The organism is Winogradskyella sp. SYSU M77433, from assembly GCF_029911945.1.
GTDB lineage: Bacteria > Bacteroidota > Bacteroidia > Flavobacteriales > Flavobacteriaceae > Winogradskyella.
The window spans coordinates 115,344-230,686 of record NZ_JARYTG010000003.1 but is presented as its reverse complement, the minus strand read 5'-3'; the positions used below and the strand labels follow the sequence as shown (position 1 = coordinate 230,686).

112 protein-coding genes and 1 other RNA gene (2 of these 113 cut by a window edge) are annotated in these 115,343 nt (G+C 33.1%); 68 read left to right on the top strand and 45 right to left on the bottom strand.

The genetic code is table 11. From position 1 onward, the window contains the following. Positions 1–556, bottom strand: the 5' portion of a protein-coding gene (locus QGM60_RS07095; RefSeq protein WP_281139546.1) for an MBL fold metallo-hydrolase. The gene continues 227 nt to the left of window position 1, outside the view; only the first 556 of its 783 coding nucleotides appear in the window; it begins with the start codon at positions 554–556; its stop codon lies off the left edge, out of view. A gap of 168 nt (positions 557–724) precedes the next feature. On the opposite strand from QGM60_RS07095, the gene QGM60_RS07090 reads away from it, so the two are divergent. From QGM60_RS07090 to QGM60_RS07050, 9 genes are all read left to right on the top strand, one after another. Then, positions 725–2,065 (top strand): microtubule-binding protein, encoded by a 1,341-nt coding sequence (locus QGM60_RS07090; RefSeq protein WP_281139853.1) that lies wholly within the window; start codon positions 725–727, stop codon positions 2,063–2,065. Positions 2,066–2,143: 78 nt separating this feature from the next. Next, positions 2,144–3,184, top strand: a complete 1,041-nt coding sequence (locus QGM60_RS07085) for a hypothetical protein (protein WP_281139545.1) — start codon at positions 2,144–2,146, stop codon at positions 3,182–3,184. A gap of 84 nt (positions 3,185–3,268) precedes the next feature. Then, positions 3,269–5,227 (top strand): AAA family ATPase, encoded by a 1,959-nt coding sequence (locus QGM60_RS07080; RefSeq protein ID WP_281139544.1) that lies wholly within the window; start codon positions 3,269–3,271, stop codon positions 5,225–5,227. 2 nt (positions 5,228–5,229) lie between these two features. Further along, the gene (locus QGM60_RS07075) at positions 5,230–5,808 is read left to right on the top strand and encodes an NUDIX domain-containing protein (RefSeq protein WP_281139543.1); all 579 of its coding nucleotides are present in this window, start codon (positions 5,230–5,232) and stop codon (positions 5,806–5,808) included. Between the two features lie 39 nt (positions 5,809–5,847). Beyond that, positions 5,848–7,083 (top strand): DUF6638 family protein, encoded by a 1,236-nt coding sequence (locus tag QGM60_RS07070; protein ID WP_281139542.1) that lies wholly within the window; start codon positions 5,848–5,850, stop codon positions 7,081–7,083. A gap of 93 nt (positions 7,084–7,176) precedes the next feature. Further along, the gene (locus QGM60_RS07065; RefSeq protein ID WP_281139541.1) at positions 7,177–7,719 is read left to right on the top strand and encodes a hypothetical protein; all 543 of its coding nucleotides are present in this window, start codon (positions 7,177–7,179) and stop codon (positions 7,717–7,719) included. Between the two features lie 136 nt (positions 7,720–7,855). After that, positions 7,856–9,553: a hypothetical protein gene (locus QGM60_RS07060; RefSeq protein WP_281139540.1), complete on the top strand. Its 1,698-nt coding sequence runs from the start codon at positions 7,856–7,858 to the stop codon at positions 9,551–9,553. 13 nt (positions 9,554–9,566) lie between these two features. Then, complete coding sequence (locus tag QGM60_RS07055) at positions 9,567–10,184, top strand: hypothetical protein (RefSeq protein ID WP_281139539.1); 618 nt, start codon at positions 9,567–9,569, stop codon at positions 10,182–10,184. Between the two features lie 177 nt (positions 10,185–10,361). Next, positions 10,362–12,035, top strand: a complete 1,674-nt coding sequence (locus QGM60_RS07050) for a SulP family inorganic anion transporter (protein ID WP_281139538.1) — start codon at positions 10,362–10,364, stop codon at positions 12,033–12,035. Here QGM60_RS07050 and QGM60_RS07045 read toward each other — a convergent pair. Then, positions 12,013–12,477: a GNAT family N-acetyltransferase gene (locus tag QGM60_RS07045; protein ID WP_281139537.1), complete on the bottom strand. Its 465-nt coding sequence runs from the start codon at positions 12,475–12,477 to the stop codon at positions 12,013–12,015. The genes QGM60_RS07050 and QGM60_RS07045 overlap by 23 nt on opposite strands. Beyond that, positions 12,467–13,486: a formimidoylglutamase gene (locus QGM60_RS07040; RefSeq protein WP_281139536.1), complete on the bottom strand. Its 1,020-nt coding sequence runs from the start codon at positions 13,484–13,486 to the stop codon at positions 12,467–12,469. The genes QGM60_RS07045 and QGM60_RS07040 overlap by 11 nt, the downstream gene beginning before the upstream one ends. A gap of 108 nt (positions 13,487–13,594) precedes the next feature. On the opposite strand from QGM60_RS07040, the gene QGM60_RS07035 reads away from it, so the two are divergent. Then, the gene (locus tag QGM60_RS07035) at positions 13,595–14,482 is read left to right on the top strand and encodes a chromosome partitioning protein ParA (protein WP_281139535.1); all 888 of its coding nucleotides are present in this window, start codon (positions 13,595–13,597) and stop codon (positions 14,480–14,482) included. 141 nt (positions 14,483–14,623) lie between these two features. Here QGM60_RS07035 and QGM60_RS07030 read toward each other — a convergent pair whose 3' ends face one another. The 3 genes from QGM60_RS07030 to fumC form a co-directional block, all read right to left on the bottom strand. Continuing rightward, a complete protein-coding gene (locus QGM60_RS07030) occupies positions 14,624–15,133 on the bottom strand; it encodes a hypothetical protein (protein ID WP_281139534.1) in 510 nt (169 codons plus the stop codon). Positions 15,134–15,198: 65 nt separating this feature from the next. Next, positions 15,199–16,437, bottom strand: coding sequence for an imidazolonepropionase (hutI, locus tag QGM60_RS07025; protein ID WP_281139533.1), 1,239 nt, complete (start codon positions 16,435–16,437; stop codon positions 15,199–15,201). 110 nt (positions 16,438–16,547) lie between these two features. Beyond that, positions 16,548–17,945, bottom strand: coding sequence for a class II fumarate hydratase (gene fumC / locus QGM60_RS07020; protein WP_281139532.1), 1,398 nt, complete (start codon positions 17,943–17,945; stop codon positions 16,548–16,550). Between the two features lie 262 nt (positions 17,946–18,207). Between fumC and QGM60_RS07015 the strand changes: the two genes are divergently transcribed. The 7 genes from QGM60_RS07015 (at position 18,208) to QGM60_RS06985 (ending at position 24,050) form a co-directional block, all read left to right on the top strand. Then, positions 18,208–18,597 carry a hypothetical protein gene (locus QGM60_RS07015; protein WP_281139531.1) on the top strand — a complete coding sequence of 130 codons (390 nt, stop codon included), beginning with the start codon at positions 18,208–18,210 and terminating at the stop codon, positions 18,595–18,597. A gap of 165 nt (positions 18,598–18,762) precedes the next feature. Then, a complete protein-coding gene (locus QGM60_RS07010) occupies positions 18,763–20,607 on the top strand; it encodes an ATP-binding protein (protein WP_281139530.1) in 1,845 nt (614 codons plus the stop codon). A gap of 263 nt (positions 20,608–20,870) precedes the next feature. Continuing rightward, a complete protein-coding gene (locus tag QGM60_RS07005; protein WP_281139529.1) occupies positions 20,871–21,329 on the top strand; it encodes a hypothetical protein in 459 nt (152 codons plus the stop codon). Positions 21,330–21,349: 20 nt separating this feature from the next. Further along, positions 21,350–22,009, top strand: coding sequence for a hypothetical protein (locus QGM60_RS07000; protein WP_281139528.1), 660 nt, complete (start codon positions 21,350–21,352; stop codon positions 22,007–22,009). Positions 22,010–22,038: 29 nt separating this feature from the next. Then, positions 22,039–22,620 carry a nuclear transport factor 2 family protein gene (locus QGM60_RS06995; RefSeq protein ID WP_281139527.1) on the top strand — a complete coding sequence of 194 codons (582 nt, stop codon included), beginning with the start codon at positions 22,039–22,041 and terminating at the stop codon, positions 22,618–22,620. 68 nt (positions 22,621–22,688) lie between these two features. Beyond that, complete coding sequence (locus QGM60_RS06990; RefSeq protein WP_281139526.1) at positions 22,689–23,180, top strand: SgcJ/EcaC family oxidoreductase; 492 nt, start codon at positions 22,689–22,691, stop codon at positions 23,178–23,180. 54 nt (positions 23,181–23,234) lie between these two features. After that, positions 23,235–24,050: an alpha/beta hydrolase-fold protein gene (locus QGM60_RS06985; protein ID WP_281139525.1), complete on the top strand. Its 816-nt coding sequence runs from the start codon at positions 23,235–23,237 to the stop codon at positions 24,048–24,050. A 5-nt stretch (positions 24,051–24,055) separates the two neighbouring features. Here QGM60_RS06985 and QGM60_RS06980 read toward each other — a convergent pair whose 3' ends face one another. Beyond that, positions 24,056–25,087: a hypothetical protein gene (locus QGM60_RS06980; RefSeq protein WP_281139524.1), complete on the bottom strand. Its 1,032-nt coding sequence runs from the start codon at positions 25,085–25,087 to the stop codon at positions 24,056–24,058. 255 nt (positions 25,088–25,342) lie between these two features. Here QGM60_RS06980 and QGM60_RS06975 point away from each other — a divergent pair, with 255 nt between their 5' ends. Next, positions 25,343–26,269, top strand: coding sequence for a mechanosensitive ion channel domain-containing protein (locus QGM60_RS06975; RefSeq protein WP_281139523.1), 927 nt, complete (start codon positions 25,343–25,345; stop codon positions 26,267–26,269). Between the two features lie 3 nt (positions 26,270–26,272). Here QGM60_RS06975 and QGM60_RS06970 read toward each other — a convergent pair whose 3' ends face one another. Beyond that, the gene (locus tag QGM60_RS06970; RefSeq protein WP_281139852.1) at positions 26,273–26,932 is read right to left on the bottom strand and encodes an ABC transporter ATP-binding protein; all 660 of its coding nucleotides are present in this window, start codon (positions 26,930–26,932) and stop codon (positions 26,273–26,275) included. Between the two features lie 51 nt (positions 26,933–26,983). Continuing rightward, complete coding sequence (locus QGM60_RS06965) at positions 26,984–29,428, bottom strand: DUF5916 domain-containing protein (protein ID WP_281139522.1); 2,445 nt, start codon at positions 29,426–29,428, stop codon at positions 26,984–26,986. A gap of 221 nt (positions 29,429–29,649) precedes the next feature. Here QGM60_RS06965 and QGM60_RS06960 point away from each other — a divergent pair, with 221 nt between their 5' ends. Continuing rightward, positions 29,650–29,916: a hypothetical protein gene (locus QGM60_RS06960; protein ID WP_281139521.1), complete on the top strand. Its 267-nt coding sequence runs from the start codon at positions 29,650–29,652 to the stop codon at positions 29,914–29,916. Positions 29,917–29,965: 49 nt separating this feature from the next. Here the strand turns inward: QGM60_RS06960 and QGM60_RS06955 are convergent, their stop codons facing one another. The 9 genes from QGM60_RS06955 to QGM60_RS06915 form a co-directional block, all read right to left on the bottom strand. Beyond that, positions 29,966–30,538 (bottom strand): type 1 periplasmic binding fold superfamily protein, encoded by a 573-nt coding sequence (locus QGM60_RS06955; RefSeq protein ID WP_281139520.1) that lies wholly within the window; start codon positions 30,536–30,538, stop codon positions 29,966–29,968. A 19-nt stretch (positions 30,539–30,557) separates the two neighbouring features. Continuing rightward, a complete protein-coding gene (locus QGM60_RS06950) occupies positions 30,558–32,954 on the bottom strand; it encodes a TonB-dependent receptor (RefSeq protein ID WP_281139519.1) in 2,397 nt (798 codons plus the stop codon). A 38-nt stretch (positions 32,955–32,992) separates the two neighbouring features. Beyond that, the gene (locus tag QGM60_RS06945) at positions 32,993–33,334 is read right to left on the bottom strand and encodes a hypothetical protein (protein WP_281139518.1); all 342 of its coding nucleotides are present in this window, start codon (positions 33,332–33,334) and stop codon (positions 32,993–32,995) included. After that, the gene (locus QGM60_RS06940; protein WP_281139517.1) at positions 33,331–33,825 is read right to left on the bottom strand and encodes a DUF6787 family protein; all 495 of its coding nucleotides are present in this window, start codon (positions 33,823–33,825) and stop codon (positions 33,331–33,333) included. The genes QGM60_RS06945 and QGM60_RS06940 overlap by 4 nt, the downstream gene beginning before the upstream one ends. Before the next feature lie 49 nt (positions 33,826–33,874). Continuing rightward, a complete protein-coding gene (locus tag QGM60_RS06935) occupies positions 33,875–34,312 on the bottom strand; it encodes a DUF6146 family protein (protein ID WP_281139516.1) in 438 nt (145 codons plus the stop codon). A 204-nt stretch (positions 34,313–34,516) separates the two neighbouring features. Continuing rightward, a complete protein-coding gene (locus QGM60_RS06930) occupies positions 34,517–35,152 on the bottom strand; it encodes a DUF937 domain-containing protein (protein ID WP_281139515.1) in 636 nt (211 codons plus the stop codon). Between the two features lie 97 nt (positions 35,153–35,249). Further along, on the bottom strand, positions 35,250–36,200 hold the full coding sequence (locus tag QGM60_RS06925; protein ID WP_281139514.1) for a D-2-hydroxyacid dehydrogenase: 951 nt from the start codon (positions 36,198–36,200) through the stop codon (positions 35,250–35,252). 43 nt (positions 36,201–36,243) lie between these two features. Continuing rightward, the gene (gene serC, locus QGM60_RS06920; RefSeq protein ID WP_281139513.1) at positions 36,244–37,305 is read right to left on the bottom strand and encodes a 3-phosphoserine/phosphohydroxythreonine transaminase; all 1,062 of its coding nucleotides are present in this window, start codon (positions 37,303–37,305) and stop codon (positions 36,244–36,246) included. Positions 37,306–37,435: 130 nt separating this feature from the next. Continuing rightward, a complete protein-coding gene (locus QGM60_RS06915) occupies positions 37,436–38,497 on the bottom strand; it encodes an acyl-CoA reductase (protein WP_281139512.1) in 1,062 nt (353 codons plus the stop codon). A 99-nt stretch (positions 38,498–38,596) separates the two neighbouring features. On the opposite strand from QGM60_RS06915, the gene QGM60_RS06910 reads away from it, so the two are divergent. From QGM60_RS06910 to QGM60_RS06900, 3 genes are all read left to right on the top strand, one after another. Beyond that, positions 38,597–38,950 carry a 4Fe-4S dicluster domain-containing protein gene (locus tag QGM60_RS06910; RefSeq protein ID WP_281139511.1) on the top strand — a complete coding sequence of 118 codons (354 nt, stop codon included), beginning with the start codon at positions 38,597–38,599 and terminating at the stop codon, positions 38,948–38,950. Positions 38,951–39,513: 563 nt separating this feature from the next. Further along, entirely contained in the window at positions 39,514–40,581 is a 1,068-nt protein-coding gene (gene rsgA, locus QGM60_RS06905; RefSeq protein WP_281139510.1) for a ribosome small subunit-dependent GTPase A, read from the top strand. Positions 40,582–40,793: 212 nt separating this feature from the next. Next, on the top strand, positions 40,794–41,819 hold the full coding sequence (locus QGM60_RS06900; protein ID WP_281139509.1) for a hypothetical protein: 1,026 nt from the start codon (positions 40,794–40,796) through the stop codon (positions 41,817–41,819). A 177-nt stretch (positions 41,820–41,996) separates the two neighbouring features. Here QGM60_RS06900 and QGM60_RS06895 read toward each other — a convergent pair whose 3' ends face one another. Next, entirely contained in the window at positions 41,997–43,181 is a 1,185-nt protein-coding gene (locus tag QGM60_RS06895; RefSeq protein WP_281139508.1) for a hypothetical protein, read from the bottom strand. A 230-nt stretch (positions 43,182–43,411) separates the two neighbouring features. Next, a complete protein-coding gene (locus QGM60_RS06890; protein ID WP_281139507.1) occupies positions 43,412–44,596 on the bottom strand; it encodes a hypothetical protein in 1,185 nt (394 codons plus the stop codon). Positions 44,597–44,759: 163 nt separating this feature from the next. On the opposite strand from QGM60_RS06890, the gene QGM60_RS06885 reads away from it, so the two are divergent. Further along, positions 44,760–46,442, top strand: a complete 1,683-nt coding sequence (locus QGM60_RS06885; RefSeq protein ID WP_281139506.1) for a pseudouridine synthase — start codon at positions 44,760–44,762, stop codon at positions 46,440–46,442. Between the two features lie 122 nt (positions 46,443–46,564). On the opposite strand, the gene fahA is transcribed toward QGM60_RS06885, so the two are convergent. Continuing rightward, positions 46,565–47,857: a fumarylacetoacetase gene (gene fahA / locus QGM60_RS06880; RefSeq protein ID WP_281139505.1), complete on the bottom strand. Its 1,293-nt coding sequence runs from the start codon at positions 47,855–47,857 to the stop codon at positions 46,565–46,567. A 110-nt stretch (positions 47,858–47,967) separates the two neighbouring features. On the opposite strand from fahA, the gene glyA reads away from it, so the two are divergent. Further along, positions 47,968–49,242, top strand: coding sequence for a serine hydroxymethyltransferase (glyA, locus tag QGM60_RS06875; RefSeq protein ID WP_281139504.1), 1,275 nt, complete (start codon positions 47,968–47,970; stop codon positions 49,240–49,242). Between the two features lie 119 nt (positions 49,243–49,361). Here the strand turns inward: glyA and QGM60_RS06870 are convergent, their stop codons facing one another. The 5 genes from QGM60_RS06870 to QGM60_RS06850 all read right to left on the bottom strand — a co-directional run bounded on the left by QGM60_RS06870 (position 49,362) and on the right by QGM60_RS06850 (position 53,879). Next, on the bottom strand, positions 49,362–49,928 hold the full coding sequence (locus QGM60_RS06870) for a hypothetical protein (protein ID WP_281139503.1): 567 nt from the start codon (positions 49,926–49,928) through the stop codon (positions 49,362–49,364). Positions 49,929–49,954: 26 nt separating this feature from the next. Further along, positions 49,955–51,520, bottom strand: coding sequence for a right-handed parallel beta-helix repeat-containing protein (locus QGM60_RS06865; protein WP_281139502.1), 1,566 nt, complete (start codon positions 51,518–51,520; stop codon positions 49,955–49,957). Positions 51,521–51,604: 84 nt separating this feature from the next. After that, positions 51,605–52,366: a hypothetical protein gene (locus tag QGM60_RS06860; protein WP_281139501.1), complete on the bottom strand. Its 762-nt coding sequence runs from the start codon at positions 52,364–52,366 to the stop codon at positions 51,605–51,607. A gap of 89 nt (positions 52,367–52,455) precedes the next feature. Next, on the bottom strand, positions 52,456–52,842 hold the full coding sequence (locus QGM60_RS06855) for a thioesterase family protein (protein WP_281139500.1): 387 nt from the start codon (positions 52,840–52,842) through the stop codon (positions 52,456–52,458). A gap of 8 nt (positions 52,843–52,850) precedes the next feature. Beyond that, on the bottom strand, positions 52,851–53,879 hold the full coding sequence (locus QGM60_RS06850; RefSeq protein WP_281139499.1) for a glutaminyl-peptide cyclotransferase: 1,029 nt from the start codon (positions 53,877–53,879) through the stop codon (positions 52,851–52,853). A gap of 88 nt (positions 53,880–53,967) precedes the next feature. On the opposite strand from QGM60_RS06850, the gene ffs reads away from it, so the two are divergent. From ffs to fsa, 5 genes are all read left to right on the top strand, one after another. Next, positions 53,968–54,066: signal recognition particle sRNA small type (gene ffs / locus QGM60_RS06845), an RNA gene on the top strand. A 90-nt stretch (positions 54,067–54,156) separates the two neighbouring features. Beyond that, complete coding sequence (locus tag QGM60_RS06840) at positions 54,157–54,960, top strand: SDR family oxidoreductase (protein WP_281139498.1); 804 nt, start codon at positions 54,157–54,159, stop codon at positions 54,958–54,960. Positions 54,961–55,007: 47 nt separating this feature from the next. Then, positions 55,008–55,403 carry a hypothetical protein gene (locus QGM60_RS06835; protein ID WP_281139497.1) on the top strand — a complete coding sequence of 132 codons (396 nt, stop codon included), beginning with the start codon at positions 55,008–55,010 and terminating at the stop codon, positions 55,401–55,403. A 125-nt stretch (positions 55,404–55,528) separates the two neighbouring features. After that, a complete protein-coding gene (locus QGM60_RS06830; protein WP_281139496.1) occupies positions 55,529–55,897 on the top strand; it encodes a hypothetical protein in 369 nt (122 codons plus the stop codon). A gap of 81 nt (positions 55,898–55,978) precedes the next feature. Continuing rightward, the gene (gene fsa, locus QGM60_RS06825; protein WP_281139495.1) at positions 55,979–56,632 is read left to right on the top strand and encodes a fructose-6-phosphate aldolase; all 654 of its coding nucleotides are present in this window, start codon (positions 55,979–55,981) and stop codon (positions 56,630–56,632) included. A gap of 34 nt (positions 56,633–56,666) precedes the next feature. Here the strand turns inward: fsa and QGM60_RS06820 are convergent, their stop codons facing one another. Further along, the gene (locus tag QGM60_RS06820; protein WP_281139494.1) at positions 56,667–58,127 is read right to left on the bottom strand and encodes a thioredoxin-like domain-containing protein; all 1,461 of its coding nucleotides are present in this window, start codon (positions 58,125–58,127) and stop codon (positions 56,667–56,669) included. 169 nt (positions 58,128–58,296) lie between these two features. On the opposite strand from QGM60_RS06820, the gene QGM60_RS06815 reads away from it, so the two are divergent. Further along, entirely contained in the window at positions 58,297–59,922 is a 1,626-nt protein-coding gene (locus QGM60_RS06815) for an ABC-F family ATP-binding cassette domain-containing protein (protein WP_281139493.1), read from the top strand. A gap of 84 nt (positions 59,923–60,006) precedes the next feature. Here QGM60_RS06815 and QGM60_RS06810 read toward each other — a convergent pair whose 3' ends face one another. Further along, positions 60,007–60,255, bottom strand: coding sequence for a DUF2007 domain-containing protein (locus tag QGM60_RS06810; protein WP_281139492.1), 249 nt, complete (start codon positions 60,253–60,255; stop codon positions 60,007–60,009). 209 nt (positions 60,256–60,464) lie between these two features. Here QGM60_RS06810 and katG point away from each other — a divergent pair, with 209 nt between their 5' ends. Beyond that, positions 60,465–62,696 carry a catalase/peroxidase HPI gene (katG, locus tag QGM60_RS06805; protein WP_281139491.1) on the top strand — a complete coding sequence of 744 codons (2,232 nt, stop codon included), beginning with the start codon at positions 60,465–60,467 and terminating at the stop codon, positions 62,694–62,696. A gap of 72 nt (positions 62,697–62,768) precedes the next feature. Continuing rightward, a complete protein-coding gene (locus tag QGM60_RS06800; RefSeq protein ID WP_281139490.1) occupies positions 62,769–63,236 on the top strand; it encodes an ankyrin repeat domain-containing protein in 468 nt (155 codons plus the stop codon). Between the two features lie 65 nt (positions 63,237–63,301). On the opposite strand, the gene QGM60_RS06795 is transcribed toward QGM60_RS06800, so the two are convergent. The 5 genes from QGM60_RS06795 to QGM60_RS06775 form a co-directional block, all read right to left on the bottom strand. Next, on the bottom strand, positions 63,302–63,559 hold the full coding sequence (locus QGM60_RS06795; protein ID WP_281139489.1) for a hypothetical protein: 258 nt from the start codon (positions 63,557–63,559) through the stop codon (positions 63,302–63,304). Positions 63,560–63,562: 3 nt separating this feature from the next. Next, a complete protein-coding gene (locus tag QGM60_RS06790; protein WP_281139488.1) occupies positions 63,563–63,871 on the bottom strand; it encodes a thioredoxin family protein in 309 nt (102 codons plus the stop codon). A 6-nt stretch (positions 63,872–63,877) separates the two neighbouring features. Continuing rightward, positions 63,878–64,522, bottom strand: coding sequence for a peroxiredoxin (locus tag QGM60_RS06785; protein WP_281139487.1), 645 nt, complete (start codon positions 64,520–64,522; stop codon positions 63,878–63,880). 210 nt (positions 64,523–64,732) lie between these two features. Next, entirely contained in the window at positions 64,733–66,196 is a 1,464-nt protein-coding gene (nhaC, locus tag QGM60_RS06780) for a Na+/H+ antiporter NhaC (protein WP_281139486.1), read from the bottom strand. Between the two features lie 76 nt (positions 66,197–66,272). Then, positions 66,273–67,472: an aminotransferase class I/II-fold pyridoxal phosphate-dependent enzyme gene (locus QGM60_RS06775; protein WP_281139485.1), complete on the bottom strand. Its 1,200-nt coding sequence runs from the start codon at positions 67,470–67,472 to the stop codon at positions 66,273–66,275. Between the two features lie 160 nt (positions 67,473–67,632). Between QGM60_RS06775 and QGM60_RS06770 the strand changes: the two genes are divergently transcribed. The 5 genes from QGM60_RS06770 to QGM60_RS06750 all read left to right on the top strand — a co-directional run bounded on the left by QGM60_RS06770 (position 67,633) and on the right by QGM60_RS06750 (position 72,356). Next, entirely contained in the window at positions 67,633–68,091 is a 459-nt protein-coding gene (locus tag QGM60_RS06770) for an Lrp/AsnC family transcriptional regulator (RefSeq protein WP_281139484.1), read from the top strand. A gap of 67 nt (positions 68,092–68,158) precedes the next feature. Beyond that, the gene (locus QGM60_RS06765; protein ID WP_281139483.1) at positions 68,159–68,929 is read left to right on the top strand and encodes a LuxR C-terminal-related transcriptional regulator; all 771 of its coding nucleotides are present in this window, start codon (positions 68,159–68,161) and stop codon (positions 68,927–68,929) included. Between the two features lie 226 nt (positions 68,930–69,155). After that, positions 69,156–70,556: a dihydrolipoyl dehydrogenase gene (lpdA, locus tag QGM60_RS06760; RefSeq protein WP_281139482.1), complete on the top strand. Its 1,401-nt coding sequence runs from the start codon at positions 69,156–69,158 to the stop codon at positions 70,554–70,556. A 167-nt stretch (positions 70,557–70,723) separates the two neighbouring features. After that, positions 70,724–71,722 (top strand): WG repeat-containing protein, encoded by a 999-nt coding sequence (locus tag QGM60_RS06755; protein ID WP_281139481.1) that lies wholly within the window; start codon positions 70,724–70,726, stop codon positions 71,720–71,722. A 28-nt stretch (positions 71,723–71,750) separates the two neighbouring features. Beyond that, on the top strand, positions 71,751–72,356 hold the full coding sequence (locus QGM60_RS06750) for a hypothetical protein (protein ID WP_281139480.1): 606 nt from the start codon (positions 71,751–71,753) through the stop codon (positions 72,354–72,356). 1 nt (position 72,357) lies between these two features. Here the strand turns inward: QGM60_RS06750 and QGM60_RS06745 are convergent, their stop codons facing one another. The 3 genes from QGM60_RS06745 to QGM60_RS06735 all read right to left on the bottom strand — a co-directional run bounded on the left by QGM60_RS06745 (position 72,358) and on the right by QGM60_RS06735 (position 74,793). After that, positions 72,358–72,948 carry a hypothetical protein gene (locus QGM60_RS06745; protein ID WP_281139479.1) on the bottom strand — a complete coding sequence of 197 codons (591 nt, stop codon included), beginning with the start codon at positions 72,946–72,948 and terminating at the stop codon, positions 72,358–72,360. Between the two features lie 68 nt (positions 72,949–73,016). Then, positions 73,017–73,730 carry a LytTR family DNA-binding domain-containing protein gene (locus QGM60_RS06740; protein WP_281139478.1) on the bottom strand — a complete coding sequence of 238 codons (714 nt, stop codon included), beginning with the start codon at positions 73,728–73,730 and terminating at the stop codon, positions 73,017–73,019. Beyond that, positions 73,723–74,793, bottom strand: a complete 1,071-nt coding sequence (locus QGM60_RS06735) for a histidine kinase (protein WP_281139477.1) — start codon at positions 74,791–74,793, stop codon at positions 73,723–73,725. Before QGM60_RS06735 ends, QGM60_RS06740 begins: the two co-directional genes overlap by 8 nt. A gap of 192 nt (positions 74,794–74,985) precedes the next feature. Here QGM60_RS06735 and QGM60_RS06730 point away from each other — a divergent pair, with 192 nt between their 5' ends. The 5 genes from QGM60_RS06730 (at position 74,986) to QGM60_RS06710 (ending at position 77,709) form a co-directional block, all read left to right on the top strand. Continuing rightward, positions 74,986–75,378, top strand: coding sequence for a MotA/TolQ/ExbB proton channel family protein (locus QGM60_RS06730; protein WP_281139476.1), 393 nt, complete (start codon positions 74,986–74,988; stop codon positions 75,376–75,378). Between the two features lie 95 nt (positions 75,379–75,473). Then, positions 75,474–75,875, top strand: a complete 402-nt coding sequence (locus tag QGM60_RS06725) for a DUF2721 domain-containing protein (RefSeq protein WP_281139475.1) — start codon at positions 75,474–75,476, stop codon at positions 75,873–75,875. Positions 75,876–76,094: 219 nt separating this feature from the next. Further along, a complete protein-coding gene (locus QGM60_RS06720) occupies positions 76,095–76,682 on the top strand; it encodes a sigma-70 family RNA polymerase sigma factor (RefSeq protein WP_281139474.1) in 588 nt (195 codons plus the stop codon). After that, positions 76,666–76,839 (top strand): hypothetical protein, encoded by a 174-nt coding sequence (locus QGM60_RS06715; protein WP_281139473.1) that lies wholly within the window; start codon positions 76,666–76,668, stop codon positions 76,837–76,839. Before QGM60_RS06720 ends, QGM60_RS06715 begins: the two co-directional genes overlap by 17 nt. A gap of 36 nt (positions 76,840–76,875) precedes the next feature. After that, complete coding sequence (locus QGM60_RS06710) at positions 76,876–77,709, top strand: hypothetical protein (protein ID WP_281139472.1); 834 nt, start codon at positions 76,876–76,878, stop codon at positions 77,707–77,709. Between the two features lie 106 nt (positions 77,710–77,815). On the opposite strand, the gene QGM60_RS06705 is transcribed toward QGM60_RS06710, so the two are convergent. Both QGM60_RS06705 and QGM60_RS06700 read right to left on the bottom strand, forming a co-directional pair. Further along, complete coding sequence (locus QGM60_RS06705; RefSeq protein ID WP_281139471.1) at positions 77,816–79,171, bottom strand: DEAD/DEAH box helicase; 1,356 nt, start codon at positions 79,169–79,171, stop codon at positions 77,816–77,818. 37 nt (positions 79,172–79,208) lie between these two features. Then, the gene (locus tag QGM60_RS06700) at positions 79,209–80,099 is read right to left on the bottom strand and encodes an aldose 1-epimerase family protein (RefSeq protein ID WP_281139470.1); all 891 of its coding nucleotides are present in this window, start codon (positions 80,097–80,099) and stop codon (positions 79,209–79,211) included. Positions 80,100–80,180: 81 nt separating this feature from the next. Between QGM60_RS06700 and QGM60_RS06695 the strand changes: the two genes are divergently transcribed. Both QGM60_RS06695 and QGM60_RS06690 read left to right on the top strand, forming a co-directional pair. After that, complete coding sequence (locus QGM60_RS06695) at positions 80,181–81,485, top strand: anthranilate synthase component I family protein (RefSeq protein WP_281139469.1); 1,305 nt, start codon at positions 80,181–80,183, stop codon at positions 81,483–81,485. 75 nt (positions 81,486–81,560) lie between these two features. Beyond that, positions 81,561–82,145 (top strand): hypothetical protein, encoded by a 585-nt coding sequence (locus QGM60_RS06690; RefSeq protein ID WP_281139468.1) that lies wholly within the window; start codon positions 81,561–81,563, stop codon positions 82,143–82,145. 7 nt (positions 82,146–82,152) lie between these two features. On the opposite strand, the gene QGM60_RS06685 is transcribed toward QGM60_RS06690, so the two are convergent. Further along, the gene (locus QGM60_RS06685; RefSeq protein WP_281139467.1) at positions 82,153–82,842 is read right to left on the bottom strand and encodes a hypothetical protein; all 690 of its coding nucleotides are present in this window, start codon (positions 82,840–82,842) and stop codon (positions 82,153–82,155) included. 113 nt (positions 82,843–82,955) lie between these two features. On the opposite strand from QGM60_RS06685, the gene tilS reads away from it, so the two are divergent. From tilS to QGM60_RS06605, 16 genes are all read left to right on the top strand, one after another. Continuing rightward, positions 82,956–84,290 carry a tRNA lysidine(34) synthetase TilS gene (gene tilS / locus QGM60_RS06680; RefSeq protein ID WP_281139466.1) on the top strand — a complete coding sequence of 445 codons (1,335 nt, stop codon included), beginning with the start codon at positions 82,956–82,958 and terminating at the stop codon, positions 84,288–84,290. Between the two features lie 49 nt (positions 84,291–84,339). Further along, positions 84,340–85,968 (top strand): adenine deaminase, encoded by a 1,629-nt coding sequence (gene ade, locus QGM60_RS06675; protein WP_281139465.1) that lies wholly within the window; start codon positions 84,340–84,342, stop codon positions 85,966–85,968. 88 nt (positions 85,969–86,056) lie between these two features. Beyond that, positions 86,057–87,940 (top strand): CocE/NonD family hydrolase, encoded by a 1,884-nt coding sequence (locus tag QGM60_RS06670; RefSeq protein ID WP_281139464.1) that lies wholly within the window; start codon positions 86,057–86,059, stop codon positions 87,938–87,940. A 47-nt stretch (positions 87,941–87,987) separates the two neighbouring features. Next, positions 87,988–88,944 (top strand): alpha/beta fold hydrolase, encoded by a 957-nt coding sequence (locus QGM60_RS06665; RefSeq protein ID WP_281139463.1) that lies wholly within the window; start codon positions 87,988–87,990, stop codon positions 88,942–88,944. 165 nt (positions 88,945–89,109) lie between these two features. Beyond that, on the top strand, positions 89,110–90,648 hold the full coding sequence (locus QGM60_RS06660) for a YifB family Mg chelatase-like AAA ATPase (protein WP_281139462.1): 1,539 nt from the start codon (positions 89,110–89,112) through the stop codon (positions 90,646–90,648). Positions 90,649–90,710: 62 nt separating this feature from the next. Continuing rightward, positions 90,711–91,982, top strand: coding sequence for a hypothetical protein (locus tag QGM60_RS06655; RefSeq protein WP_281139461.1), 1,272 nt, complete (start codon positions 90,711–90,713; stop codon positions 91,980–91,982). A gap of 118 nt (positions 91,983–92,100) precedes the next feature. Continuing rightward, positions 92,101–92,658 (top strand): sigma-70 family RNA polymerase sigma factor, encoded by a 558-nt coding sequence (locus tag QGM60_RS06650; protein WP_281139460.1) that lies wholly within the window; start codon positions 92,101–92,103, stop codon positions 92,656–92,658. Continuing rightward, complete coding sequence (locus tag QGM60_RS06645) at positions 92,655–94,070, top strand: hypothetical protein (RefSeq protein ID WP_281139459.1); 1,416 nt, start codon at positions 92,655–92,657, stop codon at positions 94,068–94,070. Before QGM60_RS06650 ends, QGM60_RS06645 begins: the two co-directional genes overlap by 4 nt. Before the next feature lie 83 nt (positions 94,071–94,153). Continuing rightward, on the top strand, positions 94,154–95,266 hold the full coding sequence (locus QGM60_RS06640; RefSeq protein ID WP_281139458.1) for a DUF2891 domain-containing protein: 1,113 nt from the start codon (positions 94,154–94,156) through the stop codon (positions 95,264–95,266). Continuing rightward, complete coding sequence (locus tag QGM60_RS06635) at positions 95,266–96,489, top strand: Nramp family divalent metal transporter (RefSeq protein ID WP_281139457.1); 1,224 nt, start codon at positions 95,266–95,268, stop codon at positions 96,487–96,489. Before QGM60_RS06640 ends, QGM60_RS06635 begins: the two co-directional genes overlap by 1 nt. Then, entirely contained in the window at positions 96,486–97,226 is a 741-nt protein-coding gene (pxpA, locus tag QGM60_RS06630; protein WP_281139456.1) for a 5-oxoprolinase subunit PxpA, read from the top strand. Before QGM60_RS06635 ends, pxpA begins: the two co-directional genes overlap by 4 nt. 6 nt (positions 97,227–97,232) lie before the next feature. Then, positions 97,233–97,952 carry a 5-oxoprolinase subunit PxpB gene (gene pxpB, locus QGM60_RS06625; protein WP_281139455.1) on the top strand — a complete coding sequence of 240 codons (720 nt, stop codon included), beginning with the start codon at positions 97,233–97,235 and terminating at the stop codon, positions 97,950–97,952. Between the two features lies 1 nt (position 97,953). After that, a complete protein-coding gene (locus tag QGM60_RS06620; protein WP_281139454.1) occupies positions 97,954–98,799 on the top strand; it encodes a biotin-dependent carboxyltransferase family protein in 846 nt (281 codons plus the stop codon). Positions 98,800–98,884: 85 nt separating this feature from the next. Beyond that, the gene (locus QGM60_RS06615; RefSeq protein ID WP_281139453.1) at positions 98,885–99,388 is read left to right on the top strand and encodes a hypothetical protein; all 504 of its coding nucleotides are present in this window, start codon (positions 98,885–98,887) and stop codon (positions 99,386–99,388) included. A 12-nt stretch (positions 99,389–99,400) separates the two neighbouring features. Then, entirely contained in the window at positions 99,401–100,096 is a 696-nt protein-coding gene (locus QGM60_RS06610; RefSeq protein WP_281139452.1) for a hypothetical protein, read from the top strand. After that, positions 100,048–100,866, top strand: a complete 819-nt coding sequence (locus tag QGM60_RS06605; protein WP_281139451.1) for a histidine kinase — start codon at positions 100,048–100,050, stop codon at positions 100,864–100,866. The genes QGM60_RS06610 and QGM60_RS06605 overlap by 49 nt, the downstream gene beginning before the upstream one ends. 2 nt (positions 100,867–100,868) lie before the next feature. Here the strand turns inward: QGM60_RS06605 and QGM60_RS06600 are convergent, their stop codons facing one another. The 3 genes from QGM60_RS06600 to panB form a co-directional block, all read right to left on the bottom strand. Further along, positions 100,869–101,573, bottom strand: a complete 705-nt coding sequence (locus QGM60_RS06600) for an RNA pseudouridine synthase (RefSeq protein ID WP_281139450.1) — start codon at positions 101,571–101,573, stop codon at positions 100,869–100,871. Between the two features lies 1 nt (position 101,574). After that, complete coding sequence (locus tag QGM60_RS06595; RefSeq protein ID WP_281139449.1) at positions 101,575–101,931, bottom strand: four helix bundle protein; 357 nt, start codon at positions 101,929–101,931, stop codon at positions 101,575–101,577. Between the two features lie 111 nt (positions 101,932–102,042). Beyond that, positions 102,043–102,861, bottom strand: coding sequence for a 3-methyl-2-oxobutanoate hydroxymethyltransferase (gene panB, locus QGM60_RS06590; RefSeq protein WP_281139448.1), 819 nt, complete (start codon positions 102,859–102,861; stop codon positions 102,043–102,045). Between the two features lie 108 nt (positions 102,862–102,969). Between panB and QGM60_RS06585 the strand changes: the two genes are divergently transcribed. Beyond that, on the top strand, positions 102,970–103,425 hold the full coding sequence (locus QGM60_RS06585; RefSeq protein WP_281139447.1) for a nuclear transport factor 2 family protein: 456 nt from the start codon (positions 102,970–102,972) through the stop codon (positions 103,423–103,425). Between the two features lie 77 nt (positions 103,426–103,502). On the opposite strand, the gene QGM60_RS06580 is transcribed toward QGM60_RS06585, so the two are convergent. Together QGM60_RS06580 and QGM60_RS06575 are read right to left on the bottom strand one after the other, a co-directional pair. After that, a complete protein-coding gene (locus QGM60_RS06580) occupies positions 103,503–104,927 on the bottom strand; it encodes an L-serine ammonia-lyase (RefSeq protein WP_281139446.1) in 1,425 nt (474 codons plus the stop codon). 118 nt (positions 104,928–105,045) lie between these two features. After that, positions 105,046–105,549: a dihydrolipoamide dehydrogenase gene (locus QGM60_RS06575; RefSeq protein WP_281139445.1), complete on the bottom strand. Its 504-nt coding sequence runs from the start codon at positions 105,547–105,549 to the stop codon at positions 105,046–105,048. 190 nt (positions 105,550–105,739) lie between these two features. On the opposite strand from QGM60_RS06575, the gene dnaK reads away from it, so the two are divergent. From dnaK to QGM60_RS06550, 5 genes are all read left to right on the top strand, one after another. Beyond that, positions 105,740–107,659, top strand: a complete 1,920-nt coding sequence (dnaK, locus tag QGM60_RS06570) for a molecular chaperone DnaK (RefSeq protein ID WP_281139444.1) — start codon at positions 105,740–105,742, stop codon at positions 107,657–107,659. A 229-nt stretch (positions 107,660–107,888) separates the two neighbouring features. Then, the gene (locus QGM60_RS06565; protein WP_281139443.1) at positions 107,889–108,410 is read left to right on the top strand and encodes a lipocalin family protein; all 522 of its coding nucleotides are present in this window, start codon (positions 107,889–107,891) and stop codon (positions 108,408–108,410) included. 96 nt (positions 108,411–108,506) lie between these two features. After that, on the top strand, positions 108,507–109,736 hold the full coding sequence (locus tag QGM60_RS06560) for a class I SAM-dependent rRNA methyltransferase (protein ID WP_281139442.1): 1,230 nt from the start codon (positions 108,507–108,509) through the stop codon (positions 109,734–109,736). Positions 109,737–109,892: 156 nt separating this feature from the next. Beyond that, the gene (locus tag QGM60_RS06555) at positions 109,893–110,678 is read left to right on the top strand and encodes a glucose 1-dehydrogenase (protein WP_281139441.1); all 786 of its coding nucleotides are present in this window, start codon (positions 109,893–109,895) and stop codon (positions 110,676–110,678) included. A gap of 138 nt (positions 110,679–110,816) precedes the next feature. After that, a complete protein-coding gene (locus QGM60_RS06550) occupies positions 110,817–111,764 on the top strand; it encodes a nitronate monooxygenase (RefSeq protein ID WP_281139440.1) in 948 nt (315 codons plus the stop codon). On the opposite strand, the gene QGM60_RS06545 is transcribed toward QGM60_RS06550, so the two are convergent. Beyond that, positions 111,753–112,127: a hypothetical protein gene (locus tag QGM60_RS06545; protein WP_281139439.1), complete on the bottom strand. Its 375-nt coding sequence runs from the start codon at positions 112,125–112,127 to the stop codon at positions 111,753–111,755. The genes QGM60_RS06550 and QGM60_RS06545 overlap by 12 nt on opposite strands. A gap of 188 nt (positions 112,128–112,315) precedes the next feature. Here QGM60_RS06545 and QGM60_RS06540 point away from each other — a divergent pair, with 188 nt between their 5' ends. Next, a complete protein-coding gene (locus QGM60_RS06540; RefSeq protein WP_281139438.1) occupies positions 112,316–113,593 on the top strand; it encodes a hypothetical protein in 1,278 nt (425 codons plus the stop codon). Between the two features lie 200 nt (positions 113,594–113,793). Continuing rightward, positions 113,794–115,343 carry the 5' portion of an AIPR family protein gene (locus QGM60_RS06535; protein ID WP_281139437.1) on the top strand. 184 nt of this gene lie beyond the right edge of the window, so only the first 1,550 of its 1,734 coding nucleotides appear in the window; the start codon lies at positions 113,794–113,796; its stop codon lies beyond the right edge, outside the window.

Below are 115,343 nucleotides of genomic sequence, written 5' to 3'. Positions count from 1 at the left end.
GAATATCCTCGGTATCACCAGAGATATAAATACGCTCATCATTAATAGTTAGTATATAACCATTTCCTCTTCCTTTTTCGTGAAACTTTAAAGCCTCTTCTCTTAAGTTATACATTGGTATAGCTTCAATATCTATTGAATTGATCTCTGTTGTTTCTCCATTATTTAGAACTTTTCGGTTGGTAACTGCAGTTGACGGAATTTTTTCAGAAACCGCTTCAGGAAGAACTACCGGAATATTTTCAAGTTTTAAACCTTCTAAAGTTTCAACGTTGAGATGATCTCCGTGAATATCTGTTATAAGAACCAATGTTGGTCGTTTTTGACCTTCAAAAGCTTTTGCTCCACCTACAGGATCTATATAGATAACATCATTCTCGGTTTCTAAAACAAAAGTAGCATGCTCTATGGGATGGATTTTTATGGTTTCTTCGGTTTTGGTTACCATTTGTGGTTCTGCTTCATTGGTTGCAACCTCAGTTTGTTTTTCTTGGTTTTTGCAGCTTGCACATATAATGATAAAGCATAAAACTAGACTGGATTTTAATAATTTCATATATGTTAGTGTTTCTTATAAAGGTATTGAACAATTTTTCCTTTTAAAAGACCTGTAACATTTTTATAACAATTACTACTCATAATTTACTAGGCAAAATTTTTGTACTCTTATAAAATTACCGAAATTGCTTATCCAATTATTGTTCAACTTAATAACACTACAAATATGTCTGACGATTTTGATTTATTAGAAACAAATTCTAACGAAAAAACTGCAAAAGTCGATGTTAACTGGGGAAAAGCCATCGACCAAATGAAATCTAAATTAGCTCAAGAAGATGATCCGGAAAGTCGTCAGAAAATCTTGAATGCTACATTAGACAATGTTGTAGATATGGCAGAGAAGGACAGAACTACACTTCTAGATGCCATTAAAGATCTTACAGATTACCAAGATGAAGTTGGTATTATGTTCGAAGGTTTCTCAGCACTAAATGCTTCAGAACAAAAAGTTATAGATGATGCCATAAAGCGTTTAGAGCGTGCTAAAGTTGAACTTGAAGATGCTGAAGCAAAACCAGATACTTGGTGGAATAATCTTTGGGGAAGAAAAAGTAAGATTAAAGATGCCGAGCAAGAATTACAGAGCGCGCAAAAGGAACGTGATGCAGCAGACAATAAGGCAAAAGCTATGTTTCAACAACGTATTGAAACTGCAGATGTTCAAACCTTATTAAATGAATTGTCATTTAAAAGTCAAGCTGCGATAAAACGTTTAAAAGATAGAGAACTTGAAATCAAAGAGGTTGAAGAAAGTTTAAAAACAGCTATTGTTGAGGCGAGTAACAACCATACAAAAGCACTTGAAAAGAAAAAGCAAGTAGAAGCTCAATTGGAAGAGCAATACGCACTTTTAAAACAAGCACGACAGGCTTTGGAGGAAGTGGCAGACAAACAATCTACTGAATACTCTGAGGCTTTAGAAAAAGTAACGCAGTTAGAGCAAAAAGTAGAAGAACTAGAAGGGCTTAAAAATGCCTATACAACATTAGCGGCTTCAAAAGACAGTTTTGTGCACAAGCATAACTTAACGATTAAAGTTTTAACTTCTTTACGTAGTAATTTACAAACACATCGTGCTAAATTAAAGTCGGACACTGATGAGCGTTTAAAGTATTATGATGGTTACGTTGTGGCTTTAAAAGCACGTACAGACCAAGAGTTTGCTGCTATTTTAGAACACTTAGGTGTTAAAACGGATGAGCATATAGGTGAAACTTTAGCAGCAATGCATACTGCAAGTGCTAGAGCGCGTCAAGAAATGATGGATAATATTCCTGTACACGAAAAAGTAATGCAAGGTGTTTATGGTAGCTATGCTGAGGCTTTAAAAGATATTAGAGCTAAGGATGAAGAAATTCAAAAGAACTTTGCAGATCGTTATGGTATTGATATGAAAGAAATCTTTGATGAATACTATAAAGCAGATCCCAATGCTCCAGCGGATGGTCGTGAGCCAACAGGCCAGCCAAAACCTGAAGCTAATAATGATGATTTACTATCCTAAATCAGTGTAAAGTAATTAGTGTTTAGTTTTTAGAGCCTCTATAAACTAAACACTAAACACTGATAACTACACACTAAAATGATTGTAACCCCTTTAGATTCAGCAATACTAGACTCCAAAGTACAGTATGTGTTCTATCACAAAATGATAGATTTCACGCTCAAAGAACTTATAGTTGCTGTTCAGGAAAAACAAATACTAAATCAACAGGAGCTATTGTTATTCAAACAATATTCTGATCTGCTCTTATATTCTATCGAAGCGATGCGTGTAAAATACATGTATGACGATGAGGAAAATATGAAAGTGGATTTAACGGATTCTGGTTTTCCAAATTATTTAGAATTCCGCTATTTGTTTAATGACTTAGAGTTGCGAGAAGAATTCCTCAATAAGTTGACCGATATTGAAGTGTTGAAAGATGAATTTCTAGATACTTTAATGCGAAAAAAAGAACCAATTTCTAAACGAAAGTTGTTTCAGGCAGCATCAATAGTATATTATTCATCAGCAAAGAAGGAATATATATTTAACCGTTTTGTACAGGGTAAAATAATCAAAGCTCCTGAAGGTTCGCCTGCAGAGTTTTTAGTGAGTTGGAGTTTTTATGATGTATCTCACAACAGACCATTTATTTGCTACATGTATTTTAATTATGATGGAAAGGATGTTGATGATTACAAATCTGAAATCTATAACGTTCTAAAAAATACATCAGATAGAGAAATGAATTTGGACACTATGGCATACGCTATAGACAAACGTCTGCCCAAACTACTACCAAAATTGATAAAACGTGTTGATTTGGGACCTATTCATAATGTGTTTGCAAAAGATGAAAACAAAGTGACACATGCTATTCTTCAAGGTATTTCTAATAAGGAAATCTCACTGGAATCCTTCGCAATATCATTTAAGATAGACGAATTAAAATCTGGTAGTGAATTCAAAGAAGGTAGCTTTTTTAGCAAACAAACCTTTCAAAAATGGGATGCTGTTTTTAGACAACGATATGTTTTTGCGCCACATAGAATTATACAATTACTATATAATAAAACACCAGAAATTATGAACAAGTTGGCGATTCCACCTATTCAGATTTCAGAATTTAAAAATTAAAAGGGGCCAGAAGTTTAAGGATGGAAGCTTGAAGATTCTGAGCCCAACTTAATACTTGTAACTTTTTACTTATTACTCAAGATAATGCAACACAACTCAACTTTTCCTATAAAACAAAGTGAACTCGATATGCTTCGTGATGAAGCAACATCTTATTTGAAATCCATTCAATGGGAGCAGAGTCAACGTGCCAAAAATAGAGATAATGACGGTAAAGATGAATCCATATTACTTTACCTTTCTAGGGCAAATAATGGTAGTAGTGTTACGATAACTTCAGTTTCTAAAACCATATTAGCACTAAAGAAAAGGCTCTTACCAGAATCTGTGGCTTTGCCTGTGTTTTTAAACCAGACTCTATTTGCAGTACAAGAAGCTTTAACACTTGGTGTTTGGATAAAGGACAGTTACTATGATGCATCTGGTTTATCAAGTTTAAGCGAAAATAAATCTGCTTTAGATAGCTCAGGGAAACGTGAATATGAGAGTAAAATGCTCACCGCAACGGCCTTCATGCTTTTTGCAACGGCTTATAAAGTATTACATGATTTAAAACCCTATGCTTCGGACGATTTATCTGTAATGAAGCAGAAGTTTGCAGGAATTCCTGAAGTGTCCTTTTTGTCACCTCTAAAAGGTATTTCATGTCAACTGTTTTATTACGATAAATATTTAGGTCATCCTGAAATCATAAAAACAGATAAGGATGTTATAGATTTTACAGTAGTTTATTTTGAAGCTTTAATCGCTGAAATTCAATTAAGAAAAAGCACTTTAGAATACACGGAAACTATAGTTGACCGAACCTATAAATTGGAAAACTCTGATTTCGCAGTATCGGGTTGGGAAAATGTATTTCAAGGTACTGCTAAGAGTGTCGAATTTAATAAAATTCAATTCGAGCAAATCGTCGGTAACCGAGATGCTAAGCACTTTGCACGTCGTTTAACGGAGCGTATGTTGAGTTATGATTTTGAGGCAAAGAAAAATCCGTTTCAAGAGCTTGGTGGTTTTATGCCTGTTTTTATGGGTTATGGTATTCCTGGTACAGGTAAAAGTATGCTCATTGCTGCTATTGCCACACGTTTAAAGGAACACTGTGATAACTTAGATATTCCGTTTTTGTTTCATCCAATGCCAGATACGTTGATTAGTACTTTTCAAGGTGGTTCGGCCGAGAAAATGGTAGAGTGGATGAAACCTTTACAAGATCCTTCTAAATTGATTTTCGCACCAATTGATGATGCTGAGAATAATCTTCAAGAGCGTACTGCCCAAGGGGTTTCTGCTGGTGTAAAAGAAGTTATAGGTGTGTTTTTAAGATATACAGAAGGTGCCTACGCTGTTAATTATGGTAATAGTTCAATAGGCTTATTTACCAATTTGCCTGAGATGTTAGATAAAGCGGTAATCTCTCGTGTACAAGGAAGGTTTAAAATTGATGGCGCAAGAACGGAGCATGATTTCTTAGATCAAGATTATATCTGGTGGAGAAAACTTCAAAGTACAATGCCAGATTTTATAAATATGGATGATCCTGAAGTATATCAATATTTGTCAGACCAAGGTTTGGCAAAAAGTATGGGAGACATTCTCAATGCTGTTGAAAATCCGACAGAAGAACGTGTTCATGAAACTTTTGATAAAATTGAAAAGCTACATGAGACTAATGATCATATGTTTTATGCTGCATTATACACTGAAATTCAGAAAATATTCCCGTTTTTCTCATCAAGAGATGTTAGAAACATTCAATCTGCAATATCGTTACGATTAACGGATTTTGATTTGGAAGACGATTGGTTTGATAATCCTGATAAGTATTTCAAAAAGGATTATGACACTAAATTCAATATGTTGCAAGAATTAATGAAGTCCAACATGAAAGGGCTCAACTTTTCAGATATTAGACGACAAGAGGTGATTCGCTACTTGGATAATGTTGCTACAATTGCAGATACAGATTTCAAACGAAAGGTAGACGCACGAGTTAATCAAATGAATATTGAAACTGAAGCGAGAGAACAGTTTTCTAAAAAATAAGGATGCAAAAGCTAAAAAACATAACAAGAACAACACTTTCTAACGATTGGGCAACACTTCATCGAATAGACTATGATTATCAGTTTGAAGATGGTGAGTGGAGGCGATTGTCTCGAGAAACGTATAACAGAGGTAATGGTTCAGGAATCTTGTTGTACAATACTAAAAAATCCACAGTGATTCTCACCAAACAATTCAGAATGCCTGTTTATGACGTTAATAAAAATGAAGGTATGTCAATCGAAGTTTGTGCAGGAGCTATAGATAATAACGATTCTCCAAAAGCGACCATAATAAGAGAGGTTGAAGAAGAAGTTGGATATAGAATTAGTGACGCGACACAAGTACTGTCGGCTTACACATCTCCTGGTGCTTTAACCGAAAAAATGTATCTCTTTATTGCAGAATATACTGATGACATGAAAGTGAATGAAGGTGGTGGATTAGAAATTGAAAACGAAGATATTGAAGTATTAGAATTACCATTCAGTAAAGCCATTGAAATGGTGAAAAATGAAGAAATTATAGATGCAAAAACCATTATGTTATTGCAGTATGCTCAGATAAATAAAATAGTATAGTTGTCATTTCTGGTAAAGCAGGAATCTCAATCATAAAATATGAACAAACTAAAACAAGCAAATTTATATAGAAGTGAACTCATCCCAGTAAGTGGGAAATTGGTAGAGCGCTATAATAAATGTCTTAAAACCTTAGGGTTTTCAGAAACCAATCTTAAGTCTTTCTCAATAGATGGCTTGGGTTGGAGTCCTGAAGTTGCTGAGGAAAAACAGAATACACAATACCTTAATCATGGAGAAGCTAATCCTCATGGTATTATCATTTCTCCATTACAAAAAGGAAAACCTGTGTATTTGCCTTTTCACTCGTTTGATAAGGATATGATGCAACATATCTTTAAAACCCATGGACAAAAAATTAATGATATCACTAGGGATTCGGCTATTTGTATCGATTTTGATCAAGATATAGACGTGTTTTATGAACCTTTGGATATTCTTAAATACGAAGATATTAGTATCTCATTTCGACTGATAGATAATTTAGAAGAAAAGCAAAAGGAACAACTACAACTGGTTGATAAATTCAGAACAGGAAATAATTTTATAGATGAAGATCTTCATCAGCAAATATTAGATTCTGCCCAAAACTATGGTGATTTACGACATAGAGATCTAAACTTACATCCACTACATTTTTCAACCAACTCATTTTATACTAGAGCCTTTAAAGGTGTGTATGTGCTTAGGGATTTTATTACACCTATTGTAGTTTTTGAAGATTTGGAAGTGTATAGGCAAGCCATAAAAGATACGATTCATGATGTATTGATTTACCACATATCTCAACCAGAATTGATAGAAAAACTGAAAGATCATATCATAATTGAGTGTGATTTAGAATACATGGTAACCACACCAAATTATGATCGTATCAAGAAATTTGAAATGTCTAGTTTTTTGAAGGATACAGAACATCCAATTAAAGATATTTTGGATAGTAAATCTTTATTCAAGAGTTATCTCAATAAAATAGATATTGAAGCGCGGAAAAAAGTAATGGGAGTGGAGTTGTATTTAGAAAAACTAGAACGCAGTAATACCTACAAAATAGAGGATATGGTAGAGCAGTCTATGTATTTTGCACTGCACCAACCGCATTCGTCGTTAACCGCAGAGCATCGTGATTTAATTCATAAGTTGCTCATTAATATTGCACCGAAAGATGTTCTCTTTTTATACTGGTATGATAAAGAGCAGTTTTACAAGAGTTACGAGACTTGGAACGATTCATTTAGAGATTGGGTAATTGCGATTATTCGTAACAATATTTAATAATTTTAGACTAATTTTATAGAGACTGTCATTCCTTACGCGTCATGGAATGTATAAAAGAGGAAATTATATAAAATAGAAAAACTTACCATTATGGGCATAGATTTAGTCGTTTTTATTGTAGCAATATTATTCGGGATTTTCTTGTATTGGCGAGAATCCAATGGCAATGGAGCATATCGTTTTTTGAATAAAATAATGAATAGCAAAGAACTACAGATGCGTGCAGACAATCCAAAAGGGTTTGTTTACAAGCAATCCTTTTTACCACGATTGATTTTTGTGGTGACTTTAGTGTTAATTGCAGCACTCATTGTAGAATTTTTAACGCCATTGGCTGTATTTTCAAGTTATAATGGTATTTCTGCATTTGCGTCATTCGCTGCTGGGACATTGATTGGAACTTACCTAGCTAGTTTCGTTATAAAATCTTCTGAAGTTATAGAAGAGCAGAGCGAATCTTTAGAGGATAAGTTTGATAATGTTGTAGAAAAAGGCAAAGATTTTTTCGAAGAGCTTAAGAATAAAGATAATAAAGCGGTTGAAGAAGCTAAGAAAGAAATAGAAAACGAACCGAAACTAAAAACAGAGGAAAAATCGGCAAGAGAACGATTGAAAGATAAGGGGTTGATGTAGTAAAGCCCATCCTAAACTTCCCAAAGGGAAGGAAATGAAGCGACAATAAATAAAGTGTCTTGGACTGAAGCCAAGTATACTGTTAACAAAATAAATACCCAGTTTTCCCCTCTGGGGAATTAAAGGGGCTGATATCATGATAAAAAACTACTGGAACAAAGGCGCAAAACAAAAACGAATTACAGTTTTTGTAGTGCTATTATTGCTCATTCTCTTGTTCTTTTTTAGGGACGACTATCAACCTGTATTGTTATTTTTTAGAAAATACATCTTCGTTATTCTCTTAAGTCTTTTGGTTCTGATTTTTGGTTTACGAAAGTTCAGGAAAACAGCCAGTACAGGATCAAGATTAGGTATTCTTGGATTGTTGATTGTATTTTTTGGGGTTTTGTATTTCTTTGGGTGGAATCAAGGTTTGTACGATTACATGAAAACTTACAATGTATTCAATAATCTCAATAAAGTTGAAATCGATGATCTTCCTTTAACTCAAAACGAGCGTATTCAACCCTTACGAAACATATTTTCTATGGCTAATGAAAGTGTCGGTGAAACCAAAGATGTGTCCTTACCGCATTTGGTAAGAATAGGTACAGAAAACAAATGGACTATGGCTATTCAACCAAGTGAAAAATACGTCATGCAGCGTATCAGCGATAATACTGAAGAAGTGTTTTCGGTTAGTAGTACAACACCATTTCCGAGATTTTCAAATGAAAACAGAATTGAAGTCACCTTTTCAATAGGTGAGTCTTTGAAATTTAGCCGTAACACCTACAATGCAGTCGTACAACGTTTTAATCCTTGGATGCTTTTCAATTATGAACCAAGCGACACCTTTTACATGAAAAATGATGAAGGTAATTGGGTAGAAGTGGTGAGTTTAATCAAATGGAAAGGTTTCTTCTTTCCGTATCCTACGTTTGGTGGAGTTATGATTATTGAGAGTGGAGAGCATGATTTTAATGACTACATAGAGCGCATCACCATCGGAAAAGGAACATTTGTGAGTCCAAAAGACATAAAGAATTACAAGTTTTTACAGAAACAAAATACACTAGCAGAAGAGGTGTCTCAACTTCAAGCGGAATCTTTAAAGTTTTTAGGAGGTTTTAGTGATCCTTTACCTTGGAATATGGAAACTGCAGTTAAAATTCCGTTGATGCCAAAAGACCAAAACCAACAACCTTACGTCACCGATTTTGATTTTGCTGGTAGCAACTCTGATGCCTACAGCGGCTTATACCATTGGTTTGGTTTAGAGCCAGTAGGAGACGAGCGCACAAGTTTAAGCTACAGTGTATTTATTCCTGCTGACGGTACGGATAAATTATATTATTACGATCATGCCTCAAAAAAACAAGGCTATGCAGGCGTATCAGCCATGCCTCTTAAAGTAAAAGAATCTCGTAAAGAATACGATTGGAAAGCGAGCACACCAGTAGAGTTTAGGCCTTATGTAAAAGAAATAGCAGGTAGAAAGCGTCTATTTTTCTTAGGAACAATTTCGTCTATAAGTGATACCAACGCACAACAGTTTGATGGTTCTGCAACACCAGATTTAGTTTTGATAGACAGTGAATATCGTGATGTGATTTGGGTAGATGTAAAACATCCTAGCGGTTGGGACGAAACGGTTTATAACCAATTAAATGAAGCCTGGAGAGCGAGTGAAGGTATTGGTTATTACTACAAAGAAGTACCAAAAGATGAAGATATTTTAGAACAACAAATGGATTCTATAATGAGTATTCCTAGAGTAGAAGATAATTCCGAAAAAATAGAAGCTTTACAGCGTCAGTTAGATTCTTTAAAGGCTTTAAGTAATAATTAATTAAAATAAAAAAATGAAGAATTTTACTTTAATAATAATCTGTTTTGCATTTACATTGATGAGTTTTGCTCAAGATGAAAATATTAAAAGTAAGTTTAGTTATGGTCTCAATTTAGCTGTTGGTGGTGCCACGCTAGAAAATAATAAAGTAGGGCTGTTAAATGGAAATGTTTTTGCAATTCGATTCAATGTCGATTATGATTTTTCAGACAATGAAAAAACCAAGCTGCTTTCTGGTGTTGAGATTGTAGAGTTTAATTCAAGCTTTTTTAATGGTACGGATCAAAGTCGTTTAAAAAATGAATATTTACAAATTCCATTACGTTTGGTTCAAAGAGTGTCATTAGATAATGAACAAAAATTTAATCTTGTTACAAGCATAAGTGCTTATGGTAATTTTCTTTTACGTTCAAAAATAAATGATTTATCTAATGAGGTTGACACAAAAAGTGGTGGCGTTAATTTTGGTGTAGGTATTTCGTTTGGTACAGATTATGAAATAACTTCTAATACTCGAGTAAATATCTTATTTGATATTATGAATGAAACTAGTAGTATATCAAAGAATGGTTTTAGGCAAAAGCAAAAAGATATTTACCTATTAGGTATAGGGTTTATGACACGATTTTAGTTGTCATTATAGTTACTGAGTAACTATTGAGTTAGATGAGTAGATTTTGGGAAAGTCTATTCACTTACTTGAAAATTAAACATATATTAGTATTCATAATACTAGTTGTAGTATTACTAACGGTGCCATTTAATGAATTTTTTAAATGGTTAGCAACCATATAAATGAATAAATTTTATGATGTCTAAATATTATAATTTAAAATATTTAAAAGGAGATTTAACAGGTGGCTTAGTCGCAGGCGTTGTAGCCTTGCCATTGGCTTTAGCATTCGGTGTACAATCTGGTTTAGGTGCAATTGCAGGACTTTATGGCGCAATAGCTGTTGGTATTTTTGCTGCTATTTTTGGTGGTACAAGGACACAGGCTAGTGGGCCAACAGGTCCTATGACTGTGGTTTCGGCTGCTTTGGTTGCAGCTTCCATAGAGCTTACTGGGAGTTTAGAATCGGCGATGCCAATTATTATCCTTACGTTTTTAGCTGGTGGAGTTTTTCAGATCATTTTTGGTCTTATAAATATAGCTGGTTATGTGAAGTATTTTCCTTATCCAGTAGTATCGGGATTTATGAGTGGTGTTGGTCTTATCATTATTATTTTGCAATTGTTTCCTTTTGCAGGCTTAGGGTCTGAAAAATCAACATGGTTGGTGATGCAGGATTTACCTAGGTTGTTTACAGATTTTAATTGGCAGGCATTAACGCTAGGCGTTTTTACAGTTCTTGTGTATGTAGTATTTCCTTATATAACTAAGGCTATTCCAAGTGCTTTGGTGGCTTTGGTTTTAGCGTCAGTAGCAAGTTACTTTCTACAATGGGATGTGCCTATTATTGGTGAAATACCTTCAGGTTTACCAAGTTTACAAGTTTCGGGATTGTTCTCGGTTGACGCGAGTGCTTACGCTATAATTCTAGAGTATGCTCTAGTTTTAGCGGTATTAGGTTCTATAGATTCTTTGTTAACTTCTGTAATTGCTGATAACATGACTAAGACAAAGCATAATAGTAATAGAGAATTAATTGGTCAAGGTATCGGAAATTCAATAGCTGCAATTTTTGGGGGAATTCCAGGTGCAGGAGCAACAAAAGGAACTGTAATTAATATTAATTCTGGTGGTCGTACAAGATTATCGGGTGCTGTTCATGGCCTGTTTTTACTGGCAGTACTATTAGGTTTAGGTAAATTGGCGGCTTATATTCCTTTGTCGGTTTTAGCAGGTCTATTAATTCCTATAGCATTAAAAATTATTGATGTTAAGGGATTAAAACACCTATTAGTAGTTCCAAGAGCAGATGCTGTTGTTTTAATTATTGTATTGTTGATTACTACTTTCGGTAGTTTAATCCAAGCTGTTGGTATTGGTTTATTACTAGCATCTTTATTGTTTATGAAACGCTCTAGTGATATTGGTGAAAAAGGCATGGAAGTAGGAACAATTGCTGGTTTTGATGGAGAAAAACCATGGCAAGATGAAATTGAATTCTATGAAGAGTATAAAGACAAAGTTTACATAAAACATCTTTATGGACCATTGTTTTTTGGATTTACTTCTCACTTTCAAGATGAAATAAAAAATATACCAGAGCAGATTCAGGCATTAATTATAAGAATGGATCGTGTACCTTATATAGATCAGTCTGGACTGTATGCTATAGAGAATGCTGTTTTAGATTTGGAAAAAAGAGGAGTTCAGGTATTATTAACAGCAGTACAAGAGCAACCAAAAGACAAATTAGTATCCATTGATATTGTACCAGATTTAATTTCTGAAGCACATATTTTTGAGGAAATTAATGGTGCTTTTACTTATCTTAAAAACAATTTGAAATCTAAAACTTCAAAAACATCTTAATATCAGCACGTTCATAGGGATTGTCTTTTTCAAGTTCTAATTCTTTAAAACCATATTTTCTATAAAGGTAGATGGCATTTTCTAATTTGGTGTTAGAATAGAGTAGAAGTCCTTTTAATTCTTTGGTTTTACTAAAATCGATGCTGTGCTGTAATAATTGCTGGCCTATTTTCTGTCCGCGCATTTCAGGTGAAACAGCCATTTTCGTTAATTCTAAAACACCAATTTCTTCAGTTGGCATTAAGGCTACGGTGCCAACTACAATGTCATTTTTCATAGCAAAAAAGATATAACCTCCTTTATCTATAATATATTTATTAGGATGACTTAAAACCTCTTCGTCGTAAGGTTCTACATAAAAAAAGGTTTCTAGCCATTCAATATTTAATTCATAGAAATGCTTGGCATACTTGCTTTTGTAATCTATAATCTTAATTGCCATGCGCTCTTATAAAGTCAGTAATTAAATAGGTAATAAGTTTGCCAACCTTGGTTTCTGTTTTGCTTGTTGGTGCGGCTTCACAGATATGAAGATACATAGCATTTTTATCCTTCCCTAAATAATGCACAAATTGTCTGGCTTGTTTTACGCTAAAACCAGAAGGAGTCATAGCACTGCTAGGTATATTCTCTATAGCATCGCAATCTATTTCAATCCCAAAACATTTTTCAGAAACATGGTCTAATGCTGTTTTTAATTCAGCTTTAAAATCAGTTTCATTTCGTATTTCCATGGCATCATACGTATTGTAGTTTAGATATTTTATCTTCTTTAGCCCTTTAAATATATTATCTGAAGTATAATTTTCGTGTAGACCAAAAATGAAATAATTTTTTAAAAAACCTTCAGCAAACGCATAGCTAAACCCATTACCACTGTGTCTGCCTTCTTCAGCTCTGAAATCGGAATGCGCATCAAAGTTCACCACATTTATCTTGGTATTGCACGCAAGTGCAGAACCTTTTATGTTACCGTAAGCATTATTATGTCCACCACCAATAATTATAGGAATTTTACCAGCTTTTACGATAGAAGACACCACATGCGTAACATCCTTATCAATAGTTTCTACAAACGTTCTGGCTTTATTGATGTTTTTCTTCTTTTCTGAATCTAAAGTTGTTAGCGCTTCGCAGGCTTTTGAATAGTCTAAATGACCTAAAATAAGAATGCGTTTAGCATTTGTAAAGCTATTATCCTGAATATTTAACAAAACTTTTAGAGTAGCCTCAAAAGCTTTGTGAGCTCCAGTATTTCCGTGGTTTGCGTAAACTCCAATATCTTCTTTAATCCCAAAAATCACATAGTCAACGTCTAAATTAACGATATCATCGTATATGTTAGTGAGGTTAGGTATTAACTGAACGAGTTCTCCAAATTTTGATTCTCCTTTACGTTTCTTTAAAAGATGTTGTATGTCTTTTTCTGTAAATAGAGTGAAGTGTTGCATTTGGACGAAAAATTAAATTAAAATTAAAAGTACAGTTTTATTTAATTATTTTAATCTCGAATTAGTTTTTAAAACAAGAATTAACAATAACTTTAAAAAACACAATTTATGGAAAGTTCACAAAAAACTAGTACAGGACTTAAAGTTGGATTAGGAATCCTTTTAGTTCTTTTCTTAGGTACAGCATTTTATACTTCTAAGCTTTACAATGATAAACAAGAAACTGAAAAAGTATTAGTAGGAGAGAAGAAACAAATACAGCATGAGTTAGACAATATGCTCGTTCAATATGATGAAGCTATTGCAGAAAGCAAAGTGAAAAACCAAGATCTTATTGCAGCAAGAGAACGTATTCAAGGTTTAATGGATTCGCTTAAAGTATCTCAAACTAGCGTTAATAGCTTATGGAGATATAAAAAGAAATTTTTAGCACTTCAAGAAGAAATGGATGTGTTAATGAAAGAAAATGATAGACTTAAAGGTGAAAATGAATATTTAGCGTCATCTTTAGACAGTACTCAAGTACAGTTAGCTGAACGTACCATGTTCACAGATTCATTATTAGTTCAAAATACAGAGTTAGCAACAGTTGTTAAAGATGCATCAGCATTACAAACCGTAGGTTTAATTGGTATGGGTGTGATTGAAAGAAGTAGTGGTAAGCAAATCCCAACAGAAAGAGCAAGACGTAGTGATAAAATTAAAATCTGTTTTACAGTAGCTAAAAACACTATTGCAGAATCTGGTGATAAAGAATTATATGTACAAGTAATTGATCCTAAGAATAATATTTTAGGTTCTAACGATCAGTTACAATTTGATGATCAAGTATTAAACTACAGTTTAATCAGTAGATTCAACTACGAAAACAGAAACCTAAACATTTGTGAGTATATCTCAGCTGCAGACGACCAAAAGTTTGAAGAAGGTAGATATAAGATCAATGTTTTTAACGATAAAGAATTGATTTCTACTTCTGAATTCACAATGAAGTAAGGATTGATTGTTTGATTGATTGATAGCTAAAAAATCCGGAAGTATATCTTCCGGATTTTTTTGTTTATGATAATATGAGATTCAAATAGTCGTGCGTTGATCTAGTTGTGTCTGTATAAGATTTTTGGAGTATGAACTTATTTATTCTTTTTTAAAGTATCCTTTTTTTCCAATTCCAATCGTCCAAAAGTATTTACCTTCATCTGATTCAGGTATTGGTTCAGATTGTTCGTCTAGGATTGGAACTACTTGTCTCCAAACGGCTAAGTCAATTGAAGGAAATACATAAGAATATGGTATTTCGTTTTCATCTTTATCGAATTCTGAATTTGTAGTAAAAGAAATTTTTTCGATTAATTGTGGCGCTGGTGTTTTAAAAATTTCAATGTCATTCAAGTAAACTTCAATATATTCAGAGTCTTTTCCTGAAAATTCAATAAAATCTGCTCTATCTTCATTATCGAAGGTAATTTGAAGTTCATTTTTGTAATAGCCTATCTTAGCTGGGACAGGCAATGAGAAATCTCCATAATTAAATATAGATTTCTTTGAAGAGTATTCAGGTTTACCTAAAGCTAGTTGAATTTCTTCTCTTGTCTGACCAAATTTTACAACTCCTACACCAATATGTGGTTTTAATTTAAATCTCATAAAATTAGGATTAATCAACTTAGTCTTCTACAAGCTCAGACTAACAAATTCAGACTTTTTTTTTTTTACTTCAATAACTGACCGTTGATGACAATTTGATCTACAGGACTGTGTCCAAACTCATAAGGAATCTCACTGTAATGATTCATAGGTTTTGTAATGATAACATTGGCCTTTTTTCCTCTGGTAATACTACCATACATATTACTGATTCCCATAGCATAAGCGCCATTTATTGTTGCAGCATTGATAGCTTCTTCAGGTGTTAGCTTCATTTTTACACAAGCTGAACCTACTACAAAATTCATATTACCACTAGGAGAGGAGCCAGGATTAAAATCTGTAGCAATCGCCAAAGGTAAACCTGCATCAATAATTTCTCTACCTTTAGTATAAGGAATACCTAGAAAGAACGAACAACCTGGAAGTCCCACAGGCATAGTGTCACTCTCTTTTAAAGCTTCAATATCGTTATCATCTAATTCTTCGAGATGATCTACAGAAAGGGCATTGTATTTTACACCTAAAGCAACACCACCAAGAATATTAAACTGATTAACGTGTAATTTTGGACGTAAACCATGGGTCTCAGCTGCTTTTAAAATGGCTTCGGTATCTTCAATATCAAAATAGCCTTCTTCACAGAAGACATCAATATAATGAGAGATGTTCAACTCTGAAGCTTGTGGAATAAGTTCTTCCGTAATCAATTTGATATAGGCTTTTTTATCTTTCTTGTATGCTTCTGGAATAGCATGAGCCGCTAATAAGGTTGGGATAATAACCGCTAAACTGTCTTGCTTGATACGCTTAATCACACGAAGCATTTTTAATTCCGCTTCAACAGATAAGCCATAACCAGTTTTGATTTCTATAGCACCTGTTCCCATTTTTATAAGCTCATCTACACGTTTTATGGATTGTTCGTATAAATCGTCTTCAGAAGTGTCTTCAAGAAGTTTAGCTGAATTCAAAATACCTCCACCTTTATTGGCAATATCTGCATAAGTCAAACCATTGATTCTATCTACAAATTCCGATGTTCGGTTACCAGCATAAACCGTGTGTGTATGCGAATCGCACCACGACGGTAACACTAATTTTCCGGTAGCATCAATAACCGTTTCGGCATCAAAACCTTCGCAATCGTCCATAGTGCCATATTCAATAATGGTATCGTGTTCTATATAGAGGTAAGCGTTTTCTAATACAGGAAGGTTTTTCATTTCCTTTCCTTTTACAATCGTGACGTTATGATCGTAAACTTGTACAAGTTGTTTTATGTTAGTTATTAGTATAGACATCTTAGTTGGTTTTATGTAAATATTGTCATTTTTTCGAACAAAAAAAAACGCTAGTTTAATTTTACTAGCGTTTTTAAATTATTTGTGTGGTAATGGTTTGAAAATGAAACTTATTTCAAACTTCCTACCATATCTTCTGGTTTTACCCATTCGTCATAATCTTCAGCAGAAACATAACCTAAGTTAATAGCCTCTTCACGAAGTGTAGTGCCATTTTTATGTGCTGTATTTGCAATTTCAGCAGCTTTGTAATAGCCTATTTTTGTGTTAAGTGCGGTAACTAACATCAATGAATTATTTAATAAAGTCTTAATAACATCATGGTTAGGTTCTATACCACTAGCACAGTTTTCATCAAAGCTAACACAAGCATCACCAATAAGCTGTGCGGATTGTAAAATGTTAGCAGCCATCATAGGTTTAAAAACATTAAGTTCGTAATGACCTTGTGTACCACCAACTGTTACGGCAACATCATTACCCATTACTTGAGCGCAAACCATAGTCATCGCTTCACACTGTGTAGGGTTTACTTTTCCTGGCATAATAGAACTTCCTGGTTCGTTAGCAGGAATAATAATTTCACCAATACCTGAACGCGGACCAGAAGCCATCATTCTAATATCGTTAGCAATTTTATTCAACGACACTGCTAATTGTTTTAAAGCACCATGTGTTTCTACAATAGCGTCGTGTGCTGCAAGAGCTTCAAATTTATTTTCTGCCGTTACAAATGGTAATTCTGTAAACTCAGCAATATATTTTGCGACCAAAACATCGTAACCTTCTGGTGTGTTAAGTCCTGTACCAACAGCAGTACCACCTAAAGCCAATTGACTTAAATGTGGTAAGCTATGTTCTAAAGCTTTAATACCATGATCTAGTTGAGCCACATAACCTGAAAATTCCTGACCCAAAGTTAGAGGTGTAGCATCCATAAGGTGTGTACGACCAATTTTCACCACATCTTTAAACTCTAAAGCTTTTTTGTGTAGTGTGTTGCGTAACTGAATAACACCAGGAATAGTTGTTTCTACCACTTTTTTGTAAGCAGCAATATGCATACCAGTAGGGAAGGTGTCGTTAGACGATTGTGATTTGTTAACATCATCATTTGGCTGAATGGTTTTTTCACCTTCGCCAATAACTTTACCAGCAATTTGATGCGCACGGTTAGCCACCACCTCATTAACGTTCATGTTACTTTGCGTACCAGAACCCGTTTGCCAAATTACTAAAGGAAACTGATCATTATGTTTGCCTTCTAAAATCTCATCACAAACCTGAGCGATTAAATCGCGTTTTTCTTTAGACAATACCTCAAGCTCGCAGTTGGTATAAGCCGCTGCTTTTTTAAGATATGCAAAGCCATACACAATCTCTAAAGGCATAGAAGCTGCAGGCCCAATTTTAAAGTTATTACGAGAACGCTCTGTCTGTGCGCCCCAAAGTTTATCGGCAGGTACTTTTACCTCACCCATAGTGTCTTTTTCTATTCTATAAGTCATTGTATTGTGATTTTTTATAAAGCACTACAAAATTACAGATTTTGTAGAAGAGGTACTATAAATCCTAGGGTTTTATTTATGGTAAAAGTTGAGGGTTTAGCCTGCGTTTTAACCTTAAATATTTGTTTTTTAACGATATACGTAACTTTACGTATAGTTTGGTTGATTTTGAAGGTGTATATTGAAGCATTAAACCTATAAGTTGGATATAGTTAATGAGTATATCCAGTTGTTGTGTACAATATCCACAGAACGCTGAAAAATGAGAAAAATATTGATTTTAATATCAACCTTTTTACCTCTGACTTTACTCGGACAACACTTAAAATGTTGTGAAACTGAAAAAGAAGTAGAATCATATTTGAGTGGAAAATGGAAAATAAAAAATTCGGACTCAAAAACTGTTTATCATTATTGGTTTGAGAATGGAAAAGGAAATTTAGAAGACTTTGAACCAGCCGAAAATGGAGAGGAAATAATTATTGAGGACAATCACTCATTCGTGGAAATAATAAAATACGAAAACGGATTTAAACTCAAATACACATATCTATACGGAAACTGGATTTCGGAATTGAAATACTTGAACTCTAAAAAATTGATTTTAATAACAGACGGAGAAGAAACTGAATATTATAAAATTGCGGAATAAAAATACTGTACACAACACTGGCTATAATCCATTGCTACATATGGCTAAAACAGAAAATATAGTAACTTTAAACACTATGATTCCTACTCGGAAAATCCTGCGGATTTTACTCGCAACGGAATCATAGCCAAACACGTTGTGCGTCAGCTGAAAAAAAAGAAAAAGATGAAAATAGCAAGTTTAACAATTGAAAATTTTAGAGGTTATCGAAATGCTACTAAAATTTCATTCAATGATTTAACTGTTTTAATTGGTAAAAATGATATAGGAAAATCGACTATTTTAGAAGCTCTTGACATCTTTTTTGAAAATAGAAAGTTAGACTCTGATGATGTAAATATAAATGCAAGAGAAAACAAAGAAACTGTAAAACTATCAGTTGAATTCTCTAATCTACCTCAAGAGATAGATTTAGATGCGGGTGCTATAACTGACTTAAAAAGTGAATACCTTTTGAATTCTGACAATTTCTTAGAAATTAAAAAAGACTTCACCGCTCTTACAAAACCCAAAACTTACATTGTTTGTAACCATCCAAATAATGAAAAAGGAAATGACTTACACAGCCTTAAAATAAAAGAACTTCAGGACAGAATTAAGAAGTTAAATTTAAACGGCGATTTTAAGGCAAATGTAAAAAATGAAATAAGAAAAGCTATTTGGAATAGTTTTGCAGACAACATTAAACTTTCAACTGCTGAAATTGAAATAAGTCAGGATGGTGTAAAAGATATTTGGAATAAAATATCACCACAACTACCTTTATATGCCTTATTTCAAAGTGATAGAAAAAATGACGAAAAAGATAAGGAAATACAAGACCCATTAAAATTTGCAGCTGAACAAGCTTTAAAAAAGCATACAGAAGCTCTTAATAAAATTAAAAAAGAGGTAGAAAAGGAAATATCAGAGATAGCAAATCTTACAATTGAGAAGTTAAAAGAAATGAATCCGGAAGTAGCTTCTCAACTTTCAACTAATTTTCCAACCGAATTAAAATGGGCGAATCTGTTTTCACCTACTCTTACAAGTGATGAAATTCCTATGAATAAAAGAGGAAGCGGTGTGCGACGTTTGTTACTTATAAATTTCTTTCGTGCAGAAGCGGAACGAAAGAAAAATGCTAAAAATATACCAAGTGTAATTTATGCAATAGAAGAACCTGAAACATCTCAGCATCCAGACTGGCAGATTAAATTAATAGAAGCATTGTCTCAAATTTCAGAAAGTGGCTCTTCCCAAGTAATTACAACAACACATAGTCCAGCTTTAGCTAGTTTAATAGCTGTAGAGAATTTACGATTTGTGCATAAAGAAAATGGAAACAACTTTATAGAAGTTGGAAACAATGGAAACTTAGAAAAAATAGCTTCAACTTTGGGTGTTTTACCTTCGGTAGAAAAAAACACAGATAAAGTCAAAGCTTTTCTATGTTTAGAAGGACCAACAGATATTATGTTTTTTAATAATATTTCCTCGTTGTTTGATATTGATTTAGTTAATGATGATAGAATTGTCACAATTAGCCTAGGTGGTGGAACTTTGGGACATTGGGTGACAAATAATTATTTAAAAAAACTAAATAAAACTGAAATTCACATCTACGATAAAGACGAGGATTTAAAATACAAAGACTTTGTAGATGAAGTAAACAACAGAGGATTAAATCATTATGCAACCCTTACGAACAAAAGGGAAATAGAAAACTATTATCACGAAAGTATCATAATTCCAAGTTTTGCTGATTCAGACGGTTTCTCTATATCTATTACAGTAGATGATGATTCAGATATTCCTACTTCCATTGCAAAATTGAGACACTCAAAAAGGCAACCCGATAAACCGTGGGAAGAACAATCAAAAAATTATAGAGATAGATGCTCTAGTTTTGTAAAAAAACATCTAAATAGTAAGATTTCTTGTGAGATTACGATAGATATTTTAAAAGAAAGAAACGCATTTGAAGAAATTAAATCTTGGTTTGATAAAATTAAAGAAAGAATAGAATAAAGACGAACGCATAACAATAGCTATAAGTAATTACTGGTTCTTGCCTACTTCTGAAAATCCTCATGGATTTAAAACGTTTTAATTAAAACAAGCAAAAAATATGATTCTTTAAAATCACTTTTAAGACCTTACATAACAATTAAAACCAAATGTAATAATGTTTATTATCAAGGCTTTATGTATCTTTGCAAAAGAAATGAGCTTATGCGTTTTACAATTAATGCATAGGCTTAAATTATTATGGATAGCTAAGCCATTGTGGGATGAAAAAAATAATGATTTTGGTAGGTATACTGTTAGTATCGTGCCAAAATAAAAACACTTCAGTTACTGAAGATTTAAAGTTGGAATTTGAGAAAGTAGCTAAAGAATTTCAACAAAATTATATAGAAGGATCAGATCATTGTAAATATATCATAAGGTCTGTTGATAAAGAAGCTCAAATATCAGAAATTCAGTTTGGGCAACCTAAAGTTCTCATTTCGTATGAGCAATTAGCAGAGTTTTGTCCACAATTATCTAAAAAGATCGTTGTAGATATGACAAGCCAACAACGACTACTTACCCCAAGTCTAGGTTACGATTATGTAAGGATGACCTACCTAAGAGAAAGTCATGGAGACACTGTTCAGAGAATTAGTTCAAGAATCTGGAGGGTAACCAAAGGTACTTGGAAGATTATTCAAATTGACAATTCGTTGAGCAAGGTTTGTGATGATTGATTTATAAAAAATAATTCAATATGAAATATATTACAAAAGCTGAATTTAGATATGGTGGTATTCTGCTGAGTCTTGGTGCGCTCATAACAATAATCTGCATTCTCTTAGAGGTAAATGCTGGTTGGGCATCATTAGTTGTAGAAATAAAAAGAACGGATTATGAAGCTGGTAAATTTTTATATGATAATTGGGATGTGATGAGTTCAATCTGGAATTGGTCGTTATTTGGTAATGTGTTTTTTGCCATTTCATCTTCTCTCTTATTTAAGGATTCAAGAACTGCAGGAAGTTTTCCTTTGAGCTTATTATGGGTTGTAAATTTTATAGGAAGCTTAGTACTTATATTGTCTTTTGCTATAAGTATTGGAAGTTACCATACTACACTGAGTGTCATAGATAGTCAACCATATTTGTTTGAGTCAATTAGAGGAACTCCTTTGTATCTTTTTAATATTGGAGCATTATTTCAGTTAAGTGTATTAATTATTTATTTTCAGCAAGGATTTAGTAAACAAGGTATTGTGCCTAAGGTTTATGCAATTGTTATGATACTTTTAATTGTAGCTTTATTTTTATTGGTGTTTTTTGGTGTTGTATCGTTTACAGTATTTGCAGTAGCTTGTTTTTTGGTGCCTTTATTATTAGGCATATTTTATTATAAGGAAGGTTTGTCTAAGTAGTAAAATTTTTAACTATAAAATCATAGATTATGAAACCAACATTATTGCTTTTGGCATTATTGCCCCTGCCTTTTATTACCTATTCTCAAGGAGATAGTTTACAGCCACCCAACTTACAGAATAGAAATAAAGACATAGCTTGGAACTTTTATAAAGATCTTTGGTTTACCAATAATACAGATAAGTATGTAGACTATGTAGCCGAAGAATATGTTGTGCATGATATTGGTGATAGAAAAGATGTGGTAGAACCAGCTATAGAACAAAAAATAACAGCAGATCGTTTTTGGGATAATGGCTCTTGGGATTCAAAGATCAATTATCAAATTGCTGAAGGTGATTTGGTAGCAACAAGATGGGAAGCAACATATAAGCCATCAACATTTTTAGGAAAGGTGGTTTTTGGTTCGGGAACCATTCCTATAATCAATGTGTTTAGGTTTAATGAGGAAGGAAAGATTGTAGAAATATGGAACCACAGACATGATATTGATACCAACCAAACCATGAGATTCACCATAAAAGGATTATTGATAGGTCTTTTAATGGCTTTAATTCCGACTATTATAGCTATTCGTTTAAAAAAGAAATTACGAGCTGCTCGGAAATAGTAAAAACTAAATAAGTTTTCAAAAAGACTTATTTCTTGTGATACGTCTAATTTTTTAAAATCAATATCATGCAAAAGTTAACTTTTTTAATGGTTATGGTATTTGGCTTTATTGTGTCTTGCAATGAATCACCAGACACCTCCAATAGAACAGAAGATATTATTGCTATAAAGCAAAATATAGAAGATTATGATCAAGGTTGGGATGCTAAGGATTTAGAAACCGTCTTAAAAGGGTATTCTAATGATATCGATTGGACCAATGCCTTTGGCGATAGAGTACAAGGTAAAGAAGAGTTACGGGAATTATTGGAAATTATTTTCAGTCTTGATTTTGTGATGTCTGGTAAAAACAATTACAAACGACCAGACATTAATTTTCTAACCAATGAGATTGCGTTGGTACGTTCTACAAACATTAGAACAGGACAGCAATGGCCAGATGGCAGCGCTATGAATGATAGAGTTATAAATCATCTCAGAGTATTTGAAAAAAGAGATGACACATGGCTTTGCATTAATCATATGATTAGTCAAGCTCATGATAAAGAGGGGAATTGAGTTTTACTGTTTTAAATTTCTATATTTAGATGTTTAATGTAAATGCTATTACGAATGACAAGATTAATCTTATGTTTTATTGTTGCCATAACAGCCTTTAGCTGCAAAGAAACCTATCCAACCTATAACGATCCAATACCCAAACATGATAGTTTAGAGGTCGCTTCTAAGTTTGTAAAAGAAACTCGTGTTATTAATGTGTGGACTCCGCCAACTTATGAGCAATCCCAAGATAGTTTTCCTGTGTTGTATATGCCAGATGGAGGTATTAAAGAGGATTTTCCACACATCGCTAATACTTTAGCAGATTTAATTGAGGCCAATCAAATTCCACCATTTATTTTGGTGGGTATTGAAAACACAGAACGTGGTCGTGATTTAACAGGAGCATCAGAATCGGAATACGATAAGCAATATTGTCCAATAACTGATGGAGCCAAAGATTTTAGAGCATTTATCACAGGAGAATTGATGCCTGAAATCGATAGCAAATATAGAACCAGTACTAAAAAAGGTATCATAGGTGAATCGCTTGCTGGACTTTTTGTTATGGAAACTTTCTTTCTAACTCCAAACGCTTTTGACTATTACATTGCCTTTGATCCTTCGTTGTGGTGGAATGAGCATTATCTTACCAAAAAAGCTGCTACTTATTTGGATAGTTTAGCAGATAAGAATATTAAATTATGGTTTGCAGGTAGTAGTGTAGAGGATATTTCGCAATACACAAGAAGTTTAGAGCAAACCTTTCAGGAATACGCTCCACAGCAACTCACTTGGAAATATTCTGACGAGCCCAATGAAGAGCACTATACCATTTTTAGAGCGACTAAAGAAAAAGCAATAATTTGGACTTTGGGAGGTGAGTAGCAAGCTTAAAATTTATATCCAAATTTAAAACCAAGAGAGAGATTAAATTGATATTTAGAATAATAATCTTCTAGATTATGTCCATAGAAGAAGTCATGATTGTCAGTATTTGCAATATGAATTTCGGGATCATAATATATATAAGGGTTTTTAACATTCCTAATTCTTAGGCCAAAGCCACTGTAAAGATCAAGATAGAATTTTCTACCTAGAGGAAAGTTTAAACCGTATTTTATATTATAAATATCTACAGATTTGTTAACTAAATAATTTTCCCTTTTATAGTACCTAATATCTTCGTCAATAACAGTATAACTAATATCATCAGTATAAAGTTGTCGTAAAAAACGTGCTTCAAGCCCGATATATTCGTTAATTCTAGGGTTATTTAAAATACTAACTAGATTGTAAAATTTAAGCTCGTATCTAAACGAACGTCCTTTATCTTGTTTAAGAATATCGCTGTTGTTTTTTATATAATATTTTAAGTATACGGTTCCGTATTCGGCACTAATACTCATATCATCTAAATAAAAATATTCACCACCTAAAGTTACAGTTGGAATTGAAAAAACATCAATAGCGGATAGAGGAGAGGTATAGACGAAAAAATCTCCTTTCTTAAAAGGAATAACTTTTTCATTCGAAATATAAAATTCATTTAAAATAGAATCGATTTTAAAATTAAATCGATTTTTATAAGTGAATCTTTTATCGTTGGTTAAATCAACCAACATTCCCAAACCATAGTTATGTAAAATATTAAAGAAAAACCAACCTGAAATCCTACGTTTTACAGCAAAATCAGTAGATATAGTATCATTTTTTAAGGTAAATCGTAATGAATCTTTGGATCTTTTTGGACTTATAATAATTTCACCATCATTAGTAGATTGCGTTTGATTATTAAAAACAACCTTAGTATTATCAGGTGCATAAATTTTTACGTTTACTTCTTTTCTATTTAAAATAGAAGCGCAAGAGCTACATAAAAGTAGTGTTGACAAAATGAATAATAAAGAGTGAAATTTATTCATTAAATATGTTTTGCCATAGATGCACTATTTATGTAATGGTTGCGTGCAAGATTTAATTTTTGTAAAAAATATAATTGAAATATGCTTTAAGGAAACTTTAACGCAGCTATAACCATATCGCTGGGCAATACACTTGACTTTAGAGTAATAATCGCTTAACTTAGCGTACTTTCACTAAGTATTCATTTCTATTTTCTTTTTGCAACATCTTGCTTTCGGAATGACGTACTTCTTATAACAACCAAAAAATCATTTATGAAGAACACCAAACTCATATTTAGTATTGCCTTAATTGTTATCATTTTTGCCATAAAACCAATTGCTAACTGGGTTTCTGAACAGTGGAATGTTGACTTATCGCTTGTGGTAGAACAGCGTAGAAACTTTGTAATTGTAGCTTTGGCGTGGTTTTTAATAATTCTTTTAAGGCGTATAAAGCGTCAGGTGTTAAAACATTATGACATTACTAAAGAAGATAATTTAAAGTCTAGAAAACTCTATACGCAATTCAATATTCTGGAAAAGGTTATTGTGTTTGTTATTATTCTAACTTCAATAGGTTTAATTCTTTTATCTTTTGAGAGTATTAGGGAAATAGGTGTTGGTATTTTTGCTTCGGCAGGTTTGGCTGGTATTATTTTGGGTTTGTCCGCTCAAAAAGTATTTGGAGCTTTAATGGCGGGAATTCAGATTGCGTTAACCCAACCTTTTAGAATTGATGATGCTGTTGTGGTTGAAGGAGAATGGGGTTGGATTGAAGAAATCAATCTTACTTATGTTGTAGTTCGAATTTGGGATAAAAGGCGTTTGGTACTGCCATCAACATATTTCTTGGAGAAACCTTTTCAAAATTGGACACGTTCTAGTGCAGATATTATCGGAACGGTATTTTTGTATACAGATTATAATGTGCCTTTTGATGCCTTGAGAGAAGAATTGAAACGTATTTTAGATAACACGGATTTATGGGACAAAAATGTACAAGTTCTTCAAGTAACAGATTCTAAAGAGTATACTGTAGAAACCCGAATATTAGTCAGTGCTAGAAACTCGCCGACCGCTTGGGACTTGAGAGTTCATGTTAGAGAGAAAATGATAGATTTTATCAGAGAAAACTATCCTGAAAGTTTACCACGAACACGTGTCGTACTAACAAATCCTAATACTGAGAAAGAAGCTTAATTTTCAAACAATTTTACCGTCAACCATAGTGAGTTTTCGGTCTGCCATTTCTGCTAACTCTTGGTTGTGCGTCACAATAACAAAGGTTTGCTTAAACTCATCACGAAGTTTGAAAAATAGTTTGTGTAATTGTTCAGCAGATTCGCTATCTAAATTCCCTGAAGGCTCATCAGCAAAAATAATATTTGGCTGATTGATTAAAGCTCTAGCAACAGCAACACGTTGTTGTTCGCCACCAGACATGCTGTTGGGTTTATGGTGTATGCGGTCTTTTAATCCTAAATAATCCAATAATTCCTTAGCTCGTTTTTCTGCTTCAGCTTTTGGAGTATTGTTTATAAATGCTGGAATACAGACATTTTCCAAAGCTGTAAATTCTGGTAATAATTGATGGAATTGAAAGATGAATCCGATATTCTTATTTCTGAATCTTGCCAGTGTTTTATCATTCATGGATGTTATAGATTGTCCATTGATGATAAGTTCGGTTTCTGAGGTATAATCAGGTTTGTCTAGTGTGCCTAAAATCTGAAGTAGTGTGGTTTTTCCAGCTCCAGAAGCGCCAACAATAGAGATGACTTCACTTTCGTTAATGGTTAAATCTACTCCTTTTAAAACCTTAAGGTCTTTATAAGCTTTTTCTATCTGCTTAGCAGAAATAATGGTTGTACTCATGTGGCGTGAAAATACTATATAAAGCCGTAATCCACAATATTAAGACGCAGAATTCTTTCCTTGAAATACAGATTTTATACCATTGAAATCTAGGAAATATTGTAACCTCACAGATAACGTATGCTGAATAGGTTGTTCAAAAAGGGTATTCAAACTTTCAGAATAACTGTCTTTAGACAAAGTATCTGAATTGAATAACTGATTACGATATAATGCGGTTAGGAAGCTTCCTGGTGCAAATTGCCACGAATAACTTAAATCGATATTCCAAGTACTAAAATTAATGTTAGGGCTTTCTTCAACATTATCTACCGTGTAGCCAGAATCTGTTGTTAATAAGCCATTATCCAGCAATGTGAATAATTCATAATCATAATTTACCGTGTCCCAATAATGCCTAAACGTTAGAGAAAGTGTGTTAAAAGGATTAAAAGTATAATTAGCAGAAATGGTATTGGTAAGTCGTTGTCTATTGCGTTCACCAAAAATAGGTTGATCGTCTGCTTCCGTAGCATAACCTCTAGAACCATTAGACATGTTGAGGTTAAAACTATAAATAGTTAGAAATTTATCATTGAATCTAAATCTAGGACTTAAGCTGAGGTTGTAACCAAACAAATCTCTACCGTCTTCAAATATTTTATAGGAATTCGCACTTATATCATAAGCGAATTTTTTATTGTAGTTAGATGAATAATAACCGCCAGCACTAGCAATATTTTCATAAATGAAGTATCTGCCATCTCTAGATTCAAAATAATCATATTGCTTCCCAGGTTCCATATCAAACCAAAAACCGTAATTGTTTAAACCTTTATTTTGTGCATTATATTCAGCACCAAAATTGGTACCTGTAAATACACCAGGATTGGCTAGGTTACGATAATTGATATAAGCATTAATTCTATAATTGTTGAGGTTGCCTTTAGGTTCAAAAATGCGATACGATACATCGGCACCAAAATTATTATAGTTATTTCTTAGAATAAGTCCAAGATCATTAATGTCGTATTTGGTATCAGCAAAACTATGGTCAAAACTATAGCGGAATTTACCATGTGATTTTCCAATATAGAAGAATGAACTATATCCAGTTTCACTAGCTTCAAACTGGTGATTAACATTACTCATTTTTGCTTCAGCTACAATATTGTAGGTGTTTCGTTTATTCTGTAAGTTAGTCACCAAACCTGTAACATTAGCATCTCTAAAATTACCTTCTCGCATCACGTTAGTGTTAATTAAGCTTACAGATGAATTACCATTAAAAAGTTGATCTACCACCAAAACATTATAGTTAGCAAAAGGTTCAACTACTTCTTTACGTTGTTCACCTGTTTCGGTATTGGTAATGCTAGCTTCAGTCTTTTCGGTAATAGCATTAAAAATTCCAATACCTAAGCCGTTTTTAGTACGACCAGAAACTTTGATAGCATTAAGGACTTTTACTTCTCTAGGAACATTAGCCTCTTCATCATCAGAAAGCGATAACTCACCACTAGGTCTACCACCAATACGCCTAGAAAAAAACAGGTTACCTTTTGAAAACAGATCGACACCTTCGGTGAAAAATTGTCTTTGTTCAGAAAATGTTTGTTCAAAAGGGCCTAAGTTTAGGGTTACATTATCAAATCCTGCTTGACTAAAATCAGGAACTAAAGTAGCATCTAGCGTAAAATTATCGGTTATACCATATTTTACGTCCATGCCAAAGTTTAAATCAGTGTCGGTATCTCCATCAAAGTCATTAACAATTCCTGTAGCAAAAGGGTAGAGGTTAAGTCTTACAGGTGGTGTAATGTTTTGAAGCCCTTTGAGTTCACCATGATAAATTCCAATATTACCTTTAGTTGGGTCGATAGGATTCCACGTATATTGTGAGCGCTCCCGTCTAAAATGTCTATGGAATTGAATACCCCAAACAGGATCTTCTTGATCGGTAAAACGTATGCATCGGTATGGAATTTTAACTTCAACAATCCAACCATCATCTACAATTTTTACGGCACTTTGCCAAACAGCATTCCAGCCAAAATCTTCACCTATTGTTGGGCTTGCCAAAGCATCGGCTTGTTGTCCCGAACCGAAAACAAAAAACTCAGTATCGTTTTGAGCATCATTGTTAGGATTTATAATAATGCCTAAAAAATCACTTTGACCAAAATTATCTCTACTAGTCAATTGTTTCATGATTTTAGTAGGATCATCATAGAGATAAGCTGCTATATAAATAGCCTGATTATCATAAGTCATTTTTATTTCTGTACGTTCTTCTTTAGGTCTTTGCTTTCCTATTTCAGGTCTGAAAGAAATAAAGTTTGTAGCAATATCTGCATCTTCCCATAGGGCTTCGTCTAGTATACCATCTATTTTTGGAGCTTCTGAAGAACGCTTTATTTGTAACGATTTTTTGTCTTGGGCGACTAATGAATTAATGATTCCCAAGACTAAACAAGAAAATAGGGTTATAGAACGTAGGTTCATAACGGATTGATTGATGAATAGTTTAGTTTTATTAAAGATGTAATTATGTTGCGGTTGTTACTCTCTAACTTTTGCAAATCTACAATCTCATTTAACATATAGCTCTTAACTAAAAGTTAAAACCTAAAATAGGTTTGATTATGAGTTGTTTATGACGATTTGACATCAGAAGAAATTGGAATACTTATTGCGTATATAATATTGAAACTCAAGAATTGATTATGAAAAAAAGCAGAAAACTTATACTAGGACTAATATTTGACGCTTTAGGTTATGTGTCATTTGTCTTTCCATTATTTGATGTTGTTTGGGCACCTTTATCAGCCTATTTAATGACCAAAATGTACAAAGGCAAAGAAGGTAAGGTAGCAGCAGTAGTGTCTTTTATAGAAGAAGCTTTACCATTCTTTGATGTTATACCTACATTTAGTATAATGTGGTTGTATACATATGTTATAAAAACTGAAAAATCTGTAGTAAAGACATAAAAAAAGCGCTCATATTGAGCGCTTTTTTAACTGTATTACAAAATATAATTTATTGTACTTCTATATTAAAAGTCACCTGAACATCAGTACTTCCACCAGCACCATCTGCAGTACCATCATTTGGTTTTGTAGGCTCGTGCTTTAAGATTACTGTAAGTGTTCCTGTACCAGCATTACCAGTAGTTAAAGATGATTCAATACCTATAGGATTTCCGTTTTCATCAACATCAGTTTTTGTAATTGCTATATCACTGATTGATGATGAGATAAAAAATTCGTGTTCATCACCTTCATTTTGTACTTCTTCAGTTATATTATCAGCTGGATTTTCTGTTTCATTCAACAACTGAATAGATCCAGTATACGTTGTGTTAGCAGTTAAAGGACCAGAAATATCATAAGTTGGTGCAGCACTACCATCACCATCTAAATCTTGAAACTCTAAAGTAACTACATCAGTACCATTAGTTAGTCTATAAGTGACAGTTGTGATTAATTCTTCATCGTGATGGTGACCGTGATCATCGCCATCATCATCACTAGAACAACTTACTGCTGCAATATTTGCAACAAAAAGTAATGCTAATAATTTTATGGTTTTTATAGATTTGAAATTTTTCATGTTTTTAAATTTTATTGTATTAATAATTTATTTTGATTTTTAAGTTAAAGTTCCTGCCTAAGTCGTCAGCAAAATAACGTAGTCTATTAAGATATTCTCTGTAAGAAGTATTGAATATATTTTCAACATTGAATTCTATTTTTAGACTACCTTTTTTGAAAGCTTTAAAGCTCATTGAGCTGTTGAAGCTAAACAGAGAGTAGGCAGGTGGTGTAGAGCTAATATCTACATAAACATCTTCCTGTAGTATAGGGTTGAAGGTGAAAAAGTTATAATCAGGATATCTTTTTTGTTGTAATACAGTTTTGTGATTTAAACTCAGTGTTAAGGAATTTAAATTTTCATTGAAATAAGATATACTGTTATTGAAATTAGTAGCAGGCATTAGGATTAAAGGAATATCTTCTGATATATTATCACCTCTTAGTAAACTAATACCTCCATTATACTTTAAGTTATTATTGATTTTTTTATTGATATCAATATCAACTCCAAATATTCTTGCATCAATTTGATTATATTCCCAAACAGGGAAAGCACCTCGTATTGTTGTTGTTATACCAGCAGGAATCAGCTGTATATAATTGTCAATTTGTTTATAATATGGACTTATAGTAAATCCAAAATTTTCATTGTTTCTTTCTAATGAGGCTACAAATTTATTAGCAACCTCCTTGTCTATAGTTAATAAACCAATTTCTATTCTAGCAGCTCCGTGATGAAGTCCATCACTGAACAATTCAGAAGGATTAGGTACTCTAGTGGCTAAACCGTAATTAAAAGAAAACGATAGATCATTATTAAACCTTTTAGAATAGCCTAAACTTGCTGAAATATTATGATATGTAAACTCAGGACGCGTTAAGATCTGAGAATTATCTATGTTACTGGTTTCAAATTCAGGAAACAATACGTCATAATTATAAGCTTCCCAATCTGATATATTATAGCTTTTTGTGGCTTCGATTTTACTAAAATCATAGCGAAGACCAGCGCTTAGATCTGAAGTTTCGTTTAAATCATAATTTCCTACAGTGTAAATGCTAGCGTCGTATTTGTCATAATCGGGAATCAGAGGACGTGCACCTGTACCTGAAACAGCATCATTTTGTTGATATCTGGCCATAATACCAGTATCAATCTTTAGGTTGTTAATATAATCTATACGTAAATTGGACTGTAGCGAATTCGTAAATAACCTTAAGTCAACTACAGGAACGTTATCTCTGTCCCCACGTCTTAAATCAAATTCCTTTCGTCTATTGATCTGAAGATCGTATTGAACCGTGAGTTTCCCCAATCCTTTAAATCGTCTATAAGCTTCTATTTTCCCTAAATGATGTAAAATACTTTGTCTAGGATTTTCAATATCATAAGAAAAGTCTTCAATAATTCGAGGTTGACCACTATTTATAGATGCTACTAAATCATTAACATTTCCTATATGTGAAGCCGCTAGAATACCTAATTCATTATTTACAACACTGTAATAGGCTTCAAAACCTTTTTCAAAACTATTGTAGCCAAATCTTAATGAAGCATTGAAGTTTTTAAATCCAGTATTGGTAAGATAATAATCTGATGATTTAAAATCTCCAAACTTTCTATAGCTCGACTGAAACTTGGTGTAAAACCCAGATTGGTACGTTTTAACAAGTTCGGTATTTACATTTCCACCTCTTCCGTTAGAATTTAAAGAAAGCATGGTGCTGCCAAATAAACTATCTATAGCAGCATACTTTTTTGGATTTACTAGAATTAGACCTCCAATAGCATCGCTACCATATCTTAGCGTATTTGCACCTTTTACAACCTCAATTCTGTCAGCAGAATTAATATCGATATTAGGTGCGTGTTCATCGCCCCATTCTTGATCGAATAAGCGTACGTTATTATTAATAATTAATAATCGACTGCTATGAAGACCATGAATCATTGGTTTAACTATAGTATTTCCAGTATTCAAAGAAGATACACCACTTACAGAATTTAAGGCATCTCCCAAAGATTTGTCAGAGTAGTTTTCTATCTCACTCTTATTTAGAGATTGCTCAATACTTGTAGTTTCTGTTTTTATAGTAGAACTTACTACGACTTCACTGAGTTCTTCTAAATGATGCTCTAAAAATATAATTTCAGAACTATCATTAGTAATATTGAATAAAACCGTTTTAGTCTCACAATTAACGTGAGAAATAGTTAATGTTAATGTACCAGAGCACAGATCTTCAATTTTAAATTTGCCATCAAAATCTGAAACCAAGTATTTGTCTTTTTCTTTAATATATATGGTAGCAGAAGCAATTGCAGACTTATCATGAAAATCTTGAAGATTACCTAGAAAAGTGTAATTACAATCTTGACTATAGTTATAGCAACTAAATGCTATAAATAAGCCAACGAAAAATCGTTTCATTTAAAGTTTAATTTTGTTTGTGAATAGAGATAGAAAATCTAGACAAACAAAGGAGGTCCTCTTAAGAAGGAGTGTGTTCTATTTTGTGTGTGGTAAGAACTATAATAGAATGATTGTAGTTCAGAAATATCATTTTTTAAATCTTCCTGATACTCATAAATATTTAAGAATTGTGAGTTAGTAAGCTTAAACTTGTAAAAATCACAATCTAAATCAGATTCATGAAAGTGGGTATCATGTTTAGCATCTTCATTACAAACTTTATGACTATGATGAGTAAATGCATGACTTAACTTTACAAAAGAAGGAAATAGAACAGTAAGCGCTACTGATAAGGCAAATACCTTAAATAAAGATGATATGATGGGTTTTATATTCAATCTAAAAAACGCTTAAGTCCAAATCTTCGTAACATTTTCTTTTCAAATTCCCAGAAGAATTTAAACTGACCAAAAAGCCAACCAAAAGTCACCAAAAGAATCTGATAAAAAATGAGCCCAATGATAATAAATAATATCCAGTAGAGTATGGGATTTAAGTTTTCTTTAGTAATTCCGATAAGCTTTATAATTGGCCTCCCAACAAAAACCGAAGACGTACCCGTAATTGCAAATACAATGAAGACTCTAATCATTTCCCATTTATAATCTAGAATCCACTTTTTTTCTAGTTTTTTGAAACAATAAAGTGTTAGCCTTAAAAGGCTATAAAATACTGGAAATACAGCAGTAATAGTGTAGACTATGTTTTGGTCTTTTAGAAAAGCATACGAAATCTTAAAGGCTGAATACGCTAAAATAATTAGGCCTAAAACAGGGAAAATCAACTGCCAATTCTTTTGAATTTCCCAATGTTCTTTAAATTTTTTCATAGCACTCTTAAAAGTGCTGCAAAATTAAGGATTTTATAATAATAAGTAACTATATCCTCGGTTGAAACGAGGTTAATTGTTGTTTGTATTTTAATTGAAAGTAAACGAAATAGTTATATAGTTTATAATTAACTTCATAACCATAATCTGTATTAACGTCATAGTCAATTCTTAATTGATACAAGTCAGGATTGTAGGTGTGAGGCTGTAAATTTCTTTGGTTCCATGCTTGGACTAAAACTATATTTCTAGATTCTAACCACTCTTGAGAATAGTAGCCTTCTGGTCTTGCCGTAGAGGCTAACCAAGAATTAAATCCTGGTTCAATAATTATAATTTCATAATCAGTTTCGTCACTACTAATGGAAACAGTATCATTATCAACCAAAGCGCTACTGTTGCCATTGTCTATGGTTTGATTAGTGTTGTAAGATTTGCAACTAGCAATAAGAATTGCAAGAATAATAAAAGGAATAAGCTTTTTCATAATAAATTAAATATATTAAAAATTCGGTTAATTAAGTTGTCTTTTTGGTTTCATTTAACGATACAAATATTTATAAAAGCTTTCTATTATTAAAGTACCAATGAGTGAGAACTTCTTTTGAATGAGTAATTCCTTTATAGAAGTTAGCCATAAAAAAAAGCAGTACCAGAAGGAACTGCTTTTTAAATAAGTTATTATAGTGTTTTATTTCCCGAATAATCCTCCAAGAAGACCACCTACGCCACCTTTCTTTTTACTTCCACCTAAAAGCATACCAGCAACATCATCTACTACGCTACCATCTCCATCGGCATCTAATATTTTTTCTAAGAAACTCTGTTCGTTTTGAGCACTGCTTCCTCCAAGCAAACCTCCAAGAAGTCCTGTAATGTCATTTTGAGAACTTACATTGTTTTGTTTAGCTTGTTTACCAAGAATACCCATTAATATTGGTGCAGCTACTTTAAGAATATTGGCTACAGAACCAGCATCTAATCCTGCTTTTTGTCCAATAACTTGTTCAACACCTTGTTTCTTTTGTCCTAAAATATGTCCTAAGATTTTATCTCCATCGGTTTTCACGTCTTCATCAACTCCGCCACTAAATAAGCCTCCTAGGTTATCTAAAATACTTCCATCGTGCTTATTACTTAGAGCGCCCATTAATCCTTGTGCACCTTGTTCAGTTGCTGCGTTACGTTCCATTGCTTTCATTAAAACAGGTAATGCCATTGTAAGCACACTACTGGTTTTGTCTTGGTCTGTTCCGGTAGATCCAGAAACACCACTAACTATGGTTTTTCCTAAATCGCTGTTTAATAAATCTAAAATTCCTGCCATGTTTTATAATTATTTTTTGATTAAAAATTTGGTACTTCAATGTACAAAAAAAGTCCTACAATTGTAGGACTCAAATATTATGTTTAGGTCACATTTATTAACCTAAAATGCTCTTAATCTGATCTGCAAGTTCAACTCCTATACGATCTTGTGCTTCGTTTGTAGCAGCACCAGTGTGAGGTGTTAATGATAATGCAGGATTCATTAATAATTGGATTTCTGGTTTAGGTTCTTTTTCAAAAACATCTAAAGCTGCTCTTGCTACTTTACCTTTTTCAATGGCTTTTACTAAAGCAACTTCATCAACAACACCACCTCTTGCTGCATTAGCAATGATTACTCCATCTTTCATTAGGTCAAATTCCTTTTCACCAATAACATAGTCTTTTTGTGCAGGAACGTGTAGTGTTAAGAAATCAGCTTGCTTAAGAACCTCTTCTTTAGATATTGTTTTGATTTCAAAGTTTACTTTTTGTCCATCAAAGAATTCTAGTTCTAAATCAGCTTTTTCCATGTAAGGATCGAATGCAACTACTTTCATACCAGCTCCAATAGCAACTTTAGCAGTAGCTTGACCTATACGACCGAATCCTAAAACACCAAGGGTTTTTCCTTTTAGTTCAGTTCCTTTAGCGTAAGCTTTCTTTAAACCTTTAAAATTAGCATCACCTTCTAAAGGCATATCTCTGTTGGAATTGTGTAAGAAACGCGCTAAACCATAAAAGTGACCAAATACTAACTCTGCTACAGAATGTGAAGAAGCAGCAGGCGTATTGATGACATGAAGTCCTTTTTCTTTAGCGTATTCTACATCGATATTATCCATACCAACACCACCACGACCAATAATCTTTAGGCTAGGGCAGTTGTCTATTATATCTTTTCTAACTTTGGTTGCACTTCTTACTAAAAGAACTACAATGTTATTTTCATTGATGTAATTCTCTAATTGCTCTTGGGCTACTGTAGTTGTAATAACTTCGTAACCTGCAGCTTCTAAAGCTGTAATACCACTTTGAGAAATACCGTCGTTTGCTAATATTTTCATTATAATTTGTTTTGTCATTCAGGAAATAAATGACGATTGATAATTATGCTTTTCTTTCTAACTCACTCATCACCTCTACAAGTGCTTTAACACTGTCTAGAGTTAAGGCATTATACATTGATGCTCTATACCCACCAACACTTCTGTGTCCGTTGATACCGTTTATACCAGCTTCAACACACATAGCATCAAAAGTCTCTTTAAGGTTTTCGTTTTCTAATGTAAAAGTAGCGTTCATATTAGAACGATCTTCCTTCACAGCAAAACCTTTAAACAAAGGGTTAAGGTCTATTTCAGAATAGATTAAACGCGCTTTCTTTTCGTTTTCTTCTTCGATACCTTTAATACCACCTTTGCCTTTTAGCCACTGTAGTGTTAACATTGATACATAGACTGCAAATACAGGAGGTGTATTGAACATACTACCTTTACTGATATGAACTTTGTAATCCATCATTGATGGAATTTTTCGAGATACCTTTCCAAGAACATCTTCTTTAACCACTACAAGTGTTGTTCCTGCAGGACCCATATTTTTTTGTGCACCAGCATAGATAATGTCGAATTGTGTAAAGTCTAACTGACGCGAGAAAATATCACTACTCATATCGCATACCATCGGAATAGGAGAGTCTGGAAAACTCTTCATTTGTGTCCCGAAAATGGTATTGTTAGAAGTGCAATGGAAATAATCATAATCTTCTGGGATGTCGTATCCTTTTGGAATGTAATTATAGTTTGCACTTTTAGAGGATGCTACTTCGTAGATATCATCGTAGATTTTAGCTTCTTTTATAGCTTTATCAGCCCAAGTACCTGTGTTAAGATAACCAGCTCTTTTTTCTAAAAGGTTTAAAGCAACCATTAAGAATTGTGTACTAGCACCACCTTGTAAGAACAATGCTTTGTAGCCTTTTCCTTCTAAGCCTAACAACTCTAACGCTAAGGCTCTTGCATTTTCCATTACATCTACAAATGGTTTGCTACGATGCGATATCTCTAACAATGATAAGCCGTCATCAAAGTTTAAAACAGCCGCAGCTGCTTGTTCCATTACTGTTTTTGGCAATACACAAGGACCAGCACTAAAATTATGTTTTTTCATGAAGTATGTTTTTTTATCTCAATAACACTACTGAGAGCGTTAACTTTATATCTGTGAGTTTTTGTATGTAATAGCTACAAAGGTGGCAATTAATTGCAAAAAAGTTGTTACTAAAATGATAATTTTTGGTTTATGTTTTTAACAAGAAATCAACAGTATCTACATTATCTGCATAATCCCAAAGTTGTGGCTGTTGTGTTTGTCCAAATTTCACTTCAGAATCTAAAAATCCATCAGCGACAACACATTGAATCTTTTCAGTATCTGTACTTAATTTGTCTTTTAAATCTTCGGTGGAATCATAGTACTCATAGAATACAGTAGCAATAGGCGAGGAGTAGCTTTGATCTTCCTTAATCATTAAGAAACCGTTTTCTAACATATTGAACTCGCTCATAAGGTAAACTGCTTTATTATAGTCGTAGTTATTAGCGTATTTAGCTTCATGAATAACATGATGCCACTTGTAAACCGCTTTAAAGAAAGCTTCAAAATCATAATCTTTTGGAACAAATAACTTAGATACGTTTCTGCATCCCAAACCATAATAACGGAAGATATCGTCTGAAAGTGCTTCGAGTTGCTCGTGGGTTTCGTTACCTGTAAGTACAGCTACTGAGTTTCTGTTTTTTCTAATAATAGAAGGTTTGTTTTTAAAGTAGTACTCAAAATAACGTGATGTGTTGTCGCTACCTGTAGCTATGACAGCATCGAAGTTGTTTAGCTGTTCTTCTGTGAAGCTTATTTTACCTTTTAAACTTGGTTCTATGTACTCTAAATATTTTGCTAAAAGCGGTAGTAGGTGTTTGTCGTTAGAGGATTGCTTTACCAATACGTTATGGCCTGTAATAATTACACTTAAGAAATCATGAAAGCCTACGAGAGGAATATTTCCTGCCATTATTATGGCTACAGTTTTAGGTTCTTCAACATTAAAGTTATACTTGCTTAACCAATGATTAATATTGTTCTTTGTCAGTATTTTACACCATGACATAAAACTGTATTCTATATTGCTATCTGTAAACCAACCGTTATGCTCTTTTGCTAATTTTATTTGGTGTTTGAATGCATCGAAGAATAAATCGTTGTGTTGAATACCATCCTGTTTTTGTGGAGGAGTTGTGGTAAACTGATTTAGGAATTTTCCTAATTCTATGAAAGCTTTGTTAATGTAATCTTTGTTACTCATTATAATTTGTATAACCGCCTTTTTGGCTTTACTTTTGCAGCCTAATCTGTGTAAAGGCAGATGCAAATTTACGCAAACCCAAAAGAAAGAAAAATTACTATGGCAATTATAATAACAGACGAATGTATAAACTGTGGAGCTTGCGAACCAGAATGCCCTAATACTGCAATATATGAAGGAGCAGATGATTGGAGGTATGCTGATGGTACAAGTCTTAGTGGTAAAGTTGTACTACCAAATGGCAAGGAAGTAGATGCAGAAGAAACCCAAGAACCTATAAGTGACGAAGTGTACTATATTGCGCCAGACAAGTGTACGGAGTGTATGGGCTTTCATGAAGAGCCACAATGTGCTGCGGTATGTCCTGTAGATTGTTGTGTGCCAGATGATGACCATGTAGAAACAGAAGAAGAACTTCTAGGGAAACAACGCTTTATGCATCCTGAAGACTAATCAACTTGCTGGTTTTTAGTGTTTGGTTGGTTTAGACTACTAAATATTTAATAATTTATAATAATCCTGAGCTTAAAGCTTGGGATTTTTTTGTTTAAAAAGTTATGTTGAATTAATTAAAATGATTTATAAAATACATAGTCAAAAATTAATTATTGTTTTGATAATAAGGATTTTAAACTAAACTATGTGTTAGTTGACAAATAGTACAGATACAGACTAATTTATGTATTGTAGTATATTTGCCTAAATCTACAAACAGAATTACTGATTGAAATAATCGCTACACAAAAAACTCCCTCAATTTCAGATTTTTAAGGGATATTTTATAATTTTGTATTCTAATTACAATTTATGCCTATTACATCTGTAATATTATATTCGGATATTGTAAAATAGATAGTCAATTTTCTTTGACTATCACCATTCTTAACTTTAGGTAATACACTGAAGCATTTCTACTTATATACATTTTACAAATAAACACATTGATTGTGAATGCTGTTGTATTTATCGATTTATAAATACCGCAAGTGTTTACGGCAATTTAAAACATACTGAATATGACATTAGAACATTTCGGATATAACGACAACATAGAAAAATTAAGAATTCAACATCATCTTATGGACTTTGAAATAGGAAGAATTATTTCAGAGCACAAGGAAAGATATATAGTTGCAACTGAAAACGGGGATTTTGAAGCTGAAATTACAGGTAACTTAAGATATACGGCAAATACTCGTGAAGATTTTCCTGCTGTAGGAGACTGGGTTGCCATTTCTGAATATGATGACAATAAGGTGCTTATACATTCTATTATTCCCAGAAAAACTATTATTCAACGACAGGCAGTTGGTAAGCAAGGAGAGCGGCAAATTATAGCCACAAATATTGACTTTGCTTTTATAGTGCAAGCGGTTGACGGGGATTTTAATATCAATCGCATAGAACGTTACCTCACAATTTGCAATACATCTCATATACAGCCAATTATTCTTCTTAATAAGATTGATTTGATAAGCGCAACAATGTTAGATGATCTACTCTTAAAAGTTAAAGAAAGAGTAGCTAAAGTACCAATAATTGCTATAAGTAATACGTCGCAAAAAGGAATTGAGAACGTGACAACCTATATAGAAAAAGGCAAAACTTACTGCTTGTTGGGTTCCTCAGGAGTGGGAAAATCGAGTCTTTTAAACAATCTATCGGGTAAACAACAGATGAAAACAAATGCTGTTAGTACAAGTACGAATAAAGGACGACATATTACTACACACAGAGCATTAATAGCTCTTGAAAATGGAGGTGTTATTATTGATAACCCAGGAATGAGAGAAGTGGGTATTACAGATGCCGTTGAAGGATTAGAAAAGACGTTTGAAAAAATAGTCGCGCTATCCCAAAACTGCAGGTTTAAAAATTGTACCCATACCATAGAAATTGATTGTGCTGTTATGGAAGCCGTTGAAAGTGGAAAAGTAGATAAACTGTACTATGAGAATTATCTCAAAATGAAACGGGAAAACGAGCATTTTGAATTGACCGTTGCTGAAAAACGCAAAAAGGAAAAAGATTTTGGAAAAATGTATAAGCAATTTAAAAATTTTAAAAAATCTAATAAGTACTAAACAGTGCAAAATTTATAGCTAATTGTAATGATTCTTGGTAAGACATTGCTTTGCCAATTAGCGCATTGTGCTGGTGTTATTGCAATTAGCTTATATTTGGTTTAAAATATACGTGACTTTACGTATTGACTTATAGTTTATTAAAAGTTAAATTCGCCTTTTAACAGATATAGTTCATTGAAACGGGACTGTGTCTTGACGTTGGGCAACATATGAAAAAAACATTCATAACTTTATCGATAATTTGTATTTCAATTATTAGTTGCGCTGTATCAACAAACTCATCGGACAAGAAAAATGATTTATACAAATACGGATTTAATGGAAAAGTAAAATCTGTAAAATCCGAACTATTTAATCTGATTCCAGAAAAAGATACTTTTAAAATTGGAAACAAAGAAAATGGAATTGGAATTGACAAAAATTTGGTTTTGGAATTTAATCAGCTTGGAAACCTTACTTTATCTAAAGAGTTTCTAGCAAATGGAGATATTCGGAAAGAGACATCATACACTTATGATAAAAGAGACCGATTACTTAATTTAAGAGAAGTTGACCATTATGGAAAAGGTTCAGTTTTAGAATATGATTACAGTTACAATTCACGGGACAGTATAACCCAACTCGTAATAAAGGAAAATGACTTTAGGCGAACATATAAAATTGAACGTGACGAAGATAACCGACCTATTAAAAGAGAAATTATTCAAAATGACACAATTCAATCGACTTATAGCGCAAGATATGATAGTAACAATAACTTGATTTCCGAGAGCGAATTCGATTATGAAAATAAACCCATCAGGTTAGTCGAGAGAAGTTTTAATTCTCAAAACCTCAAAGAAAGAGAAATGATTACCGAATACAGTGATTGGGACACGATTGAAGAAGAAAACAAATACTTTTATAATAAAAACAATAAAAAAATTGTCGAACAATTTAATATCGAAAATGACTCGACCTTCGACGAAGCAAAATACAAATACCATAATAACGGAGAACTAATGGAGTCTACCACTGTAATTGGAGATGATGAATTCAATCTTGTCGAAAAAAATCAATATAATGAAAATGGGGATTTGACTGAAAAAATGGTTAAAACATCTGATGGCGAAACAAAAGATGTTTGGAGTTATGATTTTAAATACGATTCAGAAAATAATTGGATTGAGAAAATTGAATTTAAAAATGATAAACCCCTAAGGATTTTAAAACGTAAAATTGATTATTATAAATAAAATACGCTGCTTAACAATGACTATAAGTAATTGCTTGTTCTCGCCTACTTCTGAAAATCCTCGCGGATTTTCAGGTTGGTGTGTACTTGCTTGCTTAACCGTTAAACCACGTAACTACTCATAGCCGAGACCGATAAGCGTAATTAAAAAACCTCTCAATTCTGAGAGGTTTTTTATTTATTCTATAACATAAGAATTCATAATATTTTTGAGCTGTAGTTTTAGGTCTTCACCTGTGTCGTAAATCATCTGTTCTTCCGTTGGGAATGGTACCGCACGGTTGTTTAGAAAAGGCAGTAAATCGTTATCTAAAGCTCTACGGTCTCCCTGTGCATTGGCATAGATATGCTCAAAAATAAACTCGCTACTTACAGGGAAAGCATCTGCCAACTGCTTGGTGTTAAGATTGTAGTATTCTACATTACCAACTACTTGTGAGGTTTTTAATTGTCTAAACTCATAGAATTGGCATCTTACGGTTTTTAGATTATCAACTTCTATGGCATTACCAAGGCTGTCTTTAACCACATTACCACGATCGTCTAACAATTTCTTTTTACCATCTACAATTTGCTTTTCTTTAATGATTTGACGCTCTTTAACCTGTTCTGGAGACACGTTTATTTCTCTTAGGTTAACGCGCATATTGTAATCGTACCTTACAGCTCTGTCGGCATTATTGTGATATACCGTCCAAAGGTTATCGAGTCCATATGTACTAAAGTTTAGCAAGTCGTTTTCCAAGCGTTGCGGAATAACTTTTTGGGTGTCGTTTATCATTTCAACCAAAACAAAATCAGTGCCCTTTTGGTGTGCAACATCTATAAGTTGTCTTACATCTTTGTAATTAGGGTTGATTTCTTCAATTTGCTGTAACTGGTCGTAAGCAAAACGGTAATCAGATTTGTTGTTGGTATTTGTGTTTAATAAACCTACGGCATTGCTGTACAGTTGCTCAGAAGCATTGTCTTTAGCCGAAATTATAGCACTAGAATAATCCTTAAAGTTAAAGGCAACTTCTCTGTCATCTACATAAAGTGGTAATAGTGGTTTAATACGTTGTTGTCTGTTATCTAAAGCCACATATAGATCATATATTTTGATATGGTTTTCTGGGTTGTTGTCTTTTTGCAGAAAGCTTATGTTTTCTAAATCGCGTTGGTTGGCTTTCTTATACGCATCTTGAAGCATAACGATATATTCGGCTTTTCGCTTTTTGTTTTTGTTGGTGCGCAGTTTGCTAACAGCATCGTTAATGGCTTTATCATAATTACCAACACTTACAGCTTTTTCAATTTGTTTGCTGGTACTACAGGAAAGGACAAATAAAAGTGACAATGTAAAAAGTAATAGTCTCTTCATGGGTAAGCGGTTTAGTTTAGTGGTTTTTAGAAATTTAATGCAAAGTAGATATTTTGCTGATAAAACGCTAATAAATGCGGTGAAAGGCATTTATTATTTAGTGGTACTAGGATTTTATTGTTCTTATTTGTTGAATATAAGTGGAAATTTAAAATAAAAAACCTCTTTACTTAAGAACGTGTAAAGAGGTTTTTAACACTAACTAACTAACTAACTAACTAACTAACTAACTAACCATTCAATCTATAAGATTTTAAAATGTTTTTTAACTGCAACTTTAAATCTTCACCAGAATCGTAAACCATTTGTTCATCGGTAGGGAATCTTAATTGTTGCTGTCTTAAAAGGCGCTTATCATTATTATTGGTCAACGCTCTTGCATCTCCTCTGTAGCGTCCAAAGATATTTTCGAAAGTGAAACCACTATCTAATGTAAAGGTATCTACGATTTGGTTGTATTTAAGATCGGTATAAACCACATCAGCAACTACTTGTGCAGACTTGGTTTGTATTACTTCAAAGAAACGTGCTTTTACATTCACAATCTTATCCACTTTAATGTCATTACCAAGGCTATCTTTCATAACGTTACCTCTTCTGTCAGTAACATATTCCCAGCCATCAACAATATCTCTTTCTCTAAGTTGCTGTCTTTCATTTATACGCTCAGGCGACACATTAATTTGTTTGAGTTGTAATTCCATGGCGAAATCGTAAACCATAGAAGGCTCTATATTTGCGTGGTATTCTGTCCAGAATTGGTTTAAACCATAGGTGTTAAAATCTATCAATTCAGCTTCTAATTGTTGTGTTAACAACTGATTAGTGTGATTTACAATAGCAACGCTAACGTAATCGGTACCTTTTTGATGCGCTTCTTCAAGTAAGCTTCTCGTTTCCTCAAAATTAGGATTAATGCTTTCTATGTAATTGAAAATGTCATAAGCTTTTCTAGCATTGTATTTGTCATCAGAATCTAATAGTGTAATGCCTTGTCCGATTAAATAATCAGATGTTTTATATCTGTAATCAACAATTTGAGAACTATAATCGTTAAACTGAAACTCCAGATTTTTACCGTTGATTTGTAAAGGCAATACACGTTTTATAGCATTTTGTCTAGCTTCTAAATCCAAATAAAGATTATAGATTGTTTTATATTGCTCAGGGTTACCATCTTTTTCTAGATGCGTAATATCTTGCAAATCTTCCTCTAAAACTTTGTAGTAAGCATCTTGAAGCATTACAACATAATCTTGCTTACGCTTTTTATCCTTGTTGTTTTCAAGTTTTCTTAAAGCTTCAGAAATTGCCTCATCATAGTTACCATGACTTATGGCTTCTTCAATTTGTTTTTTTGCACTACACGATACAAGTACCGAAAACAGGACTGTAAATAGTAATAGTTTTTTCATGATTCTTAAGTTTAGAGGGTTACTATGAAATAGTATAACCAACTATAATGCCAAAAAATAAAACTATTTGATATTCAGTATTTTAATATGTATTAATTGAAAAGGGTTGAAATTAGATACATATGTTTGAAGATTTTGTTTCTTTGTAAACCCAAAAATTACAATGTTTAAGAAAGCGTCTCTTTTTCATCCCTTACAAGTAGAAACTTCGGTAGAGCTGCCAAAGCAATTTACCTTTCCGTTTTATTACGAACCACATGAACTTTCGGTAAAAGCTGCTGAAGAGGTTAAGTCTTATTTGAATTCTCAAACAGATTTTGAACACAATTTTGGCTTGGATACATCTAAAACAGGACTGAAAATTGGGAAGATGTTTGGTGTAATGATTGTAAAAAATGAAAAAGAAGAACTAGGTTACATCGTTGCTTTTTCCGGAAAATTGGCGGAAAGCAATTATTTAGATGGTTTTGTGCCACCAATTTATGATACCCTTAAAGCAGATGGGTTTTATAAAAAAGGGGAAGCCTATTTAAATGAACTCAACGCTAAAATTGAAGCACTAGAGCAGAGTGAAGCTTTTATAAAAGCAAAATTGAGATTAGAAGAGCTTAAACTACATTCTGAAAAGACCTTAGAGGATTTTAAACAAAAAGCCAAAAAAGAAAAGCAATTACGAAAGCAAAAACGTGTAGAGGCAGAGGCTAACTTATCAAAAGTAGAACAATCAGAATTGCTAGAAACGCTTAAAGAAGAAAGTATTCAAAGTAATTTAAAGTTGAAGTATTTAAAGCGTGATATACAATTAGCTATTGCAGATGCAGAAAATACGCTATCAAAACTTCAAGAACCTATTGAAGCTCTAAAAAAAGAACGCAAAACACTTTCAGCAAAGCTACAGCGACAAATACATGAAGAGTATCGCTTTTTAAATGCTTTGGGTGAAACAAAGGATTTAATAGATATTTTTAAAACTACCGATTTAGGACATCCGCCAGCTGCGGCAGGTGAGTGTGCTGCACCAAAGTTATTTCAGTTTGCTTTTGAAAATAGCTTAACACCAATTGCAATGGCTGAGTTTTGGTGGGGAAGTTCGCCAAAATCAGAAGTTAGAAAGCATGGACAGTTTTATCCGTCTTGTCGTGGGAAATGTGAACCCATTTTGGGTCATATGATGCAAGGCTTAGATGTGGAAGCAAATCCAATAGAACAAGCGCACACTTTTGAAGGAGAAATGGATATTGTTTATGAAGATGCGTATTTACTATTGGTAAATAAGCCACATGAATTTTTATCTGTACCAGGAAAAACAATTAAAGATTCTGTGCTTACAAGAATGCAAGACTATTTACCAAATGCTTCAGGAGCTTTGTTGGTGCATCGTTTAGACATGTCAACGTCAGGATTGCTATTAGTAGCTAAGAATGAAAAGACGTATAAAAAACTTCAAAGACAGTTCATTAACCGTACCATTAAAAAGCGATATGTGGCGCTCCTTGATGGCGAACTAAATACATTAACCGGAACTATAGATTTACCACTTCGTGTAGATCTGGATAATAGACCAAGACAGTTAGTGTGTTATGAGTATGGCAAACCAGCTAAAACCAGCTATGAAGTTTTAGACGTAAAAGACGGTAAAACTAGAATCCATTTTTATCCTATTACCGGAAGAACACATCAATTGAGAGTTCATGCCGCACATCATAAAGGGTTAAATCTATCTATTGTGGGAGATGATCTTTATGGACAATCTGCCGACAGACTTCATTTACATGCCGAAATGTTAAGCTTTGAACATCCCATTAAAAAAGAATGGGTAAGCTTTACGTGTAAGGCGCCTTTTTAGTTAAATAAATATAACAGATATGTCATTCTGAATTTATTTCAGAATCTAACATACTTATAGCTATAGATTAATCAGAATCTAAAAAATTCAGCTTGACAAAATGTAAAAGAAAGTGATTAGGTTTACTTCTTTTTCTTCGGGTTAAAAACAGGTAGTAATTGCGTTTTTACAGAACCAAAACCAATTCTAATATCGTCTTTTTCACAATGACCTCTCATGATTACCGTATCGTAATCATTGATGAACTTACGTTCTGAGCCATCTTTCATTTTTAAAGGTTTAGCACCTCTCCAAGACAGTTCTAACATAGAACCATAAGAATCTTCCGTTGGTCCAGAAATAGTTCCGCTACCCATCATATCACCAGAGTTTACAGGACAACCATTGACTGTATGATGCGCTAATTGTTGTGCCATATTCCAATACATATATTTGAAATTAGACTTACAAACTGTGGTTTCTTTAGAACCTTTTGGTTGAATACCAACTTCTAGGTTAATATCAAAACTCTTTTTTCCTTTAGATTGTAAGTAAGGTAACGGTTTTGGATCTTGCTTAGGACTTTCAGTTCTAAACGGTTCTAAAGCATCTAAAGTTACAATCCATGGTGACATAGAAGACGCAAAGTTTTTCCCAAGGAAAGGCCCAAGTGGCACATATTCCCACTTTTGAATATCTCTAGCCGACCAATCATTAAATAAAACAAGTCCAAAGATGTATTCTTCAGCTTCTTCAACAGGAATTGGTTCCCCTAAATCATTAGCATCAGTAGTAATAAAAGCCATTTCCAATTCAAAATCTACCAATTTTGATGGACCGAACACAGGAGTTTCAGCACCTTCAGGCATAGTTTGTCCTTGAGGACGATGTACAGGTATTCCAGAAGGAATGATAGAAGAACTTCTTCCATGATAGCCTACAGGTAAATGCAACCAATTTGGCATTAATGCATTGTCAGCACCTCTGAACATTGTACCTACATTTGTAGCGTGTTCTTTACTGGCGTAAAAATCCGTGTAATCACCAACTTGTATAGGTAATTGCATTTCAATTTCATCTAAACGGAATAGAATACGTTCTTTGTGAGGAATGTTATTTTTTAAGGTTTCGTTGGTTTCATCAAAAATCTGAGCGATTCTATTTCGAACCAATCTCCAAGTTTTTCTACCATCAGCAATAAAATCATTCAAAGTGTCTTGTAAGAAAATATCATCAGTAAGCGGAATACCTTCAAAATATCCAAGCTGATGTAAAGCACCAAGGTCTATAGCAGTATCGCCAATTCGGGTTCCGATGGTAATGATGTCATCTCTCGTTAAAAAAACACCGAAAGGTATGTTCTGTATAGGGAAATCTGAGTTTTTACCGACGTGTAACCAAGAGGTTCTATCTGGATTATTGGCTGATAATGGCATATAGTATTGTTGATTAAATGTTCATTAATTTATATTCAAACCTACATAAATTTTGATATTTAAACTAATGTATTCATTATTTTTGTATCGATTTAACAAAGACCTTATTTATGCAACGCGACGAACAAATTTTTGAACTTATACAAGCAGAGAAAGAACGCCAAACTGATGGCATAGAACTTATAGCTTCAGAGAATTTTGTCAGTAACCAAGTAATGGAAGCTGCAGGTTCTGTACTAACCAACAAATATGCTGAGGGTTATCCTGGTAAACGTTATTATGGAGGTTGTGAAGTAGTAGATGAGGTTGAGCAAATCGCAATAGACAGAGCTAAGACGCTTTTTGGTGCCGCTTATGCCAACGTACAACCACATTCTGGGAGTCAAGCTAACACAGCTGTTTTTCATGCTTGTTTAACACCAGGCGATACCATTTTAGGTTTCGATTTATCTCATGGTGGTCACCTTACACATGGTTCTCCTGTGAATTTTTCAGGTAAATTATACCGTCCTACATTTTATGGTGTAAAAAAAGACACAGGTTATATTGATTATGATATGTTGGCTGACCAAGCACAAAAAGAAAAACCAAAATTAATAATCGCTGGAGCTTCGGCATATTCTAGAGATATTGATTTTGCTAAATTTAGAGAAGTAGCCGATAGTGTAGGAGCTGTACTTTTAGCAGATATTTCGCATCCAGCAGGTTTAATTGCTAAGGGTATTTTAAACGACCCGATGCCACATTGCCACGTCGTAACTACAACTACACATAAAACGTTACGTGGACCAAGAGGTGGAATGATTATGATGGGTGAAAATATTGATAATCCATTCGGAATAAAATTAAAGAATGGTAACCTTCGTAAAATGTCAGGTCTTTTAGATTCTGGTGTGTTTCCAGGAAATCAGGGTGGTCCATTAGAGCATATCATTGCAGCTAAAGCTATAGCATTTGGTGAGGCATTGTCTGATGAGTTTTTGCATTATATGCTACAAGTGAAGAAAAATGCTGATGCTATGGCAAAGGCGTTTGTGGCAAAAGATTACAACCTTATTTCAGGAGGCACGGATAACCACATGATGCTTATAGATCTTAGAAATAAAAATATTACAGGTAAAGATGCTGAACAAGCTCTAGTAAAAGCAGATATTACGGTTAATAAGAATATGGTGCCGTTTGATACGGAATCTCCTTTTGTAACGTCAGGAATTAGAGTTGGTACACCAGCAATTACCACTCGTGGATTGAAAGAAGATGATATGGCTTATGTTGTAGATTTAATTGATGAAGTTATTAAAAACTACGAAAACGAGACTATATTAGAAGGTGTAGCTGAAAAGGTGAATGAATTAATGGGAGGAAAGCCATTGTTTAATGCGTAATAGTTTACTATCATTCTGAACTTGATTCAGAATCTAATAATGTAATGAGATGCTGAAACGGGTTCAGCATGACAAATAGGATAAAAAAAAGCCTTTCAAAATTATTGAAAGGCTTTTTACTATTTATCTTTTAATGGAATGGTAATACCAAGAGCAAAGGCACCAACTACTTGTTCAACTTGTGGTTGAATATAATAAGTAAAACCAATATCTACATTTGTTTCTTTTCCTAATTCTAATCCAAAAGCTACAGGTATATGATATTGTAAGCCACTTTTGTTTTTGGATATAAATGCCGTTTGTGTTTCGAATTTACCAATAGATAAACCAAAACCTGTCTCAATATAAGGTGCCACCCAGGGTATTGGTGCTCTTAGTCTGAATTTACCACCTAGAAGCCCTGCCTTTGTTATAGCAAACTCATCAGTTGGATTGCCATTTAAGTCTTCTCCCTTAGGGTTTGTTAGAATGAGGCCTACATAAGGCTTTAATTCAAACCATGATTTTATAGTAAGTACATACTCTCCTTGTAGAAAAAAACCAGAGTCTGCGGTATCATCAACACTTTCATAAGGAATACTCAAGCCATAACCAATTTGAGCGTTTATAGCTCTCTTTTTAACGAATTGAGCATTACATAATAGGGAAGAGGATAGGATAATTAGAAGAAGTAAAGTTTTTTTCATTTATAGATAATTGATTATTTTTAATTCTATTCTTCAAAATTTACGCTTTTGTAGGCTCCAGCATCAGGAGGTGAAACTCTTGTTTCTCCTAAAATATCTTCTGTAATTAAAAAAGCAGGACTACCAATACCATTAGCATCAGAATCAGCTCCAATGCGCATTAAATTTTCAAAAGGATCTTCAAAATCTGGATCTAGATTAAACCAGTTTCCTTCGTAATTAGTTATATCATCAAAGTCATAATTGCCTGAACCATCAAGATTACTATTATTAAAGCTAAGTAAGCAATTATTAAACTTGAAGGTAAACTCAGCACCTTCATTTTCTAATAAAAATTCAGGATTGTCATTGCCATACACAATACAATTATTGATGTTTGCTACAGTTGTATTGGTGTAAATGGTATTGTTTTCATCTACTGTGAAATCATTAATCAATAGTGCTGGGTATTGTCTAAAACTGTTATTCCAATAGTTCGCTATGGTGCAATGCGTTAAGTTATATACTCCACCAAAAGTGCCAGCAAAAGAGGATTGTCCACTGTTATTAATCACTACATTTTCTGCTGTAATAGAAGTCGCATTACCAAGAATACCAAAGCTACTTGTATTATAAACTTGAGAATTAGTAATGGTGAGTTTAGCATTAGGATCATTTTGTCCAAATTCAGAAAGCACACCTATAGTCGCATTTTTAATGGTCGCATGATTTATGGTATTGTTAATGCTACCATCAAAAAGCCATATCGTTCCCCATTGTCCTGGAATATCTTCATAAAGTGGCTCTAAACGATCACCTTCTAAAATCACTTCATTTTCAAGAAGGTCTTGATCTGTGCTTAAATCACCATTGATGTTTAAAGTTCCACCTTGCGTCACAATAATACCAGATTCCGCATGAAAATGTACACGTGCACCAGATTCCATCGTTAATGTTTGTCCATTGCCAACACCTGCATAACCATAAATAACATAAGGCTTTTCATTGGTAAAGGTGAGTTCTTCATCCTCGAGAAAACGTCCTTGCAAAGTGGTTTCATCAGGATTTCCATCTCCGTCTACATCAAAAGTTAAGGTCTCAATAATGTTTGTTTCCTCATCTTTGTTAGGATAAATAAAAACCGCATCTTTTACCAAAGTCACCAAATCTACATCTTGTTGGTTATTTCCAGAGTCGAATAAAATTCTATCTGTATATAAAAACTGAATATCCGAATTGGATAAAGCCTCAATATCTATTGTAGTTTCTATAAAAATATAAAGACTGTCATTGGCCAAAAGTTCTACATCTTCAAAAAACTTACCTTCTTGATCATCAGCTAAACCTGTTGTACCATCAATATTCATTCGATAATAAGAGCTAACTCCATTTTCTAATTGAATGGTCGGAATTACAATATCTTCATCGCTACGGTTGTATACTTTTAGGTTGTATGTGCTAGAACCAATATTGGTAAAAACCGTATCGAGATATACCGTATCTCTAGCAAATTCTAGGTTTCCTGTGCTTGGTGAAAATTCGAAATCATTTCTACATGAGCTCCAGAATATTAAAACTGAAAAGCAGATAAGAAAGGTAAGCAGTCGCTTCATAAAGTAAAACTATAATTAAGGCTTAAAAATATAACTTTTGAAGTTATGATTTATTATGAAGATCGATTAATTGTTTTTGGCTATTTAGTCTTTAATAACATTTTCTTCTCCGTATTGATCAAGAAGAATTAAAAACAATTGACTATTGAGCACCAACTGATCTAGAAGTTGCATTTTTTTGTTTTCGGCAAGTAACTCTGTACTTATTTGTTTTGCAGCACAAAAGTCGAGAAACAATTTTGTTTGGTTTTTTGGGATTTGAAGATTTTCTGTTAGTAAACGTTCATTAAAAAACGAACTTTTAGTGAATAAGGAATCCATTTGCTCATAAGAAATGGGCTGATATTCGGGCATTTTAGACTTTTTTCCTTTGAATAGTTTAGCTACTTGGCCAATTAGGTAAATAAAATCTACACCATAACTAGCACCAGCAGGTTGATATTTTTCAGGATGATTCTTTATATCTTCAGCAATTAGGTTTTTGAGCTCTATATTATAAGTTTCCTCTTCAAAAATGGGTTGCTCAGGTTCGGCTTTAATTTCAACTTCATCTAATTCACTCACAATTTTTTTTAATTCAAAAACGGCTACACCTTCAAAATGTATTGATTGAAGCACAACGATTTTTGGGTGATAAAACAAGGATTGAAATCTAATAGTATCATTTTCTTTGGCAATGATGGTAAAGTCTCCATCATCATCAGTAAGCGTAACACTTTTCTGAGAGAGATTATGAACTTTGATGTTTTTTATCGTGGAAACAGAGTCGTAAACTTTTCCTCTTAATATTTGTCCATAAAGTGAAAATGATAGAATTGTAAAGCAGAAAAATAGAGTTAAGCGCATTTGTGATGGTTGATTGATACGCTAAAGAAACTACTTTAAAGTGTAACTAATTCACAGATTAATTAAACTTTAACCTAAATATTTGTTAATTAGAATAGTGAGATAACTTCTTCTGGAATCCTTGCAGGTCGTTTTGTGTTAGCATTCATAAAGCACCATTTGGTTTCTGAAGCTGCAGCTAATTTATTTGTTGAAAGATTAAAAATCTCTACTTTTCTAATAGATATTAAACCTTCAGACTTAATAACAAACGTCTTTAAGTTGATGTCATCTCCTAAAACAGCCTGACTTTTATAGTCAATATGATGGCTCATCATTACCCAAAAATAATTATCAGTAATATCTTTTGGTGCATTGTTAAGCCAATGAAGCTCCGCAATATCTTGAACCCACTGTACATAACGTACGTTGTTGACATGGTTGAGTTGATCTAAATCGTCTTTGGAAACTTTTATGATTTTTTCAAAAACTTTCATTAAGACTTTTACTTTTTCTTAATGGTAACTTCGAATAGTTTATCCCAATTTTTTCCGGTGACAAAAATAGTTTTACGTTCAGGATGGTAAGCAATTCCATTAAGAACATCCAATTCAGGATGCTGAGTTACTAATTTTCTTAAAGGCTTAAAATCAATTACGCCTTCAACACCACCAGTTTTAGGGTTAATGATAACCACACCGTTACGTTGATAGATGTTGGCAAAGATTTTCCCGTCAATCCATTCTAATTCGTTTAAAGCAGGGATTTTACCCTTTTCAGTATAAACTTCGATATGGCTTTGCTCCGTCAGGTTTTCAGGGTTTATAATCCATATTTTTTCGGTGCCATCAGATTTAAAAAGTTGAGAACCATCATTACAGATTCCCCAGCCTTCTTCACTTTTACCATAGTTGAAAGTACTTAGCTTTTCAAATGAGTTAACATCATAGACAAAGCCTCGTTTTTCGCGCCATGTGAGTTGATAGATTTTATCATCTAAAACGGTAAGACCTTCGGCAAAATATTCATCATCTAAATTGATGTTTTTGAGAACTTCACCTGTCTCAAAATTTACTTTTCTAAGTTTAGATTCTTTATATTGACCAGTGCTTTCGTATAATTCACCATTATGAAATTCCAAACCTTGAGTGTACGATGTTATATCGTGAGGGTAGGTGTTTACAATTTCATAACTGTAATAATTAGGAATAATGTTGTTATAGATTTTAAACGATTGTGTTAGCGTTTGTGTATTGTCATCATATTTTACAACAGCTGAAATGGTTTTTTCACCAAGAGTTATATCATTCAGAATTTTATTATCTGAAATGGTTTTGTCATCTAATTTAAAGGTTACTCTTGTAATGTTTAGCTTTTTAGGATTATCAATCGATAATTTTAAAGTATCACCAAACATTGCAAATTCTCGGTTTGTTTTGATGGATAACCCAGTGTCTTTAGAAGAATTATTCTCGCCACAATTGATTATTGTAAGGCTTAAACATATGACAATGATATAATTATATAAACGCATAAGGTGTCTTTAATTTTTGAGCAAGTTATTAAATAAAATTCAGTTTAAAAATCATTGCAGAAGTATTAAAAGGTTGTATCTTTGCAGCCGGCAAGTCCTACACAACCAGCTCCTGCTCAATCCTCCAGGACGGGAACGTAGCAAAGGTACGCGGTCGTAGCGGTGTGATGTAGGTAGCTTGCCTTTTTTTGTACCCTAAATTCAAATCTTTGTAAGTGCAAAACATAACAATTTCTTTAAACTTTGTACTTTTAACTTCAAATTTTACATCAAGAAAATGTCTAAAGTTGTTTTAATAACAGGAGGTTCTTCGGGAATTGGAAAATCTATAGGTGAATTTTTAAAGGATAAAGGGTATAACGTATTTGGTACAAGCCGTAATCCTGAAAAATATCCTGAAAGTAAATTTCCTATTGTAGCATTAGACGTTACAAAAATTGAAACCATTCAAAGTTGTATAGCAGAAGTTTTAAAAACCGCTGGACAAATAGATGTGCTTGTAAATAATGCCGGAGCAGGAATAACAGGTCCTATGGAGGAAATTCCAGATGCTGAGATAAAACGTAATTTTGAAACAAACTTCTTTGGTCCAATAAACGTTATTAAAGCAGTTTTACCAGCAATGAGAGCGCAGAATAAAGGTTTGATTATAAATATAACTTCAATAGCAGGTTATATGGGCTTACCATTTAGAGGCGCCTATAGTGCTAGCAAAGGAGCTTTAGAGATTGTAACGGAAGCCTTTAGAATGGAGTTGAAAGACTTTAATATTGAAATGACCAATGTTGCTCCTGGAGATTTTGCCACTAATATTGCCGCAGGTCGTTATCATGCACCTGTTTTAGATAATTCGCCTTACAAGGAAAAGTATGGACATTCATTAAAAACGATGGATGAACATGTTGATGAAGGAGGTGATCCAACGCAAATGGCTGAAGCTATATTTAAAATCATAAATACAGATAAACCGAAAATTCATTACAAAGTAGGGGCTTTTATGCAGAAGTTTTCAGTTGTGTTAAAACGTGTGCTTCCCGATAAGGTTTATGAGCGAATGTTAATGAAGCATTACGAGTTATAGGCTTTTTTTGGTACGCTATTTGATAAGTTATTTTCAAATCAGCTATCATGAAAAAAACGTTACTCCTTTCTTTTTTACTATCCATTTTATTTTTTAGTTGCAGGGAACCTTTATGTATATTTCCTAGGGAGCCAGAGTTGGCCAATAGAGAATTTCCTATAGGCTCTACTGAGAGTTATTATTATGTTGATATCACGGCTGAAATCAATAATGAGCCTCGAGATGATGATTACGATTATTATTTTGATGTGGTTGGTTTACCTGAAGGATTGGATTATTACGTGAATTACAGAACCATAAGTTTAGAAGGAACTCCAATAGAATCTGGAACATTCGACATCACTATCTACCTTGATGTTGATGGGCCATTTAGAGATTTTGATGATGATTCAGATCTTTGTAATTACAGCACCTCAAAAACCTATACTTTAATTATTGAATAGGCTCTTATTAAAGATATAATTTATATCAGCTGATTGCTTATAAATCAGAGAATACAACTTTTTGAAATAATTAAAGCATCATGAAAAAAAAGCAACTTCTTATTTTTTTATTTTTCATCTTATTCATGAGTTGCGAAATAATAATAGAGTGTATTTTTAATAAAAGCCCAGAAATTCCTGATAAAGAATTTGTTGTAGGTAATATAGGTTATTATTATTTTGATGAAATTGTTTCTGAGATTAAAAATGATCCTCGAGATGATGATTACGATTATTTTTATGAATTTATTGGAGATTTACCAGAGGGCTTAGATTTTTATACAGACTACAGAACCTTAACTATCGAAGGTACGCCACAGGAATCTGGTGTTTTTGAATTCACTTTATATCTAGAAGTTGATCCTCCTGAACATTATGATGAGGAATCTGGGGAGTATGAGGATTCAATGTGCTCAACTTCAACTTCAAAAGATTTTAGCATTACAATACAATAATTATTAATATATATTGATATTTCTTTTAAACCATTAAGGATTAATGTAAATTCGCAACAATTATAACACAACAATTTTCTTATGAAATTTTTTATTGACACAGCGAATTTAGAGCAGATAAAAGAGGCTCAAGACATGGGAATTCTAGATGGTGTAACAACAAACCCATCTTTAATGGCTAAAGAAGGCATCACAGGTCATGATAATATTATGAAGCATTATGTAGATATCTGCAATATTGTAGATGGTGATGTTTCAGCAGAAGTTATTGCAACCGATTTTGAAGGAATGGTTAGAGAAGGTGAGGCTTTAGCTGAATTACATGATCAGATTGTGGTAAAATTACCGATGATAAAGGATGGTGTAAAAGCGTGTAAATATTTCTCAGATAGAGGTATTAAAACCAATGTAACGTTGGTGTTTTCGCCAGGTCAAGCTTTATTAGCAGCAAAAGCAGGTGCAACTTATGTGTCGCCTTTTATCGGACGTTTAGATGATATTTCTACAGATGGATTAAACCTTATTGCAGAAATCCGTCACATCTTTGATAACTATGCTTTTGAAACAGAAATTTTAGCGGCTTCTGTTCGTCATACAATGCATGTTATTGACTGTGCTAAATTAGGAGCAGATGTAATGACAGGTCCTTTAAGTTCAATTACAGGATTGTTAAACCACCCTTTAACAGATATGGGATTAGAAAAATTCTTAGCTGATTACAAGAAAGGAAACTAAAAAGATAATCGATTTTATATTTTAAGAAAGCGCTCTATTTAATAGAGTGCTTTTTTTGTTCCTCTAATAATTCTGAAAGTAAAATATCAAATTCAGAATTATAAATATTGGCATTAGGATGAAGGATATGCCCTGTTTCATCAACAATAATAGCTTTGTTCAAGTAGTTTAATGCTAAAGTCTGTTGAGCCTTTTTAGAGTTTTTAAACTTGTATTCGCAAGTTGTAGGAAAATCATATTGTTTAATGATGTTTTTCCAGAACTCATCATCATTGTCATTAATGTTTACGGAGATAAAGTCCATATTATCGAACTTTGATTTTAGTTCCTTAACCTTATAATGACTATTTCTGTATTGCGATTTTCTGTTAGACGTCCAGAAATAAATAATTGTTGGTTTTGTAATGATTGAAGACAAAGCAGTTTCTTTATCATCATAGTTAACAACAGTAAGATCTGGTAGTGGGTTTCCTTTTCTAAGTAATCTTAAGGAAGCCATTAAATCATTCATGTATGTTTTGTGCTCGTCATCAGTACTTTTTTCAAGATAGTAATCTAACATTTCCTGAGCTTCAGCTTCGCTATGATTGTAGCTAATATAATCTCTTGCCTTATATTTTAGTAGATTGTTTTTAATAGTTTCGTCTTCAACTAAACTATCAATAATATCTAGTTTTGCTTTGTTGTATTCAGCGGAATGTCTATCGAATTTACTATGAAAAGGATTCTTATCATAAAACGCCTTTAGTGCTAAATTATCAATGTGAAAAAACAAGAATCTGTTATAAGAGAAAAAATTACTTAGGTGATTAGCGTTATAATCAACCGTAGTTCTGTAATTATAAAAGTTTTCAGGTAAATCCTTGATGTGAACCAATTTATTATTACCAAAATATGCGAAAGGATAAATTTCTTTATCAGCATATGCGTTATAATTGATATTGGCTTCTATTATTGACTGGAAGAAAGGAGTTTCATCGTTATTCTCTAAAAAAGCTTCAAATTCATTTAAACGACTTAGTCTTCTTTTTTCTATAAAATTATCAAAGTCTTCAGGCTCACGTTGTGCATATGTGTTTAGTTTTTTAGCCTCTTTTTCGTTTGTTAAATATGTTTTTATAAGATAGTTGTTCTTCTTAGCACCTTTTCCTGTGAAAACTAAAGAGCCGTCAAAATCGTAGGTATTAAGCCTAAACATAATACTATCATTAGGCTCTAAAAGTACCATTTGATATTCGCCACCATGTCTTATAGAATAGAGTCCAGGTTGAAGATTTTCTATTTTGTGAAGAAATCTATTGTTAGTATCTAACGTAAAGGTATCGGCAACTTTTCCTTTGGTATTGTATAGTGTAATTTTCTTATTCTTAGGATTAATAATCTCACCTCCTATATAAGCAATATCAGAATTATTACCTTTAGAATTGCATCCAATGGTAAATGAGGCTAGAAAAAAACTACAGAGTAAATATTTATAAATCAAAAAGTCTTTCATTATCGTCAACCTCACAAAAATATACTTTGGAGTATTTAGTTCTTGTTAATACCTCGTTAAATCTTGTTATAGTGTATATTTATTTCGTCTAATGGCTTTTATTTTCTAATTTTGCACTCTCAAAAAATCGCCTTTCTTTATGAAAGGTCTAATCCATTAAAAATTAAGTATGTTATCAGTTTCAAATCTTTCAGTGCAATTTGGAAAACGTATACTTTTCGATGAAGTAAACACAACGTTCAACAATGGAAATTGCTATGGAATTATTGGTGCCAATGGTGCAGGGAAATCTACTTTTTTAAAGATTTTGGCAGGAAAAATGGACCCAACTTCAGGAAGTGTGCATTTAGAGCCAGGAAAACGTATGTCGGTTTTAGAACAAAACCACAACAAGCATGATGAAGATACGGTTTTAGAAACTGTACTAAAAGGGAATAAGCCTTTATACAATCTTAAAAACCAAATAGACGCTCTTTACGCAGATTACACAGATGAGAATGCTGAAAAAATAGGAGAATTACAGGTTCAGTTCGAAGAAATGAACGGTTGGAATGCCGATAGTGATGCTGCAGCAATGTTATCTAACTTAGGTATAAAGGAGGATTTGCATTATTCATTAATGGGAGATTTGGATGGTAAGCAAAAAGTACGAGTGTTATTAGCGCAGGCTTTATTTGGAAATCCGGATGTGTTAATTATGGATGAGCCTACTAACGATTTGGATTATGAAACCATTTCATGGCTTGAAAACTTCTTAGCTAACTATGATAACTGTGTTATTGTAGTATCTCACGACCGTCACTTTTTAGATGCGGTTTGTACGCACATTTCTGATATAGATTTTGGTAAAATCAATCATTACTCAGGAAACTATACATTCTGGTACGAATCTTCACAGTTAGCTGCGAAACAAAGAGCACAACAAAACAAAAAAGCTGAAGAGAAGAAGAAAGAATTAGAAGAATTTATCCGTCGTTTCTCTGCTAACGTTGCAAAATCTAAACAAGCAACAAGTAGAAAGAAGATGATTGATAAGCTTAATATCTCAGATATAAAACCATCTAGCCGTCGTTATCCTGCAATTATTTTTGAACGTGAGCGTGAAGCAGGAGACCAGATATTGAACATAGAAGGTTTATCAGCAAGTTTAGATGGAGATATTTTGTTTAAAGATATTGATATCAACTTGGCAAAAGGAGATAAAGTTGTTGTGTTTTCTAGAGATTCTAGAGCTACAACAGCTTTTTATCAAATTATAAACGGAAAAGAAGAGGCAGATTCCGGTAAGTATGCTTGGGGTGTTACAACTACGCAATCGTATTTACCATTAGATAACTCAGAATATTTTAATAACAAGCTTTCACTAGTAGATTGGTTACGTCAGTGGGCAACTACAGAAGAAGAGCGTGAAGAAGTTTACATTCGTGGATTCCTTGGTAAGATGATTTTCAGTGGTGAAGAAGCTTTAAAGACATCAGATGTGTTATCAGGAGGTGAAAAAGTTCGTTGTATGCTTAGCCGCATGATGATGATAAGAGCTAATGTATTAATGCTAGATGAACCAACAAACCATTTAGATTTAGAGAGTATTACGGCTTTTAATAATTCACTTAAAAACTTTAAGGGCACAGTGATGTTAACTACTCACGATCATGAGTTTGCACAAACCGTGGGTAACAGAATCATAGAATTAACACCAAACGGAGTTATTGATCGCTATATGAGTTTTGATGAATATATGAGCGATAAAAAGATTAAGGAACAGCGTGATAAAATGTATGGCGTAACAGCTTAATCAAATTTATTATAAAGAATAGTAATAAAAAAAGCTGGTTCAAATTAAGAACCAGCTTTTTCTGTTTTAATAGTTAAATCAGTTTTATTCAGAGGATGTAGTTTCCATATTTACTTTAACTTGTTCAACTATAGCAATAGCGTTATCTAATTCGTCATTGTGAACAAAAACTTCTTGAAATCCTTGATTCATTGAAGCATAGCCAGCAAGTCGTTGCGACTCACCTTCGTCTTTTATAATAGGAATTATTCCTCTAGCTTCTAATTCGTCCTTAACTCTTGTAACTAAAATAAAATTACCAGAGTAAACCTTTGTATATTCTGTTGTGCTCATATGTTTATGTGTTAAATTACAACATTAAGTTACGATATTTTTACGTAATAATCTACAAGTTTTTTGTAAAAATAATTTTTAATTATTCTAAATGCTTAAACGATAACCAAAAGCTATGTTAAAATAATTTTAAAAAATAATCCCTCTCTTTATTGAATCCATAATTTCTTAACTTTAAACTGTCAAAATTTTAATCAAAAACTAAAATAATGGAAAATAAGAACACCGACACTTTTGAAATTAATAATAATGATGCTAGTAAATGTCCTTTTTTAAGTGGAAAGCAAAATACCGTTGGAGGAGGCGGTGTAAAAAATAGAGATTGGTGGCCGAACGAACTAAAATTGAATATTTTAAGACAACATGCTACAAAATCGAATCCATTAGGTGAAGATTTTAATTATGCAGATGCGTTTAATAGTTTAGATTTTGCTGAACTAAAACAAGACGTTCTTACTCTTATGACAGATTCTCAAGATTGGTGGCCTGCAGATTATGGTCATTACGGAGGATTTATGATTCGTATGGCATGGCATAGTGCAGGAACTTATAGAGTTGGTGATGGTAGAGGTGGAGCAGGTACAGGAAACCAAAGATTTGCTCCAATAAATAGTTGGCCAGATAATGGCAACTTAGATAAGGCTCGTTTGTTACTTTGGCCGATAAAAAAGAAATATGGAAATAAAATTTCTTGGGCAGATTTAATGATTTTGGCTGGTAATTGTGCATTAGAGTCTATGGGATTCCCAACATTTGGTTATGCAGGTGGACGAGAAGATATTTGGGAACCAGAGCAAGATATATATTGGGGAAGTGAAACCGAATGGGGTGCAAATGAAGACCGTTATGGTAATAGTGATAATTACGAAGAACGTGACTTAGAAGATCCTTTAGCAGCAGTAATGATGGGTTGGATTTATGTAAACCCTGAAGGTCCAGACGGAAAACCAGATCCTGTAGGTTCAGCTAAAGATGTTAGAGAAACTTTTGGTCGTATGGCCATGAATGATGAAGAAACAGTGGCATTAGTTGCTGGTGGTCATACTTTTGGAAAAGCTCATGGAGCGGCAGATCCAGGTCAGTATGTAGGTGCAGAGCCTCATGGTGCGCCAATAGAACAAATGAGTACAGGTTGGAAGAATACATATAAAAGTGGTGTGTTGGATGATACAATCACCAGTGGAATAGAAGGCGCATGGACACCAAACCCAACACAATGGGATGCAGATTATTTTGATGTGCTATTAAATTATGAATGGGAGTTAACAAAAAGTCCTGCAGGTGCGCACCAATGGACGCCAACAGCAGCATCTCAAGCACGCATGGCTCCAAAAGCAGGAGATCCAAATGGAAAACAGGCTTTAATGATGACTACAGCTGATATAGCCTTAAAAACAGACCCTGAGTATTTAAAGATTTCCAAAAAATTTCATGAAGATCATAAAGCTTTTGAAGATGCATTTGCAAGAGCGTGGTATAAATTAACTCATAGAGATATGGGACCAATTGATCGTTATCTAGGACCTGAAGTGCCTAGTGAACAGTTAATTTGGCAAGATCCAGTACCTAAAGTAGATTATAAATTAAGTGATGCAGATATTTCATCTTTAAAGAAAATGATTTTAGCTTCTGGTTTGTCTGTATCAGAATTGGTAAAAACAGCTTGGGCTTCCGCTTCAACATATAGAGATTCTGATAAACGTGGTGGTGCAAATGGAGCACGCTTACAATTAGAACCACAACGCAGTTGGAAAGTAAATAATCCTGAAGAATTAAATAAGGTCTTAGGTGTTTATGAAGGTATTCAAAACGAGTTTAGTGGAACAGTATCTATGGCAGATTTAATTGTTCTAGGTGGTGTTGCTGGTGTTGAAGAAGCTGCAAGCAAAGCTGGTTATGATATTTCTGTACCGTTTTCTCAAGGTAGAGGTGATGCAACTCAAGAGCAAACAGATATTGAACAATTCAATTATTTAAAACCATTAGGTGATGGATTTAGAAATTATGTGAATCCAAATCTAGATGTTAAAGCAGAAGATTTATTGGTAGATAAAGCCAACTTATTAAGTTTGTCTATACCAGAAATGACAGTTTTAGTTGGTGGTTTAAGAGTTTTAGGAGCTAATCACGATGGTTCTAAACATGGTGTGTTTACAGATAACGTTGGCCATCTAACAAATGATTTCTTTAAGAATTTAGTAGATATGACTTACACTTGGAGTTCAACTTCAGATGACGATAAATTATTTGAAGGTAGAGATCGTAGAACAGGTGAAGTTAAATTTACAGGAACACGTGCGGATTTAATTTTTGGGTCTAACACCGAATTAAGAGCAGTTGCTGAAGTTTATGCTGCAGACGATGTAAAAGAAAAATTTGTTAAGGATTTTGTAGCTGCTTGGGCAAAAGTGATGGATTTAGATAGATACGATTTAAAATAGTAGATTAATAGCAAATTGATAAAGGAACACATGTAGCTAGTATGTGTTCCTTTTTTTATTGAACAAATAAATATGAACGAGAACGAATTATTTTTCAGGACGATACAATCTGGTAATGCAGAAAATTTAAAATTGCAATTAGAAAGAGATCCTGATTTAGTTAATATAACTGATGCGAGAGGTTTTACACCTTTAATTTTTGCGAGTTATTTTGATAAAGAAGAGCTTGTGAAAATATTGCTAGAGTATAAGGCAGATATCGACGGAAAAGATGCCTCAGGAAATACAGCATTAATAGGTGTAAGTTTTAAAGGTAACTTAGCTTTAGTTGATTTATTGCTAAAGCATCATGCCGATATTAATGCGCAAAATAATAATGGAACAACAGCCTTAATCTATGCTGTGCAATACAATCAGCAAGCAGTTGCTAATATACTTTTAGACAACAATGCCGATAAATCATTAAAGGATTCTGATGGCAAAACAGCTCTAGATTATGCTAAAGAAAAAGAATTAGAAGCATTGCTGAGTAGATTATAAAAAACAAAAAACCACTTCAAAGTTGAAGTGGTTTTTTTTCTCTTTTTCTTTTTCAATTATTCTTTTTATTTATCGATAGATCCAAGAACGCGAGACATAAAAGTATTTAAAGCTTCCTTTTTTGGTGTGCCGTCTTTTACCATTTTATGTACTTCAATCGCACCATACATGTTAGAAATTAATTCGCCTATTACATCTAACTCTTCATCTTTTAAAGATGGAACTTCGGTTAAATTCTCTAAGGTTTCAATGGTTTCTACGACGTAGTCTTCATCGTTCTCTTCGATAAATTGGGTTAATTGTTTTATAACCGGTAATTTCATTTTTTAAATAGCTTCTTCAACAAGTTCCTTTAATACTTCAAACTTGTTTGTTTGTACTTGATTTTTGAATTCACCATTTTTAAAAGTAGCAAATGTTGGTAAGTTGTCTACCGTTGCTAGCTTTCTACTTTCAGGAAATTTTTCAGCATCAGCAATTACGAATGTTACATTTTCGTTTTCTGTTGCTAATTTCTTGAATTTAGGTTTCATTATACGACAGTTTCCACACCAAGTTGCTGAATATTGAACAACAACAGTGTCATTCTCAGAAACTATGCTTTGTAAATTGTCTTGATCTAATTCTTGAATCATAAATTTTTAGTTTAATTGAGCTGATAAATACTCTTTAGTACCTTGAGCGTTAGCTTGCATTGCTTCTTTACCTTCTTCCCAGTTAGCAGGACAAACTTCACCATTCTTTTGTACGTGAGTTAAAGCATCAATAAGTCTTAGGTACTCATTTACATTTCTACCTAGTGGCATGTTGTTAATACTTTCGTGTTGTACTGTACCTTCTTCATCAATGATGTATGTAGCTCTGTAAGTTACATTGTCACCTTCAACTTGAACAGTTCCTGTTTCTTCATCAAAAGTTTCGTTAGTGATGTCTAAAATACCTAAGATGCTTGAAAGGTTTCTGTTGCTATCAGCAAGGATAGGGTAGGTTACGCCTTCAATTCCGCCATTATCTTTAGAAGTACTTAACCATGCAAAGTGAACTTCTGGTGTATCGCAAGAAGCACCAATAACAATTGTGTTTCTTTTTTCGAATTCACCTATTGCTTTTTGAAATGCATGAAGCTCAGTAGGACAAACAAAAGTAAAGTCTTTTGGGTACCAAAATAAAACTACTTTTTTGTTGTTGTTTTTTGCTTCTTCTAATACATTTAACTTGAATGTATCTCCCATTTCATTCATTGCGTCTACACTAATGTTTGGGAATTTTTTTCCTACGAATGCCATATTTATTTTGTTTAATTTATTACTAATTTGATACAAAAATACCCATTAGAATAGTGTGTGGAAATAGTAATTTGCTATTATAAATCTATAGAATAATAGTGTAAGTATATGGCCTCAAAAATACACCTCAAATTTTATTAGAATGGCAAAATTGAGTCGTTAAAAATGTGAACCTGATAAAATAGACTCGTATTGTTTGAAAAATAAATTTTACTTTTTTAATAAATATTTAATCTTGATTCTTAATGCGGCAAAGATTAAAGTTGTAATAGGACTCAACCAATTAAAAATAGCATAGATGAAGTATTCACCAACTCCAACACCTAATACACCACTTTGATAAGCACCACAAGTGTTCCAAGGGATTAGTACAGAAGTTACTGTACCAGAGTCTTCTAAAGTTCTACTAAGGTTTTCAGGAGCTAGGCCTTTGTCGTCATAGGCTTTTTTAAACATTTTACCAGGAATTACAATAGCTAAATATTGATCTGAAGCAATTGTATTTAATCCTAAACAACTTAAAACGGTACTTGCAAAAAGTCCAAATACGGTTGTAGCAACAGATAGGAGAGCTTTAGTAATTCTTGCCAATGCTCCAATGCCATCCATAATGCCACCAAAAACCATAGCACAAATAATCAGAAAGATTGTCCATAACATCCCTTTCATGCCACCTGCTGAGAATAATTCATTTAATTTTTCATTGTCTGTAGCAACTGAAGTATCTGTGAAAATGGCATCTGTAATAGCAGTTACACTTGAGTCTGACAAACTACTTAAAACTTCTGATTGAAAAACAACTGCAAAAACTGCAGCCAATACAACTCCAGAAGCAAGTGATACTAGAGGTTTTGTCTTAAGTAAAATTAAAGCTATAACTACAACAGGAACTAAAAATAGCCAAGGTGTGATATTAAAAGCTTTATCTATTGATAACAATAAATTACTTACGTCGGCACTTCCTGTTGGTTCAATTGAAGCACTAATAATTCCGAAAACAACCAGTGTTACTAATATAGTAGGTACGGTTGTAATGGTCATATATTTAATATGTGTAAATAAATCTGTTCCAGCCATAGCAGGAGCTAAATTTGTAGTATCGCTAAGGGGTGACATTTTATCTCCGAAGTATGCACCTGAGATTACAGCACCAGCAATCATTCCAGGATTAATGCCTAAAGCTGTTCCGATACCAACTAAAGCAATACCTACGGTTGCCGATGTAGTCCAAGAGCTTCCAGTAGCAATAGATATGATAGCTGCTATAATAACTGAAGCAGGTAGAAATATCTCAGGACTTAAGACTTGTAACCCATAATATACCATTGCAGGAATTACACCACTTATAAGCCAAGTTCCTGCAAGCGCACCAACTAAAAGTAAAATTAATATGGGAACGAAAACACTTTTTAAATTTTCCCAAACTTCTTTTATCATTAAAGAAATAGGTACTTTATTATAAAGACCATCTATTAAAGCTACACCACCACCAATTAAAAGAATAATCTGGTTTGAATAATCTCCAAACATTGCACCATCAGCAAAGAAAATATTGTAGGCTAATAAGCCCATCAATATGATAACTGGTATTAGAGCTTCAAAGAAATTAAGTTCTTTGTTCTCAACTATTCTTTGATCGTTTATATCAATTTTAGATAAGTCGTCTTCCTGCATACATTATTGGTTTAGTTCCGTAATGTTACGATTTTGTTAAGCCATATGCAAATAGATTTCTTTAAGCCATTTCAGTTTATAGTATGTTTAGTTTTTCCATACAGGTTCTCATCATATTGTATGTACGCTCAATATCAGCATCTAAACCAATTGAAAAGCGGATAAGTCCATCGCTTAATCCCATTTCTTGTTGTTCCTCTTCTGGTATTTCAGATGATGTAGAACTTCCTGGTGCGCTAAATAAAGTCTTGTAAAATCCTAGACTAACCGCTAAATAGCCTAAATTTTGTTCTTGCATAAGTTCCATTAAAGCATTGGCTTTATCTAACGAGCCAACATCAATAGTCATCATGCCTCCAAAACCGTATTTATCATTCATCATAGATTTGAATAATGCGTGAGAAGGATGTGATTGTAAACCAGGATAGACGGTTTTTAAACCATCATTTTCAAATTTTTCGGCAAGATATTTGGCGTTATAACTGTGCTGTTGCATTCTTATATGAAGTGTTCTTAGGTTTTTTAGAACAGAAGCAGAGCGTAGGCTATCCATCGTAGAACCTAGTAACATTGCAGCTCCATCATTTACATTTCTAAGTTGATCTATTAATTCTTGAGTACCACAAACGACACCACCAACAGTATCTGAAGATCCATTAATAAATTTTGTTAGACTATGAATTACAACATCAGCTCCTAATTTTGCTGGTGAAATTGATAATGGAGAAAAAGTGTTATCCACAACTAATTTTAAATTGTATTTTTTAGCTAGTTGAGCTAAACCTTTAATATCAGCAACTTCTAATAACGGATTACTAACGGACTCACAATACAAAACTTTTGTTTTTGGAGTTATGGCTGCTTCAACAACATCTAATTTGGTAATATCTACAAATGAAGTTTGTATGCCTAATCTTGGAGCAAAATTCTTTAAGAAAGCGTAAGTACCTCCATAAATAGTTCTACTGCTTACTACATGCTCACCAGATCCACAAAGCTGTAACAATACAGGAGTTATAGCACCCATTCCTGAAGCTGTAACTGTAGCAGTTTCCGTGCCTTCCATAGCAGCAAGCGCTTCACCTAAATATAAGTTAGAAGGTGATGAATGACGAGAATATAAATAACAGCCTTCAGCATTACCTTCAAAAGTATCGAACATTGTTTTTGCTGATAAGAATGTGTAGGTTGATGAATCTGAAATAGAAGGATTTACACCTCCGAATTCACCAAAGTATTGTAAATCTTGAATATTGTTAGCTGGTTTAAAATCCATAATCAAAAGTTTTTATTAGTTACTCAAAGATCATGTGTTTTAGAAATATTATCAATAGTAAAATGATTATTTAGAAAATAAAACTGTTATTTTGTATTTTAAAAGAAAATAAAACTAAAATACAGTCAGCTTCAGATTTTAATAAGAAAAAAAATTAAGCATGGTATTAGATGATTTAGACAAGAAACTATTAAAGCTATTGCAAGAAGATAGTAAGCAAACTAACAAGGCACTATCAAATGCTTTAGGCTTATCTGTCACAGCAGTGTATGAGCGTATAAGAAAACTTGAAAACAATAAAGTAATAAGTAAGTATGTAGCTTTGTTGAATAAAAAGCAAATAAATAAAGATTTTGTTGCTTTTTGTCACGTAAAACTCACGCAGCATACACAAGACTATGTTGTGAAATTTGAGAAAGAAATACGTAAGTTAGAGGAGGTTTTAGAATGTTACCATCTCAGTGGAGACTATGATTATCTGTTAAAGGTACTAGTAAAAGACATGTCTGAATTCAGAGAGTTTATTGTAAAAAAGCTCACAACCTTAGAGCATATAGGTAGTACACACAGTATGTTTATGATTAATGAAGTTAAACATACCACAGCTGTAGTTCTTTAATAATCTTTAAATTTTTTATAATAACTTTAGACTAAATAAGTTCTCCTTAAAACTATACTTTTGTTATATGAATCATCACCAAATCAAAGAACTTTACAAAACTATTTTTGAGTCGTACGACAAACCCTCTCTACAAAAACACATCGAAAAAATTATTGAGATGGATAGTTTTTTACCGTATAGCTCTACATTTTTTTGTATTACCAATACTCAAGATTTAACCTTTGAATATATAAGTAAAAATTATGCATCCTGTACAGGTTTAGATCCTAATGAGCTTAAAAATAAAGGAATGCGCCACCTATGGAGCAGAATTCATCCAGATGATGTAGAAGCTTGGCTAAAAGCTCTTAATAATCTAATGGAATATACAATGGGTGAAATTTCTGAAAGCAAAAGACAAGACGCTAATTACACATGGAACTTTAGATTTAAAATTGCTAATGGAGACTATGTGAATATTGTACAGAATACAACACCTTTAGTATTTGATGCTAGTGGAAAACCTATAATAGGATTGGCACATTATACAGTTTTACATCCTGATATTAAGATGGAAATTACCGCATCTGCAAAATTACTTAATGACAATAAGGAGTACGAAACGGTATATTTCAATAATTTCTCTCAAAAATTACTTGATGAAGGAATAAGTAATAGAGAGCGTGATGTTATTAGATTATTAGTATTAAATAATACTAGTAAAGAAATATCAGATAAACTAAATATTAGTCCGCATACAGTTGATACTCACCGCAGAAACATTCTTAAAAAGCTAAATATATCCTCAACAGGTGAACTTGTTGGGATGCTAAAAGTCAATCAGCACTGGCTTTAATCAACATAAATACTCATATTGAGTATTGTGTTACTACGTATTTATTCGCAATTTTGAATAGCTATTAATTCTTAGGGAATATGTCCATTTGTTTAGACTTTGTAAAGTCTTAAACTTATGGACTATTTTTTTACAGAAACTTCCTAAATTTAGTAAAAGTCTTTCGGTAATCATTAATCAAAATTGTATTTTTGTCTAAGACAAAATTAACATCAAAAAAACACTTATGAATTCATACGATGTAGCAGTGATTGGATCAGGTCCTGGTGGTTATGTAGCAGCAATCCGTTGTGCACAACTAGGCATGAAAACTGCAATTATAGAAAAATATTCCACTCTAGGAGGTACATGTTTAAATGTAGGCTGTATACCAAGTAAAGCACTTTTAGATTCATCACATCATTACGAAGATGCTGTAAAACATTTTGAAGAGCATGGTATTGAAATTCCTGGAGATGTAAAAGTCAACTTAGAAAAGATGATTGCTCGTAAGCAAGCTGTTGTAGACCAAACTACTGGTGGAATTGATTTCTTGATGAAAAAGAATAATATTGATGTTTACCAAGGTTTAGGAAGCTTTAAAGATGCAACTCACATTAGTATTGATGGTGAAGAAAAAACAGAGATTGAAGCCAAAAATACCATTATTGCTACTGGTAGTAAACCTTCAAACTTACCGTTTATTGAACTGGATAAAGAGCGTATCATTACTTCAACAGAAGCTTTAAAACTAAAAGAAATTCCGAAGCATTTAATAGTTATTGGTGGTGGAGTTATTGGTTTAGAGCTTGGACAAGTATACAAGCGTTTAGGTGCTGAAGTTACTGTAGTTGAGTATATGGATAGAATTATTCCAACCATGGATGGAGGTTTATCTAAAGAGTTGAATAAGGTTTTAAAGAAAGCTAAATTCAGCATGAATCCTTCTCACAAAGTGAAGTCTGTTGAGCGTAAAGGTGATGAAGTAATTGTAAAAGCAGATAACAAAAAAGGTGAAGAGGTAGAGTTCAAAGGAGATTATTGTTTGGTTTCAGTTGGTCGTCGTCCTTATACAGATGGCTTAAATGCTGAAGCAGCAGGTGTAAAACTTAATGATAGAGGACAAGTTGAAGTTAATAATCACTTACAAACAAGTGCTTCAAATATTTATGCTATTGGTGATGTTGTAAAAGGTGCAATGTTGGCGCATAAAGCTGAAGAAGAAGGTGTTTTTGTAGCAGAAACATTAGCAGGACAAAAACCTCATATTGATTATAATTTAATTCCAGGTGTGGTGTATACATGGCCAGAAGTTGCTGCTGTTGGTAAAACGGAAGAGCAATTAAAAGATGCTGGTGTAGACTACAAAGTTGGTCAGTTTCCAATGCGTGCTTTAGGTAGAGCAAGAGCAAGTATGGATATTGATGGTTTCGTAAAAGTTCTTGCAGATAAGAGTACAGACGAAATATTAGGTGTTCATATGATTGGAGCAAGAGCGGCAGATATGATTGCAGAAGCTGTTGTAGCAATGGAGTACAGAGCATCTGCAGAAGATATTTCTCGTATGTCTCACGCACATCCAACATTTACAGAAGCAATTAAGGAAGCAGCATTAGCAGCTACCGATGATAGAGCTTTACACGTTTAAATATATAATATTGATATTGTCGTTCTGAACTTGTTTCAGAATCTAAAAAAGCGAACCAAAATGGTTCGCTTTTTTTGTTTTAAAATAGACGTAAAAAAAAATAAAGAAAAAGAAACGGTACAATTTTTGAAATCAAAGCCAAATATCAAAAGAATATAGTGTAGGTTATGAGAAACAGTTATATTGTCTTAATAATTTTATTGAATTTTGCTCTTAATATCAAAGCTCAGCAAGTCTCGGACAAAAAAATCTTAAAAAAAATAAAAGGAAAAGATATTGAATGGATTACTGGTTCATCCAACTTAGCAAAAGTAAAAATGAAATCCACCAAAAAATGGGGAGTTTATAATATAGATGCTTATTATGATTTAGGTGAAGTAGTCATCACTTTTAATGAAGTAATTGCGCCAAAGTTCGATTCTATCAGCTGGTTTAAAGATATGGAGCCTTTTATCATTGTAAAGATCAAAAAGAAATACGGTATTCTTTTAAATCCATATGAAATACATGATGCTACAGAAAGCGTAAGATGTGTCTATGATGCTGTAAAACTAAAGGAGGTTGATGGTAGATATTATGCGCTTATAAAAGACAATGGAAAATGGGGATTAGTAGATTGGTTTGAAGATGTTATATTAGTTGATCCTACTTTTGAAAACCCTGATGATGTGCCTTTGATACAGATAGAAGGTTGGGCAAAAGATATCTTTGTAGCATCTAAAAAAGCATTAAAAGCAGATGTCCTTATTTTTGATGACGGTAATGGCGATGGAGTATTTAAGGCAAGAAACAAAGTCACTAAAAAATGGGGAATGTATCAGTCCTTGAGTGAAAATGATATAAGAACACTTATTCCTGCAAAGTACGACAGTATTTCTAATTTTGGGTTCAATGCAAAGTACACAGCAGTATACAACAAAGATAAAGTAGGTATGTATTTGTCTTATTGGAGTTATCACGATAAAGCAAAGCAATCAGTGCCATGTGAATATGAAGATTATAAAAAATACGATGTAGATGGTGTGTCAAAATTAGCCGTTAAAAAAAATGGAAAATGGGGCTGGGTAAATTGGTTAACAGGAGAAGAAAAGTATACATTTAAGTACGAAACCACAGATGATTTACCTTATCCGTATTATAAGCAAGCTATTTGGTTTGAAGACTAAATAAAGCTGACTTTAATAATTTAAAAAAATGAATCTTCAATCCTTAAAAATACCAGCAGGCTGGTCTGTAGAGTGGAACTTGTTAACGGAAACAGACCCTACAGAGAAAACTATCCATGAATTTTCTGGAAGTTTACTGCTTATAAATTCGCCAACACGTCTCAAAGCTATTGATGTCTGTTGGAAACCTGAATGTGATATAAAAGGAGCTTATCAACTACAAGTAATTCATCTATTACCAAATTTTGTTTCAAAAACTAATGAGATGGAGTATGAGGGTTTATGGGATTCTCCGGAAGTAGAATTTAAGACTAAAAATAGACTGGAATTAGTTGATAAGATTAATGATTTGCTATTTCACTTAAAGCCTTATGTTGATAAGCGAATTTTACTAGAACCAGGTATTGTAGACTTACCAAATGAAGCCATTAGACAGCAATTAATGGATCAAGGACCAACAGAAAATATAATACGTGATATTATAAATTCTAATCACAAGAAGTTACAGGATTTGCTATTGGATTATACTGAAATTCAAAAATATACTGTACAAGAATTAGAAAAAAATGGTGCAAGTAAAGGTGTTAAAAATAAAGCTAAACAGATGTTGTTGAGCAAGCGTTTTAGGGAATAAACTATAATTCCTTTATTAAATCTTGTATGCGTAAGCGTTTACTATAATCATCCTCGTTAACATCTCTAACAAAGCAGTAGACACTTATTTCATCTTTCTTAACTTTTTCAGCAAGCTCTTCAACAGTAAAAGGGCCGTATTCTTTAGACTGTTCTATGTAGTAGAACTCATGTTTGTGAATTAACTTGCTCACTTTTTGTTTGTATTTTTCTCTTAAGAAAACCTGAACATCATCTACCGAATTAAGTTCGTTTTCATAATTGGTAGTATTTATAAAAAGTGCAAATTCTTCTTTATCCTGATGATTTAAAACTAAAACATCATCATCTTTAAAATAAGCTTTAACGGTAATAAGTCCATCTTCGGTCTCTATTGAGAAAATGTTTAGAAGGCTGAGATTCCATGACGTTTTTATAACATCATCTTTTCGTTCTATTTCTAAAATATTGTCTTCTCTAAAAGTGTAGGTCGATTTCTTTTTTGAAATACCATTCACCAAAACCCATTGTTGATTGATTAAATGCGATTCAAAATGACGCGAATAATCAAAGGGTTTGAGATTAGGAATTGTTTCGTGTAGGTATTCTTTCATTAAAACGGTAATTTCAAAAATAGCAACTGCTATAAAAACGTAAAAATGGGGTAATTATTAGACTAAAGTTAATATTTTTCTAGCGTTTTCAAAACATCTTTCTTATAACTTCGACTAATTGGCAAAGCTTTACGATTAATGGTAATATGCTCATTGGTAAATGATTGTATTTTTTCAAGACAAATAATAAAAGAGCGGTGAATTCTTAAAAAGCTGTTATTCGGTAATTTTGCTTCTATGGCACTAATGGTTTCTCTGGTAACAATAGTGTCTTGGTTGTCTAAGTGAATCTTAATATAATCGCTATAACTTTCAATATATAGAATAGAATCAAAATCTATTTTTATCATTTTTCTGTCCGCTCTTACAAAAATAAAAGTGTTTGTTTCATCCGGTAAAACATCGGTTTGTTTAAGAGTATTATGGACTTCAAAATATCTATTTGCCGCTTTTACCAATCGCTCAAATGAAATGGGTTTTAAAAGATAGTCTACCGCTTGCAAATCGAAACCTTCTACAGCATAATCTCGATAGGCTGTGGTGAAAATGATTTTAACGTCCTTATTGATGGATTTAGCAAATGCTATACCCGAAATCTCAGGCATATTTATATCCAAGAATATTAAATCGACTGTTTTAGAGCTTAGAATATTAAAAGCTTCAATAGCATTTTTGCATGTAGCCACAACTTCAATAGAATCAATTTTTGACAGATGAGACACAATAATGTCTCTAGCAATAGACTCGTCATCAACAATTATGCAAGAGATTTTATTAAGCATTTGGTAAGCTAGATTTTAGCTGTAAAACTAATACAACGTTAAATTGATCATTATCATAAGATATATCTAAATCGTATTGATTTGGGTATAACATCTCTAAGCGTTTTTTAATATTTTCTAAACCAATACCTTCATTGTAATTTTGAAAATCTGCACAGGTGTTAGTTATATTGAACTTTATACGCTTCAATGTAGCTTGTATATCTATATTCACATCCAATTTACCATTTTTTATTCTTCCGTGTTTAAAACTGTTTTCTACAAAAGGGATAAAAAGCATAGGAGCAATTTCAATGTTATTAGAGTCTATTTTCTTAGTCACCGTAACATTTAGCGTTTCATTAAAGCGCATTTCTTCCAAAGCAATATAATCTTCAATATGGTTTATTTCATCAATAAGGTTTACAAATGGTTTATCGACCTGATATAGCAAATAATCTAAAAGGTTAGAAAGTTTTAAGATCATTTCAGGTGTTTCTTCTGCTTTTTTTAAAGCGAACCCATACATGGTATTTAGTGTATTAAACAAGAAATGAGGATGAATTTGCATTTTCAAATAATTCAACTCTTGTTCTTTAAGCTTTAGTTGTGTTTCTAAAATTTTAGTTTCTAGCTTTTTGGTTTTGCTAGATGCAATTATGTTAAGTTTCATTAATTTAAAAGCACTAACAACAAAGGTTACCAGATATATTCCTGTCATAACAAAGAGAATATTTCCGGTGAGAGGATTCATTTCTCCATACTCAAAGTTTGATATGTAAATCAGACTAAAAAATATAGAAACCATAACCAAATAAGCTGAAATGATAAGCGTATAAATGCTGTAAATCACAAACCTAAAATAACGCTTCGTAATTAAGTAATCAGGAATTAGCTTATATATAGAAACATAGGTTAGCGCAATAGTAATAGGCATTAAGAAAATAGAGTAGAGTAGTGTGTCTGAAAAGTTATTGCTGCCAACACCAAAAAAATAGGTAAAGAATAGAAGTACCACACACCAAAACAAAATGTGAAGTACAAATTGCCCAACTTTTCTTAATATGAATTTTTTACTAAGCACTTAATTCAACTTATATTACAATAATACCATATTTTTATACAGAAAGATGAGTTTGTAGACGAATGACAGATTTAGCAATGGTTTTAGCATTTTGCATAATCGAGTATAAAACCGGTCGTTTGTCGCATTTAAAAAATTTGACTTCAGATTAACTTTAAGTTTGAACCAAGTTTAACTAAAACATCATCAATTATGAACGAACTAATGATTATAAACCCATTTGTGGATCGCTTTAGAGAAGGAGGTCCATTTTTTATGAGCTTAATATTAATTTGCTTTCTTTTATCCATTACGCTCTTGGTTATAGGCTTCATAAGCTTTAAAAAGAATCCGCCAAAAACTCAAAAAATGCTACGCTTAGCAGTAGATAGTAGTTTATTGGGTTTGGTTTTGGGCTTTTTAGGATCGGTAATAGGCTTGATTATGGCTTTTGATTCTGTTGAAGCTATGGGAAGTCCAGAACCAGCAATGTTTGCAGGAGGTTTAAAGGTATCGCTTTTAACAGCAACATTTGGGTTGTTTAGTTTTGTTATTTCTAGGTTTGGTATTTTAATTTTAAGATGGATATCAGCACCAGAAAAGTAAATCTTAAAAGCATATAATTTAATCAAAAGCGAACTTTTAAAGTTCGCTTTTTTTATGGTTAAGTATCATTTCTGTAATTTTGTAAAAAGTTTCTTATGGAAGAATTAACCCTAACAACTCCGGCACTTTTATTCTCGGCTATATCTTTGATAATGTTAGCTTATACCAATCGTTTTTTAGCCTATGCTGCAGTGATAAGAAACTTGAGCGAACGTTATAAAGAAAAGCCTCAAAAATCTATAATTCGCCAAATTAACAACTTAAAAAAACGTCTAGATTTAACGCGCTACATGCAAATATTTGGTATAACAAGTTTATTACTTTGTGTCCTCACAATGTTCTTGATTTATATTCACCAGCATGTAATTGCTATCTGGATTTTTGGAGTGGCTTTACTGCTTTTAATTGTTTCGCTTGCTCTACTAATAAGAGAAATTCAAATTTCTGCTCAGGCACTTCAGCATCACCTTCAAGATATCGAGGACGATTTAGGATAAAATATTACTTCAACTTTATCGCTTTCAAATTTCATTCTAAAAAAGAATACAATTTTTTCAAAAAAAATTATATTGTAAATGTTTGATGATAAGATGCTTACTAATAAAATGAATTTTATTTCATGAATTGTAAGAATTTTTCTCAAAAGAAATGTGACTTCAATCCATTAGAGGTGTCTTAAAAGCAAACAACTAATTAAAAATAGACTTTTTAAATCATTGACACAAGATGCTGCTCATAACCTAACTGATGAGGCTCTCGTAGAAGCTATCGTGAAAACTAACGACACATTGTTGTTTGAAGTTCTCTACGATAGATTTGCTAAGATGGTTTATAACAAGTGTTATGGGTTTGCCAATAGTGAAGACGAAGCGGAAGATTTAACTCAAGATGTATTTTTAAGAGTGTTTGTAAAGCTGGGTAGTTTTAAAGGGCGTTCAAAATTTTCAACATGGTTATATGCTTTTACATATAACCACTGCGTTAATTATGTAACACGAAGCACAGCAAAAAAGATTGAAAAACAATCTGTAAGCTCTGAAATTATTGAAAATATTGGTGATGCTGTGGATTCTACACGTGAGTTCGAAACAATGAAAGTAGAACAACTAAAACGTGTTATGGAATTAATAGATCCTGAAGAAAAAATGATCTTATTGCTAAAGTACCAAGACAATCTTTCTATAAAAGAATTGTCTGAAGCTTTAGATATTGGTGAAAGCGCTGTAAAAATGCGTTTAAAAAGAGCAAAAGATAAACTTGTACTTAAGTACAACAATTTTATGAAAAATGGAGAATCCGTTTAAGCAAATAAACCAACCTTTAAAAGAGGTGCCAAAAGAGCTTAAGGCTAAGGTAATGCACGACATTGCCATGGCAAAGTTGCTTATGGAAATAGCGGAATTATTTTCATATAATTTAGGACATATTATAGAAACTGTAAGTAAAAAAAGAAAACAATAATATTTAAAAAACTACAATCAATCAACATATATAGGCATGGAAAAAGTGACAGAATTTAATGATATAGCGATACAATCTTTAAAAAATATGTGGTTGGAAATTACTAAGGTATTCCCAACATTAATTTATGCACTAATAGCACTAATTGTAGGTTGGTTAGTCACAAAAATTTTAGTGAAACTTTTAAAGAAATTATTGAAGTTAGCCAAAGCCAATAAACTAGATGATAAACTCAATGATATAGAAATTATAGAAAACAAAACATTAAAATTTGATACCATAAAAATCGTTTCAAATTTTGTGAAGTGGTTGTTGTATATCGTAATATTCATAACGGTTTCAGACATTTTAGGATTAGAAATTATATCTAACCAAATAAGTGAATTATTATCCTATTCACCTAAGTTATTTGCGGCTTTAGTAATCTTTATTGTTGGCATGCTATTGGCAAATTTTGTAAAGAAAGGATTGAAGTCTCTTTTTGATTCTATGGACATGTCAGGTGGGAAAATCATCAGTCAAGTTGTTTTCTTTATGTTATTGACTTTTATTTCTATTACAGCTTTAAATCAAGCAGGAATAAATACGCAAATCATAACAGACAACGTTAATATGATTATAACTGCTTTTTTGTTAGCTTTTGCATTAGCGTTTGGTTTGGGAGCAAGACAGATTATCAGTAAACTATTAAGTACATTTTATGCACGTAAAATGTATGAAGTTGGACAAAAAATCGTTTTTAATAATGAAAACTATGAAGTTGTGGAGGTGAAAAGTATTTCGGTTATACTTAAAAATGCCAAAGGAAAACTTATAGTTCCAATAAATGATATTATAGAAAGTCAGGTACAAGTGCAGGATCAACTATAAGGTTAGGGTTATAGATTTTATTTTTCCTTGAAATAAAATACGGTCCTGCAGTACTTGATATTCTAAATAAAAAACCTCTTCAGAATAGAAGAGGTTTTTTTATTTATTAGCGTCGTTTCTTTTTCTTTTTGTTGAAGGTTTTATCTCCTCGTGTTTTGGGTTTTTTATACTTTTTAGTGATTTCTCTTCTATAAGAACCACCAAGGTTTACCTTTTTGTTTTTTTCTTTCTTTTCATGGAAGGCAGGTCCAGGTATATCCTCAGCACTTCGCTTAGTTGGGTTGTTGCGCTCACGAATTTGGGGACGTTCTTCCTCTATAAGTTCAGTAGAAATTGTCACGTCTTCAGGAAGTTCCATGACATTAATTTTCATTTGCATCAAAGCTTCAATACCTTCTCTAGCTTCCTGTTCTGTTTCGGTAGAAAATAATAAAGCATGGCCTTGTTTCTCTGCACGACCAGTTCTACCAATTCTATGCATGTAGTTTTCAGGATAATCAGGTGTGTCAAAATTAATAACATGGGTAACGTCATCAATATCCAAACCTCTAGCCATAACGTCTGTAGCAACGAGTAAACGATGTTCACCATTACTAAACTGCTCTATGCTTCGCAATCTGTAGTTTTGAGTTTTGTTGGAATGGATAACGCAAGAATCACCTGGGAAAATCTCTTCAAGCTGATCAAATAAACGGTCAGCCATTTTCTTGTAAGCCACAAAAATCAGAACTCTAGAATAGTCATCTTTGTCACTAAGTAATGATTCAAGTAAATTGACTTTGGTATAAAAATTAGGAACGTTATAGCGTTCTTGTTTTATATTTTCTAGAGGTGTACCAGAAACAGCAATCGATATCTTTGTTGGATTGATGAAAAAATCCGTAATCAATTCGTCAACATCAGCAGTCATTGTTGCAGAAAACATAATGTTTTGTCTGCGCTCAGGTAAGATGTCAAAGATATTCATCAGTTGATGTCTAAAGCCTAAATCCAGCATTACATCAACTTCATCTATTACTAGTTTTTGAATAGACTTTAATTGTAAAACTCTACTAACTGCAAGGTCGTATAAGCGTCCTGGTGTAGCCACAATAATATCTAAACCTTGCGCAACAGCTTGTTTTTGTGTATTGATATTTGTACCACCATAAACACCTAAAACACGATTGTTTATGTATTTAGACATTTTTTCAATCTCCTCAACAACTTGTACCACTAACTCTCGAGTTGGCACCAAAACCAAAACTCTCGGGTTTTCTTGTCTAGAATATTTAAGATGACGTAAAATAGGTAGCATGTAGGCAAAGGTTTTACCTGTACCCGTTTGTGCAATACCAACTACATCTTTACCAGAGGCAACAACGTTAAACGCTTCGGCTTGAATTGGTGTTGGCTGTTCAAAACCAAGGTCTTCAATAGCGTTATAAAGTGGTGTGTTTAGATTTAAGTCTTGAAATGTCAAAATATCGTATTTGTTGGCAAAGCTACTACAATTGTAATTAATCGAGATGTGTTGGGTTTATTATTATTGAATAGCTAGCTTTAAAAGTGTCATTTTTTGGTAAACTAAGAATTCCTTCTTTCTCTTCAATCTTCTGATTGGTGTCTTCTGCATCTGCAACACCAAGCCAAGGTTCTATACAAACATATGGTGCGTTTGGTTTTGCCCAAATACCTAAATAAGGGAAATCTTCAAAAGCTACAGAAAGTACTTCGCCTTTGGTTTTATGCTTTAAAGCTACTTTTCTAGATTTTAAATCTTTAAAGATAAGCGCATCTTTATTGAACAAATCGCCACGTAAATTGATTGTATTTGAACTTTCAAAAGCTGGCTTAGTTTTATTGGTAACAAGTCCAGTTTCCATATTTAGTAAATAAGATTCGCTTGTTTCTTCTTTCTCAAATTCTAAAATATAATCTGAGTAAGCTTCATCATCATATAAAGGACAAGTAAAAGCAGGATGTCCGCCAAGAGAGAAATACATGGTTTTATCGTCAATATTTCTGATGGTGTGATGGACTATAATTGTGTTGTCTTTCAATTCATAATTAATTTCAAATTCAAATAGAAAAGGAAACATTTCATATAGGTCTTCATTAGAATTTAGAAAGAAAGTTATGCTAGTTTCAGATTGTTGTTTTACAATCATTTTATCGTTATGCCTTACAAAACCATGCTTTATCATATTGTAAAGCTTGTCGTTATAAGTATAGCTGTCATCTTTCATGCTTCCAATAATAGGAAATAGGTTAGGTGCATGGCTTCCCCACACTTTAGGGTCTGCGTGCCATAAAAATTGATTGTTATTTTTTACAGCCGAAATCTTACTAAGTTCAGCACCAACAGTTTTTATATCTATGGATAAGAGGTCGTTTTGTATTGTAGGCATAGTGTTTGTTTTGTAGAAAGATACAATTCTTATTGCATTATAACTATTCTCGTTATTTTTGCAAAATATTTAAAAATTCTATTGAGAACAACAACCTTTCATAAGCCAAAAGATATTGAAGTTTTTAAACAAAATATTTTGTTTTGGAGCCAGCAGTTTGATGATATTGTTTGGTTAGATTCTAACCAACATAAAGACCAATACAGTTCCTATGATGCTGTTTTGGCAGTTGATGCTTTTACAGCTTTAAAAACGGATTATTTTGATGCTTTTGAAAATTTAAAAGATTATTATTCTTCCACTAAGGATTGGATTTTTGGTTACCTCACTTATGATTTAAAAAATACAGTTGAAAAATTAAGTTCAAATAATTTCGACGGATTGAATTTTCCCGACCTCTACTTTTTTCAGCCTAAGAAACTCTTTTTGTTTAAAGGAGACACAGTGGAAATTCAATATTTAAGAATGGTTGATGATGAAATTGATGATGATTTAGAGGCTATAAACTCTATTGTTACTTCTAGTGTAAATGAAAAATCGTATAGTTCTGAACCTGTAAAAATCAAGCTAAGAATTCATAAAGATGAATATTTTGAGAAAGTCAATACAATGTTGGCTCATATTCATAGAGGTGATATTTATGAAGCTAATTTTTGTCAAGAATTTTATGCTGAAAATAGCATCATAAATCCATTGGAAGTATACAATAAACTAAATGCAATATCCCAACCACCTTTTGCAACGTTTTTAAAGTTTAATAATAACTATTTATTATCTGCGTCACCAGAACGCTACATTAAAAAAGAAGCTCAGAAAGTAATTTCGCAACCTATAAAAGGAACAGCAAAACGTTCTAAAAATACAGAAGAAGATGAGTTGTTAAAAAACACACTTTCTAAAGACAATAAAGAGCGTAGCGAAAACATAATGATTGTGGATTTAGTACGGAACGATTTGTCTAAAACGGCCGAAAAAGGTAGTGTAAAGGTCGAAGAGCTTTGTAAGGTGTATTCTTTTATGCAGGTGCATCAAATGATCTCTACAGTAACGTCTATGGTTTCAGAAGAAGTTCACCCAGTAGATATTATTAAAACTACGTTTCCTATGGGAAGTATGACTGGCGCACCAAAAATTTCGGCAATGAAAATTATTGAAGACTTAGAGGAAATCAAACGAGGTTTGTATTCGGGTTCTGTGGGTTATTTTACTCCAAACGGTGATTTTGATTTTAATGTCATCATTAGAAGTATTCTTTATAATGCTAGTAACAAATACCTTTCATATTCTGTTGGTGGTGCCATTACGGCTCAAAGTGACCCATTAAAAGAATATGAAGAATGCCTGATTAAGGCTAAAGCTATGCGAGAAGTCTTAGAAATGAAATAATTTTTTTAGTTTTTTTTAGTGCAACCTTTTTTAGTTTTTTCATCTTATAAGTAAATACTAAAAAAATCAATTACTATGAAAACGAAAATTTACATCATTTTACTTTCTTTATTTGCGATGTCTTGTTCAGAAGATTCTGAAACGACAAACAACAATGATCCTCAACAAAACAAAGTATTAATGCTTCAAGTTGATTTTACTACCAACACTTTTGAAGGTGGTAAAGAGTATACTTACGATACTTCAACTACAGATTTTACCATTTCATCAGAGTATCATGCACCAGGCGATTTTGGAAATATAGCCTTGTACTATGACGAATTAGATGAAATGCTTTTTGACGGCTCAATAATTTGGATGGGTTTAGGTGGCAGATCTTATCCTCAGGATTTAACCGAACCTTCAGCATTTGCATATAATTCAACCCCAGAGGCATTACCTTCATTGGATGAATTCGAGAAAATAATGTACAATGAATTTGCCTACTATCCAGAAACCATAGATTATGACTTAATCTGGAATGCGATTGATGATTTGCAAATCGTTTCAGACTTCAGAAATAGTAACCCAAACAGCGACATACAATTATTATTATATACGCCTAGTGTAGGTGGAGGTAATCCAGAAGAATGGGACTGGATAGTGTTTTTAAAAAACTAACAAATCCTTATTCCAAATGTGTTCTGAAACTTTTCTTTACACGATCAAAAATTAACTCTATCCTAGATGTTGTAATGTTCTTTATTTTTGAGATATCCTCAAATTCCAAATTACCGAATATATACAAATCAATAATATTAGAAATATTTATAGGAAGCCAACTGTAAAAACGACCAAAGACTTTCTTTGGTTGTTTTACAGATAGGTCATTAACCTCAAAAGCTCTTAAAATAGAGGTTTCCTTATCTTCATACAAATACAATTCATTATCCATATCTTGTCTGTAAGAAATGTCATTTAGTTCAGTGTTTAAGATTAAATCTAAGTCAGCATCTATAGTGTATTCTTCGCCAAGTTTAGCAATTTCATGCCGTCTTATATCATCTGTGCTAATGGTGTTTTTATGAAAAACTTCTTTCTTAAAAAGTTCGTTCATATAGTTATCCACAAGTTTAAAAAGCTCGAGTCTTACCGCTGCGTATTCAGCTTCAATATTAAAGCCATTACTATAAAGTGTAATAATGCATTCATCAATTATACCGTTAGATGAATACATGTTTTTTGGCAAAATGCCTGTAGATTCTGCTATGTAAATTCTGTGTTTTACGTAAGGATGCAAGTGTTGTACTGCGGTTAGCACTTTTTTATCAAATGTAGATTGTGCAGATTTTGCCGAAAGTTCTTTTATTGTGCTCATAACCATAGTTTTTAAATTACTTCTTTAAAGTTACCAATAAAGAAGGTATTCCAATATGATTTTTATCATTTTAACGTAATTGTAAGAGTACTACATTATCGTATCTTTACGCTATGCTAAATGCTTTTAAAAACCATATTGAGGAACAATTTTCCTTTCTAAAAAAATCTCGTCTGGTCATTGCTATTTCTGGCGGGATAGACAGTGTTGCATTGGCGCATCTATGTCATAAACTCAATTTTGATTTTGCTTTAGCACATTGTAATTTTAATTTAAGGGGAAAGGAAAGTGATGCAGATGAAGACTTTGTTTTAGACTTAGGAGAGCAGTTAGATGTTGAAGTTTTTGTTCAGAATTTTGATACTGAAGCCTATGCTGAAGAAAACAAATGTTCTATTCAAATGGCTGCTCGCGAATTACGATATGATTGGTTTTCTGAATTAGCACTACAACTAAACTTCGATTACATTTTAACAGCGCATCATGCAGATGATAATCTTGAAACATTTTTAATCAACTTCACTAGAGGTACAGGACTTAATGGTTTAACAGGAATTCCGGAACTGAATGGAAATATTGCTAGACCCTTATTGCCATTTTCTAGAGAAACAATAGAAGCATACGCAAAAAGTGAAAACATAGCCTGGAGAGAAGATAGTAGTAATTCATCAAGAAAATACCTTCGAAATAAATTAAGGCATGACGTGATTCCAATTCTAAAGGAAATTAATCCTAATGTTTTGGATAGCTTTCAGAATACTTTATCAAACCTAAAGGAAACAGAAGCAATAGTTAATCAAAGTATAAAGGGTTTTCTAAGTAAAGCAATATTAAAAGAAGAAGGAAATACGATAAGCTATGCGGTTTCAGAATTTAAAAAGCAAAATAACCCTAAAGCCTTTTTGTTTGAAGCTTTTAAAGATTGTGGTTTTGCCGAATGGAATGATATTGAAGGTTTACTAGATGCCGAAACAGGAAAATTTATAGCTTCAAGCACGCATAAGCTCACCAAGCATCGTGAATTTTTGATTCTTTCAGATTATCATTCTGAACTTGTTTCAGAATCTCAAAGTGGATTGTTTTTCACAAAGCCAGATGTCGAGATAGGTAAAATTAAAACACCCATCGGTATTTTGTTTTTTGATGAAGCAGAGGCTCTAATGGACAATTCTAAAACCACAATTTACGTAGATGCAGAAAAGCTAAACTATCCTTTAGAACTTAGACTATGGCAAACCGGAGATGTTTTTCATCCTATTGGTATGAAAGGAAAGAAGAAAGTAAGTAAATACCTAAAAGATGAAAAGTTAACACCAAGTGAAAAAGAGAGTACTTGGGTTTTAACTTCAGAAAATAAAATAGTTTGGGTTGTTGGGAGAAGAGCTGATGACCGTTTTAAGGTTACATACCAAACCAAAGAAATTTTAAAAATAGCTTTAACTAAATAATATTGACTCTGATTGTCCCCTTGAGGGGACTTAAGGGGTGTTTTTTGAAATGAGTTTAAATATAAAAGGAAACATAGTAGACATACAAAACCGAAGAATCTATAAAGGAGAAATCACCATAAAAAATGGTAAGATTAAATCAATTATAGAAAAAGACTGCGAAGAAAACCACTACATCTTACCAGGTTTTATAGATGCACATATTCACATAGAAAGCAGTATGTTAGTGCCAAACGAGTTTGCAAAAGTAGCTGTAAAACATGGTACAGTGGCTACAGTTTCCGATCCACACGAAATCGCCAATGTCCTTGGTGTAAAAGGTGTGGAATTTATGATAGAAAACGGAAAACAAACCCCTTTTAAATTCAATTTTGGTGCTCCCTCTTGTGTGCCAGCTACAAGTTTTGAATCGGCTGGAGCTGTTATTGATTCCGAAGACATAAAAACCTTAATGGCAAATCCAGATATTAAGTATTTGGCAGAACTAATGAATTATCCAGGAGTCATTCATGACGATGCTGAAGTGCTTAAGAAAATAGAATGGGCAAAATATTACAACAAGCCAATCGATGGACATGCGCCAGGTTTAATAGGTGAGGATTTAACCAAATATATCTCTGCGGGAATTTCCACCGATCATGAGTGTTTTACCTATGATGAAAGCTTAGAAAAACTTCAAAAGGGTATGAAAGTTATCATCAGAGAAGGTAGTGCTGCTAAAAATTTTGAAGCCTTGATTGGTTTATTAGATGAGCATTACCAAAACATGATGTTCTGTAGTGATGATAAGCATCCAGATGATTTGTTGGTAGGACACATCAATCAACTTTGTGCAAGAGCAGTTGCAAAAGGTAATGATGTTTTTAAGATCCTTCAGGCGGCTTGCGTTAATCCTGTTAAGCATTACAATTTAGATGTTGGTTTGTTGCGAGTTGGAGATACAGCAGATTGTATTATAGTTGAAGATTTAACCGACTTTAAAACCCTTCAAACCTACATTAATGGTGAATTGGTTTATGATAATGGCGAATCTAAAATACAACATGTCAATTTTGAAAATCTAAATAACTTCAATACCAGCAAAAAAAGAGTTGAAGATTTTAGAGTTGAAGCTAATACAACCAAAATAAGAGTTATTGAATGTCTAGACGGAGAATTGGTCACCAATCAAATCATTGAAGATGCCACTATTAAAGATGGCAATTTAGTGTCTAACACAGAAAACGACATCTTAAAAATGACAGTCGTTAACCGTTACCAAAATAATAAACCAGCGATGGCATTTATAAAGAATTTCGGACTAAAAGAAGGCGCAATTGCAAGTTCTGTTGGTCACGATTCACATAATATTATTGCAGTTGGAGTATCTGACGAAGCTATTTGCAAAGCAGTTAATCTTATTATTGAAAATGAAGGTGGCATTTGTGCGGTGAGTAATACAGAACAAAAAGTAGTTGCTCTACCTGTTGCTGGCATTATGAGCGATAAAGACGCTGAGACCATTGGAAGACAGTATTCAGAATTAGATAAAATGGCAAAACAATTAGGCTCTACACTTCACGCACCATATATGAGTTTGTCGTTTATGGCATTGTTGGTGATTCCATCTTTAAAACTCAGTGATAAAGGTCTGTTTGATGGAGGGAAGTTTGAGTTTACGGATTTGGTAGTTAATTAAATCATAAACATTTTAGTCTAATAAAGCTAATCTTCTAAAAGTCTAACAATCTCACTATCTTTAAACCTTTCAAAAAATCAACCCTTATATGATTAAGAATTTTACGCTCATTTTACTACTATGTATCGCTTTAGTTAATTGTAAAGACGAAAAACATCAAGCTCTTGAAAATCCTGAAACTGTTAAGGTTGAAGATACTTTTGTAAAGGATAGTTACACTAAGCAAGAGGTAATGATAGAAATGCGAGACGGAATTAAACTTCATACAACGATCTATTCGCCAAAGGACACCACTAAAACGTATCCTATGTTAATGATGCGTACTCCTTATAGCTGTAGACCTTATGGAGACGATGAATACAGAAGTAAGATAGGTCCAAATAAGTATTTAATGGAAGAAGGAAACATTATGGTCTATCAAGATGTTCGTGGTCGATGGAATAGTGAAGGAGTTTATGATAATATGCGAGCTTATATTCCAAATAAAACAGGAAACGAAACAGATGAAGCCAGTGATACTTACGATACCATTGAATGGTTAGTCAATAATGTTGAAAATAACAATGGCAAGGTTGGTACATATGGTATTTCGTATCCAGGATTTTACACGACGTATTCGCTGTTAGATGCACATCCAGCTTTAAAAGCAGCATCTCCACAAGCGTGTATTGGAGATTTCTTTTTCGATGATTTTATTCATAATGGAGCATTTTTATTGAGCTATTGGAGGGCAACTTCTGTTTTTGGATATATGAAAGATACACCAACAACAGAATCTTGGTATGAATTCCCAGATATAGGTACAGAAGATCAGCATCAGTTTTTCTTAAATAACATGCCATTGAGCAAATTGAATAAGTTTTACGACAGTACCAATGTGTTTATGGGACAGATAAAAACACATGTCACGTATGATGATTTCTGGAAACCTAGAGGTATCATTCAGCATTTAAAAGATATAAAACCAGCAACGATGGTTGTTGGCGGTTTCTTTGATGCCGAAGATTTATATGGCCCTTTCAATACCTACAAAAACATTGAAAAGAATAGTGATAATTACAACACCGTAGTTTTTGGCCCTTGGAGTCATGGTGATTGGGCAAGAAGTTCTGAAAGACAGGTTGTGGGTAATATTCACTTTGGAGATAGTATTTCAGACTATTTTCAAAAGGAAATTGAAACTAAATTCTTTAATCATTTCTTAAAAGGTGAAGGTGATGGCAAAACAGGATTACCAGAAGCACAAATGTTTAATACAGGTACAAAATCATGGCAATCTTTTGAAAGTTGGCCACCAAAAAACACAGCTAAAGAAAGTTACTTTTTACAACCTTACGAGCGTTTAACGCAACGTGCTACAAGAAATATAGCGACGTCAGATTTTATAAGTGATCCAAAGAAACCAGTGCCATACACTGAAGATATTAAAGTTGGATTCACACCACGAAAATTCATGACAGACGATCAGCGTTTTGCATCGAGACGCCCAGATGTACTAACCTTTGAAACTGAAGTTTTAGAAAATGATATTACACTTGCAGGTGATATTTTAGCGAAACTAAACGTATCAACTACAGGAACTGCAGCTGACTGGATTGTAAAAGTAATAGATGTATATCCTTCAGATACAGAGAACACAGACGATGTTCAAGATCATCTAAAATTGAGTAATTACCACATGATGGTACGTAGCGAAGTGTTGCGTGGTCGTTTTAGAAATAGTATGGAAAAACCTGAACCTTTTGTGCCAAATCAAAAAACGGCAGTAAACATTAAGTTGCAAGATGTGTTTCATACGTTCAAAAAAGGACATAAAATTCAGGTACAAGTACAAAGTACATTCTTCCCTTATATAGATGCAAATCCGCAGACGTATGTAGATAACATTTTTGAAGCTAAAGAGGAAGATTTTAAAACGCAAACGCATAAAGTGTTCAACGATTCGTTTATTGAGTTTACAGTTTTGAGATAAACAGTCTTTGAGCTAACTGCCAAAAACTAATAGCCAATAGCTAGAACATGCCAATAATACAATCCACATACAAACCACCATTTTGGGCAAAGAAAAGCTTTGTGTCTACAGTATTTTCAGGATTGGCCAGAACAGTAAATGGAGTAGTGCAAACAAGAGAACGTATTGAGTTAGACGATGGTGATTTTATAGATGTAGATTGGAGTTATGCAGAAAGTCCTTCGGAAAAAGTGATTATCTTACTTCATGGTTTAGAAGGCAATGCGCAACGACCATACATTACAGGAACCGCTAAATTATTCAATAAAAATGGAGTAGATGCTTGCGCTGTAAACTTTAGAGGTTGTAGTGGCGAGCCTAACCGTTTATTTAGAAGTTACCATTCTGGTGCAACGGAAGATTTAGAAGCAGTTATTAACCATATTTTAGAGAAAAATAAATACAGCGACATTTATATAAAAGGTATTAGTTTGGGAGCTAATATGGTTCTAAAATATGCTGGTGAACGTGAGCAATTGCCAACTCAACTCAAAGCAATAATTGCTGTTTCAGTACCCTGTTATTTAAAAGGGTCTTGTGATGCTTTATTAAGCTTAAAGAATAAACACTACGCTATTAATTTTTTAAATCATTTAAAAGGAAAAATAAAACCAAAACTACAGCAATTCCCTCAAAATATATCGATTACGGATTTTAATGAAATTAAAACTTTAATAGACTTTGATCATGTTTATACGTCTAAAGCACATGGTTTTAAAGATGCTTATGATTATTACGAGCAAGCCAGCTGTTTGCAATTTTTACCAAATATTAAGATTCCTACACTTGTCATAAATGCGCTTAATGACTCCTTTTTATCTCCAGAATGCTATCCTGTAAAAGACGCTAAAAATAATCCAAATATCTATTTAGAAATGCCAAAGTATGGAGGGCATGTTGGGTTTATTGATAAACGAAATTTATACTATAATGAGAAGAGGGCTTTGGATTTTATAAAAAACTAAACACGATCTTGCTCTGCTATTCTTAACTGTCACACTGAGCCTGTCGAAGTGCTGTTTCAGAATTTCATATATTACATTATGTTACACACTGAAACAAGTCCAGTGTGACAAGTCATGTTTTTTTATTCTGCTCAATTTTCCTACATTTAAGCAAATCAATTATTTATGCTCAAAAAAGTTTTTGGAAGCGCCGTTTTTGGTGTCGAAGCTACAACGATTACCGTAGAGGTTAATGTAGATAAAGGTGTAGGTTACCATTTGGTCGGACTTCCAGATAATGCCATAAAAGAGAGCAATTACCGTATTGCAGCAGCGTTGCAAAATAACGGTTATAGAATTCCTGGAAAGAAGATTACTATAAACATGGCTCCGGCTGATTTACGTAAAGAAGGCTCGGCTTACGATTTAACTTTGGCCGTTGGAATTTTAACAGCATCTAATCAAATTAAGGCAGAAAATTTAGACGAGTATCTCATTATGGGCGAATTGTCATTAGATGGTAGTTTACAACCTATAAAAGGCGCCTTGCCTATTGCAGTAAAAGCTAGAGAAGAAGGTTTTAAAGGTTTTATTCTGCCAAGTCAGAATGCCAAAGAAGCAGCAATAGTCAACGACTTAAAAGTTTATGGAGTTGATAATATAGAACAGGTTATTAATCATTTCGATAAGGGTGAAACCTTAGAGCAAACCATCATCAATACACGAGAGGAATTCTATAAAAACCTCGATTTCCCTGAGTTTGATTTTGCAGATGTCAAAGGTCAAGAAAGTATAAAGCGTTGTATGGAAATTGCAGCTGCAGGTGGTCATAATATTATTCTTATCGGCCCACCAGGCTCTGGTAAAACCATGTTAGCAAAGCGTTTGCCAAGTATTTTACCACCAATGACACTCCATGAAGCTTTGGAAACGACCAAGATTCATTCGGTGGTGGGGCGTGTAAAAGATCATACAGGTTTAATGGCGCAACGACCATTCAGAAGTCCACATCATACAATTTCAAACGTCGCCTTGGTCGGAGGTGGAAGTTATCCGCAACCTGGTGAAATTTCACTATCGCATAACGGAGTTTTATTTTTAGACGAGTTACCAGAGTTTAAGCGTGAAGTTTTAGAAGTTATGCGTCAACCGTTGGAAGATAGAGAAGTGACCATTTCTAGGGCAAAGTTTACTGTTACTTATCCAAGTTCGTTTATGTTGGTTGCAAGTATGAATCCAAGTCCAGGTGGATATTTTAATGATCCTGATGCACCTGTAACGTCTAGTCCTGCGGAAATGCAACGCTATATGAGCAAAATTTCGGGACCTTTATTAGATCGTATCGATATTCATATTGAAGTGACTCCAGTACCATTTGAAAAACTTTCTGATGACCGAAAAGGCGAATCATCCGTAGATATTAGAAAACGTGTTACATCAGCTCGAGAATTGCAAACCAAACGCTTTGAAGATTTGGAAAATGTGCATTACAATGCTCAAATGAACACCAAACAGATTCGTGAGTTTTGCAAACTAGACGAAGGTTCTCTAGAATTATTAAAATCGGCTATGGAACGCTTAAATCTTTCGGCAAGAGCTTATGACAGAATCTTAAAAGTATCAAGGACTATCGCTGATTTAGAAGGTTCAAATGATGTTACTGGGACACATATAAGCGAGGCTATACAATACCGTAGTTTGGATAGAGATGGCTGGTTAGGTTAATTTTTTTTTAAAATTTACTGCAACCTTTTGTGCTTTTTTCATCTTTTAAGAAAACCAATATTATGAAGCATAAAATTTTACCTCTAGTTCTTTTTGTTGCAGTGTGTTTGCCTTTCACTAGTTGTGATAAAGGTGATGATGGATTGTCAGATCCAGTTTCAGTTACAGTACCTATCATTAAGTCAAAATCTGAGTTCAGAAATTCAATAGCAATCAGTAGTGCTCAACCTACTAATTCAGATGGAAAAATCTATGTTTATGGTGATTTACTATTTTATATAGCGCAAAATTCAGGTATACATATTTTTGATAATCAAAATCCTGCCTCACCGCAAAATCTTTCATTTATTCAACTAGAAGGAGTCAATGATATTTCTGTAAAAAATGATATTCTTTATGCTGATAACTATATGGATTTGGTAGTTTTTGATATTAGCGATATTTCTAATATACAAATGGTTAATGTAGAGGAAGATATGTTGCCTTATTATGCCACATATCCAAATGATGTATCTTTTTTTCAGGATAATATTTATCCAACATCAGAAGACGAATTTATAGCAAGTTTTACTACAATACAGATGGAAAGAAGCGATGCTGAAAATAATCCTCACATATACCAGTGGGAGACGAGTATTTTTCTTGGGAATTTTGATGGAGCAGTCTCAGGAAATGAAGTTGGTGTTGGAGGTTCATATGCTAAATTTCAAATTCTTAATAATGCTCTATATACTATAAATGACTATTCGTTATTGACGTTTGATATCACGAATTATAATGCCATTACGCAGGTTTCCGAAACTTGGATGAATGCTTGGTTTGGTGGCGAATTAGAAACGACCTTTATTAGAAAAAACTTTATGTTCATTGGTGCTACAAATGGTATGCATATCGTAAGTTTGGAGGATGTGTTTAATCCGGTTTACACTTCTTCATTTTTGCATGCTACGGGTTGTGATCCTGTTGTGGTAGAAGAAAACACTGCCTATATCACAGTGAGAGGCGGAAATAGTTGTGGTGCAATAGAAGACCAAGTTAATGTTATAGATGTTACCGATATTTCATCACCAATAGAATATTCTACTTATTTTTTATCAAGTCCCTACGGATTGGGAGTTAAAAGTGATATTCTCTATGTATGCAATGATGATGGTATTAATGTTTTTAATGCTGAAAACCCTAATCAGATAGTTTTAGAAAACACTTATGATGTAAACGCAAAAGATGTTATTCCGTTGTCATCTCACCTTATAGCTGTAGGTGAAAATGTGATTCATCAATTCAATTATACAGATAATTTCGGACTAGAATTAATAGGTAGTGTTCAATTTTAAATCAAAATTTTAGCGAAATAACCTGAATTAAAAATCTCAATATGAAATAGTTGTTGATGTTTCAACTGTAAATATTAATACATTTATAATATCGATAAACCTGTAGACTAAGACCAACTTGGATAACAAATTAAACCCACTCATACGAAAATGTATAGAGAACGATAGTGAAGCGCAGCGAGAGTTGTACCAGCTGCTTTCACCTGTCCTGTATGGGATTTGTCTAAAATATATGAAAAATAAAACTGAAGCTGATGATGTTTTTCAAGATGCATTTATAACGCTTTTTCAAAAAATAAATCAGTATCAATTTAAAGGAAGTTTTGAAGGTTGGGCAAAACGCATATTTGTAAACGAAGCTTTAGAAGTATTGCGTAAAAAACAGCGTCGACTGCATGTAGCGGTTGATACTGAGATTCAGATTGAAGATACCTGCGAAAAAAGTAATGAAAACAGAAAGTTTTCTATATCGCAAAATGAATTGTTAGAGCATATTCAGCAATTACCAGATAATTATAGAGTGATTTTTAATCTTTTTGTTTTTGAAGGTTTTAGTCACAAAGCAATTGCTGAAAAATTGAATATGGCAGAGGGAACATCAAAGTCATTACTAAGCAGAGCAAAAAGCCTGTTAAGATCAAAAATTAATGAAAAAACAAGTAAAAAAGTATCATGAAGAAAGATGATATTGAAGACATATACAGTGAATTAAAGTCCTTTACCAAAGAGCCGCCTGAAGAGCTATGGGACAATATAGAGGCACGTCTACATCCTAAGAAGAAGCGTAGAGTAGCTTTTTGGTTTTGGGGTTCGGCTGCTGCAGTTTTGGTATTAATGTTCGGATATGTGTTTTATGATTCCGTAAACCCGAATATTGTTATACCGATAAAGGATTCTGAGAATCAGATTTCAAACATACAGCAACCTAATGTAGAGTCAAATGAAGTTAAATCTGAGACAGATAAAATAAAGGAAGACAGTGTTAGCGAAATAGATAAAGATTCATTGCAAATAAGAAACAAAGAAGCTAATGAAGCGTTACAACGAAAAATAAATGAAAGTCAATTAGCTTCTAAAGATAATTCTGCTAAGCAGATTAATAATCAAGAAAAAAATAAGCGCAATGAGAAATTATTGAATGAAGGTTTAAAAGGTGTAAGTAAAGTAGCTAATATTACTGATGATGATAATCTGAATGGTAAAGAAGGAGAACAACTAAAAAGTAAAGAAAGTATTCTTGATTTGTCAATAGTACATAAAAAGTTGCTTGATGAAACTAAAATAACTGTTATCGCAGAAGTAGATTCATTAGTAACAGAGAAAAAAGAAGGAAAATTAGATTTGTATAAAGAATTAATGGCAGAAAACAATCATGAAAAAGATTCGTTACTCACTAAAATTGCAGATAATTCAAAATGGTCCATGGAGGTTTTGGGAGGTCTATCTAATACTGCTTCTGATGCATCGTTGCAAGGTACATCAGTAAATACTGAAGCAATAAACAGCTTTGTGTATACCTTTAAAGTAGGTTATGCTATTTCGGATAAGCTTTTAGTAAAAACAGGTGTCGGGAAAAATAGTTTAGGTCAAGAGATTAATAATATTGTTTATGGGACATCAGATAGTTCGTTTAGTCCTTCTAATGGTGCTCAATCTATAGTAAGTGATCAGTCCTTTGTTTTTTATGCGTCTCCAGATTTAATTACTGATTTTACGTCATCCGTAGAGTATAATGAAAATGGTAGATTACAGCAACAGCTCGATTATATTCAAGTGCCTTTGGAAATTTTCTATAAATTATTTTCGAAGGAAACGTATGATATTTCTCTAGGCCTTGGTGGAAATGTGAATTTTATAACGAATAATATAGCTTATTTAAACAATGAAGAAATAGGTGAAAATATAGGTGTTAATAATACAGTGCTAGGCGCTACTATAAATTCAAACTTTTCATATAATCTAACCAAAAAAACTATTCTATTTTTTGAACCAAGTTATAACTACTTTCAAAAACCTATAGATAATACAGCGCAAGATTTTAAAAACACGCAATTGAGGCTTCTTTTTGGTTTGAGATTTCAGCTTTAAACATAGTATTATACATATTTAAAACCTGGTTTTGATGTAGAATTACATTTTAACGTATTTTTACTAACATCTTATTTAGTCCTATGAAATACGTTTACTACATTCTCATTTTATCAACATTTCTTAATTGTCAAAATTCTCATGAAACAAAAAGGGATATCGAAGTTGATACTAAAATCACTAAGGTTGAATCCCCAAAATTAAATTTGGAGCAAGCCAATCGCTTAGCACAATTGCCAATTCACTGTATCAATACTGAATATCCAAACAAGTTAGGGCAGACTATAGGAAGTGATGAGGATTTAAAATCACCTCAAGAATTGCATCCAGCGTTTTATGGTTGTTTCGATTGGCATTCTGCTGTTCATGGGCATTGGAGTTTAGTAAAACTGTTGAAGGAGTTTCCAAAGTTGAATAATCGTGATGAAGTCATTCAAAAATTATTAGCTAACATTTCAAAAGAAAATATTCAGCAAGAAGTTCTTTATTTTCAAGGAAAGCACAATACATCATACGAACGTACTTATGGTTGGGCTTGGTTGCTTAAACTGGCAGAAGAATTACATACTTGGAATCACCCTGAAGCTAAGGTTTTAGAAGAAAATCTTCAATCTTTAACAGATTTAATAATACAACGTTATTTAGAATTTTTACCAAAGCTAAATTATCCAATTAGAGTAGGAGAGCATCCTAATACTGCTTTTGGGTTAAGTTTTGCTTACGATTATGCGGTAGCCGTAAATCATGTAGAACTGAAAAACTTAATAGAAAAACGTGCTAAAGATTTTTATACAGAAGATCAAGATTGTCCTTTGGAATGGGAGCCGAGTGGTTTTGATTTTTTGTCGCCTTGTTTAGAGGAAGCTGCTTTAATGAGGCGCGTATTACCAAATGAAGAATTTTTAACTTGGGTAAACGATTTTCTTCCAGAGCTTAAAGATGAAAGCTTCAATATTGAAGTCGGTAGAGTTTCGGATAGAACCGATGGGAAATTGGTGCATTTAGATGGGGTTAACTTTTCAAGAGCATGGAGTTTAAATTATATTGCGAAAGACTTACCTGAGTTTGCTCATCTTCAAAATTTAGCAAACAAGCATATTAATTATTCCTTGCCAAGCATTGTTGGTGATAGTTATGAAGGAGGTCATTGGCTCGGAAGTTTTGCTATTTATGCTTTAAATTCAATAGGAAACTAATGAAAAACTGGTTCCGAAATATTGGACCAGGACCATTAGTTGCAGCAGCTTTTATTGGTCCAGGTACCGTAACGGTTTGCACTTTGGCAGGTGTTAATTTTGGTTATGCATTGCTTTGGGCAATGGTATTATCCATCTTTGCAACCGTAGTATTACAAGAAATGGCGGCGAGATTAGGTATAGTATCTCAAAAAGGTTTGTCTGAGGTTATTCGAGAAGAGATTAAAAACCCAATTATAAAAAGCTTTAGTGTTGTTTTGATTCTTAGTGCTGTTGTGGTTGGAAATGCAGCTTATGAAGCTGGAAATATCAGTGGAGGCGCTTTAGGATTAGAAACGATATTAGGAAGCCTTTCGGTTTCAATCGTTGGTTTGGAACTTAAAATTTTACCATTGTTGATTGGTTTAGTTGCTTTTGTGCTGCTTTACTTGGGCAATTACAAGGTAATTGAGAGAGCCTTGGTGGCTATGGTGATTTTAATGAGCTTATCATTTTTGATTACAGCAATAATGACGAAACCAAATTTATCAGCCGTATTCAAAAATATGGTTTTACCCAATTTTCCTGAAAAGAGCATTTTGACTATAGTCGGAATAATAGGTACAACCGTTGTGCCTTATAATTTGTTTTTGCATGCCTCGCTATCTAAAACTAAGTGGCACTCAAAAAGTGATATTACTTTCGCGAGAAAAGACACGATTATAGCTGTTGTGCTAGGAGGTATTGTTTCTATGTGTGTCATTATTTCTGCTTCAGCAATACAAACCGAGGATATTGCAAACGCAGCAGATTTAGCTAAAGGCTTAGAGCCGCTCTTTGGAGTAAATGCTAAATATTTTTTATCCATTGGCTTGTTTGCGGCAGGCATTACAAGTTCTATTACTGCTCCACTTGCTGCAGCTTATGTGGCAACAGGTTGCTTAGGATGGAAAGCCGATTTAAAATCGTTACCTTTTAGAGCGGTTTGGATGTTTATCGTTTTGCTTGGAGTGGTATTTTCTTCCATAGGTTTTAAATCTATAGAGATTATAAAGTTTGCTCAAGTAGCTAATGGATTGTTGTTACCTATCATAGCTGGTTTTTTATTGTGGGTGGTGAATAAGTCTTCGGTTTTAGGTGCTTATAAAAACTCAAAAGTTCAAAATCTATTAGGTGTCATTATTTTGTTTATTACTATATTTTTGGGAATGAAAGGAATATTAAGTGTTTTTAATGTTATATGAATTCAAAAACTATTGATATAAATGCAGATGTAGGAGAGGGATTAGGTAATGAAGCTGGTTTAATGCCTTTTTTATCCTCATGCAATATTGCTTGTGGTGGTCACGCAGGAGATATAGAGACTATGACTGAAGTTATGCGCTTAGCAAATAAGCATTATGTAAAAATTGGCGCACATCTTTCGTTTCCTGATAAAGAAAACTTTGGAAGGGCTATAATGAAATTGTCATCTACAGACTTGTACAATAGTTTGAAAGCGCAAATTAGAAGTTTGCAGAGTGTGCTTCAGAAAGAAAAAGCTCAATTACATCATGTTAAACCTCATGGAGCTTTATATAATCTTGCGGCTAAGGATGAAAAAACGGCAAAAGTAATTGTTGAGGTTGTAAAGCGTTTAGAGTTGTCATTATCGATATATGCTCCTTTTAATTCCGAATTAGCACGAGTAGCAAAACAGGAAAATATAGAAGTGGTTTTTGAGGCTTTTGCGGATAGGAATTATAATGATGATTTATCCTTGGTGTCTCGGCAAAATAACGATGCTGTTATCTCTGATAAGGTTGAAGTTTTGAACCATATATTATATATGAAAAACCATGAAAAAGTAAAGACTGTAAATGGGGCAGAGGTGTCATTAAAGGCATCAACGTTTTGCGTTCATGGAGATACTGAAAACGCTCTAGAAATTTTACGTTTTTTAAATGAGGAATTGCCAAAAAAGAATATCAAAATTCGTTAGTGATTTATGAATTACGATTTGAAATTTTCACTTTATAATGAGCGTTCAATTCTTATTGAATGGCCATCATTTATTGATGAAAATATTTTAAAAAGTATACTTAGTTATAAAGAACGACTTCAAAAGATTTATATTAAACAAAAAGTTGAAATAATAAATACATATAACTCAATATTAATATTTTATAATTTTACTATAGATAATTTCAATGATGAAATTTTAAAGCTAAAATCACTTAAAAATCGTCATTTAAGAAATGAAATAGCAAAAGCTAAATTGTGGGAGATCCCTGTATGTTACGATGATGAATTTGGTATTGATTTAAGTGAATTTTCAATGCGAAAAAAACTAACAAAATCAGAAATAGTTAAGTTGCACTCAGAAGCTATTTATACGGTTTATTTTATTGGTTTTTTACCTGGCTTTTTATACTTGGGAGGACTTAATTCAAAGCTACATTTTAATCGTAAATCAACACCAAACCTCAATATAAAAAAAGGGTCGGTTGCTATTGGAGGAATGCAAACAGGAATCTACCCACAAAACAGTCCAGGCGGTTGGCATATTATAGGTAAAACACCAATCGATTTATTTGATGCCAAAATGAATCCTCCGTGTTTTATTTCTGCTGGAGATAAGGTTAGATTTAAATCTGTTGATTTAATTGAATATTCGGAATTAGAGCAAAAAGTAAAATCTGAAAGTTTTTTCTTAAAATCAGTTTAGGATGCTTAAAATATTAAAAGCAGGATTTTACACTTCAATACAGGATATTAGTAGGTTTGGTTTTAGGGAATATGGAGTGCCAATTTCTGGTGCTATGGATTCCTATTCTGCTAAGTTTGCAAATTCACTTTTGGGTAATGATGCTAATTGTGCGGTTATGGAGATGACGATGATTGGTCCAAAGTTATTATTTCAAGAGCCTACGGCAATTGTTCTTTCCGGTGCAAATATATCGCCTAAAATCAATAATGTTGAGGTTGAAATGGATTCGGTCTTATCAGTGAAAACAGGAGATATATTAACCTTTGGAAGGCTTCAATCAGGATTGAGAACTTATTTAGCTATAAAAAATGGTTTTCAAAGTGAAGAAGTTCTCAAAAGCAAAAGTATGTACAAAGGAATTACTCGAGATTCAAATTTGAAAGATCATGAAACAATCAAATTTATGCCATTCTCACATAAAGACTCAGCTAAACATGCTTCTGTAAAGTATGATGAATCTATGCTGTTTCATAACGTTTTAGAGACTTTTAAAGGACCTGAATTTGATAAACTTTCGCCAAATCTTCAAGAGTCGTTACTTAATTCTGAATTTAAGGTTTCAATTCATGATAGAATGGCATATCAGCTAAAAAGTCTAGGTAGAAATAATTTAGATCAGATTTTAACGTCTCCAGTTTTACCTGGCACAGTTCAGCTAACTCCTTCTGGAACTTTGTTGGTGTTAATGAGAGATTGTCAGACAACAGGAGGTTATCCAAGGGTTTTGCAATTAACAGAAAAGGCTATAAATATTTTGAGTCAAAAAAATACAGGAGCACAACTTAGATTTAGATTAAAAGTATAGTTTTGTAAGAAAATAAATTTAAAAGTTTTTTATAAGCATAAAAATCAATAAATTGGAAAGCTATTAATTGATTAATACTACTCTTATGAAAAAAGTTTTGCTCTTTATTTTTGGTCTTGCTATAGGTATTTTAGCAACCTATTTATTTTTAAACCCTATTGAAAATTCAGAAACAATGACAGATCCAAAAGGATTAATTAGTCCAGAACAAATCAAAAAATTAGATCAAGCTTATAATAGTAGGCATACTTTAATAAGTGATTCGTTAATAGATACGCCAGATAACAGATCTTCTTGGTACTCTATTGAAGAGATAGAATCCTATATAGAGTATGCAAAAAATCAAGCATCTGAATTAGGTTACACTTTAGATGGACTTAGGCTATATGCAGGTGCGTATCCAGATACTGAGGAAGGTCCAGGACTAATGACAATGTTTTTTGTGCCAACTGGGGTGAAAAATATGTCTGAAGGCTCTACGATACCTATCGCTCAAGGTGGAGGTGGAAAAGGCGAAGATATTGATGGTGGTGATGGATTGAATCATGGAAGTGAAGGTGTTCCTCCAGAAGCTAATTATCCACAGTAAATAAAAATTTAAATGCCTATTTCTATAGTAGCTATACACATTGTGGAATTAATAGCTGCTCTTGCGGGAACTTACTACTATTTAAGAACCAAAGATAGTCAAATGAGAATATTCATTTGGTATCTGTGGTTTGTGGTATTCGTAGAGACTTTAGGAATGTATGCGTATTTATTACGTAATAACTACGATTATTATTGGTATATATGGCTAAAAAACAGTGTGATATGCACTAATACTTGGTTGTACAGTATATATGATTTTGTTAGTATTATTATTTTTGGAAAGTTTTATTTGAGGATAATTGAAAGTCAATCTTCAAAAATAATCATTAAAGCCATAATACTTCTATATGCTACTTTTACTATTTTATATTTTTTAATTAGTGGTACTTTCTTTGAGAAATCAATACCTTATGATTTTTTATTGGCAACATTTACTGTTCTTATTTTTGTTATTTTATACTACAAAGAACTGCTGAGTAGTAATAAAGTACTATTCTTTTATAAGTTGCCTAACTTTTATATAAGTTCAGGTTTACTTCTATTTTTTTTAAGTACATCACCTTTGTTTACTTTTGATACTTACTTTTATGAAGTTAACAAAAGTTTTGTTGAGTTTAGATACACGTACATGTTAATAGTTAATACGTTTTTATATTCATGCTTTACATTTGCTTTTTTATATACAATTCAATTCAAAAAAGAATAACAGAAGAGGAGATTGCATTGATTGTCTATGTTGTCTTTTTTGTTTTAATTATTGTTGTTGTTTTTGTAACTTTTTTTGTAACTTTTCAAAAACGAAAAAACCAATTATTACTTGAAAATATTGAGCAACAAAAAAAGTTTGATGAAGAACTTCTCTTAACTCAGCAAGAAATTCAAGAAGAAACCCTTAAAAATGTTGGTAGAGAACTGCATGACAATATTGGGCAGCTATTAGCTTTTTCAACTATGCAGATGAATGCTGTGGCTAAAGCTGTACCAGATGAAGTGAAATCAAAAGTCAGCAATGCTTCTGATAGCTTGAAAGAATCTTTAGCTGCCGTACGTTCATTATCAAAATCATTGAATAATGATGTGTTGAGTACGCTTAGTTTTGAGTCTGTTTTGCAAAATGAAGTAGAAAGACTAAATAAATCGGGATTAATAGAAGTAGAGTTGAAAATTTCTGGTTGCGATGAGAATTTTGAAAACAAAAAAGATCAAATCATTTTGTTTAGAATGATACAAGAGTTTTTTTCTAACACACTCAAGTATGCACAAGCAGAGCATATAGATGTTCTTTTGAATTATAACGAACAAGAGCTATCAATTAACATAAAAGATGATGGAGTTGGCTTTGATATCAATAAAGCAGAGAAAGGCTCTGGTTTAATTAATATTCATAAAAGAGCCGAGCTCATTAATGCTAAACTGGAACTAAAATCTCAATTAGAACAAGGGACAAGTCTACATATTTTGTATCCTTATCGTTAGGTTTAATGTTCACAGGCTTGCCATAATGCGTCTTGAGGAACAGGAGCAATAATCTTGAGAGCTTCTTTTTTTACTGGATGTATAAACTCTAGGGTTCTAGCATGTAAGCTTATACTGGCATCTTTATTACTTCTATCAAAACCATATTTTAAATCACCTTTTATTGGGCAGCCAATGGATGATAGTTGTACTCTAATTTGATGATGTCTACCAGTTTCTAAATCTACTTCTAGTAAATAAAAGTTGTCAAGCTTTTTTAATACCTTATATTTTAGAATAGCCTTTTTACTATTATCAACTTCATTAGGAAAGGCTGTAGATTTATTATTCTTTGGATTTTTGCGCAGCCAATGAATGAGCTGATCTTCAGTTTTTGGAGGTTCATTTTTCACAAGTGCCCAATAGGTTTTTTTAGCAGATTTTTCTGAGAAAAGTTTATTTAATCTTGGTAATGCCTTACTGGTTTTGGAGAATAAAACAATGCCTGTTGTAGGTCTGTCTAGTCGATGTACAACTCCAAGATACACGTTGCCAGGTTTGTTATACTTGTCTTTTAAATAAGACTTAACAACTTCACTTAAAGGCTTGTCTCCAGTTTTATCTCCTTGTACAATATCACCAGCACGTTTGTTGACTACTATAATGTGGTTGTCCTCGTATAGGACTTGTAAGTTAGATTTGTTAGATCGTTTAGACTTCTTAGACATTTTAGGTTTTTAGAGAGGATTTAAATTTTGAAATCATTTTTATAATTTCATTTAAGTCATTGATTACTTCCTTTAACTCTTGCTCTGAGATAAATTTTAAATCATAAGCAATTAATAACTGCGTTTCTATTTCGTAAGCAGAACCTATTGATATGGTTAAGAATCGCGTAAAATCTTTATTAGAAGATCTTGATGAGCCCTCGGCTATATTTGAAGGAATAGAAACTGATGCTCTTCTCAATTGATTAACTAAACCAAATTTTTCTGTTTCAGGGAAGTCAGCTGTTAATTTGTAGATTACAGAACAGAAAGCTCTACTTCTTTGCCATATTTGAAGTTCTTTAAATTTATGAGCCATAGAAATTAATTTAGTTTAAAAAAGCAATCTACTTAGTCTAAAAATCTAACAGTCTAACAATATAATCATGTCTAAAGCTTCTAACTAGTCTAATGATCTAATTAGTCTAATTTAATACTGTTCATTCTTGTTTGGAAAATCCTGAATTTTCACATCCTCAACATATTGACCAATAGCTTTGGTCATATCGTCAAAAAGATTCATATAACGACGTAAAAATCTTGGGTTAAATTCATGTGTCATACCAACCATATCATGAAGAACCAAAACTTGTCCGTCTACACCATCACCAGCACCAATACCAATGATAGGAATTGATACACTTTCAGCAACTTCTTTTGCAAGCTTAGCAGGAATTTTTTCAAGAACAATAGCAAAACAACCTGCTTTTTCTAGCATTAAAGCATCTTCTTTAAGCTTTTTGGCTTCCTCTTCTTCTTTTGCTCTAACAGTATATGTGCCAAATTTGTAAATGGATTGTGGTGTTAGACCTAAATGCCCCATCACAGGAATTCCAGCATGTAAGATTCGTTTCAATGATTCTTTAATCTCTTTTCCACCTTCAATTTTTACGGCATGTCCGCCAGACTCTTTCATTATCCTGATGGCTGAACGTAGAGCTTCTTTAGGGTCACTCTGGTAAGTTCCAAAAGGTAAATCTACAACGACGAGAGATCTGTCTATAGCTCTAACTACGGATGAAGCATGATAGATCATTTGATCTAAAGTAATCGGTAGTGTGGTTTCGTGACCAGCCATAACATTACTGGCAGAATCACCAACAAGGATAACATCAACACCAGCACCATCAACTATTTTTGCCATAGTGTAGTCATAAGCTGTTAGCATTGATATCTTTTCGCCTCTAGATTTCATTTCTACTAGGCTCTTTACAGTGATTCTTTTATATTCTTTTTTTGCTGTTGACATTGTGTTTTTATTATTGAAATGTAAAAATACTGAGATTTAATAAACTTTTCTTTACTTTAAGTGCTAAATACTATCAAATCTTTAATTTGAACTAATATTCCAATAATTATGAAACAGTTACTATTAATTTTTTCTTTTCTATTCGTTTTATCTCTACAGGCGCAAAATCCCGAAGAAAAAGCTGCCAAACAAGCTGTCGTAAAATTCTTTGAAGCTTTTCATAAACAAGATACTATAGCTTTAAGAGCCATGACTAAAGGAGATGTAAGATTGCAATCTATCTCTGTTGATAAAGAAGGTAAATCAATTTTAAACGAAAGTAAATATGGTCAATTTTTGAAAAATATAGCCAGTATTCCAAAAGACAGAACTTTTGAGGAGAAGCTTCTAGACTTTAATGTTCAAGTTGATGGAAATATGGCAAATGTATGGACACCATATGAATTTTGGTATCAAGGAAAGATGAGTCATTGTGGAGTGAATTCCTTTCAGCTAATGAAAGAAGGTGATAGCTGGAAGATTATTTATTTAGTAGATACTAGACGAAGAGAAGGTTGTAAATAAAGTTCCAAAAACTAAATTCCAAATTCCAAAAAACATTCGAGTTAGAGTTCCTTCCCTTTGGGAAGGTTAGGATGGGTCTAACAATCACTCAAATGAACACCAACAGCCAATCCACCTTCAGAGGTTTCCTTGTATTTAGTATTCATATCCTTAGCGGTTTCCCACATCGTATTTACAACCTTATCTAAAGGTACTTTTACGTTGTTTGGGTCAGTATCTAAAGCTAGTTCAGCGGCATTGATAGCTTTTATGGCTCCCATAGAGTTACGTTCTATACAAGGAATTTGTACCAAACCACCAATAGGATCGCAAGTTAAACCTAAATGATGTTCCATAGCAATTTCAGCAGCTACTAAGACTTGCTCTGGTGTACCACCTAACAATTCACAAAGTGCACCAGCAGCCATAGCTGAAGATACACCAATTTCGGCCTGACAACCTCCCATGGCAGCACTTATAGTTGCTCCTTTCTTAAAAATACTGCCAATTTCTCCTGCAACTAACAAGAATTTTTTGATGTGTTCAAAATCAGCTTCATGATTTTCAATCACCATATAATACATTAACACAGCAGGAATAACACCAGCACTACCGTTAGTTGGTGCTGTTACTACGCGTCCAAGAGAAGCATTAACTTCATTAACAGCCAGTGCAAAACAGCTTACCCATTTTAGGATTTGCCTAAACTTAACTTCAGTTTTTCGGATGGTTTTTAACCATTCTTGTGGACTTTCGTAAGTAAAGTCACCAATTAAATTTTTGTGCATGTCAAAAGCACGACGACGCACATTAAGTCCGCCAGGTAAATTACCTTCGGTATGGCAACCAAGATACATACACTCTAGCATAGTATCCCAAATACGTTTTAGTTCAAAATCTATGTTATCTTCATCTCTAATAGATTTTTCATTTTCCAATACTACACCTGAAATAGGCAAACTAAGCTGGTGACAAAATTTCAACAATTCATCTCCGTAAGATGTTGGATAAGGAAATGTACAATAGAAGATAATTTTATTGGCTTTGGAAACTTTTCGTTCTTCCTGTACCACAAAACCACCGCCAATAGAGTAGTAGGTAGATTTGTAATTTCTACCATTAATTAATGCAGAAAATGATATACCGTTAGCGTGAAACGGTAAAAATTTCCGGTTGAATTTAATGTCTGTTTTAAAATCGAAAAACAAAGGTCTTTCATTATTAAACATTAGTGTATTTGTATTCTTGATAGAAGCAATTATAACGTCTATAGTATCAACAGGAATACGTTCTGGGTCTGCACCTGTTAAGCCTAAAAGAACAGCTAAGTCGGTAGCGTGGCCTTTTCCTGTTAAGGATAAAGATCCATAAAGATCTACTGTGATTTTTTCTACTTTTTCAAAACGCTTTTTATCCTTTAATTCTGTAATCCAGCGTTCTGCAGCACGCCAAGGTCCTAAAGTGTGCGAACTAGATGGTCCTACACCAATTTTAAGCATATCAAAAACAGAAATACATTCCATTCAATAATCGATTTAGTTATGACAAAGATATGAGTTGTTTGTTCAAAGCATAATCTTAAAAACAAAAAGTCCGAAAATTATTTTCGGACTTTTTGCTATATAATTTTAAAGTTATTGATTATTCCACATAATTCATAACTTCACCATAATTGTTAATGTCAATATCGTTACTGTTTATTAAATCAACAGGTAAAACTACAACTCTAAAGATCTGGTTTATTCTTTCGTCATCCAAGACTAAATTATAGTCAAATGTAGGATGAGATTCAATAAAAATAGTTACAAAGTCAAAGTTGTGTTCAAAATTATACTGAAATTCTTCAGTGTCATTTACATAAACGGTCTCTGGAAGTGATTTCCAAACGTCATAGCCGTCCACCACATCTACAAGTCTATATACTAAAACCATATCAGATTCATATAAATCAATATCTAATGGAATTTCAACAGTTTCAGCATAGTTATTTGAAGAAGTGAAGTCTAAATTCACCTCAAAGGATTGCCCTACAAAGTTGACACCATTTTGTCCACTTGAACCAGGAGGTCCTGGAGGGCCTGGATCACCTTCACAAGCCGTTAGTATAAAAGTAAGTGATAATAGTAGAAAGGTTATTTTTTTCATGGTAAAAAGTTTTAATTAATAATACTAAAGTACTTCTATTATATCAAAGCATGTACCAAAAACTGTTAAACGAAAAATTAATTTAAATTTTCTATGTGACATCATGTCATATTTTTTGTCATGGCATAATCATTGACTAATACAAATCGAGTTTAAAATTTAATAACACAACAAAACATACATATTAATTATGAGTAAGATTATAGGAATTGATTTAGGTACAACCAACTCTTGCGTTTCTGTAATGGAAGGTAATGAGCCAGTTGTAATCCCAAACGCTGAAGGAAAAAGAACAACTCCTTCAGTTATCGCTTTTGTTGAAGGCGGTGAAATTAAAGTTGGTGATCCAGCAAAAAGACAAGCAGTAACTAACCCAACTAAAACGGTTTATTCTATAAAGCGTTTTATGGGTAATAAATATTCTGAATCTAAGAAAGAGGCAGAACGCGTACCATATAAAGTGGTAAAAGGTGATAACGATACTCCAAGAGTAGATATTGATGGTCGTTTATATACACCTCAAGAATTATCAGCTATGATTCTTCAAAAAATGAAGAAAACGGCTGAAGACTATTTAGGAGCTGATGTTACTAGAGCAGTTATTACGGTTCCTGCGTATTTTAACGATGCACAGAGACAAGCTACTAAAGAAGCAGGTGAAATTGCAGGTCTTAAAGTAGAGCGTATTATTAACGAGCCAACAGCAGCGGCTTTAGCTTACGGATTAGATAAAAAATCATCAGATCAAAAAATTGTTGTTTTTGACTTTGGTGGTGGTACACATGATGTTTCTATCCTTGAGCTTGGTGATGGTGTATTTGAAGTATTAGCTACAGATGGTGACACGCACTTAGGTGGTGATGATGTTGATGAAAGAATCATCGATTGGTTAGCTGAAGAGTTTATTGCAGACGAAGATATGGACTTACGTAAAGACCCAATGGCTTTACAACGTCTTAAAGAAGCTGCTGAAAAAGCAAAGATTGAATTATCATCTTCTGCACAAACAGAAATCAACTTACCTTACGTAACAGCTACTGCTAGTGGACCAAAGCACTTGGTACGTACATTAACACGTTCTAAATTTGAGCAATTAATTGACGATTTAGTAAAACGTACTATTGAGCCATGTGAGTCTGCATTAAAAGCAGCTGGTTTATCTAAGAGTGATATCGACGAGATTATCTTAGTTGGTGGTTCTACGCGTATTCCTGCAGTACAAGCAGCAGTTGAGAAATTCTTCGGAAAAGCACCAAGTAAAGGTGTAAATCCTGATGAAGTTGTATCTCTAGGTGCTGGTATCCAAGGTGGAGTTTTAACTGGTGATGTAAAAGACGTTCTTTTATTAGACGTAACACCATTATCACTTGGTATTGAAACTATGGGTAATGTAATGACAAAGTTGATTGAAGCTAATACTACGATTCCAACTAAGAAATCGCAAGTATTCTCAACAGCAGCAGACAATCAGCCATCGGTAGAGATTCACGTATTGCAAGGTGAGCGTCCAATGGCAGCAGATAACAAAACAATTGGTCGTTTCCACTTAGATGGTATTCCACCAGCAAGAAGAGGAACTCCTCAGATTGAAGTAACTTTTGATATTGATGCAAACGGTATCATCAAAGTATCTGCTGAAGATAAAGCAACTGGTAAAAAACAAGATATTAGAATTGAAGCATCATCTGGATTAACAGAAGAGGAAATCCAAAAAATGAAAGCTGAAGCAGAAGCAAATGCTGATGCAGATGCTAAAGCAAAAGAAACTGCTGATAAATTAAATCAGGCAGATGGAATGATTTTCCAAACTGAAAAACAGTTAGAAGAATTTGGTGATAAATTATCTGATGATAAGAAAAAGCCAATAGAAGAAGCTTTAGCTGAATTGAAGAAAGCTTACGAAACAAAAGATATCGCTGTTATCGATCCTGCTTTAGAGAAAATCAATGAAGCTTGGAAAGTAGCAAGTGAAGAAATGTACAAAGCACAAGCAGAAGCTCAAGGTCAAGGTGAACCACAAGCCGGACCAACAGATGCAGGTGCAGGTGCAAAAGGACAAGCTTCTGATGAAAGTGATGTTGAAGACGTAGATTTCGAAGAAGTCAAGTAATAAATAGTCATTTTGAAATGTCACACTGAGTTTGTAGAAGTACTGTTTCAGAATTTCAATAATACTAAAACGCAATCATTAATTTGATTGCGTTTTTTTTATTTGTTGTAAATGTTGCTCATATTTGGTTTTAATAACTAATATTCCAGCGAGTTACTTTATCCGTTAAAGCTTGTTTTGTAAGAAAAATAATCTATTTTTACAAACTTTAACAAAAAACTCAAAAAAAATGAAAAAATTAAGCTTATTGTTTGTTGCCTACTTATTTGTTCTAACATCTTGTTCTAGTGATGATAGTGATTCTTCTAGTAACATTTCTGGAGATATTCTAGGAACTTGGGTTGGTGTTGACGTTGATTATTATGGTGATACAGTAACTGAGGCTGGTGGACAAACAGTAACATCCGACTTCGTAGGTGAGGCTTATGATGTTGATTATACCTTAACTTTTACGGAAAACCCTAATGAATTAGTTTCAGAAGGATCGTATAGTGTAGAGTTAACTACGACTACACTAGGTCAAACACAAGTCGATAATATTGAAAATTTAGAGTTTTTAGAAGATGGTACTTGGACACAAGAAGGGAATCAACTTACTATAACTAATAATGGTGTGTCTTCTCAAGGTACAATTTTAGAGCTTACAGACACTAGTTTAGTATTAGAATTAAATCAAGAAACTGATTTGTCACAACCAGGTTATTCAATTATTAATACAGTAAATGTAATTACTACCTTTACAAGAATGTAATTAAAAGAAAAAATAAACTTTCGAGAACGCAATCATTAATTTGATTGCGTTTTTTGATTAAATAAACCTTTAACTTTGTGGCTTTAATTTTTATTAATGCAATTCTCAACTCATATAAAACCTAAGTTTCAACCCAAACGTTTAGCAGTGAAACTCAATGCTAAAGGAGAACAATTTGTAGTAAAAGGTCATCCTTGGGTGTTTTCCAATAGTATCGTAAAGATTAATGATGATGCCAAAACAGGTGATTTAGCTATCATTTTTAGTAAGAATAAAAATAAGGTCGTTGGTATTGGATTGTATGATGCAAAATCACCAATACGAATCAAAATCATCCATGATGCGTCTACAAAAGCAGAAATAAATGCTGAGTTTTTTCATCAGAAAATAGAAGCCGCTTTTGATAAACGGGAAGAATTGCTACAGACAAACACAAATAGTTATAGACTATTATTTGGTGAGAATGATGGTTTTCCTGGGTTGATTGCTGATGTTTATGATACTGTTCTAGTCGTAAAATTGTATTCAGAAATTTGGTTGCCTTATTTAGAGCCTATTTTAAACAGTTTACAGCAAGTTTCTAGTGCAAAAACCATTGTAATACGTTTGAGCAGAAGTTTGGAAAACAGTACAAACCATTCCTTAAATGATGGAGATGTCATTTTTGGTACTTTAGATAATGAGGTGGTGAAGTTTGTAGAGCATGGGGTTAATTTTTCTGCTAATGTCATTAAAGGTCATAAAACGGGTTACTTCTTAGATCACAGAGCTAATAGAAAAAGAGTAGGTGAGTTGAGTAAAGGAAAAACGGTTTTAGATGTGTTTTCTTATGCAGGTGGATTCTCAGTACATGCTTTGGCTAATGGTGCCAAAGAAGTCACGAGTTTAGATATCAGTAAACAAGCTTTAGATATTGCCAGAGAAAACGGAAAGCTTAATGAATATTCTGGACAACATAAAACCATTTCTGGTGATGCTTTTGAAGAGATGAAAAATTTAATCTCTAAAGGTATTACGTACGACGTTGTAGTTATAGACCCACCAAGTTTTGCCAAACAACAATCAGAAGTTGAGTTAGCAAAGAAAAAATATGCACAACTGGCAGAATTAGGTGTGCAACTTACAGCAAAAAAAGGCCTATTGGTTTTGGCATCTTGTTCGTCACGAGTGACTGCACAAACTTTTTTTGATATTAATGCACATACCCTAAACGCTCAACTTAGGTTGTATGAAACTATTCTAAAGACCAAGCACGATATAGACCATCCTGTGTCATTTCCTGAAGGTGCTTATCTCAAATGTGGCTACTATCAATTTAAGGAGTAATAAAATTCTTTCATTTATTGATTAAATACAAGTTAAATTTATTCCCAAGATAAGGTTAAAGTTGGTCTTAATTTTAGCTTTGTTTTAATAATAATAATAATTCCCTAACTAACGGTATTTGTAACTTTATAGAACATAAAAAAACACAAAATTATCATGAAAAATAAAGTTATAATTATCACAGGAGCTGCGATGGGATTAGGATTCGCAGCAGCTAAAGAAATTGCCAAAAAAGGCGGAAATTTAGTTTTAGTAGATTTCAATGAAGAAGCCTTGCAAAAATCTGTAAATGAGCTAAAAGATGAATTTCCTGATATAGAAATTATTTCAATAATCGCTGATGTTTCTGATGAAGAACAGGTTAAAAACTATATTGATAAAGCAGTAGAGAAATTCGGTAGAATTGATGGACTTTACAATAATGCAGGTATTGAAGGAAGACAAGCGCCATTAACAACATACGACATCAATGTATTTAAAAAAGTAATTGACATCAATCTTATGGGAGTGTATTATGGTCTTAAGTATGTCATTCCTGTAATGCAAAAACAAAACTATGGACGTATCGTTAATGTTGCTTCTGTTGGTGGTATTAGAGGTGTACTAAATCAAACTCCATATGTAGCAAGTAAACATGCTGTATCTGGTATGTCTAAACAAGCTGCTGTTGAATATGGTAAAGATGGAATTTTAACTAATGCTATTGCACCTGGTGCTATATTAACACCAATGGTTGCCGAAGCTTTCAAACAAGTGAATCCAGATGACCCTAAAGCTGCTGAAGCAGAATACGCAAAACGTAACCCAACAAGAGCACTAGGTGACCCTCAAGATGTGGGTAAATTAGTGGCTTTCCTAATCAGTGAAGAAAATGGTTATATTAGTGGGCAAACTATTGCTATAGATGGTGGTGAATCTAACATGTACGGTAACGCAGAGTAATTTTACATTCTATAAATGATTATATTAGTCCTTAACGTTGTTAAGGACTTTTTCTTGCTGTTAACATAAAATATTATGCATGCATAATAAAAATAAGTATATTTACAATCTAAATAAAACACTAATAATTGTAATCTCATGAGTACTAAACTTACCGAATTACTAAATATAAAGCACCCAATTATCCAAGCACCAATGTTCTTGGTATCTAACGTAGCTATGGTTACTGAAGCTATGAAATGTGGTATAGCAGGCTGTATTCCGGCTTTAAATTACAGAACTTTAGAAGAGTTAAGAGCTGCCATTAAAGCGTTAAAAGCTAACAAGGGCGATGGAGGTGCATTTGGTTTTAATTTGATTGTGAATAAATCAAATCCTAAAGCCAAAGATCAGTTGAGAGTGATTTGTGAAGAAGGTTGTGATTTCATTTTGACTTCATTAGGAAACCCAGAAGAAACCATTAGAGAAGCACATGCCGTTGGCATAAAAGTATTTTGTGATATCACGAATTTACAATATGCACAAAAAGTTGAAAGTTTAGATGCTGATGCTGTTGTAGCTGTTAATAATCAAGCAGGTGGTCACCGAGGTAACTTATCTCCACAAGATTTAATTGCTACACTTGTTGAAAACTTAAAAATTCCTGTAATCTCAGCAGGTGGAGTAGGACAAAAATCTGACATTGATAAAATGCTAAGTTATGGAGCAGTTGGTGTATCGGTTGGTAGTCCTTTTATAGCCTCAGAAGAGGCGAGTGTTACTGATGAATACAAACAGGCTTGTGTAGATTACGGAGCTAATGATATTGTAATGACCGAACGCATTTCAGGAACTCCATGTACAGTCATCAATACTCCTTATGTTCAAAAAATAGGAACAAAATCCACTTGGATAGAAAGTATCTTGAATAAAAACAAGAAACTGAAAAAGTGGGTAAAAATGATTCGGTTTTCAATAGGTATGAAAGCGACCGAAAAAGCGGCTAAAAAAGCCACTTACAAAACCGTTTGGGTTGCTGGGCCAAGTATTGAACATACTAAAGCCATTCTACCAACCAAAGAGATTATTAAGCGCTTAATTACTTAAGACAATTAAGTCCTCTTCTTCAGTAATCGTTTCCTTTTTACGTTTATTCTTTCCCGTAAAGATATTAAACGTGTAACTCGCTGTTAAGCCACCAGCGACAGTAGATACAAATTCACCTGTGTCAAATTTACCGCTAATGATGTAGCCATCATAGATTTCTTTAGATAATCCTGCCAATGATGAAAGCGCAAGGCTATACCAAAACGCCTTTTTCTTATTCTTAGTTTTAGAATATACAATCGCGTAAGTTCCGCTAGAAATTGCAGCACCAGTTATAAAGTGCAAACCATCATCACCAAGAGTGAGTTGTGCATGGCTAAAACTAAACCAAATAATGGCAAAAAAAGTCAAAAATAATTTCATGTTAGTTAGGATTGGTTGGGTTTAAAGTATAAAAATCTTAAAGCGCATTCCTAGTATAATCGTCTATGATTGTAGTTTTTACGATTAAATGACCTTAAGAAATATGAATGCAGCAATGATTACAATCTTTTAAGTCAATTTTCCTGTTAGATAATTTCTAATTTTAAGCTGAAGAATTACACCTCATTATGCTGAAACGAATTTTAATAGGAATTGCACTTATAATTATTATTTTTTTCGGGTTGTTATACTGGTCTACCCGAAATACAGAAGACGTTTTTTCAAAATCAGTAGTGTATAATGTAGATACTAAAACGGTTGATTTTAAAAACTACGATTCGGTGGAAATTGTACCAAGCAAGTTTTACGATGCCAATGCCATTAAAGAATTGTTTCAAGGTGAGCAGTATAGAGATGTTTGGTCTACAAAAATTAAAGTACCAATCGTGTTTTTAGATACTTTGAAAGGTGGAATGCAAGTCGTTGAAAAGGGTGGAGGTAAGCAGACCCATTCTTTGGAACTCTTGGGAGTAAAAGATAGTGTCTCTTACACCATTAGAAGTGTTAATAAAGATCCTCAGGCTTTAGTACCAGAATTCGTTAAAACCTTAGGGTTAGAAAACCTTATTGAAGATGGTATTTCTGCGCAACATCCCTATGCAGCACTTTTGGTGGCAGAACTTTCCGATAAAGTAGAGCTGTTGCATACCAAACCACAATTAATTTTTGTGCCCAAACAAGAGGTTTTAGGAGAATTTAATGCCGAATATGGCAACCGACTATTTTATTTTGAATGTGAAACCAAAAGCGATAAAAACTGGACACACCTAAATAACGTTACGCATATTATAGACACCGAAGATTTACAAGAATTAAAGCTAGAACTGAAAGACCGTTTAAAAATCGATAAAAACAACCTGATAAGACATCGTTTGTTTGATTTGATTATTGGTGACTGGGATCGTCATACCAAACAATGGGGTTGGGCTGTACAAAAAAAGGATAGTACGTATTCAGCAGTTGCCATTGCGAGTGATAGAGATAATGCTTTTTTTAATACAGAAGGTTTAATTCCATCCGTTTTGTCTCATAAAAATGTGGTTGAAGAATTACGACCGTTCCGTGAAGATATAGACTATATGGAAGGTTTGGTGTATCCTTTTGACCAATACTTTTTATTAAACACACCAGAAGCCGACTTCATAGCTGAAGCAAAATATTTACAAAACACTTTAACTGACGATGTACTTAACAAGGCTTTAAATGTTTGGCCAAAACAAATCTCAGATTTGGATGGAGATGCTATTATTAACAAAATGAAGGAGCGTAGAGACGATTTAGTTGAGTATGCCAAAGCTTTTAAAATTATAATAGACGATAGAGGCAAACTCTCAGAACAACTCAAAGGCACAGACAAAGAAGAAGTGGCTAAACATTTGTTGGAATGTTTTGAGTGTTTGAAATAGCAAAGACATCATCCATACTTCAATACTTTACCTAATTATAATACTTTATAATTAAGGATTTTAAGTTGAAAAAATGTTTAAAACTACGTAAAGTTACGTATTGAAACTGTGCTAGGAAAAAGCTAACTTCGCTTATCAATCGATATAGTTCATTAAAACGGAACTATATCTTAACGCTCTCTACAATTTAAAAAAACAATATGCATATAATCTTAAAGAAGAATATTGAGGAAATACAGAAAGAATTTGACTTTGATGAATCTGAATCGAAACTATTCGAGTTGTTTTGTAATTTTTGTATTGTCTCTAAATCTTACTTAGGGAGATTTAATCCTGATATTGTTACTACCGATGAAGATGATGCCTCAATTGATGGACTTTGTTTTGTAATAGATGGAGAACTAATAACTACCAAAGAAGACGCAGAACAATCATTTGATACTCATAAATCAAATCTTGAAGTTAAATTAATAATTACGCAAGTAAAAAGCGGAGAAAAGTTTGCGAAGGAGGATATTGCAAACTTTAACTTAGGAATTAAAGACTTTCTTTCTCTTGACCCAAAACTGCCAAATGGAGAACTTAATAAAGAAATGATTGAGGTCTTTAATGTAATATTAAATAATTTAAAAAAAGTTAAAAACAAATTACCTTCAGTCGAGGTCTATTATTGTACTAGTGGCACTTATAATGACGAAAGAGAAATAAAAGCTTCATTTGAAATAATTGAACGTGAGATTGAAATAACAGAACTATTTAGTAATGTAGTAGTTGTCCCAATTGGAAGAAGTGAATTAACCAAATTATGGAACTCTATTACTGAAACTAATGAAGCAAAATTAAAATTAATAGAATTTTTTGGTATGCCTCCAATGCCAAATATACCTCAATCATACGTAGCTTTAGTAAATGCAAAAGAATTTGTAGATAAAGTATTAAGAGACGAAAGCGGAAATATTAAAAATGAAGTTTTCGAGGAAAATATAAGGGCTTTTTTAGGTTCAACACCTGTCAATAAAAAAATTAGTGAAACACTATCTAATCAAGACAAAAGAAAATTATTCTCTGTTTTAAATAATGGTATAACAATAGTGACACCAGAATTAACGTTAACACCAAATTCAAAAGAGATTGATTTAATAAATTATCAAATTATTAATGGATGTCAAACAAGTAATACTTTATTCGAGAATTATGCATATTTAGATGATAATACGAATGTTGTAGTTAAGTGTATAGAATCTTCAGACGAGCATAATATTACAGATATAATCTCTGCAACAAACAGTCAAACGAGTATTTCGAATGAAGCTTTTTACTCATTAAAAGAAAAGACGAAATTAGTTCAAAAGTATTTTGAAATTAAGAATTCTGATTTAACTAGAGATTATCATTTATACTTTGAAAGAAGAGAGAATGAATATAAAAATAAGGACTACCAGCAATCAAGAATTTTTGACATAAAACTTATTTGTCGTGCGTATAATGCAATGTTTCTAAATCAACCATTTAACTCTGCCAGATATGTATCACAGATTTTCAAAATACAAAAGGACAATTTATTTAAAGAAAATGACCAAGAAGCCCTTTACTATACATCAGCTCTTACTTTATATAGGTTTAATAATTTAGTAAATATTAAAAAGCATAATTCTCATAAATACGTACTACTGAGATGGCATATTTTAGAATTATTTAAAATTGTAGCACATAAAAAATTTGAAGAAATTAAACCTAATTCAAAAAAAGC

What these genes read in the sequence shown, in the direction of transcription:
- QGM60_RS07090 (WP_281139853.1), top strand. Translation starts at nt 725, where the DNA reads ATGTCTGACGATTTTGATTTATTAGAAACAAATTCTAACGAAAAAACT.
- QGM60_RS07085 (WP_281139545.1), top strand. Translation starts at nt 2,144, where the DNA reads ATGATTGTAACCCCTTTAGATTCAGCAATACTAGACTCCAAAGTACAG.
- QGM60_RS07080 (WP_281139544.1), top strand. Translation starts at nt 3,269, where the DNA reads ATGCAACACAACTCAACTTTTCCTATAAAACAAAGTGAACTCGATATG.
- QGM60_RS07075 (WP_281139543.1), top strand. Translation starts at nt 5,230, where the DNA reads ATGCAAAAGCTAAAAAACATAACAAGAACAACACTTTCTAACGATTGG.
- QGM60_RS07070 (WP_281139542.1), top strand. Translation starts at nt 5,848, where the DNA reads ATGAACAAACTAAAACAAGCAAATTTATATAGAAGTGAACTCATCCCA.
- QGM60_RS07065 (WP_281139541.1), top strand. Translation starts at nt 7,177, where the DNA reads ATGGGCATAGATTTAGTCGTTTTTATTGTAGCAATATTATTCGGGATT.
- QGM60_RS07060 (WP_281139540.1), top strand. Translation starts at nt 7,856, where the DNA reads ATGATAAAAAACTACTGGAACAAAGGCGCAAAACAAAAACGAATTACA.
- QGM60_RS07055 (WP_281139539.1), top strand. Translation starts at nt 9,567, where the DNA reads ATGAAGAATTTTACTTTAATAATAATCTGTTTTGCATTTACATTGATG.
- QGM60_RS07050 (WP_281139538.1), top strand. Translation starts at nt 10,362, where the DNA reads ATGATGTCTAAATATTATAATTTAAAATATTTAAAAGGAGATTTAACA.
- QGM60_RS07045 (WP_281139537.1), bottom strand. Translation starts at nt 12,477, where the DNA reads ATGGCAATTAAGATTATAGATTACAAAAGCAAGTATGCCAAGCATTTC.
- QGM60_RS07040 (WP_281139536.1), bottom strand. Translation starts at nt 13,486, where the DNA reads ATGCAACACTTCACTCTATTTACAGAAAAAGACATACAACATCTTTTA.
- QGM60_RS07035 (WP_281139535.1), top strand. Translation starts at nt 13,595, where the DNA reads ATGGAAAGTTCACAAAAAACTAGTACAGGACTTAAAGTTGGATTAGGA.
- QGM60_RS07030 (WP_281139534.1), bottom strand. Translation starts at nt 15,133, where the DNA reads ATGAGATTTAAATTAAAACCACATATTGGTGTAGGAGTTGTAAAATTT.
- hutI (WP_281139533.1), bottom strand. Translation starts at nt 16,437, where the DNA reads ATGTCTATACTAATAACTAACATAAAACAACTTGTACAAGTTTACGAT.
- fumC (WP_281139532.1), bottom strand. Translation starts at nt 17,945, where the DNA reads ATGACTTATAGAATAGAAAAAGACACTATGGGTGAGGTAAAAGTACCT.
- QGM60_RS07015 (WP_281139531.1), top strand. Translation starts at nt 18,208, where the DNA reads ATGAGAAAAATATTGATTTTAATATCAACCTTTTTACCTCTGACTTTA.
- QGM60_RS07010 (WP_281139530.1), top strand. Translation starts at nt 18,763, where the DNA reads ATGAAAATAGCAAGTTTAACAATTGAAAATTTTAGAGGTTATCGAAAT.
- QGM60_RS07005 (WP_281139529.1), top strand. Translation starts at nt 20,871, where the DNA reads ATGAAAAAAATAATGATTTTGGTAGGTATACTGTTAGTATCGTGCCAA.
- QGM60_RS07000 (WP_281139528.1), top strand. Translation starts at nt 21,350, where the DNA reads ATGAAATATATTACAAAAGCTGAATTTAGATATGGTGGTATTCTGCTG.
- QGM60_RS06995 (WP_281139527.1), top strand. Translation starts at nt 22,039, where the DNA reads ATGAAACCAACATTATTGCTTTTGGCATTATTGCCCCTGCCTTTTATT.
- QGM60_RS06990 (WP_281139526.1), top strand. Translation starts at nt 22,689, where the DNA reads ATGCAAAAGTTAACTTTTTTAATGGTTATGGTATTTGGCTTTATTGTG.
- QGM60_RS06985 (WP_281139525.1), top strand. Translation starts at nt 23,235, where the DNA reads ATGACAAGATTAATCTTATGTTTTATTGTTGCCATAACAGCCTTTAGC.
- QGM60_RS06980 (WP_281139524.1), bottom strand. Translation starts at nt 25,087, where the DNA reads ATGAATAAATTTCACTCTTTATTATTCATTTTGTCAACACTACTTTTA.
- QGM60_RS06975 (WP_281139523.1), top strand. Translation starts at nt 25,343, where the DNA reads ATGAAGAACACCAAACTCATATTTAGTATTGCCTTAATTGTTATCATT.
- QGM60_RS06965 (WP_281139522.1), bottom strand. Translation starts at nt 29,428, where the DNA reads ATGAACCTACGTTCTATAACCCTATTTTCTTGTTTAGTCTTGGGAATC.
- QGM60_RS06960 (WP_281139521.1), top strand. Translation starts at nt 29,650, where the DNA reads ATGAAAAAAAGCAGAAAACTTATACTAGGACTAATATTTGACGCTTTA.
- QGM60_RS06955 (WP_281139520.1), bottom strand. Translation starts at nt 30,538, where the DNA reads ATGAAAAATTTCAAATCTATAAAAACCATAAAATTATTAGCATTACTT.
- QGM60_RS06950 (WP_281139519.1), bottom strand. Translation starts at nt 32,954, where the DNA reads ATGAAACGATTTTTCGTTGGCTTATTTATAGCATTTAGTTGCTATAAC.
- QGM60_RS06940 (WP_281139517.1), bottom strand. Translation starts at nt 33,825, where the DNA reads ATGAAAAAATTTAAAGAACATTGGGAAATTCAAAAGAATTGGCAGTTG.
- QGM60_RS06935 (WP_281139516.1), bottom strand. Translation starts at nt 34,312, where the DNA reads ATGAAAAAGCTTATTCCTTTTATTATTCTTGCAATTCTTATTGCTAGT.
- QGM60_RS06930 (WP_281139515.1), bottom strand. Translation starts at nt 35,152, where the DNA reads ATGGCAGGAATTTTAGATTTATTAAACAGCGATTTAGGAAAAACCATA.
- QGM60_RS06925 (WP_281139514.1), bottom strand. Translation starts at nt 36,200, where the DNA reads ATGAAAATATTAGCAAACGACGGTATTTCTCAAAGTGGTATTACAGCT.
- serC (WP_281139513.1), bottom strand. Translation starts at nt 37,305, where the DNA reads ATGAAAAAACATAATTTTAGTGCTGGTCCTTGTGTATTGCCAAAAACA.
- QGM60_RS06915 (WP_281139512.1), bottom strand. Translation starts at nt 38,497, where the DNA reads ATGAGTAACAAAGATTACATTAACAAAGCTTTCATAGAATTAGGAAAA.
- QGM60_RS06910 (WP_281139511.1), top strand. Translation starts at nt 38,597, where the DNA reads ATGGCAATTATAATAACAGACGAATGTATAAACTGTGGAGCTTGCGAA.
- rsgA (WP_281139510.1), top strand. Translation starts at nt 39,514, where the DNA reads ATGACATTAGAACATTTCGGATATAACGACAACATAGAAAAATTAAGA.
- QGM60_RS06900 (WP_281139509.1), top strand. Translation starts at nt 40,794, where the DNA reads ATGAAAAAAACATTCATAACTTTATCGATAATTTGTATTTCAATTATT.
- QGM60_RS06895 (WP_281139508.1), bottom strand. Translation starts at nt 43,181, where the DNA reads ATGAAGAGACTATTACTTTTTACATTGTCACTTTTATTTGTCCTTTCC.
- QGM60_RS06890 (WP_281139507.1), bottom strand. Translation starts at nt 44,596, where the DNA reads ATGAAAAAACTATTACTATTTACAGTCCTGTTTTCGGTACTTGTATCG.
- QGM60_RS06885 (WP_281139506.1), top strand. Translation starts at nt 44,760, where the DNA reads ATGTTTAAGAAAGCGTCTCTTTTTCATCCCTTACAAGTAGAAACTTCG.
- fahA (WP_281139505.1), bottom strand. Translation starts at nt 47,857, where the DNA reads ATGCCATTATCAGCCAATAATCCAGATAGAACCTCTTGGTTACACGTC.
- glyA (WP_281139504.1), top strand. Translation starts at nt 47,968, where the DNA reads ATGCAACGCGACGAACAAATTTTTGAACTTATACAAGCAGAGAAAGAA.
- QGM60_RS06870 (WP_281139503.1), bottom strand. Translation starts at nt 49,928, where the DNA reads ATGAAAAAAACTTTACTTCTTCTAATTATCCTATCCTCTTCCCTATTA.
- QGM60_RS06865 (WP_281139502.1), bottom strand. Translation starts at nt 51,520, where the DNA reads ATGAAGCGACTGCTTACCTTTCTTATCTGCTTTTCAGTTTTAATATTC.
- QGM60_RS06860 (WP_281139501.1), bottom strand. Translation starts at nt 52,366, where the DNA reads ATGCGCTTAACTCTATTTTTCTGCTTTACAATTCTATCATTTTCACTT.
- QGM60_RS06855 (WP_281139500.1), bottom strand. Translation starts at nt 52,842, where the DNA reads ATGAAAGTTTTTGAAAAAATCATAAAAGTTTCCAAAGACGATTTAGAT.
- QGM60_RS06850 (WP_281139499.1), bottom strand. Translation starts at nt 53,879, where the DNA reads ATGCGTTTATATAATTATATCATTGTCATATGTTTAAGCCTTACAATA.
- QGM60_RS06840 (WP_281139498.1), top strand. Translation starts at nt 54,157, where the DNA reads ATGTCTAAAGTTGTTTTAATAACAGGAGGTTCTTCGGGAATTGGAAAA.
- QGM60_RS06835 (WP_281139497.1), top strand. Translation starts at nt 55,008, where the DNA reads ATGAAAAAAACGTTACTCCTTTCTTTTTTACTATCCATTTTATTTTTT.
- QGM60_RS06830 (WP_281139496.1), top strand. Translation starts at nt 55,529, where the DNA reads ATGAGTTGCGAAATAATAATAGAGTGTATTTTTAATAAAAGCCCAGAA.
- fsa (WP_281139495.1), top strand. Translation starts at nt 55,979, where the DNA reads ATGAAATTTTTTATTGACACAGCGAATTTAGAGCAGATAAAAGAGGCT.
- QGM60_RS06820 (WP_281139494.1), bottom strand. Translation starts at nt 58,127, where the DNA reads ATGAAAGACTTTTTGATTTATAAATATTTACTCTGTAGTTTTTTTCTA.
- QGM60_RS06815 (WP_281139493.1), top strand. Translation starts at nt 58,297, where the DNA reads ATGTTATCAGTTTCAAATCTTTCAGTGCAATTTGGAAAACGTATACTT.
- QGM60_RS06810 (WP_281139492.1), bottom strand. Translation starts at nt 60,255, where the DNA reads ATGAGCACAACAGAATATACAAAGGTTTACTCTGGTAATTTTATTTTA.
- katG (WP_281139491.1), top strand. Translation starts at nt 60,465, where the DNA reads ATGGAAAATAAGAACACCGACACTTTTGAAATTAATAATAATGATGCT.
- QGM60_RS06800 (WP_281139490.1), top strand. Translation starts at nt 62,769, where the DNA reads ATGAACGAGAACGAATTATTTTTCAGGACGATACAATCTGGTAATGCA.
- QGM60_RS06795 (WP_281139489.1), bottom strand. Translation starts at nt 63,559, where the DNA reads ATGAAATTACCGGTTATAAAACAATTAACCCAATTTATCGAAGAGAAC.
- QGM60_RS06790 (WP_281139488.1), bottom strand. Translation starts at nt 63,871, where the DNA reads ATGATTCAAGAATTAGATCAAGACAATTTACAAAGCATAGTTTCTGAG.
- QGM60_RS06785 (WP_281139487.1), bottom strand. Translation starts at nt 64,522, where the DNA reads ATGGCATTCGTAGGAAAAAAATTCCCAAACATTAGTGTAGACGCAATG.
- nhaC (WP_281139486.1), bottom strand. Translation starts at nt 66,196, where the DNA reads ATGCAGGAAGACGACTTATCTAAAATTGATATAAACGATCAAAGAATA.
- QGM60_RS06775 (WP_281139485.1), bottom strand. Translation starts at nt 67,472, where the DNA reads ATGGATTTTAAACCAGCTAACAATATTCAAGATTTACAATACTTTGGT.
- QGM60_RS06770 (WP_281139484.1), top strand. Translation starts at nt 67,633, where the DNA reads ATGGTATTAGATGATTTAGACAAGAAACTATTAAAGCTATTGCAAGAA.
- QGM60_RS06765 (WP_281139483.1), top strand. Translation starts at nt 68,159, where the DNA reads ATGAATCATCACCAAATCAAAGAACTTTACAAAACTATTTTTGAGTCG.
- lpdA (WP_281139482.1), top strand. Translation starts at nt 69,156, where the DNA reads ATGAATTCATACGATGTAGCAGTGATTGGATCAGGTCCTGGTGGTTAT.
- QGM60_RS06755 (WP_281139481.1), top strand. Translation starts at nt 70,724, where the DNA reads ATGAGAAACAGTTATATTGTCTTAATAATTTTATTGAATTTTGCTCTT.
- QGM60_RS06750 (WP_281139480.1), top strand. Translation starts at nt 71,751, where the DNA reads ATGAATCTTCAATCCTTAAAAATACCAGCAGGCTGGTCTGTAGAGTGG.
- QGM60_RS06745 (WP_281139479.1), bottom strand. Translation starts at nt 72,948, where the DNA reads ATGAAAGAATACCTACACGAAACAATTCCTAATCTCAAACCCTTTGAT.
- QGM60_RS06740 (WP_281139478.1), bottom strand. Translation starts at nt 73,730, where the DNA reads ATGCTTAATAAAATCTCTTGCATAATTGTTGATGACGAGTCTATTGCT.
- QGM60_RS06730 (WP_281139476.1), top strand. Translation starts at nt 74,986, where the DNA reads ATGAACGAACTAATGATTATAAACCCATTTGTGGATCGCTTTAGAGAA.
- QGM60_RS06725 (WP_281139475.1), top strand. Translation starts at nt 75,474, where the DNA reads ATGGAAGAATTAACCCTAACAACTCCGGCACTTTTATTCTCGGCTATA.
- QGM60_RS06715 (WP_281139473.1), top strand. Translation starts at nt 76,666, where the DNA reads ATGGAGAATCCGTTTAAGCAAATAAACCAACCTTTAAAAGAGGTGCCA.
- QGM60_RS06710 (WP_281139472.1), top strand. Translation starts at nt 76,876, where the DNA reads ATGGAAAAAGTGACAGAATTTAATGATATAGCGATACAATCTTTAAAA.
- QGM60_RS06700 (WP_281139470.1), bottom strand. Translation starts at nt 80,099, where the DNA reads ATGCCTACAATACAAAACGACCTCTTATCCATAGATATAAAAACTGTT.
- QGM60_RS06690 (WP_281139468.1), top strand. Translation starts at nt 81,561, where the DNA reads ATGAAAACGAAAATTTACATCATTTTACTTTCTTTATTTGCGATGTCT.
- QGM60_RS06685 (WP_281139467.1), bottom strand. Translation starts at nt 82,842, where the DNA reads ATGAGCACAATAAAAGAACTTTCGGCAAAATCTGCACAATCTACATTT.
- tilS (WP_281139466.1), top strand. Translation starts at nt 82,956, where the DNA reads ATGCTAAATGCTTTTAAAAACCATATTGAGGAACAATTTTCCTTTCTA.
- ade (WP_281139465.1), top strand. Translation starts at nt 84,340, where the DNA reads ATGAGTTTAAATATAAAAGGAAACATAGTAGACATACAAAACCGAAGA.
- QGM60_RS06670 (WP_281139464.1), top strand. Translation starts at nt 86,057, where the DNA reads ATGATTAAGAATTTTACGCTCATTTTACTACTATGTATCGCTTTAGTT.
- QGM60_RS06665 (WP_281139463.1), top strand. Translation starts at nt 87,988, where the DNA reads ATGCCAATAATACAATCCACATACAAACCACCATTTTGGGCAAAGAAA.
- QGM60_RS06660 (WP_281139462.1), top strand. Translation starts at nt 89,110, where the DNA reads ATGCTCAAAAAAGTTTTTGGAAGCGCCGTTTTTGGTGTCGAAGCTACA.
- QGM60_RS06655 (WP_281139461.1), top strand. Translation starts at nt 90,711, where the DNA reads ATGAAGCATAAAATTTTACCTCTAGTTCTTTTTGTTGCAGTGTGTTTG.
- QGM60_RS06645 (WP_281139459.1), top strand. Translation starts at nt 92,655, where the DNA reads ATGAAGAAAGATGATATTGAAGACATATACAGTGAATTAAAGTCCTTT.
- QGM60_RS06640 (WP_281139458.1), top strand. Translation starts at nt 94,154, where the DNA reads ATGAAATACGTTTACTACATTCTCATTTTATCAACATTTCTTAATTGT.
- QGM60_RS06635 (WP_281139457.1), top strand. Translation starts at nt 95,266, where the DNA reads ATGAAAAACTGGTTCCGAAATATTGGACCAGGACCATTAGTTGCAGCA.
- pxpA (WP_281139456.1), top strand. Translation starts at nt 96,486, where the DNA reads ATGAATTCAAAAACTATTGATATAAATGCAGATGTAGGAGAGGGATTA.
- pxpB (WP_281139455.1), top strand. Translation starts at nt 97,233, where the DNA reads ATGAATTACGATTTGAAATTTTCACTTTATAATGAGCGTTCAATTCTT.
- QGM60_RS06620 (WP_281139454.1), top strand. Translation starts at nt 97,954, where the DNA reads ATGCTTAAAATATTAAAAGCAGGATTTTACACTTCAATACAGGATATT.
- QGM60_RS06615 (WP_281139453.1), top strand. Translation starts at nt 98,885, where the DNA reads ATGAAAAAAGTTTTGCTCTTTATTTTTGGTCTTGCTATAGGTATTTTA.
- QGM60_RS06610 (WP_281139452.1), top strand. Translation starts at nt 99,401, where the DNA reads ATGCCTATTTCTATAGTAGCTATACACATTGTGGAATTAATAGCTGCT.
- QGM60_RS06605 (WP_281139451.1), top strand. Translation starts at nt 100,048, where the DNA reads ATGCTTTACATTTGCTTTTTTATATACAATTCAATTCAAAAAAGAATA.
- QGM60_RS06600 (WP_281139450.1), bottom strand. Translation starts at nt 101,573, where the DNA reads ATGTCTAAGAAGTCTAAACGATCTAACAAATCTAACTTACAAGTCCTA.
- QGM60_RS06595 (WP_281139449.1), bottom strand. Translation starts at nt 101,931, where the DNA reads ATGGCTCATAAATTTAAAGAACTTCAAATATGGCAAAGAAGTAGAGCT.
- panB (WP_281139448.1), bottom strand. Translation starts at nt 102,861, where the DNA reads ATGTCAACAGCAAAAAAAGAATATAAAAGAATCACTGTAAAGAGCCTA.
- QGM60_RS06585 (WP_281139447.1), top strand. Translation starts at nt 102,970, where the DNA reads ATGAAACAGTTACTATTAATTTTTTCTTTTCTATTCGTTTTATCTCTA.
- QGM60_RS06580 (WP_281139446.1), bottom strand. Translation starts at nt 104,927, where the DNA reads ATGGAATGTATTTCTGTTTTTGATATGCTTAAAATTGGTGTAGGACCA.
- QGM60_RS06575 (WP_281139445.1), bottom strand. Translation starts at nt 105,549, where the DNA reads ATGAAAAAAATAACCTTTCTACTATTATCACTTACTTTTATACTAACG.
- dnaK (WP_281139444.1), top strand. Translation starts at nt 105,740, where the DNA reads ATGAGTAAGATTATAGGAATTGATTTAGGTACAACCAACTCTTGCGTT.
- QGM60_RS06565 (WP_281139443.1), top strand. Translation starts at nt 107,889, where the DNA reads ATGAAAAAATTAAGCTTATTGTTTGTTGCCTACTTATTTGTTCTAACA.
- QGM60_RS06560 (WP_281139442.1), top strand. Translation starts at nt 108,507, where the DNA reads ATGCAATTCTCAACTCATATAAAACCTAAGTTTCAACCCAAACGTTTA.
- QGM60_RS06555 (WP_281139441.1), top strand. Translation starts at nt 109,893, where the DNA reads ATGAAAAATAAAGTTATAATTATCACAGGAGCTGCGATGGGATTAGGA.
- QGM60_RS06550 (WP_281139440.1), top strand. Translation starts at nt 110,817, where the DNA reads ATGAGTACTAAACTTACCGAATTACTAAATATAAAGCACCCAATTATC.
- QGM60_RS06545 (WP_281139439.1), bottom strand. Translation starts at nt 112,127, where the DNA reads ATGAAATTATTTTTGACTTTTTTTGCCATTATTTGGTTTAGTTTTAGC.
- QGM60_RS06540 (WP_281139438.1), top strand. Translation starts at nt 112,316, where the DNA reads ATGCTGAAACGAATTTTAATAGGAATTGCACTTATAATTATTATTTTT.